The organism is Bifidobacterium simiarum (assembly GCF_002802905.1).
GTDB classification, from domain to species: domain Bacteria; phylum Actinomycetota; class Actinomycetes; order Actinomycetales; family Bifidobacteriaceae; genus Galliscardovia; species Galliscardovia simiarum.
Map to the genome: position 1 here is coordinate 173,015 of NZ_PEBK01000005.1, position 82,134 is coordinate 255,148.

Consider the following 82,134-nt stretch of genomic DNA (forward strand, 5'->3'; position numbering starts at 1 on the left):
ATTGGCGATGGATGATCGCCGGCGAGGGCGAGGAGCGCGCGATGCTGGAACGGCGGATCGCGCGGGCCGGTCTCAAGGGTCGGGTGGTCCTGCTCGGCCGGACCGACGATATGGACGGGCTGTACCGACGTGCCGCCGTGTTCGTGCTCACCTCGCGCTACGAGGGTCTGCCGATGGTGCTGCTGGAGGCGAAGGCCCGCCGCCTGCCCATCGTCAGCTTCGACTGTCCGACCGGTCCGGCCGACATCGTGACCGACGGCGTCAACGGTGATCTGGTGGCCGCCGGGGACGTGCCGGCCATGGCCGCGCGTCTCGGCCGATTGCTCGACGACCCCGTCCGCAGGCGACGGTACGCCGAACACGCCCTCGATGGCGCGGCGCGATTCGACCGGGCTGCGATCATCGCCCAATGGGAACGGCTTTTGGAGGATCTGCGATGAACGAACATGAGGAACCTCTCGTCAGCGTGATCGTGCCCGTGTACAACGTGCGGCCGTATCTGAACCGGTGCCTTGCCAGCGTCGCCGGCCAGACCCATCGCCGTCTGCAGGTGGTGCTGGTCGATGACGGTTCGACGGACGGCTCCGGAAGCCTGTGCGACGAATGGGCCAAACGTGACGGCCGGTTCACTGTGCTCCATCGGCGTAATGCCGGCATCGCGGTGACGAGAAACGTCGGCATGGACGCGGCCGTGGGCGAATACGTCTGCTTTGTGGATGGCGACGACTACGCCGAGCCGACGATGGTGGCGACGATGGTGGCCGCAGCGCGGCGATCCGACGCGCAGATCGTGATGTGCGCCTACCGTACGGTGGCCTATGATCGCGGCGCCTATGCCGAGCGGTCGGCGCGCAACGGGACGGTGGATTTCACGGCTCGGGACAATCGCGCGGTTGCGGCCATGTTCGTTCCGCTTATGCGATGCGGCATGGTCAACCCCATGTGGGGCAAGCTGTTCGACCGGGATTTTCTGGACGGACACCGTGTGGACGAGGGATTCGTCGCCGGTGGCGACGGGGTGTTCATGTATCGGCTGTTCGAGCGGGCGGCACGGGTGACGGCGATCCCGGACGTGCTGTACGACTACGTCGTGCGGGAACACAGTCTCAGCGGAGGGGATTTCCATCCTGGACTATTCGGCAGCCGTGAACGCGCGTATCTCGAGCAGCACGCCATACTGGAGCGGTGGAATCGTGAGGCGATCGGTGAGCGGGATCGCGAATTCCTCCATGACGTCGACGTCTGCGTGAACAGTCTGTACGGAGGAGCCTGCACGCTGCCGGCGGCGGAGCGTCTGGCCTGTCTCCGTCGCGTGGCGGACAGTTCGGCGACAGCTCTTTGCATCGGCAGGGTCCGGCCCATCGGCGTGCGCGGCAGATTGCTGACGATGCTGCTGCATCGACGGTCGGTCGGACTGCTGCTCGGGTACGGCATGGCAGTCGGCTATGCGAAACGGCTGAGAGCCGCGGTGCGAAACGTGTCAAACGTGCGGGGCAAACGACAGCAAGGGGGACGGCGATGAGTGACGGCGATCTGGTCAGCATCATCGTTCCGGTATACGACGTGGAACCGTATCTCGACGATTGTCTGGAAAGTGTGACGGAGCAGACTTACCGGAACCTGCAGATCATTCTGGTCGATGACGGTTCCCCCGATAGTTGCCCGCGGATCTGCGACGATTGGGCCGCCCGGGATCCGCGTATCCGCGTGGTGCACCAGCGCAACGGCGGACTCTCGGCCGCCCGGAACACCGGGCTGGACGTGGTCTCCGGCCGGTACGTGACCTTCATCGACAGCGACGACGTCGTGGATCGGGGAATGATCGAGGCGCTGCTGTCGGCCATGAAGAGCCACGGAGTCGATATCGCGATCTGTGGACTGCTGGGCATCGACGAGTGCGGCGAGCATACCGTATTCCGCACGCATTATGCGACCGGGACGGTGTCCGGACGGGATGCGCTGCTCGATCTGCTGTACGGTGGCGGACGACTGCCGGACGCGGCCTGGGGTCGGATATATCGGACCGAGCTGATCCGTCGGGAACGTGCGATCCGTTTCCCCGAGGGGCTGAACAGTGAGGACTACTATTTCAACGCCATCGCCTACCATCGGGCGAATGCGGTGCATATGGACGGGCGTTGCCTATACCGGTACCGGAAGCGGGCCGGTTCGATCACGGCTTCCGGCAATGCCGCTCATCTCGCAGACCCCATGCGGATCGCCGATCTGGTGGTCAGGGATCTTCGGGCGGAGGGATACCGTGACGAACGGGCCCTGACCTACTACGGCACGCTGCGCCGGTACGACATGCTGTTCACGGCGGTATGTGGCAAGGTTCCCAGACCGGTGATTCGTGAGTATGCGGCGGAGCTGCGCCGTAGCTCCCGCAGAGTGATGCGTGACGAGGGGATTCCTCTGTTTCGTAAGGCGAAGATCTTCCTACTGGGATGGTTCCCCGAATGGTACGTGCCTCTCAATCTAATGATCGGGCGTACGATCACTATGTTTCGTCGCAAGGAAGGACGTGGGGCATGACTGCCGATGATGGGAGAATGAGCAACATGATCGTCTCCGGTTCGCGTAAGGTGCCCATCAGAATCCTGCAGTGGGGCATGCACTCCAGTCTTGGCGGCGTCGAACAGTTCATGATCGACCTGTACCGGCATATGGATCGGGATCTGGTGCAGTTCGACTTCCTTGCGGCGCATGATGCGTCGAAGCTGGCGTTCGAGGATGAGATTCTCGAACTGGGCGGGCGGGTCTTTCGCGTGCAGTATTCGCAGCGGACGTCCCCGATCAGGGCACGGACCCATATGGATCGTCTCTTCGCCGAGCATCCGGAGATCGTCGGCGTGCATGTGCATGCGAATTTTCTCTACGCCTGCCCGCTGGGCATTGCGCGACGACACGGCGTGAATCTGCGGATCCTGCATTCCCATAACTCAAGCGACGGTGATGTGCGTTCGGGGATGTTGCGGGATCTGGGTCTTACGCTGCGTAATGCGATCGCCCGCAGCCAGATCGACCGGTATCCCTCACGATATCTGGCATGTTCGGACCGTGCCGCGCAGTATATGTTTCCGGGCAAGCCGTATCTGTGGGTGAAGAACGGCATCGATATCGAGCGGTTTCGGTTCTCGCCGTCCGCTCGGCAGCGAAATAGACTCCGATACGGCATCGGCGAGCATACGGAGGTGCTGGGCTTTTGCGGACATCTGGTCGATCGCAAGAATCCGCTGTTCGCCTTGGAGGTGTTCGCCGCCTATCACCGGATGCAGCCGGACAGCGTATTGATGATGATCGGTGGCGGAGAGCTGCTCGATGCACTCAAGATGCGGGTGCATAAGCTGGCATTGCCGGAACGATCCGTCCTGTTCATGGGCGGCGGCCGTGATGACGTGCACGAGCTGTATCAGGCGATGGACGGCTTTCTGCTGACCTCGCAATACGAGGGCCTGCCCATCGTGCTGGTGGAGGCGCAGTGCGCGGGCCTGCCGTGCGTGGCCTCGCGGGAGGCGGTGACCGGTCAGGCGGCGATCACCGATCTGCTGCAGTACCGTTCGCTGGACGATGCCGCGTCGGTCTGGGCGCAGGCATTGCGTGAGGGGATCGTACGGCGAGATATCGGCAGTCGGGCCGATCGTGCGTCGTACGCCGATTGCGTGGCCGAAGCCGGATTCGATATGCGTGCCACCGCGGCGATGCTGCAGAATCTCTATCTGACCGAAGGAGGACGATCATGAACCGATGCGCCATCATCCTGCCGTACTACGGACGGTTCCCGAACTACTTCCAGCTGTTCCTCAACTCCTGCGGCACGAACGAGGACTATGACTGGCTGATCTTCACCGATGACCATGCCCCGTATGCCTACCCCGGCAACGTGACGGTCCATTACGAGACGTTCGCCGACATGCAGAACCGTGTGCGTGACGCCTTCGATTTCGCGCCTGAGCTCCACAATCCGTATAAACTCTGTGATCTCAAGCCCATGTACGGCTACCTGTTCGGCGAGTATCTGCACGGATACGAGTTCTGGGGGCACTGCGACTGCGACCTCATCTTCGGGGACCTGAGCCGGTTCATCACCGACGACATGCTTGCGCGGTACGACAAGCTGTTCCCGGTCGGCCATCTGGCGCTGTATCGCAACACCGAGGAGAACAACCGACGGTTCATGCTGCCGCTGGATGGCCGGGACCTGTATCGGGAGGTCCTCGAATCGCCTCGCGGCTTCACCTTCGACGAGAGCTATCTGCCCACCAACATCAACCGCATCTACCGGCAGCACGGCTTCCCGGTCTACATGCGGGACCGGTCCGGCAACGTGTCGTCCCGAGGCGCATCCATTCGGCTGACCCGGTATGACGAGGAGCTCGATACGTTCCTGACCGAGGAACCGATGCGAGCCGTATACGAGTGGGATCGCGGTACGCTGCGGCGCAGCTTCGTCAGGCTCGGAGCCTTCGAGCAGCAGGAACTGATGTATCTGCATTTCCAGCGCCGGAGGATGCGCGTTACCTGTGATATGGCGGCGACGCGGTTCCAGATCCTGCCCGAATCATTCGAGCCGATGTCAGTGGAACAGGTGACCAAGGCGAACTTCCGATCCCTGCGCTGGCGGCGCATGCCCGACGGCCTACGGCACCGCATCGGACTGACCGTGGGTGACCTGCGGTTCTGGTGGGGGCGTCTGCGGGCGATGATTCCCTCCCGTCTTCGAAAGGGGGATCGATGACCGACAGGCCGATACGTATTCTTCAGCAGGGCATGACCTGGGTTCGTGGTGGCGTCGAACGGTTCATCATGAACCTGTACCGAGGCATCGATCGGGATCTGGTGCAGTTCGACTTCCTGATCCCCCACGACATGCCTCCCATGGCGTATGAAGAGGAGGTCCGTGATCTGGGCGGCCGGATATTCCGGGACATCTACCCATTTCGCTGCTCCCCGTGGCATGCGGAGCGGGCGTTGCGGAGACTGTTCGCCGAACATCCGGAGATCGGCGGCGTACACATGAACGTCTGCTTCCCATACGTGTATCCGTTGGCCGTGGCAGCGCGAAGCGGAGTGAAGCTGCGGATCCTGCACTCGCATGAGGGCGACGGATTCACTCCGAACCAGCATCAGGGATGGCATGCACGGATGATCGAATGTCAGGTGCGTCGGTACCCGACCAGATACTTCGTCTGCTCGGACAATGCGGCATACCTGTTTCCGGGGGAGCCGTACACCTGGGTGAGGAACGGCATCGACACCGATCGCTTCCGATTCGACGATGCGATGCGGCATACGGTCCGTGCCCGACTCGGCATACCGGACGCGGCCCATGTGATCGGATTCTGCGGTCATCTGAACAATCGCAAGAATCCGCTGTTCGCTTTGGAGGTGTTCGCGCAGTATCGCCGGATGGAGCCGGGCAGCGTGTTCGTCGTGACCGGACAGGGCGAGCTGGAAGGCGAGCTGCGTCGCCGGATACCGGCACTGGGACTTCCCGACGATGCCGTGCGGATCCTCGGCGGGGGGCGTGCCGACATGCATGAGCTGTATCAGGCAATGGACGGGTTCGTGCTGCCGTCCACGCTTGAAGGACTGCCGTTCGTGCTGATCGAGGCGCAGTGCGCGGGTCTGCCGTGCGTCACCTCGTTGGAGGGAGTCACCCGGCAGGCGGCCATCACCGATCTGCTGCAATACCGTTCGCTGAACGATGCCGCATCGGTCTGGGCACAGACGTTGCATGACGGTATTGCGCGGCATGGCATCGGTGGCAGGGCCGATCGTGCGGCGTATGCGGCCCGCGTAGCCGAAGCCGGGTTCGACATGCGCACCACCGCGGCGATGCTGCAGAACCTCTACCTGACCGAAGGGGGACGACGGTGATCGACCGGCGGGGCGAGCGCAGGCGGTTCGTTATCAGCATGGCGGCGACGGTCATCGCGTTCCTCGTGCAGCTCGGCGTCAATTTCTTGCTCACGCCCTACATCATCGCCACGCTGGGTACGGAGGCGTACGGCTTCATCCCGCTGGTGAACAGTCTCATCGGGTACGCGGGGATCATCACCGGCGCGCTCAACGCGATGGCCGGCCGGTTCATCGGCATCGCCTACAACCGCGGCGACTATGCGAAGGCCAACGAGTACTTCAGCTCGGTGATGATCGCCGACATGGTGCTCGCCGTGGCGCTGGCCGTGCCGTATGCGCTGATCGTGATGTTTCCTTCGACGGTGATGAACGTGCCGGCCGGTCTCGTGGACGACGTGCGCCTGACCTTCCTGTTCTGCGCGATCGGCACCGAATTCTCGCTGGTCACCTCCGTATACGGCGGCGTGTACTACATCAGCGACCGCCTGGACCGCAACGCCGTGCGCAACATCGAAGGCAACGTGCTGCGCGCCGGCATCCTGCTGCTCATGTTCTGCCTGTGGAAGCCGATGGTCTGCTTCGTGGCGATCTCCATGCTGGCGCTCAACCTGTACCAGTGCGCGGCGAACGTCTACTACACGCGCAGGCTCACCCCGCAGCTCGCCGTACGCCGCTCGTCGTTCCGATGGCGTGCGGTCAGGGAACTGGTGAGCTCCGGGGTGTGGAACTCGATCGATGCCGTGAGCTATACGCTGCTCATCGCGCTCGATCTGTATCTGGCCAACCGGTTTCTCGGCGCCTTGGTCGCCGGCCAGTATTCCGTGGCGAAGACGATGCCGCAGTTCCTGACGAACGTGGCGGCGATGCTTGCCTCCGTGTTCGCTCCCGGCATCCTGCGCATGTACGCGCAGGGCCGGCGTGACGACATGGCGCGCTCGCTGGACCGCTCCATCCGCTTCATGGGCTTGATGATGGCCCTGCCCACCGGCTTTCTCATCGTCTACGGCACGGACTTCTTCCGCCTGTGGACGCCGAACGGGGATGCCGGATGGCTGCAGGCGATGAGCGTGGTGTCCCTGCTGGCGATGCTGGTCTCCGGCTGTGTGCGCTCGATGGGCAACGTGTGCACGGCGATGAACAAGGTCCGCGTGCCGTCGCTGGTGTTCCTGGTCTGCGGCGTGATCAACATCGTGACGGTGTTGCCGATGCTGATCTGGACCGATTGGGGAATCTGGTCGATCATCGTCGTATCCGCCATACTGGACGTCATCAAGAACCTGCTGATCGTGCCATGGTATGTGGCGCGCTGCATGGGCATACCGGTCAGGCGGATGCTGGTCGCCGAGGCGAGGGGGCTCATGGCGTTGCCCGTCATGCTCGCGGTGACGGCTATCTGCCACGCGTTTCTCCCCGCACGCAGCTGGGTCATGCTCGTGGCGACGGCGTTGTGCTGTGCTCTGGTGGCTTGCGTGCCCTGCGCGTTCGTGGTGCTGGACCGCGCGGAACGTACGGAGGCGAGGCGTCTGGTACGTGGATATGCGTACATGGACTGCTGAGAAAAGAGGAGTGATGAATCATGGGTGAGGTAGTGAACAAGCCGACGTATCCAGCAGAGCAGGCCAAGCGCATTGCGGTGTGCGGTCATCATGAAGCGCGAGGAGGCGCGGAAGTGGCGCTGTTCCGTATGCTGACGTTGCTGCGCCGTCGGGGATGCGACATCGTGTTCGTGACGAAGAACAACACTGACGTGATCGAGGATCTGATTCCTGAGGGCGTGACGGTGGTTCGCGTCAGCGCGGACAGCAGGTGGAGTCGTTTCCTCGGCACACTGCTCGGCAAAGGGGAGCGGCCTCGATGGTGGATGCGCGTGGTTCGCAAGACCCTGCATGTGCTGAGCGGCAAACGTCATTACTGGGCATTCGAATATGCCGGACGGCACCTGACCGGACTTCCCAAGGGTCCATTCGATGCCGTGCTGGATTTTGAGGGATACAGCTGCATCGACACCGTCATCGGCAGCCGTATCAGCGCGCCGATCAGGGCGACTTGGATCCACACCGAAGAGGTTGATCTCAGTGCTACGTATTCGTATTTTCTGCGGTATTACGATCGCATATTCTGCGTATCCCAGACGGCGCAGGTGGCTTTGTCGGCACGTTATCCAAGACTTGCCGATCGCTCCCGGATGCTCTTCACCCCAATCGATGTCGATCTGATCCGTCGTCGGTCCATGGCCGACGTGTCTCCGGAACCGCAGGGAACGGATCCGTCGGTATTCCGTATCGTGACCGTCTGTAGGCTATCGCAGGAGAAGAACCTCGAACTGAGCGTACATGTCGCCGCCACACTGCGTGATCGGGGCCTGAACTTCCTGTGGGAGGTCTTCGGTGAAGGGGTGGAGCGTACCGGGCTACAGACCTTGATCGATCGGCTGGGACTGACTGGGCGATTCGTGTTGCGTGGGGCGGTAAGCAATCCCTACCCATACATGAAGCGGGCCGACATCTACGTGCAGACTTCGAAGCATGAGGGATTCGGACTGACCGTGCAGGAGGCCAAGATCCTCGGCATTCCCGTGGTTGTCACCGACATCCCGGCATTCCGCGAGCAGATCGTCGACGGCCAAACGGGATTCCTACGTCCCGCCGATGTCGAGGCGCTCGCCGACGCCATCATCCGCCTGGCCAGACATCCCGAGGAACGGCGACGGATGGCGGAGAACCTTGCCAAGGTGGACTGGGACGGCCAACAGGATATGTCGCCGCTTTACGAGTTCTTGGGACTATGAGAGTTCGGGGTCGCGCATCCGGTTCCTCAGTATGTGCTCCACGAAGGCGACGACGGGCGACAGGTGGCATCGCGCCAGTCGCCAGCGCAGACGGGTGCCTGCAGGCAGGCGTGAGACGTCGATGCGTGGGGCAAGCGCTCGCAGCGATGACATCGTCCGCCTCGTGGTTGCGGCGGTTCCCCTATCGAGACCGGGAACTCCTCCATTGCGGAGTACGTCGTAGTGGCAGGAGACAAGCAATTCGAAGCAGTGGCATCGGATGCCCATGACAGCATCTTCCGATAGTCCGAGATCGGAAACGGACTCCAGTATCTCCTCGACGGCGGTTATGGTATCCGCTGTGACGGCCCGACGTTTGCTGCGCAGGATCGAGCCGGACCGTTCCCGATACGCGTAGACGATGTCGGGCAGGGCCGCCAGATGTGAGGATCGGGCCATGACTCGGTAGGTGGTGGCGATGTCCTCCATGAACCGTCCCTCGGGGAATCGGATATGCGGATGGTCGTTGTATGCCGACAATCTTGCTGCATAGGCCCAGGAGAAGGACTGCAGCCGATCGGTGAGGATCAGCGTGACGGCGGTCTCCCGGTCGAAAATCCTGACTGATCCGTATTGGTTATGCGATGTGCGCCTGTCGATCGGTCGGCCGTTCTCGTCGATGCGGATGAACCGGATCGTGGCCACGTCGGCATGATGGGTCTCCATGCCGCGTACCAGAATCTCCACGTATCGGTCATCGGGGATGTCGTCGGAATCCACGAAGCAGACATACGTTCCACGGGCGTGGTCAAGACCGGTGTTCCGGGCGGCGCTGAGACCCCGGTTGCCCTGATGGATCACCCTGATGCGTCCGTCTCGTCCGACGTATTCGTCGCAGATCGTTCCCGATCCGTCGGTCGACCCGTCATCCACGAGGATGATCTCCAGATTGCGATAGGTCTGTTCGATCAGACGGTCCAGACAGGCTTTGAGATATCGCCGCACGTTGTACACCGGCACGATGACGCTGACGAGATCCTGTCCCTCGTCCCGATCCGATCCAATTTGCGCTGCCATAGCCTCCATACGGTTAAGGCTAATCGGGCGTTGATATATTCAAGGGGGTGTGCGGGGCGTTCGGGGGAGGGTCCCTCCGTCCGTGGTCCGGCCCGTCAAGCCGTGTGGGTATGCTTGTGCCGGTTTGTGTGGACAACAGGTGAACCAACTGTACGTACTGAAGAATTCCGCAAGCAACGACAATCGATAGATATTTAAGAGAGGTTTCGATGGCGGTTCGTGGTGATATCCGTAATGTGGCGATCGTGGCTCATGTCGATCACGGCAAGACCACGCTGGTGAACGCGATGCTCCAGCAGTCCCATGTGTTCAACGAACGCGAAGAGGTCCCGGATCGCGTGATGGACTCCAACGATCTGGAGCGCGAGAAGGGCATCACCATCCTCGCCAAGAACACGGCCGTGGAGTACACCGGCCCGCTGGCCGCCAAGTACGGCCACCCGGAGGGCATCACCCTCAACATCATCGACACCCCCGGCCACGCCGACTTCGGCGGCGAGGTGGAGCGCGGCATCTCCATGGTCGACGGCGTCGTCCTGCTCGTGGACGCCTCCGAAGGCCCGCTGCCGCAGACCCGCTTCGTGCTGCGCAAGGCCCTCGAGGCCAAGCTGCCGGTGATCCTGTGCGTGAACAAGGTGGATCGTCCCGACGCCCGCATCGAAGAGGTCGTGGGCGAGACCTCCGACCTGCTGCTCGGCCTCGCCGACGACGTGCAGCACGAGGGCATCGATCTCGATCTCGACCAGCTGCTCGAAATGCCGGTGATCTACTGCGCCGCCAAGGCCGGCTACGCCTCCGTCAACCAGCCCGCCGACGGCGGTCTGCCCGACAACGACAACCTCGAGCCGCTGTTCGAGGCCATCATCTCCAACATCCCCGCCCCCGAATACGAGGAGGGCGCCCCGCTGCAGGCCCACGTCGCCAACATCGACTCCTCCGACTTCCTCGGCCGACTCGGCCTCGTGCGCATCTACAACGGCACGCTGGAGAAGGGCAAGACCTACGGTCTGTCCCGTGTGGACGGCTCGCTCGAGAACTTCCGCGTCTCCGAGCTGCTGCGCACTCAGGGCCTGGAGCGCACCCCCGTCGAGTCCGCGGGCCCCGGCGACATCGTGGCCGTGGCCGGCGTTAACGACATCATGATCGGCGAAACCATCGTCGACCCCAACGATCCCAAGCCGCTGCCGCTCATCCACGTGGACGACCCGGCCATCTCCATGACCTTCGGCACCAACGACTCCCCGCTGGCCGGCACCGAAGGCAAGGACCACAAGCTCACCGCCCGCATGATCAAGGACCGCCTCGACCGCGAACTTATCGGCAACGTGTCCATCAAGGTGCTGCCCACCGACCGCCCCGACGCCTGGGAGGTGCAGGGCCGCGGCGAACTGGCGCTGGCCGTGCTCGCCGAGCAGATGCGCCGCGAAGGCTACGAGCTGACCGTCGGCCGCCCGCAGGTGGTCACCAAGATCATCGACGGCAAGATCAACGAGCCGATGGAGAACACCACCATCGACGTGCCCGAGGAGTACATGGGCACCGTCACCCAGCTCATGGCCGACCGCAAGGGCCGCATGGACAACATGACCAACCACGGCTCCGGCTGGGTGCGTCTGCAGTTCACCGTGCCGTCCCGCGGTCTGATCGGCTTCCGCACCGCGCTGCTGTCCGCCACCCGCGGCACCGGCATCGCCTCCTCCATCTCCGCCGGATACGCCCCGTGGGCTGGCGAGATCACCATCCGCCAGAACGGCTCCATGGTCTCCGACCGTCAGGGCGTCGCCACCCCGTACGCCATGCAGCGTCTGCAGGCCCGCGGCAACTTCTTCGTCGAACCGCAGTCCCCGGTGTACGAGGGTCAGGTCGTCGGCGTGGCCAACAAGCCCGACGAACTCGACGTGAACATCACGCTGGCCAAGCACATGACCAACATGCGCTCCGCCACCGCCGACGTGCTCGAAACCCTCACCCCGCCGATCAAGATGAGCCTCGAGGAGTCGCTGGACTTCGCCAACGAGGACGAGTGCGTCGAGGTGACCCCCGAGGCCATTCGCGTGCGCAAGATCATCCTCAAGCGCGAGGACTGGTACAAGTGGCGCGCCAAGCAGCGCCGTCAGAACAAGAATGCCTGATCGGCATTCTTATTCAGACGGCCGTCGGCACCCGTAGGGGTGCCTCCCCTCACCTACGGGCAGTCCACTGGACTGCCCGCTTTACGGTTCGGCAGAATAAGAATGCCTGATCGGCATTCCTGTTCAGACGGCCGTCGGCACCCGTAGGGGCGCCTCGTCCTAGCCCCTCATCAGTCGGCTTCGCCGACAGCTTCCCCCGCAGGGGGAAGCCTGTTTAAACCTTCCCCTTAGGCTGAGCCCGTGATGCGGACGCCAGAGGCGTTCGTAGGGCTCAGGCGAGCCGACAGGCGAGCATTACAGTGTGGCCGTCGGCTGCCATCCGGTCGCCTCGTCGCGGCATACTGAGAGCTATGACTCACAGGGGTATGACTCAGCGGGATGGCACACGTCGAACGACGAAACGAACTCCACGGCAGCGCTCGGCATCGGTCCAGATGGACGATGCCATGCAGCGGATGCCGTGGAGTTTTCGTTTGCCTATGTGGGCCCGGATCCTGATCGCCCTGATCTCCGGCGGCGTCGTCGGCTTCGTGGGCTCCTGCGCCTACCGCATGGGCGTGCCGCAGAACATTCCCTACGGACTGGTGCTCTCATTGCTGCTGGTCGGCATCTCCGCATGGTCGGCCCGCGCGCGCAGCGGCAGCATCGGCCTCGGCTTCCATCTGGTCGCCTCGGGCGCGGTGACCTGGTTGCTCACCGAAACGGCCACCACGTCAAGGGCGATGATCATCTTCGGATACAAAAGCGACGCCTACTCGTTCATCATGCAGAAAGCCGGCGTCATCTGGCTGCTAGGCATGGTGGCCGTGCAGGTCGTGCTCGTCATGCTGCCCGACCGTCTGTTCGTCGTGCCGCCGCGGGCCGTCGTACCGGACGGGCAGGCGTCCGCCGAATCCGTGCGTCGAAACCAGCCTGCACGAAACCGGTCCGCGCACTGAAACGATCGCCCCGCATCGACGCGGTCCCGCCTATGGTGAAGAGACATCTCAGGCGATTCGGGAAAGGACAGGCATGGCCACAACGCTGCATTATCTCGGCCCGAAGGGGTCGTTCACCCATCAGGCCGCGATGGAGGCGTCCCGGCTCATCGACGGCGCGGGGGAGTGCGTCGCCGAACCGAACGTCACCGCGATCTTCGACGCCGTGCGAAACCATGAGGGCTGGGGTGTGATCGCTTGGGAGAACAACGTCGAGGGATACGTCGTCCCCAACCTCGATGCTCTCATCGACGCCGACGACATCGCCGGATTCGCCCGCGTGGGCATGGCCATCACGTTCGACGCCCTCGTCCGGCCCGACCATACGACGCTCACCACCATCTGCGCGCATCCGCACGGGCTGGCGCAATGTGCCGGATTCATCGCAGAACAGGGACTCACGGCCCGGCCCACGGCCTCCAACGCCGCGGCCTGCCGCGACATCGCCGACGACCAGATCGCGCTCGCCCCTTCCATGTGTGCGGAACTCTACGGCCTTGACACGCTGGCCTCCGGCGTACAGGACTTCGCCGGCGGCCGCACCGAATTCCTCGTCCTCGCCCCCCGCGACGATGTCCGCCGCCAGCTCGACGCCATCCGCACCGAGGACGACCGGGACTTCGAATCCATCGTGGCGTTCATCCTGCTCAACACCGGTCCCGGCGTGCTCGCCAATCTGCTCGACGTGCTGCGATACGCCGGCCTCAACATGACCAGCTTCATCTCTCGGCCGATCAAGGGCAACGACGGCACCTACAGCTTCATCGCTACGTTCGACGCCGCCCCGTGGCAGCCGCAGTTCAAGGCGGCGCTCAGCCAGGTGCTCGCCCACGGCGACTGGGTGAAGACGCTGGCCGTGTATCCGAGACGGGAACGGCCGAACCCGCCCGTCAGCGCGTGGATGCTTCCGCAGGGCGGCGTCCACCTTGACGAGACGACGACGAACCGGACCGACGATCAGGAAACCGATAGGGAACTGCTGTGGAAATGACCATCACGAACGAGAACGGAATCAACGAAGTCGGAATCAACGAAGCCGGAACCAATGAGATCGATGAGACCGGCATGAATCGCGACGACGGTCTGCCGAAGGCCGACGTCATCGCCATCGCCGGACTGGGCCTGATCGGCGGCTCTCTCGCCCGGCGTCTGACGGCCCGCGGCCGCCGCGTCATCGCATGGAACCATCGCGACGCACCGTATGCCGAAGCCCGGCGGGCCGGCATCGAATGCGTGGCGCGGGTGGAGGATCTTGCCTCGGCTAAGCCGGATGTGCTGGTGCTGTGCACGCCGCTTCGCGCCATGCCCGACGTGCTGGCCCGACTCGCCCCGGTGCTCGACGAGGCCACCACGCTTACCGACGTGGGCAGTGTCAAGGGGCAGGTGCGCGACGAGGTGAAGGCCGTGGGGTTGGACGACCGGTACGTCGGCGCCCATCCGATGGCCGGCAACGAACTGTCCGGATACGCGGCGTCCGACCCGGGACTGTACGACGACGCGCTGTGGGCCGTGACCTACGACGGGATCACCGACTACGCCCGACTGCTCACCGTGACGGAGATGATCGTACGGGGCGTGGGCAACCGCGTGATCGTGCTGGACGACGACACCCATGATCGTGCCGCCGCATTGATCTCCCACATGCCGCATGTGGTGGCCACGGCGCTGGCCAACGAACTGACCGAAACCTCCGAACGCAATATCGCGCAGGCCCTCGCCGCCGGATCATGGCGGGACATGACCCGCGTGGCGCTCACCGATCCGGATCGCACCCGCGCGATGGTGGAGGAGGACGCCGACAACGTGGCCCGGTTGCTGCGCAGCGTGAGCGCCCGGCTCGCCATGATGGCCGACGTGCTGGAGCGGGAGGGGAGCGGCGACCCCGAAGACGTGGGGCGGGCGCTGGCCGAATCGCGCGGGTTCTTCGCCGCCGCCCGGCCGTACCGCGAGTTCAAGGCCCGTCAGCGTGCTCGGGAATCCGGTACGGCCTCCGGTGCCGTTTCGGCGAACGAATCCGTTGATGCGCAGGCGCTGCGGATCAACGTGACCGAGACCGGCTGGCGGGACGAACTGCTGGAATCCGCGAAACGCGGCGAGCATATCGTCGGGATCGAATCGCCGACCACATTCGCCGTGCAGGTGCGCACGGCGCTGGTCTGAGATCCCGAGCGAGACATTCCGGCCTTACCGGCCCTGCGGTCCGTTCGCACCGGACTGTCGGGCCATGGCGGAGCGTTCCACGAGCCGCGCGTTCATCACGTCCACCGGGGGCAGGTGACGGGCGGTGTCAATGAACCGGGCGATGGTCTCCGGCGGCTCGACGCAGCCGCGGCGCATCCACAGCCACAGGACGGAGGTGGTGGCGGAGGCGATCATCTCCCTGCCGTAGACGGAGACGACGGTCGCGGTGTTCGCCGGTCCGCCGGCCTGCTGCTCGAACTCCACGGTGAGCAGTTCGGCGATGAGCTCCTTGCATTTGCTGTACAGCACCATGTCGTTGCCACTGCGGGAGATCGCATCGAAGAAGGCGTAGTCCTGCTTGATGTAGACGAGGCACTGCAGGATCGTCTCGTACTGGATCAGCTCGATCCGGCTGTTCGTCGGCGAGGCGCCGTAGCGTGCCGACGAGGTGCGGATGATGTCGGTCAGGTCCGCGTGCGCGTTGTCGATCAGCTGCTGGCACAGGTCGAACTTGTCCATGTAATGGGTGTAGAAGGTGCCGCGGTTGATGTTCGCCAGACGGGCGATGTCGCTGACGGTCATCGCGTTGAGCCCCTTCTGCTTGAGCAGGGTGATGAACGCCGTTCTGATCGCCGCTTCGGTGCGGGTGTTTCTACGCTGGGCCATGACCGCCGCCTTCCGTCTTTCGCTGACATGCCGTCGGCGGGACGGAGGTCCCCGGCCCGCCGTTGTTACGTCATCCTAGGACCGATCGGCAATCAAGTCAACACGTTGTTGGAATAAGCGGCCGCGACAGCCGTCGGACTCACAGCGTCACGCCCAGCGAAGCCAGATCCTTCCGTGCTTGCTCGGCGTCGGTGAACCGGAAGGCGTGCATGCCGACGGCGTGGGCGCCATCGATGTTCTTCGCGGTGTCGTCGAAGAACACCGACCGTTCGGGGGTCAATCCGAACCGGCTCATGGCCAGCTCGTAGATGTCGGCGTTCGGCTTGTGCAGCTTTTCGATGCCCGAGACGATCGTGCCGTCGAGCAGCTCCTCGATTTCGGGGAACTTGGCGAACGCCTTCGGGAAGGTCTGCCATCCCCAGTTGGTCAATCCCCATACGCCGAGTCCGGCGGCGTGCAGGTCCTCGAGCAGCTGCCGCATGCCGGGGATCAGACGGGGCAGGGCGTCCTCGTAGTGCTCCTGATAGTAGCGGAAGATGCCGGCCAGCTCGTCGCCGAACTCCCTGCGGTAGTCGGCCAGCACGTCGTCGAGATCCTCGCCGGCGTCGAGCCGGTCCTCGTAGCGGTAGAAGCCGCATTCGTCGTCATCCGAGCAGATGCGATCCACCACGTCCTGCGGGAACACTCCTTCGATCGCGTCCCGGCATTGCCAGTCGAACAGCACGCCGCAGAAGTCGAATATTACGTCGGTGATGGTCGCCTCGGCCATGGTCCCTCTTTCGTCGATGGTTCGTCGACTTGTCGTCGATCCGTCCGGCGCCATGAGAACGGGCGCCATAGTCATTGTATGGGATCGTGTCGCGATATGGGATCGCCGCCGAACTTCGGACGTTCGGGAATCGGCTTGAGGCGGACGATGGTCGCGGCCTCCACGGTGACCACCTCGGCGGGGCGCGATCCGTTGGCCGATTCGTCCCTGAGCACCGTCAGCGTGTCCCCGTCCCATCCGAGGACATGGCCGACGACGTCCCGGTATTTTTCGCGCCCGTCATGCTCGTCGACGCCGAGTGTGCAGCGCACGACGATGCGCGCGCCCGTGGGGATGTGTTCGGGAAGTCTCATGCGCTCCATCATAGGCGCGACCGGCGGGCATGGGCCTTCGCGGGGCGTGACCGGCCGGCACGATTCGGCGGTGCGGCCGGCATGATGCGGACGTGCGCATGGGAGGAATCGGGGGAGGACGGCGACTCACAGCCCCCTTACGGCACCTGTTCGGGTAAGTTGGGCACCGACGAACGAAATAAGGAGCGGATATGGCATTCGATTCACTGAAGAAGTCGGCGCGCAAGTTCTGGAGGGACGACATCGCCTTGGGGGACTCGGACCCACAGTTCGTAGAGCTGTTCAACCGGTTCGCCTACGACGAGGTGCTGGGCGAGCCGAACGCCAACCATCCCGATCTCACCGACGCCCGCCGGTCGATGGCCATCCTGGCCGCGCTGATCGGCTGCGGCGGCCTTGACGAATACGGCATCATGCTGTCGGTGGCGCTGAAGGGCGGCGTGACGCCCGTGCAGGTCAAGGAGATCGTCTATCAGGCGGTGCCGTATCTGGGATTCGGTCGCGTCCTGCCGTTCCTGACGGCCACCAACGACCTGTTCCAGGACCGGGACATCGCGCTGCCGGTCGAGCAGCAGGGCACCGTCGACGAATCCACCCGCAGGACGGAGGGGGAGCGGATCCGCCGGCAGGTGCTCGGCGCCGCCGACCGCCCTCCGCGCGACGAGGCGACCGGCCATATCCGGACGTGGGAGACGGACAACTGCTACGGCGACTACTACACGCGCGGCGGTCTCGACCTCGCCGATCGCGAGATGGTCACGGTGTGTCTGCTCGCGGCGCTGGGCGGATGCGAACCGCAGCTGGTCAGCCATGCCGCGGCTCGCATCAGGTCCGGCGTCGACCGCCGGTTCCTGATCGCCGTGATCTCCCAGTGCCTGCCGTACATCGGCTACCCGAGGGCGACCAACGCCCTGCGATGCGTCGACATCGCCTCGGACGCCGTCGACGCGGAGCGCGAGGCGATGCAGGGACTGGCCGAGCAGGATTCGGCTGAACAGAATTCGGCCGAGTAGCGGATGCGACCCTACCGGCGGGACGTCAGACGGTCCATCAGGGCGTCGAGCTCCTCGTCGGTGTAGTCGCGGTCGGCGTCGAGATACACGCCGTCGCCGTCATCGGCGTCGTCGTCCGGTTCGATGACGGCGTCGTCGTCGATGATGTCACCGCCGACGGGATCGTCGCCATGCGGATCGTCGTCATCCCCGCCCGCCGGCCCGTCGGGGTTGAAACCGGCTCCGGAAAGATCGTCCGGACCGATCCCGTCGTCATCATGATCGTCGTACATGCGGATCAGCAGGGCGAAGGCGTGCGGCAGCTCCTCGATGACGTCCTTTGCCGTGATCGGGTGACCGAGGGAGCCGACGAGATAGCCCGTGTGGGCCAGCATGTTCGAGACGGGCTGCATGGCCTCGAGGAAGTCGAAGGCGCTGTCCGGGTCGTAGACCACCGGACGGCGCCAGCCGGTCTGCAGCGATTCGGAGGCCAGCTGTGCGGCGAGGCCATGGAGGAACGCGCCGGTCGCGGCATGGATGCCGACCTGGTCGGGCATGATCCGCAGCGTGTCCGCGCCCTGCGCCAGCACGGCGCCCAATGTGCCGGCCAGCACGTCGCCGGCCCCGGCCGACGAAAGCCATGCGGGGCCGGATCCGGACGTGATCACGCTCGGTCCGCCTTCCTCGTCGTAGCCCACGATCACCGTGATCGCGCCCTTGAGCAATACGGTGGCCCCCGTCAGCTCCCAGGCGCGGGTGGCCCAGTGCAGCGGCTCGGCCATCACCTCGTCGGCGGTCACGTCCTCGTCCCGTTCCGAGATCAGGCGCGCCAGTTCGCCGGCATGGGGCGTGATCAGCACCTGCGGTGCACACGTCTCCGGCAGCAGGTCGAGCGCGCCGGCGTCGACCACGACGGGCGGCATGTCGGCGCTGCCCTCGGTCTGCGCGTCATAGCGGGCGAGCAGCGCCCGGATCTCACGGCGCTGCGCATCGTCGCCATGCTCGTCGGCCTCGCCGTTCGGCACGCCGGAGCCGACCACCCAGGACTGGACGTGGCCGCCGCCCATCACCGCCTCGGGCACCTCCCTGAGCACCAGATCCTCGGCCCGTGCCGGCCCGCGGTAGCGGATCATGCCCACGTTGGAGACCGCCGCCGCATGGCAGGAGAGCACGGCCGCACCCGGGTACGCCTGCGAGCCGGTGATGAGCCCCGTCACGCCGCGCGAATACTTCGAATCGGCCACATGCGGCAGCCTGATGATCTGCGCGGCGGTGCGGGAGGTCATCGCCTCCACCGCCGGCGTGAACCGCGTAGTGTCGAAGTCGAAGTCCACCAGCACCAGCTGGCCGCAGACGTAGGCGCTCGGCGGCAGCAGGGCGCACGGTTTCATCGCGCCGAACGTCGCGGTCACGTCCGCCGGAATGTACGGGCCGGGAAGGGCGCCGTCGTTCACGCCGACGCCGGAGGGCACGTCCACGGCGAGCACCAGCGGGAACGCGCCGAGGTTCTCGCCGCTCGGCAGGGCCATGGATTCGGGAAGTCCGGACTGTCGTCCCAGCTCCTCGGCGATATGCGCGGGGATACCGCGCAGCGCTCCCTGAAGCCCGATGCCGGTCATCGCGTCGATGACCAGGTGCGAGTCCTGCGCGATGTCCAATGCCTCGTCGAAGAGGTCGGCGGCCTCGTCCTCGTCGGCCGGCGCCGCATGGCCCTCGATCTCGGCGCGCGGGTCGAGCACGATCACCTCGCCTCCGGCACGGTCGAACGCGGCGAGACCCTCGGCGTGCAGGCTCCGGCCCACGGCCACGGCGGTGACCGTGGCTCCCTGGTCCGCCAGCTCGGCCGCCGCGAACAGTCCGTCGCCGCCGTTGTCGCCGCCACCCGCCAGCAGGACGATCCGCGCGTCGTCGGGGGAGACCTGCGCGCGGGCCAGCATCACGCGGGCCGACATCGCCGCGGCTGAGGCGGCCATGTGCATCAGCGGCACGCCGGAGTCGAGCAGGGGCTTCTCCATGGCACGCACGTCGTCGGAAGCGAACGCCGTCGATACGAATTCGTCGTCCAGTTCGGCATCCTCATCAAACAGCATCGACATCATCGTTTTCAGCCTTCCCGCCGGCACGTTGGGCGGATCTCGCCTGCCGGCTGTGCCCCACCATTGTCTCTCTATCCGCGGAGAAAAGCCCGCATCGACGTGGGCGGTTTGCCGGTCGCGTCGCGTATCGGCTAGGGTGGAGGCACGAATGGAGGTCGCCGTCAACATGTCGCAAGTGGTACTCAGAAGCATGCGCGCCGAGGATCTGCCGAGCATCGAGCACATCGTCGGCAGGACATGGAACTACGAGGATCAGGTGGGGGTCGCCACCGCGGTCCGGTTCGCCCGCATCGATACCTGCAACTGCCTGTCGCGCCGCACGTTCATGCGTGTGGCCGACATCGACGGCCGGATCGCCGGATTCATCGTGGCCAACGATCTGCGAGAACCGCGCCGGGACTATGCGCTGATCGCCCGGCAGATCATGACGATCGCCCGTCTCGCCCTCAGCCGTGAGGGCCGTGAGGGCCTGCGCATGTTCGCCGGCTACGAGCGCGCCGACGCCAGACTGCGGCAGGCCGCGAAGGCGGCGGGCAAACGCTACGAGGGCGAGGTGGTGCTGTTCATCGTCTCCCCGGAGTTCAAGGGGCACGGCGTCGGCCGCCGCCTGTTCGGCGCGGCCATGGACTATTTCCGCCAGCGGGGCATCGAGGACTTCTTCCTCTTCACCGACACCAGTTGCGACTTCGGCTTCTACGAGCACCGGGGACTGATCCGCCGCTGTGCCCGGAACGTGTCGTTCAGCCTCAACGGCCATGACCAGACGCTGGACATGTACATCTACGATGATGCGACATCCCATCAGCTGGAGCGATACGGCGTCGAGTGACCGCAACGATCGCAACGATGAAGTGACCGCAACGATAAAGGGCGCGCTCCCGATGGGGAGTCGCGCCCTTGACGTTCTCGGATCCGGCGTCACGCCGGAACATGGGAAGGTTACTTGGCCAGAGCCTCGTCGATGGCACCCGCAATGGTGTCGCCGTCCAGTTCCGCGGTATCGGACTTGGCCTGCAGGACCTTGCCGAACAGCTTGTCGGCCTGCTCGAACGTCAGCTCCTCGCCGGCGTTCTTCAGAGCGGCCAGCACATCCTGCACCGTCTGAGCCTTAGCGACTTCCGCGACCAATTCGCTACTTGCCATGATGAACTCCTCATTTCACAAATACTTCGTCGTCTCTCATGGAAACAACAGGAGCCAACCTGCGTCATGCCGTTTTCGCATGACCGGGGCTTTCCGGCTTTCCGGGCCTTCCCGCCAACCTCCGTAATAGCCCTTTCCCCGACCGATGTAAAGCATCGGACCACCGACGCGTCATATTGTCCCATAATGTGGAATGACTCCGGTCGGTCAGGGGTCTCACCCGCCGGGACGCGGGTTCGGGGGAACGGGAAACGGCCGGAAAGGAGTATGCTGATCCGGGCATGATATCCGGATCGGGCGTCCGGATACCGGACGGGAAGGAACGAGGATCCAATGAACGCACTGACCAAACTCATCGCCATCGCCGAGGCGCTGTGGGCCGGCCATCACGTACATCTGGCCCCCGAACCCGAGGGCGACCGTCATGGCACGGTGAATTGCACGGTGGACGGCACGGTGGGCGCCGCCGCAGGGGATGCGGGGGGAAAGGTCGCGGCGGGGGATCGCCCGCCGCTGCGCATGGCGGCCGTCGGCGATTCCATGGTGGCCGGATGCGGTGTGGACGACCAGTCCGAGGGGTTCGTCCCCGATCTGGCCCGCGTGTTCGCCGAACGTCTCGACCGGCCGGTGGCGTGGGAGGCCCACGGCCGTCTGGGAGCCACCATGCGTCGCGTGCGGTACCGTCTGCTTCCCGAGGTCGAGGGGCATCCCGATCTGCTGGTCGTCATCGCCGGATCCAACGACATCATGGCCCGGCGCAGCGTCGCGGAGTGGGAGGCGGATCTGACCGCCACGCTCGAGGAGGCGAAGGCCGTCAGCGAACACGTCGTCGTCTTCAGCTGCGGGCAGCTGTACAACAGCCCGGCATTGGGTGGCGCGCTGCGCAAAAGCCTCAGGGGCATGGTGGACGCTCAGGTGGAGGCGAGCCGTCGGATCTGCGAGCGTTACGGCGCCTGCTACGTGGACATGGCCCACGAGGACGTCAACGCCGACGACGCGGCCTTCTACGCCTCCGATCATTTCCATCCGGGGGCGTTCGGCTACCGGTATATGGCCGAACGGTCCGGCGAGCTGCTGGACGGCTGGCTCGCCGAACGGTTCCGCTGACGGCAAGTTTGGGGCAATCGGCCGGCCGGTGTCGGGAACTCAGTTCACGCCGGGGACTCAGTTCACGCCGAAGACGTTGTGGGCGAACCAGTAGCCCACGCGGATCAGTCCGCGGCCGACCGGTCCGGGCACGGTGAGCAGCGATCCGATCAGCGTATGCCGCACGGCTTGACCGGCCTCGGGCGCATGCTCGTCCAGATATCGCCACAGCTCGTCCTTGCGACGATAGTTCTCCCGGTCCTTCGAGAGCACCATGAACACCGAGTCGATGCCCATGTTGATGGTCAGGTAGTGGATCATGTACCGGTACAGGCCCTCCGGCACGGCGTCGCGTGACGGGGTGGCCAGGATCATCAGCTGCACCACGCGGATCAGCTGGTCGATGCGGCGGATCATCGTGTCCTTCTGCACCGACTGTCCCTCGCGGCCGATGAAGTAGCGGTACAGGTCCTCGTCGAGGTACATCAGCGTGCGCACCTGCGGCAGCGGGGCGTACGCGTAGATGTTGTCCACGTAGAACGTGTGTTCGGGAAGCTCGAGCCGTGCCTTCTCGCGCAGGATCTTCGTGCGGTAGGTCAGCGAATGCATGAGCAGGTTCTGGTCGGGACGGAACCGCCTCACCTCGTTCCAGCCGATCACCCGTCCGGGGGTGATCACGCCGGCGTACCGGATCGTCTGCTTGATGCGCTTGCCCTGCTTCTCGTACGTGTAGTTGGTGATCAGCAGATCGACCGGGGCGGGGGAGTCGGCCTGCCGGCGCAGCTCGGCCAGTACGTTGCGCAGGGCCACCTGATCGAGCCAGTCGTCGGCGTCCACCACCTTGACGTACATGCCGCGGGCGTTGGCCACGCCGGTGTTGACCGCGCCGCCGTGTCCCTTGTTCTCCTGATCGATCACGCGGATCTGCGGGTACCGGCCGGCGTATTCCCGGGCCAGCGCCAGCGTGCCGTCGGTGGAGCCGTCGTTGACGATGATGATCTCCACGTCGTTGAGCTGCTGCTCGATCAGCAGGGAGGAGAGGCATCGGCCCAGATAGTCCTCCACGTTGTATGAGGGGATGACGAAGGTGATCACCGTGCGCCGGGGCTGCTCGGCGCCGTCCGTCCGGGTTTCGTCGGGTCCGTCGCCTTCGGGCTGATTGGCCATTGCGTTGTTCGTATCCGTCACTGCGTTGTTCGTGTCCATCACTCATACGGTAGACCACACCGTACTCCGACACGACTAAGATGGCGCCGCGACGCATGGATGCGGTATGAATGCATGTGGCGCATACGGAAGGCGGGGCCGGCACGGCCCGCGGGGAACGGAGGCCGGGCGATCATGGACTATCGGGACGAACTCGACGCGTTCGTACGCTATCTGCGGGTGAACCGCGGGCTGAGCGAGCACACCGTCCGGGCGTATGACGGCGATGTCGCGGATTGTCTGTCCATGCTCGCCGACCGCGGCGTGCACAGTCTGCGCGACGTCGGTATCGACGATCTGCGGGTGTGGATGGCGTCGCGCTCCCGGTCCCATTCGCGTTCCTCGATGGCGCGCAAGGTGGTGTCGATCCGCGCGTTCTTCGCGTATCTGGCCGAGCACGGCATGATCGACGCCGATCCGGCGTCCGCGTTGAAGACCCCGAAGATCCCCTCCGTGCTGCCCGCCGTGCTCAGCGAGCGGCAGGCGCGTGACCTCATGGACACCGTGGATCGTGACGCGGAGTCGGATGCTTCCACGGATGCTGCCGGTGCTGTCGATCCCTCAGGCGGCTCCATTGATTCCGGTGATGGGAAACGGACTGTGAAAGGCCGGTCGGATCATGCGGTGGCGCCGGATCATGCGGCAGCCTTGGATCATGCGGTGGCCCTGCGCGACGCGGCCATCGTGGAACTGCTGTACGCCACCGGCATCCGTGTGGCGGAACTCGTCTCCCTCGACGTGGCCGACATCGACTTCTCCACGCATACCGTGAGGGTGACGGGCAAGGGGAACAAGCAGCGCGTGGTGCCGTTCGGCGTGCCGGCCGCGAAGGCGCTCGCCGCATGGCTGGAACAGGGACGGCCGGTCGTGCCGCATGGCAGGTCGGGTGGTGTCGACAGTGGCAGGGCCGGCGGTAGCAGCGCCGACGGTGGCGGTATTGCCGGCGACGCCGCGTTCCTCGGGGTGCGGGGCGCCAGGATCAACCAGCGCGTGGTGAGGCAGGTGGTGCATCGGTCCGCGGCCCGCGCCGGCGTGCCCGACATCAGTCCCCATGCCCTGCGCCATTCGGCCGCCACCCACATGCTCGACGGCGGGGCCGATCTGCGCGAGGTGCAGGAGATGCTGGGCCATTCCTCGCTGCAGACCACGCAGCGGTACACGCACGTCTCCATCGAGCAGCTGATCGAACGCTACGATCAGGCGTTTCCCCGGGCGTAGCGGCAGGCGTGGCCGGTCGGGGAGTCCCGGGACGGGCGTTGACCCGCCGCCCGGCTACACTCGGTCCTCATGATCAGCATCACGACTTCGAATCTCAACGGCATCCGTGCGGCGAACCGCAAGAACGTGGGCGCGTGGGTGGACGCCCACACCCCGAGCGTGTGGTGCATGCAGGAGGTGCGCGCCCCGCAGAAGGACGTCGACGCCATCTTCGCCGACTTCGCGGGACGATACGTGCGCGCCGGGGCGATCGACTCGCCCGAGGGGCTCTGCCGTGAGAACGAGGTGTGCCGCGTCAAGGGCCGGGCCGGTGTGGGACTGGTCTCCTCCCTGCCCGTGGTCGCCGTCCGCCACGGGCTTCCCGGACTGGACGAGGACGTGGATTCGGGACGGTGGATCGAGACCGACGTGCGGACCCCGCAGGGCTATGAGATCACCGTGGCGAGCGTGTACGTGCATGCGGGCAACGCCGATGACGACATCAAGATGGCGCAGAAGTACCGGTTCCTCGACGCCATGCTCGTCCGGCTCGGCGAACTGCGCGACGAGGCGGCGAAGGGCGGACGGCAGGCCGTGCTGTGCGGCGACTTCAACATCGCCCACACCGAGCTCGACATCAAGAACGCGAAGGGCAACGTCAAGCACGCCGGATTCCTGCCCGCCGAACGCGCCTACGTGGACCGCTGGATCGACGAGTACGAGTTCGTCGACGTGATGCGCGACCTCGCCGGCGACATTCAAGGGCCGTACACCTGGTGGAGCCAGCGCGGCCGGGCGTTCGACAACAACGTCGGCTGGCGGCTCGACTATCAGTTCGCCACCCCCGAGCTGGCCGAAACCGCCCGCGGGTTCGTGATCGACAAGGCCCCCACCTACGATCTGCGCTGGTCCGACCACGCGCCCCTGACCATCAGCTACGACGTGTGAGGTCGGTCAGGCCACTGTCTCAGGCCGCTGCTTCACTCAGGCCACTGTCTCAGGCCGTTTCAGGCCTCTGCCCGCTTCGCTCGCGCCGGCTCCACGGCGGCGACGAAGCGGACATGCCGGTTGAGGAAGTTCACGATCAGCCCGGTGATCGCGGCGGCGACGATCGTGCCGACGCCGAGTCCGTTGAGCCGTCCGAAGAAAACGAACGAGAGCGCCGTGGCGATGACGATCAGCGAGACGTCGAAGCAGACCTTCACCGTGCCGAACCGCACCTTGGTCACCGTGGAGAAGGCACGGACGATGCCCTCGCCGGGCACCATGATGAGTCCGGGCGCCACCTCCATGCAGATGCCGAGCGCCAGGATCGTGGTGCCGAGCAGCAGTCCGATGCCGCGCAGCCACCACGCGTCGGGGGAGAACCACGTCAGCAGCGTCATGCTGCCGTCCAGCGTGGCCGCGAACCAGAACGTGACCGCCAGTTGCAGATACTGCACGGGGTGGAAGTCGCGGCGCAGCAGCGCGACCTCGATGGCGACGAAGACCGCGTTCATCACGAAGGTGGTGACGCCGAAGCTGATCCATGGGAACCGCAGCGTCACCACCCATGCGACGCTCGAGATCGGCGAGGTGCCGAGATTGCTTTTGGTGATCAGCGCGATGCCGAACGATTCGATGGCGAGTCCGGCCAGCATCGAGATCAGGCGCTTGGCGAAGTATGGCATGATCGGTTCTCCTTCAGTCCTGTTGGGTCGAGTCCTGCTGGGCCGAGTCCTGCTGGACCCTTGTGGTCTTCTTGGAATCTTCGTGGTTCTCCAGTGTGGGGTCTTCCAGTGCGTCGTCTTCCAATGCGCGGTCGTTGCGTGCGCGGTCGTTGCGTGCGCGGTCTTCGAGGTTCGCGATGACGTGTCGCAGTCCCTCGCGCAGTCTCCGGCGCGTTTTCTCGTCCATGCCGCGCATGGCGGTCTCGTCGGCGTCGTGCATGATCGCGGCGATGCGCGCGGCGTAGTCCCGGCCGGATTCGGTGAGGAACACCCGGTACGATCGCCGGTCGGTTTCGCTGACCCGGCGTCGGACCAGTCCACGCTGCTCCATGCGCCTGAGCAGTCCGGTCATCGTGGACTTGTCGAGGATGCATTCGGCGCAGATCTCCTTGGCGGTGCGTCCGTCGCGTTCGGAAAGGCATTCGATGATCTTCGGCTGGCCGGGGAGCAGACCGATCGCTCGGATCGCCGCATCGATCCTGCGGTTGGAATGGTTGAATGCGCGCAGCAGCAGGAAATGCAGTTCGTCGTCCAGCATGATTGCCTCCTTTATTCGGGCCCCATCATAGCACTTAGTTTGCATGCAAACTATATGTGGGTGAATGGGTGACCGGCTGTGCGGCCGAAGGCGAACATCCACGGCGGGACCGCGTTCGTGACGGGTGCGCAAGGCAGGTGTTAGGCTTATCACGATTGCATCGCCAAGGAAATGAGGAACCACCATGGGACTGTTCGGATTCGGCAGGAAGAAGCATCGTCAGGACGAGGCGGCCGAGAGCGCCGAGGCCGACGAGAAGGTCGAGGACGCCGCGAAGGCCGGCGCCGAGGAGACCGCCGAAGCCGAGAAGCCCGAGCCGGTCGCGCCGGGCGAGGGGGAGCGCGGCGAGAACCAGGGCCCGTGGGACGTCGACGACGAGAACGTTCCCGACTACGACGACTACCTTGACATCGGTTCGCTGTACCTGCCGTTCCTGCCCGGCATCGAACTGAGACTCAAGGCCAATCGCCAGAGCGGCCAGGTGCTGGGCGCCACGATCACGCTCGGCGATTCCAGCCTCGAGATGGAGGCGTTCGCCGCACCGAAGTCGTTCGGCCTGTGGGACGACGTGCGCTCCGACCTGCTGGAGGCCAACAAGGGGGCCCGTGAGGTCGACGGGACGTTCGGCAAGGAGCTGACCCTGCCGGTGAAGGTGGGCGACAAGACGCTCGACACCCGCATCGTCGGCGTGGACGGACCGCGCTGGATGCTGCGCGGCATCTTCTCCGGTCCCGCGGCCAAGGGCGGCGAGGAGAAGAAGACGCTCGACAAGTACTTCGCCGACGTGGTGGTCGAACGCGGCGAGGAGCCGCTCGCCCCGCGCGACATGATCCCCATGCACGCGCCCGTCAGCCCCGCCGAGCGCAGGAAGCTCGCCGAGGCCGAAGCCGCCAAGGAACAGGAGAAGAAGACCGAGATCCCCGGCAAGCCGGACGGTCCGCTCACCCCCGTGCATCAGGTGGAGCAGCAGACCACCCTGCAGCGCGGCCCGCTGTTCTCCGAGATGCGCTGACGGGTCCCCATGACGGATGACAACGACATGACGTCTGCCGATGATATGACGGACGATACAGCGGCCGACAAGGCGGACGAGAGAACGGACGGCTCCCGCCGCAGCGGCATGGCGTCGCTTGCCAACGAGGACTTCTCCGTCATCGACGCGATCGGAGGCCCTCGAGGCGTGATCGAATCCATGCTGCCCGGCGTGGTGTTCGTGGTGCTGTTCGTCGCCACGCGCGACCTGCAGATCACGGTCATGGTCGCCGCGGCGATCGCCGTCATACAGGTGGCGGTGCGGCTCGTCCAGCGCCAGTCCGTGCTCGGCGCGCTCACCGGCGTGCTGGCGGTGGGCATCTGCCTCGTCTGGGCGTGGTTCAGCCATGACGCGCGCAACTACTATCTGCCCGGCTTCCTCATCAACTCGTTCTGGATCATCGTGCTTGCCGTGTCGCTGATCGCGCGCATCCCCGGCATCGGCGTGCTCGTGGAGTTCATCCGCAACCCCGCGACCGACCACTTCCGTCAGTGGCTTGCCGCATGGCGGTCCGACCGGCAGCTGCTCAACGCCTACATGATCGTCAGCGGACTGTGGATCGGCGTGTTCGCGCTGCGATTGGGCATCCAGATCCCGATGTACCTGACCAATCACGTCGGATGGCTGGGCACGGCACGACTCATCATGGGCGTGCCCCTGTTCGCGTTGGCGATCTGGGTCTCCTGGCTCGTCATCGCCACGCCGCTGCACCGCCATCGCATCGAAGAGCGACGACGCGATCCGCAGGCCGAACGGACCGACTGACAACCGAAACCAACCGGTCCCGCAGACCGACCGACAACCAAGACCGACCGATAACCGGACTTTCAGGCGCCCGACGAAAGGAACCCATGCCCACCCCGATCACCCCATCCGCTGCGGCCACCCCGTCCGCCGCGACCACCCATCAGGTCCGCATCGAACGCTACGCCGATCAGGGCCGCTGCGTCGCCCACATCGACGGGCGTGTGGTGTTCGTCCGCTTCGCCCTGCCCGGCGAACTGGTGACCATCGCGCTGGACGAACCCCATGATCGCGACGACCGGTTCTGGACCGGCGAAGTCACGGAGGTGATCGAGCCCTCCGAGGATCGTGTGGAGCCCGCGTGGCCGCTCGCCGGACCGCTCGCCTTCGGAGGGGGAGTCGGCGGCGCCGACCTGATCCATGTGTCGGTTCCCGGACAGCGGGCATGGAAGTCGGCCACGGTGAGCGAACAGATGAAACGACTCGGCCACGTCGACGTGGAGGTGCCGGTGATCGGCGTGCCCGGCGACGACGAACGGCACGGCCTCGGATGGCGCACCCGCATCGAGATGATCGTCGACGAGAAAGGGCGTCCCTCCATGCGCCGGCGTGGCACACATGTGCGCGTGCCGATCGACGCGATGCCTCTCGCCACCGATGCGCTCAACGCCGTCGCCGAACACGAGCATGTGTGGGACGGAGGATTCGAGGCCGGCGCCCAGATCCGCGTCGCCGTGCCCGAACCGCGCGGCGGACTGACCGGCGAACCGGGCGGAAACGCTTCGCCGGATGATCGCAACTACGCCGTGCTGGTCGACGGCGAGCTGCGCGCCGGCACGCAGGCGCTCACCGAGCGGGTGACGGTCAACGACGCGAACGGCGACCCACACGAGTTCACGTACACCGTCGACGCCGGAGGCTTCTGGCAGATGCATCGCGAGGCGCCGAACGTGCTGGCGAACACGGTGCTTGATCTGGTTCGCGAATCGCTCGGCCGGGTGATCCGCCGCAACGGACGCGACATCGTACTGTGGGACCTCTACTCCGGATCCGGACTGTTCACCCTGCCGCTGGCGTCGCTGGCCGCCGAGCGGACCCGCGTGCTCAGCATCGAAGGCGCGAAGACCGCCGTGCACAACGCGCACCGCAACCTCGGCCGGGCCGGACTGGGCAACGTGGACGCCCGCACCGGCGACGTGTCCCGAACCCTGCGCGTGGTGCCGAAGCATTTCTCCCGACCCGACGTGGTCGTCCTCGACCCGCCGCGCGCCGGCGCCCGGAAGCAGGTGTGCCGTCAGATCGCCGAAGCGGGAGCCCCCGCCGTGGTCTACGTGGCCTGCGACCCCGCCAGCCTCGCCCGCGACACCGCCACGCTCGTCGGGCTGGGCTACTCGATCCGTCACATCGAGGCCCACGACATCTACCCCGACACCCACCACGTCGAAACCGTCGCCCTCTTCACCCGCTGAGCCCGAGGTAAAACGCTTGGCTCCCCCTGAGACCGCGCCCGTAGAATGGGAGACGATGGATGGGCGAATGATGAGACATGGGGCCGGACGGCGGTTCGGCAGGTCGGTTGCGGCCGTGCTGCTGACGGCGGGGATGATCATGCCGTTGGCGGGGTGCGTGCCGCAGGGCAGGGCCGTAGGCGATACCCAGGATTCCGCGGACGCGGTGGCGCATGACGGCGTCGACCGGCACGACCTCTACGTCGGGGTGGTCGGCGGTTCGAAGCCGGGCGATGACGACGTCAACCGCCGGCTCGTCGAGGCCATGGATCAGGGCGACCTCAACCCCGTGTTCCTCGCCTCCAACGGCGACGCCGGCGGTCAGCAGAAGGCCGTGGCCGATCTGCTGGAACGCAACGTGAAGGTCATCGTGATCGTGGCCGACCGGGCGACCGGCTGGGAGGAGGCGCTGGGCGAGGCACGGCAGGCCGGGATCCCGGTGGTATTGGCCGATTCGACCATCACCCCCGATGATCAGACGCTGTACGCCGCAAGATTCCATCTGCTGACCGACGGCTTGGCCGGCAACGCGTCCGGCAACGCAGCGGATAAGGCCGAGGGGGAGACCTACTACATCGCCGACGCGCTGGCGAACATCGTGGACGACGTGCCGCACGGGAAGGTGATGAACGTCCGTCTCGTGCCGCAGTGGTCATGAAGCGCAGTGGTCGTGAAGACGGAGGGCGATGCCGACGGGCCGGAAAGGGCTCGTCGAAATGGGATGCCCGGTGAAGAGCGTGTGTATATTCGCCCGGCCATGATCTCGCGTTGAAATAATGGTGGGGCATCCAACTCGAAAGGCGGCGATATCCGGTGACCCAGAAATCCGTGCCCCAGAAGTCGGTGAGCCAACAGTCCGTCACGATGACCCGACCGGCGATCATGCCCCCGATCGAGGACGACGGTCTGACGGCCCGGGAGGTCCGCGATCGGGTCTCGCAAGGCAAGGCCAACGTCACCAAGGACAAGTCGTCCCGGTCGATCGGACAGATCATCCGCGCGAACGTGTTCACGCTGTTCAACGCGATCATCGCCGTGGCCATGGTGATGGTGTTGCTCACCGGCCAGTGGCGAGACTCGGTGTTCGGCTTCGTGATCATTATCAACACCGGCATCGGCATCATCACCGAGCTCAAGGCCAAGCGCACGCTCGACCGGCTCTCGATCCTCGTGGCCTCGACGTATCTGGTCAGGCGGGACGGGCGGAACGTCGAGATCGCCCACAACCGGATCGTCCAGGATGATCTGCTGTGGATCCGCGCCGGCGAGCAGGTGCCCGCTGATCTCGAGATCACACGGACGTGGGGTCTGGAACTCGACGAATCCATGCTCACCGGGGAGTCGCGGACCGTCCGCAAGCAGGTCGGAGACACCGCGTATTCGGGTGCGACCGCGGTCTCTGGCATGGCGATCGGACGGGTGAGTGCGGTGGGGGAGCGCAGCTACGCGGCCAGGCTCGCCGCCGAAGCCAAGGTCTACAAGAAGACCCGATCCGACCTCAACGAAGGCATCAACACGATCCTCAAGTTCATGACGTTCCTCGTCGTGCCGCTGTGCGTGCTGCTGATCTGGACACAGATCAACACGGTGGGCGGATGGGATGCCGCGATCGCCACCGGACAGTGGCGTCAGGCCGTGGTCTCCGCGGTCGCCGGCGTGGTTGGCATGATCCCCGAAGGCCTCGTGCTGCTCACCTCGCTGAACTTCGCGGTGGCCGCCATGCGTCTCGCCCGGAAGAACACGCTCGTGCAGGAGCTGGAATCCGTGGAGACCCTCGCCCGCGTGGATGCGCTCAACCTCGACAAGACCGGTACGATCACCAGCGGCGGCATCGCCTTCGACCGGCTGGACACGCTCGCCGGCGTCGCTTCGCCGGCGGCCCGTCATGAGGCCGAGCAGGCGCTGTACGATCTGGCGAACGAGGAGCAGCCCAACGGCACCGGCAAGGCCATCCTCGCCGGACTGGGGGAGCGTGGCATGACGGCCGGCGAGGTCGCGGCGCGCGTGCCGTTCTCCTCGGCGCGCAAATGGAGTGCGGTGGCCCTTGATGGTGCGATCTGGTACATGGGTGCGCCCGAGGTGCTGATCTCGGCTATGGACGGCGACCATGCCGACGTGCTCGAACGGGCCAACGCCATCGCCGCCGAAGGCAGCCGCGTGGTGCTGCTCGCCAAGGCGGCGCCTGATGATATCGCCCCCGCCGGCGGTGGCTGTCATCCGCAGGATGACTGGGGGTGGCTCGTCGACGATCCCACGATCCTCCCCGACGTCGCGCCCGTTGCACTGGCCGTCTGCTCCGAACACATCCGCGACGATGCCGAACGCACCCTCGTCTGGTTCCGCGAACAGGGCGTGCGCTGCCGCATCATCTCCGGCGACAATCCCCGCACCGTCGCCGCCATCGCCGGCAAGGTTCGTCTCACCGGCGACGAAACGCCCCGGTACATGGACGCCCGCGAACTGCCGACCGGCCTCGACGAGCTCGCCGACACTCTGGAGCATGTCGACGTGCTCGGCCGTGTCCTGCCCGATCAGAAAAAGGCCATCGTACAGGCCCTGCACCGGCGGAACCACACCGTGGCCATGACCGGCGACGGCGTCAACGACACCCTGGCCCTCAAGGAGGCCGACCTCGGCATCGCCATGGGCAACGCCGCGCCCGCGGCCAAGGCCGTCGCCCAGGTGGTGCTCGTCGACTCGAAGTTCTCCCACCTGCCCGACGTCGTCGCCCGAGGCCGGCAGGTCATGGCCAACATGGAACGCGTCGCCAGCCTGTTCCTCGTTAAAACCGTCTACTCCGCCATCATCTCCCTCGGCGTCGTGCTCACCGCCATGCCCTATCCCTACCTGCCGAGGCACATCACCTACGTCGGCGCGCTCACCATCGGCATGCCCGCGTTCATCCTCGCGCTCGCACCCAACACGCGCCGGTACATCCCCGGATTCCTGAGGCGCGTCGTCGCCTTCGCCCTGCCCGGCGGCATCGCCACCGGACTGTCGGTGCTGCTCAGCGCGTGGATCGTCCCCCGCGTCATGGGCTGGGATCTCAGCCGCCCCGCCGACCTCGATTCCCTGCGCGCCACCAGCGCCATCATCCTGTTCCTCATGGGCGTCTTCGTGCTCTCCCGCGTCGCCCGACCCCTCAATTCATGGCGCGGAGGCCTCGTCATCTTCTTCGCCGCCTGCGGGGTCATCGGCATGTTCATCCCCTTCGTGGCCGGCTTCTTCGCGCTCATCATCCCCACCGGCGCCACGCTCGTCGCCACCGGCGCGGCGCTCGCCATCGCCTCCGTCATCTTCGCCGTCTGCGTATGGGGCGTCCCAAAGATCGGGCGCATTATTACACACGAAACAAAAACACGCTAGAACGGACATGTTAATGATTTCGTAAAAGATCACGGAGGTCGCATGTCCGTTCATGACGATCAGTTCACCACGTTGACGGTGGGCGACAAGACATTCGATTACTACTCGATCGCCGATCTGCCCGGCATCGATCACCTGCCCTACTCGCTCAAGGTGCTGGTGGAGAACCTCGTGCGCAACATCGACGGCGCCAACATCACCGACGAACACGTCAAGGCGCTGCTCGACTGGGATCCGAACGCCGAACCCAGCCACGAGATCCAGTTCACCCCCTCCCGCGTCGTCATGCAGGACTTCACCGGCGTGCCGTGCATCGTCGACCTCGCCACCATGCGCGACGCCGTCAAGGCCCTCGGCGGAGACCCCGAGGTCATCAACCCGCAGGTCCAGTCCGACATGGTCATCGACCACTCCGTGCAGATCGACAAGTACGGCATCGCCGACGCCGTGCAGCAGAACATGGACATCGAATACCAGCGCAACGGCGAACGCTACCAGTTCCTGCGCTGGGGACAGCAGGCCTTCCGCAACTTCCGCGTCGTGCCGCCGGGAACCGGCATCATCCACCAGGTCAACATCGAATACCTGGCCAAGGTCATCATGAGCAAGACCGAAGCCAACGGCAACACGCTCGCCTACCTCGACTCCTGCGTCGGCACCGACTCGCACACCACCACCGAAAACGGTCTCGGCGTACTCGGCTGGGGCGTCGGCGGCATCGAGGCCGAAGCCGCCATGCTCGGCCAGCCCATCTCCATGCTCGTGCCGCGCGTCGTCGGCTTCAAGCTCACCGGCTCCATCCCCGAAGGCGTCACCGCCACCGACGTGGTGCTCACCATCACCGACATGCTCCGCCAGCACGGCGTCGTCGGCAAGTTCGTCGAATTCTACGGCGAAGGCATCGCCTCCGTCCCGCTCGCCAACCGCGCCACCATCGGCAACATGAGCCCCGAATTCGGCTCCACCTGCGGCATCTTCCCCATCGACGACGTCACCCTCGACTACCTGCGCCTCACCGGCCGGTCCGAGGAGCAGGTCGCCCTCGTCGAAGCCTACGCCAAGGCCAACAAGCTGTGGGGCGACGCCAAGGACCCGAACTACGTCGAACCCCAGTACTCCGAATACATGAAGCTCGACCTCGGCGACGTCGTCCCCTCCATCGCCGGCCCGAAGCGCCCGCAGGACCGCATCAAGCTCTCCGAATCCAAGCAGACCTTCGAAGACACCCTGCCCGCCTACGAAACCGAAAAGACCGTCAAGGAGCCCGTGCCCGTCTCCACGTCCTTCCGCGGCGACTTCGACCTCAACAACGGTGACGTGGCCATCGCCTCCATCACCAGCTGCACCAACACCTCCAACCCGTCCGTCATGATCGCCGCCGGCCTCATCGCCCGCAACGCGCACGCCAAGGGCCTGAGCCCCAAGCCCTGGGTCAAGACCTCGCTCGCGCCCGGCTCCCAGGTCGTCGCCGACTACCTCAAGGCCGCGGGCCTCCAGGACGACCTTGACGCCCTCGGCTACCAGCTCGTCGGCTTCGGCTGCGCCACCTGCATCGGCAACTCCGGCCCGCTGCTGCCCGAAATCAGTGAAGCCATCAACGCCAACGACCTCACCGTCACCGCGGTCCTCTCCGGCAACCGCAACTTCGAAGGCCGCATCAGCCCCGACGTCAAGATGAACTACCTGGCCTCCCCGCCGCTCGTCATCGCCTACGCGCTCGCCGGCACCATGGACTTCGACTTCGCCACCCAGCCGCTCGGAACCGACGCCGACGGCAACGACGTCTACCTCAAGGACATCTGGCCCACCAACGAGGAAGTCGAAGCCGTCGTCTCCGGCACCGTCAACCGCGAGATGTTCCTCAAGGACTACGCCTCCGTCTTCGAAGGCGACCGCCGCTGGAAGGGCCTCGACGTGCCTGAAGGCGAACTGTTCGCCTGGGACCCCAAGTCCACCTACGTGCGCAAGCAGACCTTCTTCGACGGCATGAACGCCACGCCCGACCCGGTCAAGGACATCCACGGCGCCCGCGTGCTCGCCCTGCTCGGCGACTCCGTCACCACCGACCACATCTCCCCGGCCGGCGCGTTCAAAGCCTCCAGCCCCGCCGGCAAGTACCTCACCGAGCGCGGCGTCGAGCCCAAGAACTTCAACTCCTACGGCTCCCGCCGAGGCAACCACGAGATCATGGTCCGCGGCACCTTCGGCAACATCCGCCTCAGGAACCAGCTGCTCGCCTCCACCGGCAACGAAGTCACCCCCGGCGGCTTCACCTACGACTTCACCACCGGCAAGCCGTCCACCATCTTCGACGCCTCCCTCAACTATCAGGCCGCCGGCACCCCCCTCGTCGTCCTCGCCGGCAAGGAATACGGCACCGGATCGTCCCGCGACTGGGCCGCCAAGGGCACCCTCATGCTCGGCGTCAAAGCCGTCATCACCCGCAGCTTCGAGCGCATCCACCGCTCCAACCTCATCGGCATGGGCGTCCTCCCGCTCCAGTTCCCCGACGGCGAATCCTACGAATCCCTCGGCCTCGACGGCACCGAAACCTACGACATCGCCGGCGTCGAAAAACTCAACGACGGCGAAACCCCCAAGACCGTGCACGTCACCGCCACCCACCCCGACGGCCACACCACCGAATTCGACGCGGTCGTCCGCATCGATACCCCCGGTGAAGCGGATTATTACCGTAACGGAGGGATTCTGCAGTATGTCCTCCGCAACCTCATGGCGAAGGCGAAATGAGATGACGGAGTGTCCTCGGCGTTGCTCCTCGGTCGACGTACCTTCGTACGTCTTCCCTCGGTGCGCCTTGAGGCCACACGCGTCATCTCATTTCGGGGGATGGGGTCCTCGGCACCTCGGCAGGTTCGACGTATGCCGATACGCCTTCGCCTGCTGACGCACCGAGGGCACACGGCGTCATCTCATTTCGGGTAGTGACGGAGTGTCCTCGGCGTTGCTCCTCGGTCGACGTACCTTCGTACGCCTTCCCTCGGTGCGCCTTGAGGACACGCGCGTCATCTCATTTCGGGGGTTAGCTCCTTGACGGAATGAACGACTGTTCGATGGGTCGGAATCGAAAGGTTCCGGCCCATCGTCGTATTCGGGAACGTCCGTCATCCTCGGAAGCAAACGGTTTCTCCCGACGCGCGTCCACGTATCATGGGGACGGACATATCCGTACGAAAGAGGTTTCCATGAGCGAGAAAGCACTGATCATCGTCGACGTGCAGCCCACCTTCTGCGAAGGCGGGGAACTCGGCGTCGACGGCGGCAACGACGTGGCCGCACGCATCGCCGCCTATGTCACCGCCCACCGCGGCGACTACGCCTACATCGCCACCACGCAGGACTGGCATATCGTGCCGGGCTCCCACTTCTCGGCCGAACCCGATTTCGTGGATACCTGGCCCGAACACGGCGTGGCCGGCACCGTCAACGCGAATCTGCATCCGGCGATCAACGCGCTGGGCATCGAACACCACTTCAAGAAGGGCCAGTACTCGGCCGCCTACTCGGGCCTCGAAGGCATCGAAGACAATTCGGACCGTCAGCAGTCCCGCGCCGAAGTCCGCATCGCCACCGAGGAGGGCCATACCCTCGCCAACGCCCTGAAGGCGGCCGGCATCACCGACGTGGACGTGGTCGGCATCGCCGAATCCCACTGCGTCAAGGAGACCGCGCTCGACGCCGTGAAGCTCGGCTACCATACCCGCGTGTTCACCGACCTGACCGTCCCGGTCAGCCCCGAACTCGGCGAAGCCGCGCGCAAGGAGATGGCCGCCGCAGGAGTCCGTCTCGAACCCTCGGCGTAACCGGGATTTTCGGCGTAACCGTCTGATCCGGCTCAGTCCAGCGGCGAAGGCAGATCGGCCCGGCCCACCAGTTGGGCGATCTGCACTCGGCTCATGCACAGCTTCTCCGACGCCGACGACAGATGCGCCTTCGCCGTCCGCTCGCTGGTGAACATCCGCTCGGCGATCTCCTGATTGGTCAGTCCCTCGGCGGCCAGCAGCACCGCCTGACGTTCCCGTTCGCTCAACGTGTCCAGCAGGGCGCGCGCCTCATCCCGTCGGGTCAATGGCCGGTGCGCATGCAGATCGGCCAGCAGCTGTCGCTGACTCGCCGGATTGTACTGTGGCCGGCCCTCGCAGGCGCCGATGATGCGATCGATGATCTCCTCCGGCGCATCCGTTTTCGAAACGAACCCCTCGGCCCCGGCCTCGGCGGCCCGTTCCACCGTATCCTTGGGCGAAAGCGACGTGAGAATCAGCACATGCGGCGGATCCGGCAGACGCCGCAGCCTCGCCGTGGCCTCGATCCCATCCCCGCCCGGCATGGCGATATCCATCAGCACCACATCCGGATGTTCGGCACGTGCCTGTTCCACGGCGTCCCGGCCGTTGCCCGACGTGGAGACCACGGTGACCCGCCCGCCGGAATAGTCATTGAGAATCATCGACATCGCCTGACAGATCATCGGATCGTCATCGACGACACTCACGGTGATCGGCCGGCCAGACGCGGAACTGTCGGCGGTCATAGGGCTGCCGGCAATCACCGGGGAGACGGAAGAGGAATCGGACATACCCTCATCGTAACGATACGAACGGCAGTTTCACGTCAAGATGGAAGTCGTTCCTCGCATCGTATCCGTATTCGCAGGTGCCTCCCGCCCGCTCGACCCGCTCGCGCAGACAGGGAAGGCCGTTGCCGCCGTGATTGCCGTGATCGCCGTCGGCATTGTCGACGACGGTCTGGGTCGGTCCGGCGGTTGTACCGAAACCGGTGGCATTGGAGAACAGGATGATCACGCCGTTCGCCGGCGACGCCGAGATCTCCAGGGAGACCCGTTGCTCCGGCGCGTGCCGGCGAGCGTTCGTCAGGCCCTCCTGCACCGCGCGGAAGGCGATCTTGGCGATATCCGGATTCAGGGAGCTCAGATCACGTACGTCGATCCATGTATCCAACGTCATGCCGGCCGACCGTGCTGCATCGATGACGTCGTACAGCGCCTCGCGGGTCAGCGCGGTCTCGTCCGACGGGGCGAGCATGATCCGCGCCTCCTGCGGATGACGGAGCATGTCGATGATGCTGTGCGCCTCATCCAGCGCTCCCGCAGCCTGACGACGAATCTGCGAGGCCCGTTCCGCCAAGGCACGGGCCTTCTCCGCATGGTCTGCGTCGGAGGCGGTGTCGGATGATTCCAGCGACGAGGCGAGATGAGAGGCCTGCGCTTGCATGGCGCTCGCGTTCACCGCGATCAGCGACAGACTGTGCGCCAGCGTGTCATGGGCCTCTGCCGCCACTGCGTCGGCGAACCGCTGGATCTGCAGATCGCTGGCCAGGGTGTCGGCGCGGGACCGTTCGGCGTGCACCTTGGCGTCCGCGGTCTGGGCGATGGCCCGTGTGCGCAGGTACAGGCCGGCGAGCACCGAGGCCGCCACCGATCCGAGTCCCCAGACCACGGCGATGATCACAATCGTGCGCATGGGGGAGAGCAGCCTTGCCGGCACATCGCCCACGCCGGTGTCATGTTCGGTGAACAGCATCTTCCACAATGACGAGCCCAGAGGCCGCAGCAGATCCTTGACGTATGAGGCGGCAAGGGCGGCGGAGGCAAGAGCCGTACCCACCGCGAGCCGGCGCCGGTCGGTATCCCTGGCGACCAGTGCGCTCAGTGAGCACAGCGCGGTCAGGGAACCGAGTGGCAGCAGCACGGCGGCGATGGCGTTGACCGTCAGCACGAGCATGGGGTTGCGGTCCCGGTGCAGCAGCAGGAACGGCAGGGCGCAGCCGGCGAACAAGGCGATTGCCGCCAGCAGAAACCCCGGCGCGTCCCCGATGTCGTCGGCCAGTGCCCCGGCGAACGAAGTGTGGGCCAGATTCGCCACGATGCCAAGAGCGATCAACACGACTGACCAGAGGCGTCGCGCCGGCAGCACGATGTCGCCGTCCCCGTCACGAACGGAGAGGATCGGCTTGGCGCGAGCCTCCGACTGGTTCGACGAAGACCCCGAGGCATGCGGATACGGAGGAATCTGGAACATGATGCTTCCGAGCATACGTGGAATCCTCGTCGCATGACATCGTCCGTTCGCGCAGCGTCCCCCGCCCGATCGGGAAATCCGACATGCCCATTCGTACAGTGTCGGTGGACATCGAGCATCAGTACGTTGAAATTACCAAGTCAAAACATGACCAAGTAATCGAAGAAGAGGGATTCATCATGACTGATTCCAACGGATACTCGCCGAATGGACAGATTCCGCCGCAGGCTCCGCAGCCGCAACAGCCGCAGCAGCCCGTGGCTGCGCCCTATCAGGCTCCTCAGGAGAACCGGCGTGGAGGAAAGCCGAAGAAGCCGTTCTGGAAGAAGTGGTGGTTCTGGCTGATCGTTGTGCTGATCGTCATCGGGGCAATAGCCGGCGGTTCTGGAAACGGTTCGGGGAACGATGGTTCTTCGCCGTCCTCTTCGCAGACATCGACCGCGACAAAGTCCGATACGGCCAAGCAGCAGCAGTCGGGCGGCACCTCCAAGACAACGGGGAAGACCGTTGAACTGCAGGCCACGGCGACCGGTGAGGGCACGGTGATGTGGTTCAAGAACGGCAGCAGCAATACCGAGGAGTTCAAGGGCCAGTGGTCGAAGACCTTCACGGGTGACGAAGCCAAGGAACTGACCGGTCTGAGCGTCACCGGTGACGTCATCAATGGAGGCAACGACCAGAAGATGACCTGCAAGGTCATCGTCAACGGTGAGCAGAAGGATGCGAAGGAGGCAACGGGAACTACCGGTTCCGCGTTTTGCACCGTGCCGCTGTACTAGTTGTCGATCCCGTTCGGGGCCACCCATGTTCCGTGAGCGAACGGGGTAGCCCCGTCGGGCTATGGTGGGGGACTATGGGAATCAAAGCGACGGAACAGCCACTGGGTAAGATCTTCACCTCGGACTACCGGTTCGTGGTGCCGGCATTCCAGCGGGCGTATACATGGCAGACGGAGAACATGCGCCAGCTGGTGGAGGATCTGCGCGATGCCTCGGCCAATCCGAAGACCCCCTATTTCCTTGGATCACTGATCCTCGTGCGGGATGAGGACAATCGGTTTCAGGTGATCGACGGCCAGCAGCGTCTGGTGTCGCTGACGATCATCATCGCCGTGCTGCGCGATCTGGAAGACGATGAGGATCTCGTCGAAAGTCTTGACGACCTGATCATGGAGCATGGCGACAAGCTGCGCGGCATCAAGGCCGAACCCCGACTCCGTCTGCGGGACCGAGACGCCGAATTCTTCCGTGACAACATTCAGGCGGGCGTCGAGGCCGTGCTCGATCTGCGTGAGGCGGATCTCGCCACCAGCGCCCAGTGGAACATCAAGCTCAACACCAAGCAGGCGTACGACATGCTCGCCGACATGGAGGTCGAGGATCGTCGCCGGTTCGCCTCGTATCTGGTCAATCAGGTCACTCTGGTGATGGTGATCACTGATGATCTGGCCGGTGCCCACCGCATCTTCGACGTGATGAACATGCGCGGCGTGCCTCTCACCGCCTCCGATGTGTTCAAGGCCAAGGCGGTGGCCTCGCTGTCCAGCGCCTCACGCGACGCCTACGCCTCCCGATGGGACGACATCGTCGAACCGTTGGGCGACGATCCGCAGAAGACGGAGCAGTTCTTCCGCAGCCTGTACATGATCGTCACCTACAAGGCCGAATGCGGGCAGCTCATCACCGATTTCCAGAGCGACGTGCTCAAGTCCCGCCTGCAGGGCAGCGATGAGGTCATCGAATTCATCGACAAGGTGCTCGCCCCCTACGCCAATGCATGGCGCATGGTCGAGCGGCCGACGGAAAGCAGGCTGCCCGATGACGTCGTCGGCCGGCTCGTCGCACTCAACGACTATCCCGCCGACGACTGGAAGCCCGTGGCCATGTGGGCGCTGGCCCATTCCATCCGCAACCTCGGTGCGCTCGGCCCTGCGGCGTTCACCGGCGGCGGAGCGCATTCCCACGCACGCGGTTCGAAAGCGGACGAGACGCTCGACCTGCATGACCTCGACCGCCTCAACGGTGTGCTCGGCGCCCTGGAACGGGTCAGCGGCATCGACATGCTGAACCATCAGACGACGCTCTATCGTCGCACCCGCTTCGCCAGCGCCATCCGCGATCTCGACAAGCGACGCACATTGCAACAGATCCGCTGGTTCAACATCAGCGACGACGAACGCCGCAGGGCCCTGGCCCACCTGCGCGGCGAACTGCCGCTCAACGACGCGGTGCGACGTCTGTTGCTGATCCGCGCGAACGAGCAGCAGGACGGCGGCCGCATCACCCGCCCGCGAAGCCTGAGGGTGCTGCGACTCGTCCCGGAACATATCGGCAAGAACTCCTCGTTCGCCTCATGGCCGGAATCCGTACGCGACTACTGGGCGGAGCGCATCGGCAATCTCGTGCTCAGCCAGACCGGCGAAAAGCAGGTGGAACGGGTCGATGACTACGGCAAACGACGCGACCAGATGCTGACGCACGCCTCATCGAGGCGGTTCCCGCTCACCGCGCGTCTCGCCGACATCGCCGAACTGACTCCGAAGACCCTCGAATGGCGGCAGGACGAGACGGTCCGTCTGATCGCCGACTACTGGAACATCCGATACGACGCCGAGCACGTCGACCTGTCCCAGCTCAGCGAGGAACATCTCACCGAGGTCACCAGGATCCGCAAGCCCAGCTCCCGTCGCGTCACCATCGCCCAGGTGCTCGACGCTGGGCTGCTGGTCTCCGGGGAGACCTTCGAATGGGTGCGGCCGCGCAAGGGCGAACGCTGGGTCGCCACCATCACCGACGACGGCAAGATGCGCATGGAGGACGGCACCGAATACCCGTCCCCGACCGCGGCGGCCCGGGCGGTCGGCGGCAGCAGCGCCGGACTCAACGTGTGGAAGCGCACCTCGAACGGGCAGAAGCTCAGCGACATCTGGAAGACGTACCGTCTCAAGGAGAAGTAAGAGGAAAATCTCTCCGTCGCTCAGCCCCGGTCCCTTGCGCCGCTCCCGGTCTTCGTCCGCGTGAGGAACCGGGGAAGCCTCGCCGGCGTCTGGGCGAGCAGGGTGCCGAGGAAGATCAGCGCGCAGCCGAGATAGGCGCGCGGCGTCATCACCTCGCCGAGCAGCAGGGCGCCGCCGATCACCGAGAAGAACGATTCGAGCGACATGATCAGCGATGCGCGGGTCGGCGGCACCCACTGCTGACCCACCACCTGCAGCGTATAGGCGATGCCCACCGAACCGATGCCGGCATACACGACCGCGACCCACGCCTGCGAGGCGCCGGCCCAATCCACGTCGCCGCCGATCAGCGAGCAGACCCAGCTGATCACGGTGGTGGTGAGGAACTGGCCGAACGAGAGGATGATCGGATCAATGCCCGCGCCGAGCTCGTCAATGACGAGGATATGCACGGCGAACAGCAGGGCCGAGACCACCAGCAGACCGTCGGCCAGCGTCATCGAGCCGAATCCGTCGGTGATGCACAGGAAATAGAATCCGGCGATGGCGACCGCGACCGCCACCACGGTGAGCACGCCGATGCGCCGATGGAGGAACACGAACGCCAGCAGCGGCACGATCACGATATACAGGGCGGTGAGGAATCCGGCCCTGCCGGCGGACTTGCCATAGAGAATGCCGTACTGCTGGAAGGTGCTGGCCAGGAATAGCACGATGCCGCACAGCATGGCCACCAGCACCGTCTTCCTTGATTTCCTCGTGGACGTGGTCGCGGACTGCCCCGCGGAGACTGTCCGCTCACGGCCGTCCGGACCGGAACCGGAGGACGAACGACGATGCCTCACCAGCAGGATCGGCAGCAGGGACAGCGTGCCGAGTGTGAATCTCGTGGCGTTGAAGAAGAACGGCTTCATGCTGGTCATGCCGGAAACCTGCGAGACGAACGCAAACCCCCAGATCATGGCCGTCAGCACTAACGCGGCCATGCCGACGAGTTCCTGCCTATGCTCTGTGTTCATGGGACCAACAACGTAACGCACCCGTGTAACGGGAAGACGCGTGCTTCCATATTGCGAAAGGCCCCGGGCCGCGGACCATACGAGGTCGCGACCCGGGGCCTTTCGCCGGAACGTCGATTGGCGAAGTACCAAGCGCTAGTTGTCGGAGCTGCCGAAGATCGTCAGCAGGTTCACGAAGAAGTTGATGAAGTCAAGGTACAGGTTCAGCGCGCACAGGATCGAGACCCTGCGGATCATCACCTCGTCATGCGAGTACTGGGCGAACATCATGCGGGTGAACTGCGCGTCGTGGACGGTCAGTCCGGCGAAGATCAGCAGCGCGATCGCCGAGATCAGCATGGTCATGGCGCCGGTGGGTGCGACGAACATCATGATCACCTCGAACACGATCAGCACCAGCAGCGCAACCATAAGGATCGGACCGGCCTTGAGCATGTCGAGCTTCGTGGTCAGGCCGAACATCGTCAGGCACAGGAAGAACGCGGTCGACATGCCCAGCGCCATCACGATGCTGCCCAGCGAGTAGGTGACGAAGATCGTGCTCAGCGTGAACCCCATCAGCGCCGCATAGGCGTAGAACAGGACGCGGGCGGTGCCCGGATTCATGCTCATCACGCGCACGCCGAGGAAGATGGCCATGCCCACCTGCACGATGGTCAGTCCGATCCAGCCGATCATGCCGGTGGCCTGCAGATAGGCGAACAGCAGTCCGCTGGTCTGGGTGATGATGGCCACGACGGCGGTGACCAGCAGTCCCATGGTCATTTCGGCATACGCCTTGGTGGTGGAGACCCGCTTGGCCTTTTCGAAGGTGTCGCGCACGTAGACGGGCTGCGTGTCCATCACCGAGGCCTGACCATACTGCTGTCCGTACTGTGCCGGTCCGTATGATGCCTGACCGTATGGGGACTGTGCCTGACCGTACGGGGACTGCGGCTGTCCGTATCCCTGCGAGTAGGTGTTGCCGTACTGCTGGCCGTATGACGCCTGACCGTACGGCGTCTGCCCGTACTGATCGCCGTACTGTGGGTTCTGATAATACTGTGGATCCTGATAATACTGTGGGTTCTGATACTGCCCGTCGTTGGTATTTCGTCCGCCGGAATTCCTACCGGAACGCTGTCCGAATCCGAACGCCATCACAAGCTCCTTCATGATCGTGGCCTGCCGGGAACTTCGACATGCCTGACTTACTGCCGTCAACCGTATGGAAGGCAGCTTACGGAAACCTGAATCGTTATGCTCACAGGGGAAAGCGGTGGCGAGGATCGTGCAATCCGGGATCGGGGCCGACACCGCCATTAGGATGACAGAAGGAGACGGTCCGGCACGAACGGGCCGTAGGAGGACGGTCCCGCCGCAGTGACACGGATCATGGCTTCGGGGCCGATCATCATGACCACATGACCATCATCATGACCAAGGAGGATCGGAAGACCGATGGAATTCACCAGACTGAACAATGAGATCAAGATTCCCCGGATCGGACTGGGCGTGTTCCAGACCCCGAACGGCCTGCAGACCGAGAACGCGGTGCTGTGGGCGCTGGAGAACGGATACCGTCACATCGATACCGCGATGATCTACGGCAACGAGGCCTCGGTGGGCGCCGCGATCGCCAAGTCGGGCGTGAAGCGGAGGGACATCTTCGTCACCACGAAGCTGTGGAACGAGGACATCCGCCGACACCGAGCGAAGGAGGCCTTCGAGGAGAGCCTTGACCGTCTCGGCATGGACTACGTCGATCTGTACCTGATCCACTGGCCCGCCGACGGCTGGCAGGACGCCTGGGAGGCGATGGGCGAACTGTATACGGACCGTCGCGTGCGGGCCATCGGCGTGAGCAACTTCCAGATCCACCATCTCGAGGAGCTGGCGACGATCAGCGACATCACGCCGGCCGTCGACCAGATCGAATCCTCCCCGCAGTTCGGCAACGGCGAGGTCATCGAATACTGCCGCGCCCACGGCATCGCGGTCGAGGCATGGAGCCCGCTGGGCGGCACCGGCGGCACCCTGCTGTCCAATCCGGTGCTGACCGCGATCGGCGCGAAATACGGCAAGTCGGCGGCGCAGGTGGTGATCCGCTGGCACCTGCAGCGCGGCGTGATCGTCCTGCCGAAGTCCACGCACGAACAGCGCATCCACGAGAACATCGACGTGTTCGACTTCGAACTCTCCGACGAGGACATGGCCGCCGTCGACGCGCTGGAGACCGGTGTGCGCAACGGCAGCGACCCGGACCACTTCGACTTCTGATCCGCGGCTCCGGCCAGATGGCGGGCCGGCCGGCCCGGCGAGACCGTTGCGGACTCAGGCCTCGCCGGCGCCGATCTCGTTGTGGATCGCCTGCATTGTCGCCTCGATGCGGGAAAGCTCCTTCGCGCATTCCCGCAACGTGGCGACATGCCGTTCGCGGTCCGAGTCCTCCATGTCGTTCTTGTAGCGCAGACGGTGTTCGAGGCTGGCCCAGTAGTCCATCGCGATCGTGCGGAACTGCACCTCCACGGGGGTGGGATGCGGGCCGTCGGTGAGAAACACCGGCACCGAGTAGATCACATGGAGGCTGCGGTAGCCGTTCGGCTTGGGATGGGCGATGTAATCCTTGACCCGGATCACCTCGATGTCCGACTGTTCGGACAGCGTGTCCGCCACCTTGTACACGTCCTGCTCGTAGTTGCAGATCACGCGGATGCCGGCGATGTCGAACAGGTTCTCCCGCACCGACTCCACACTGAGCGGCAGACCGCGCTTGCGCAGCTTGCCGATGGTGGATCCGATGCTCTTCAGCCGGCACTCCATGTGATGGATCGGATTGTGCCGGTCCCGCAGCTGGAACTCGTCGTCGAGGTTTTCCAGCTTCGTGCTGATCTCCCGCATCGCGCCGGAGTACACCTGCTCGAGCTCGGCGTACTGCACGATCTGCGCGCCGTGGAAGGTTTCGGTACCCAATTCGGCGGAGACCTGCTCCATGCGGGAGCGGATCTCGGGGACGTTGAAACGCTGCTTGCGTTCGAGGATCATGAACGGCACTCCTTATCTCGGTCGCGTTGTCGGTCACCGTGGTCTGGCCTGACGGTCCGGTCCCGCCGCATTGGTCGGCGTACGGTGCCGATCCCCTGACGATTCCGGTCAATGCGCAATGGTACCAAGATCCGTCCGTGGCGGTCCGGCCCCGTCGCGGGGAGCGCGTCCGGCTAGGATGGTGACCTATGAACGAGGATATGATGACCGTCGAAGAACGCAACCCGATCCCCGCCTCCGCACTGACCGGCGAGCACGAGAATCTCAATCCCGGCCGCGGCAAGGGCGTGTACTACGTGCATACGCTCGGATGCCAGATGAACGTACATGACTCCGAACGCATCGCCGGCGTGCTCGACGCCGACGGCTACGTGGCCGCCACCGAGGAACAGGCGGCCGACAAGGACGTCGACCTGATCGTACTCAACACCTGCGCGGTGCGCGAGAACGCCGCCGAACGCATGTACGGCACGATCGGCCTGTGGGCGAACCTCAAGCGCATGCGCCCGAACCTGCAGATCGCCGTGGGCGGATGCATGGCCCAGCTCGACCGGGAGCGCATCGCCAAAAAGGCCCCATGGGTGTCCGCCGTGTTCGGCACTAAGAACATCGGCTCCCTGCCGAAGCTGCTCGACCAGAACCGCGTCAGCGGCAAGCCGCAGGTGAAGGTGCAGGAGAAACTCGACCTGTTCCCCAGCCAGCTGCCCACCGTGCGCGACTCCCGCGTCTCCTCGTGGGTGTCGATCTCCGTGGGATGCAACAACACCTGTACGTTCTGCATCGTGCCCACGACCCGCGGCAAGGAGCGCGACCGCCGTCCCGGCGACATCCTCGACGAGGTGCGCCGCTGCGTCGAAGGCGGGGCGAAGGAGGTCACGCTGCTGGGACAGAACGTGAACTCCTACGGCTACTCCATCGGCGACCGCATGGCCTTCTCCAAGCTGCTGCGCGCCTGCGGGCAGATCGAGGGGCTGGAACGCGTGCGCTTCACGTCGCCGCATCCCGCCGCGTTCACCGACGACGTGATCGCCGCCATGGCCGAGACCCCCAACGTGATGCACCAGCTGCACATGCCGCTGCAGTCCGGCTCGGACGACATTCTGCGGGCCATGCGCCGCTCCTACCGTTCCGCGAAGTTCCTAGACATCCTGCGCAAGGTGCGCGAGGCCATGCCCGACGCCCAGATCAGCACCGACATCATCGTCGGCTTCCCCGGCGAGACCGAGGAGGACTTCCAGCGCACGCTCGACGTGGTCGAGCAGGCGAGGTTCTCGTCGGCCTTCACGTTCATCTACTCGCCGAGGCCCGGCACCCCGGCGGCGAGTATGGAGCAGGTGCCGCACGACGTGGTCCAGCGCCGCTTCGAGCGGCTGGTCGCCCTGCAGGAGCGCATCACCGAGGAGAAGCTCGCGGAGTTCGAGGGGCGCGACGTCGAGGTGATGATCACCGGCACCCGCGGCAAGAAGGACGATGAGACGCACCGGGTCACCGGGCGCGAACGCACCGGCGTGCTCGTGCACATCGGCGTGCCCGAGGGCGAGCCGATGCCACAGGTCGGCGATTTCGTCACCGCCACCGTCACCCATGCGGGACGGCATAATCTCATCGCCGATCCGGATCCGAGAAAAGGGCAGACCTACCATGTCCGCCACTGAGACTTCCGTCACCGAGTCCGTCAAATCCGCCGGCCAGCGCGTCGTTTCGATCGTCGGCCCCACCGCCTCGGGCAAGACCTCGCTGGCCATCGCGCTCGCCAAGGCGTTGGAGGGCGAGGGCCAGCGGGCCGAGATCGTCAACGCCGATGCATACCAGATGTACCGCGGCATGGACATCGGCACCGCGAAGGCCACCGAGGAGGAGCGCTCGCAGGTGCCCCACCATCTGCTCGACGTGATCGAGCCGACCGAGACGATGACGGTGGCCCGGTTCCAGAAGCTGGTGCGCGACTGCATCGGCGAATTGCAGGGCAGGGGAGTGCGACCGATTCTGGTCGGCGGATCCGGCCTGTACGCCCGCGCGGCCATCGACGACATCTCGTTCCCCGGCACCGATCCCGAGGTGAGGGCCCGGCTGGAGCAGCGGGTGAAGGACGAGGGCGCCGGCGCGCTGTTCGCCGAACTGGAGCGGAAGGATCCCGAGGCCGCGGCCCGCATGGATCCGCACAATCCCCGCCGTACCGTGCGCGCGCTGGAGGTCATCGAGATCACCGGACGCCCGTATTCCGCCAGCCTGCCTCGGTACCGCTACGTCATCCCGTCCGTGCAGATCGGCCTCGATCTGCCGCGCGAGGAGCTGGACCGGCGCATCGCCATCCGCACGAAGCGGATGTTCGACGATGGCTTCGTGGACGAGGTGGAGCGTCTGCGTCCCCGTCTGGGCGTCACCGCGGCCCGCGCGCTGGGCTACCAGCAGGTCATCGATCTACTCGACGGGCTGACCGACCTCGACGAGGCGATGGCCGACGTCGCGCAGAAGACCCGCCGTCTGGCCCGCCGGCAGATGGGATGGTTCGGCAGGGATCCCCGCATCCACTGGCTCGAGGCGCTGAACCCCGGATTGCTGGACAGGGCGCGGGGCATCGTGCATCACGCCGATGCCGGCGACTACGATGCGATCGACGCCCACGCCGACGAGTACGTACAGCACCATCTGGGTGATATTGCCGCCTGAGTACCCGTCGTTGACCGGGAACGGTAAGGTAGTGCCTTGCTATGGCACAGAAATCATCGAAATCATCGTCGCGCCCGTCCTCGGGGCGCGCTTCGGGCGCACGGGGGAAGGGCGCGAAGGAATCGTCGAATCAGGACGATGCCGGACTGCTTCCCGAACTGGACACCGTATGGGGCCGGACCCTGACCTTCTTCGCCCTGATCGCTGGCGCGGTGCTGTTCTGCGCCAGCGAATGGTTCCGCGTCAGCGGACTGCTTGGCCGGGCCCTGCACGTCGTGGCCTCGAGCCTGCTGGGCATGATGAGCGTGATCCTGCCGGTGATTCTGCTGTATATCGCGATCCGGATGGTCAGCACCAACGTCCGGGCGTACGGCAATGCCCGTATGCTGACGGGACTGGGTCTGCTGGTGTGGTCGATCTGCTCGATCATCGACGCGGTGAAGCTGGGGGACTCCCAGGGATTCGACATGCAGGCGATCCAGAACGCCGGCGGCCTGCTGGGCTTTATCGTCGGATCCCCGCTTGCCTGGGGGCTGTCCGAGGCGTTCGCCATCGCGCTGTTCGTGCTGGTGGGGCTGCTGTCGTTGCTGCTGATCACCGGCGTGACGATGAACGACGTGTCCTCGTACGGTCATTCGCTGCATGAACGCATGGCGGAACGGGCCGAGGAGTCCCGATCGGAGGACTCCACGGACCGGCTGCCCAACGAGGTCCGTCTCGCGGACGGCGACGAGACCCTGACCTTCGCCGACGGCGTGCCCACGCATGACGGTGCCGATCAGGGACAGTCCGATTCCCGGCGTCCGTCGTTGCTCGAACGGATCTTCGGTCGACGTCGCGGGGGCGGTGACGCCGACGACGCCAGACTCGACCGGTACGCCGCCGACACCGCGTTCGACAAGGCCGCGTCCACGCACGGCGCCACCGCGGAGACCCCGCTGGTAGATCGCCGGCCGCGCACCGTGTCGTCCGCCGGGGGCCTGGGCGAGTACGGCCATGAGTCATCCGCCGGACAGCTTCCGGCCGTATCGGGATCGGTTCCCACGGCTTCCGGGACGGGCGGCTATCCCGACCCGTGGGCCAAGGCGCTTGACGCTCCCGCGGGCGGGAACGGCGCCCCCGCCGGTGCGAACGATGCCGACGGTGACGAGGAGCCGATTGCCTCGACGCGGCTGATGGACAATTCCGGCGCCTACGGCGTCGTGCCGAACGCGGGGGGAGCCTCTTCCCCCGCGGCTGCGGCCTCGGCACCCGTTGCGGCTTCGGTACCTGCTGCCGCTTCGGTCTCCGTCCCCGATCCCGAGTCGGGCGAATCGGCCGTCTACCATCTGCCGGATCTGGAACTGCTGGCGCACGGCAAGCCGCATGCGGCCCGCACGCCGGCCAACGACAAGGTGATCGCCGCGCTGCAATCCACGTTCCAGCAGTTCAAGGTGGACGCCAAGGTCGTCGGGTTCCTGCGGGGCCCATCGGTCACCCAGTACGAGGTCGAGCTCGGTCCGGGCGTCAAGGTGGAGAAGGTCACCAATCTGAGGCGCAACATCGCCTACGCGGTGGCCAGCTCCGACGTGCGCATCCTCTCGCCGATCCCGGGCAAGTCCGCCATCGGCATCGAGATCCCGAACGTCGACCGCGAGATCGTGCATCTGGGCGACGTACTGCGCTCCGACAAGGCCCGCAACGACCGCAATCCGATGCTCGCCGGCGTGGGCAAGGACGTCGAGGGCCATTTCGTCACCGCGGACCTCACCAAGATGCCGCATCTGCTGGTGGCCGGCGCCACCGGTTCCGGCAAGTCCAGCTTCATCAACTCGATGCTCACCTCCATCATCATGCGCGCCACCCCCGAGCAGGTGCGCCTGATCATGGTGGATCCCAAGCGCGTGGAGCTTTCCGCCTACGCGGGCATCCCTCATCTGCTCACGCCCATCATCACCGATCCGAAGAAGGCCGCGCAGGCCCTCGAATGGGTGGTCAAGGAGATGGACGCCCGATACGACGATCTGCAGTACTTCGGATTCCGCCACGTCAAGGACTTCAATGAGGCGGTGCGTGCCGGCAAGGTGCATGTGCCCGAGGGATCGAACCGCAAGGTCGCGCCCTACCCGTACCTGCTCGTGGTCGTCGACGAGATGGCCGATCTGATGATGGTCGCCAAGAACGACGTGGAAAGCTCGATCCAGCGCATCACCCAGCTGGCCCGTGCGGCCGGCGTGCATCTGGTCCTCGCCACGCAGCGACCCTCGGTCGACGTGGTCACCGGCCTGATCAAGGCCAACATCCCGTCCCGTCTGGCGTTCGCCACGTCGTCGGCCACCGATTCGAGGGTGATCCTCGACACCACGGGCGCGGAAAGCCTCATCGGCCAGGGCGATGCGCTGTTCCTGCCGATGGGCAGTGCCAAACCGCTGCGTGTGCAGGGATCGTGGGTCTCCGAATCCGAGATCCGCGCGGCCGTCGACTTCGTGCGCACCCAGCGCAAGCCCCGGTACCGCGAGGACATCGAGCAGATGGCCAAGGACGCCGACCAGAGCGCCGTCGAGCCCGACGAGGAGATCGGCGACGACATGGACGTGCTGCTGCAGGCCGCCGAACTCGTGGTCTCCTCGCAGTTCGGATCCACGTCGATGCTGCAGCGCAAGCTGCGCGTCGGCTTCGCCAAGGCCGGCCGGCTCATGGACCTGCTCGAATCACGCGGCGTGGTCGGGCCCTCGGAGGGCTCCAAGGCCCGTCAGGTGCTGGTGCAGCCGCAGGACCTGCCGCAGGTGCTGGCGTTCATCCAGGGCAAGACCGATGCGATACGTCCCGGCGATTCCGCACCGCAGGAGGCGGGGCAGTAGGGCCGGCGCAGGGTCTTCGAAGCATGGGGCGACCGCGTGCATGCCACATTGCGCATCATGCGGTCGGTGTCTATATTCGTTACGCGGTACGCTAGGTACGCGTGTCAAACAAGGAGTGACTGATGGCGGAAAAGAACAATCCGGATGAGCGTTCGAAGCCCTCGCTGCTGGAGGGATGGAACACCTCGGCCAATCTGGTGACCTATGCCCGCATCGTTCTGGTGGTGGTGTACATCGTGCTCACCGTCATGGCGGGGCCGAGCGGCAGGGACGATGTGACGCTGCGTTGGGCGTCCGCCGTGCTGTTCATCGTCGCCGCCAGCACCGACAAGGTGGATGGCTGGCTGGCCCGGCGCAACAACGAGGTCACCGAACTGGGCAAGCTCATGGATCCGATTGCCGACAAGTTGCTGATGTGCTCGGCGCTGATCCTGCTGTCGGCGTTCGGCGAGTTCACCTGGGCGTGGGCGATCACCGCGCTGTTCCTGATCCGCGAAATCGGCATCACGCTCATGCGTTTCTTCGTCATGGAGCGTCCGGGCGGCAAGGTGATCGCCGCCGCGTGGCCCGGCAAGCTCAAGACGGTGTTCCAGTCGATCGCACTGTCGATGTACATGCTGCCGGCGTGGACGCTCGGCCAGACCGTCGAGCACCCCGAATATCTGCCGGCCGCGGTGGTCAACGGCTACTATCTGGTGGCGTACGTGCTGCTGCTCGTGGCCCTCGTGCTGTGCCTGTACTCCGGCTTCGTCTACGTCAAGGGCACGTTCTTCCCCTCCCGCAAGGAGGCCTAGGATGATCGGGACCGACGCCCCCCGCCGTGCCGATAAGGATGGTTGTGCCGGCGAGGATGGTCGTGCCGACGACCGTCAGCAGATCAGGGATGGTCTGGCGGAAAGCGTGCTGGGGATCTGCCTCGACCGCCATTGGTTCATCGCCGCGTCGGAGTCCCTGACCGGTGGTCTGCTCGCCGATGCGTTCGTGCGCATTCCCGGCGCCTCCCGCGTGTTCCTCGGCTCGGCCGTCACCTACGACATCAACGCGAAGGCGGCGATCCTCGGCGTGGATGCCGCATTGCTTCGTCGCGAAGGCGCCGTGCATCCGCAGGTCGCCTGCCAGATGGCCGAGGCGACCGCCCGGCTGTACGACACACACGATGATCTTCGCCACCGTGTGGTGGGGCTGTCCACCACCGGCGTGGCCGGTCCCGGTCCCGATGGCGACAAGCCCGCCGGTCTGGTGTACGTGGGGATCTCCCTGCCCGAGGATCGTTCGTCCGAGGGGGATCCGATCGAGGAACACGACGCTGCCCGGACCACGCATGTCAGCGAACTGCATCTGCGCGGGGATCGCGAGACCGTGCGCAGGAACACCGTCGAGGCCGTGCTCCGGGAGCTGAGCGAACTGCTCGTCCGCTCGGATTCCCGGGTGTGAGCGGACGTCCGACGTAGCATCGGCGGGCCATGGTATCGCGGCATGCGGTGTGAGCTTCGTCACATTGTTGTCCGAAAGCGGAATAATCGCCGTGTCCTCCTGTTGGGAGACATAGAGAACGAGAAATCGAGCGGGGACAATCAAAGGAGTGAACATGACGACGACTGCAGCACGCTACGACCGGAAGATCGAAACTCAGGGCACTGGCGCCAAGACCGTGGTGAGCGCGCCCGACAAGGTCATCGCCCGCAACCTCACGCCCGCCCAGAAGCGCGCCGTGGCGTTCGCCCAGCAGCAGATTCTGCGTGCGCGGGCCGCGCGCAAGGCCAAGGACGATCGTCAGGCCGCGCTCAACCGCATGTGGGCGAACGCCGACAGGGAGGAGACCGAGGTCGATGCCGTGCGCCACGCCGAGCGCACCCGCATGGTGTCCGGCGAGGACGGGCAGATCTCCCTGCGCAAGGTGATCGGCGAGGTGCTGCGCAGCCTGCGCACCAAGGATCACAAGACCCTGCGTGAGGTGAGCGGCAAGGCCGGCGTCTCCCTCGGCTACCTTTCGGAGGTCGAGCGCGGACAGAAGGAGGCCAGCTCCGAACTGCTGGTGTCGATCACCCGTGCGCTCGGCGTGCCGCTTTCCGACATGCTGATGATGGTGGCCGACCGCGTGCGCGAGGTTGAGGGGCGCGACTAGGTTCGTCCTTCATGCAGGAACGCGAATTCTGGGAATTGCTTGAGGAGGTCTTCGGCCGTTCGTACGGTCGGAGCCTTTCTCATGATCAGGCACTTGCCGCGCTGGACTCCATGACGGCCGCCGAGGCCCTTGAGGCCGGGGTGGAGCCGCGTGTGGTGTGGAACGTGCTGTGCGATCAGATGGATGTGCCGGATTCCCGTCGATGGGGACGGGATCACAATGCGCCTCCGATGCCGGCCGTGTCGTGGTGAGCGCCGCGGTCGTGGTGATTGTCGCGGCGGTTTCGGACCGACCGTGGTTTCCGGACCGGTCGTGGTTTTTCGACCCGACCGTGATCCCGGGGTCGGTCATGATTTCCGGTCGGCCGTGGTTTTTCGGAGTGTCGCATGACTTCGAACAAATGTTCGGGTATAGTCGGGTGCGGATGCTGGCGATCGGTGCCGCCGCGTGGTCGTGATTGTGGACGGCGGCACGTTCATGCACATTTCCCGTACGGCTGGCGCCCGCAGTGAGGGACGGCGTACGGTGAAGGCTCCAGCGGTTACGAACGTAAGGAGACACTGATGGCACAGAAGACGACACAACAGAAGACGTCCCCGAAGAAAGATAGCGCCGAGGAACTCGCCAAGCGCCGTCAGGCGGCATTGGACACGGCGCTGGCCCAGGTGGAGAAGAGCTTCGGCAAGGGCTCGGCCATGCGTCTGGGCGACAAGCCGGTACAGGAGGTGGAGGTCATCCCCACCGGCTCCCTGGCCTTGGATCTGGCCCTTGGCATCGGCGGCCTGCCCCGCGGCCGAATCGTGGAGGTCTACGGACCGGAATCCTCCGGCAAGACGACGCTGGCCCTGCATGTGGTGGCCAATGCGCAGAAGAAGGGTGGCGTGGCAGCCTTCATCGACGCCGAGCATGCGCTTGATCCCGAATACGCGCGCAAGCTGGGCGTGGACACCGACTCCCTGATCGTCTCGCAGCCGGACAACGGCGAGCAGGCGCTGGAGATCGCCGACATGCTGATCCGTTCCGGCGCGCTTGACGTGATCGTCATCGATTCGGTCGCGGCGCTGGTGCCCAAGGCCGAGATCGAAGGTGACATGGGCGACAGCCACGTCGGTCTGCAGGCGCGTCTGATGAGTCAGGCGCTGCGCAAGATGACCGGCGCGCTCTCGCAGGCGGGTACCACCGCGATCTTCATCAACCAGCTGCGCGAGAAGATCGGCGTGTTCTTCGGCAGTCCGGAGACCACGACCGGCGGCAAGGCGCTGAAGTTCTATGCGTCGGTGCGTCTGGACATCCGACGCATCCAGACCATCAAGAACGGTGACGAGGCGGTCGGCAACCGTACCAAGGTGAAGGTCGTGAAGAACAAGATGGCCCCGCCGTTCAAGACCGCGGAGTTCGACGTGCTGTACGGCGAGGGCATCTCCACCGAGGGCTCCATCCTCGACATGGGCGTGCAGACCGACGTCATCAAGAAGTCCGGATCGTGGTTCACCTACGAGGGCGACCAGCTGGGACAGGGGCGTGAGAAGGCCCGGCAGTTCCTCAAGGACAATCCCGCCCTCGCCGATGAGATCCAGCACAAGATCAAGGTGGCGTTCGGCGTGGAGCAGCCCGACGAGATCGACGATTCGTCGTCGGACGACGCCGGGGCGCCTCAGGATACCCAGGAATCCTCCGTGGCGGCGAGCGACGTTCCCGCATCGGCCGTCCCCGCGGCCAAGCAGTGACGGTTCCGTTCGACGATGATTTCCGTAGAGGAATTCCTTCGGCGTCATCCTGTGCAGGTCGAATCCGCGCCGGACTCCGGCCCATCGGCGGATTTGGGGGTGTCGGCGGTTTTTGGGGCGTCGGCGGATCCCGATCAGCGGGACGGTTCCCGGCGTGATCGTTCCTCCCGTCGGCGTTCGGTTTCCCGGACCCCGAAAAGGGGCGGCTTCGGCGCCGGCCGGGGCACCTACGGCGAAGGGCCGGAGAACCCCGCCGACGCCGACGCCTGCAGGGAGGCCGCGCTGACCCTGCTGGATTCCGCGGCAAGGTCCTCCGGCGCGCTGGTCCAGCGTCTGAAGGCGAAGGGCTATGACGAATCCGTCGCCGAGGAGACGGTCGACCGGCTAATCGAGGTGGGGCTCGTCGATGACGAGGCCTATGCCCGCTCCATGGTGCGGTACTGCGTCGGCCGGCAACTGGGGGAGCGGGGAACGATCCGTGAGCTCACCCGCAAGGGCGTGGACGCCTCGCTTGCCGCACGGGCCGCCGAACACGCCCGGCAGGCCGGCCTGTTCACGGAGGCCGCCTATGAGCTCGGCCGTCGCGTCGCCGCGCGTACGGAGGGATTGGACCCGTCGGTGCGTCGGCGTCGTCTGTGGAGTGCCGGCGTGCGCAAGGGGCATGGTCCCGACACCATCCGTCAGGTGGCCGAGGATCTGCTGCCGTTGCACGACGAGGCATGACAGGATCGTGACGGGGCGTGGTGATGCGTGATACGCGAAAAGTAAGGGGATGAGACCTCTTATACCCCGGGTTCTGTCGCGTGTCGCCACGCGGATGGCCATCCATCTCGACCTGACGTCGCCGCCAGGCTCTAGCAGCCTACCCGAAGACACGGGCGAGCAGCCCTTGACGTCTTCTGCTTGGCCTTGCTCCCGATGAGGCTTGCCATGCGGCTCCCGTTACCGGTCGCCCGGTGGTCTCTTACACCGCCGTTTCACCCTTACCCGCGCGAAGCGGGCGGTCTGTTCTCTGTTGCGCTATCTCTCAGGTCGCCCTGGGCGGACGTTATCCGCCATCGTGCTCTGCGGAGCCCGGAAGTTCCTCAACCCGCGTCCTGTTCAGGACTTGGGTCGCGGCCATCAAGAGGTCTCGGCAAACCACCATACCAGCTCCCAGCCGACTTTCATTACGCTTTGCGGTGTTTTGTCGATGTCATTAACGCAAAACCGGGATTTCATCGGCTAGACTGGGAGACATCCTTCCGGCGATGTTGCCGAAAGGTGTCCACAGCGGCCGTTGGCCGCTCGATCAAGGAGGTCCACATGGAAATCGTCGTTACCGGACGTCACACGCAGATCAAGCAGCGCTTCCGTGATGTTACAGAGAACAAGATGAATCGTGTGACCGCAATCGCTCCCGATGCGCAGAGGGCGCAGGTCGTGGTGACGCATGAGGGCAATCCCCGTCAGGCGGATACCGCGAAGAAGGTGGAAATCACCGTTATCGCAGGTCGTACCGTCGTCCGTGCCGAGGCTTCGAGCACCGACGAGTTCAGTGCACTGGATCTGGCGCTGGACAAGCTGACCCTCCGTCTCCGTCGTTCCCGCGATCGTCGTAAGGACCATCGTCGCGGCTACACCAACCCGCAGCCCGTCGATCTCGGCGTGGTCGAACCGCCGGCCGAGCCGGAGGAGCCCGCCGAGGAGCCGAGCAACAGCCCGGCCGATGCGGTGGCCGGTGATCTCGGACCGGGCGAGTCGGTCGAGGTCCAGGTCGGCGATACCCCGATCGTCATCCGCCGCAAGCTGCACATCGCCGAGCCGATGAGCATCGACGAGGCCCTGTACGAGATGGAGCTCATCGGACACGACTTCTTCCTGTTCGTGAACAAGGAGACCAACCGTCCGTCCGTGGTCTACCACCGTCACGGATGGAGCTACGGCGTCTTCGAGATCGACACTCCGGAGAACGTCGAGAAGTCCAAGTAGTCCGCATCAGGCATTGACGCGACGCCCCGCCATGGGTCCCATGGCGGGGCGTCGTCGTTGTGGCGGTCGGCGATATCCCCCCAAAATCAAAAGGTTCGCGTAGTATGGTTGCAGTTTGTGCCCGGAAGACATACGGGCGCGCCGATATGGGACAACTGAGGAGTGACTCGTGGTAAACGTTCTGGACAAGGTCCTGCGCATTGGCGAAGGTCATCAGCTTCGTAGGCTTCAGGCCGTGGCCGTGGCGACCAACGACATGGAAGACAAGATCTCCGCTTTGTCGGACGACGAGCTGAAGGGACAGACCGCGAAGTTCAAGCAGCGTCTGGAGAACGGCGAGAAGCTCGACGATCTCATGCCGGAGGCGTTCGCCACGGTCCGGGAGGCCTCGAAGCGCACGCTGGGCATGCGCCACTTCGACGTGCAGCTCATGGGCGGCGCCGCCCTGCACTGGGGTAACATCGCCGAAATGAAGACCGGTGAGGGCAAGACCCTGGTTGCCACCCTGCCGAGCTACCTCAACGCCCTCGAGGGCAAGGGCGTGCACGTAGTCACCGTCAACGATTATCTGGCCAGCTACCAAAGCGAGCTGATGGGCCGCGTCTACCGCTTCCTCGGCATGAGCACCGGCTGCATCATCACCGACCAGAAGCCGCCGGAGCGCCGCAAGCAGTACAACGCCGACATCACCTACGGCACCAACAACGAGTTCGGCTTCGACTACCTGCGTGACAACATGGCGTGGGAGAAGGCCGATCTCGTGCAGCGCGAGCACCATTACGCCATCGTCGACGAGGTGGACTCCATCCTGATCGATGAGGCCCGAACCCCGCTGATCATCTCCGGTCCCGCTGAGGGCGACGTGACCCGCTGGTACCGTCAGTTCGCCAAGCTGGTGCCGAAGCTCAAGCGCGACGAGGACTACGAGGTCGACGAGAAGAAGAAGGTCGTCGGCATCCTCGATTCCGGCATCACCAAGGTGGAGGACTACCTCGGCATCGACAATCTGTACGAGCCGAGCAACACCGCGCTGATCGGCTACCTGAACAACGCCATCAAGGCCAAGGAGCTGTTCCTGCGCGACAAGGACTATGTGGTGCAGGGCGGCGAAGTGCTGATCGTCGACGAGCACACCGGCCGCATGCTGCCCGGCCGCCGCTACAACGAGGGCCTGCATCAGGCCATCGAGGCCAAGGAGGGCGTGGAGGTCAAGGCCGAGAACCAGACCTTCGCCACGATCACCCTGCAGAACTACTTCCGCATGTACGACAAGCTCGCGGGCATGACCGGTACCGCCGAAACCGAGGCCGCCGAGTTCATGAACACCTACAAGCTGGGCGTGCTGCCGATCCCGACGAACCGTCCGATGATCCGCGAGGACAAGGACGATCTGATCTACCGCACCAAGAAGGAGAAGCTGGCCGCCATCGTCAAGGACGTGGCCAAGCGCCATGCCAAGGGCCAGCCGGTGCTGCTCGGCACCGCCTCCGTCGAAAGCTCCGAGGTCGTCTCCTCCCTGCTGGACGTGGCCGGCATCCCGCATCAGGTGCTCAACGCCAAGCAGCATGCCAAGGAGGCCGCCGTCGTGGCCGTCGCCGGTCGCAAGGGCGCCGTGACCGTGGCCACCAACATGGCCGGTCGTGGTACCGATATCATGCTCGGCGGCAACGTCGAGTTCCTCGCCGACCAGAAGCTCAAGGCCCAGGGATTCTCCCCCGAGGACACCCCGGAGGAGTACGAGAAGCGCTGGCCCGAGACCCTCAAGGCCGTCAAGGCCCAGGTCAAGGACGAGCACGAAGAGGTCAAGAAGCTCGGCGGCCTGTACGTGCTCGGCACCGAACGCCATGAGTCCCGTCGTATCGACAACCAGCTGCGAGGCCGTTCCGGCCGTCAGGGAGACCCGGGCGAATCCCGCTTCTACCTGTCGCTCGAGGACAACCTCATGCGCCTGTTCAACACGCAGCTGGTGGCCCGCGTGATGGCCAAGGGCATGCCGACCGGCGAGCCCATCGAGTCCAAGAGCGTCTCCAAGGGCGTGCGCAATGCGCAGAAGGCCGTGGAATCGCGTAACTTCGAGATCCGCAAGAACGTGCTCAAGTACGATGACGTGATGAACAAGCAGCGTACCGTGGTATACGCCGAGCGTCAGGCCGTGCTGAAGGGCGAGAACATCGACGCCGACATCAAGCGGTTCATCTCCGACACCGTCGCCTCGTACATCAAGGGCGCCACGCAGGGCACCGACAAGCCCGCCGAATGGGATCTCGAGGGCCTGTGGAAGGCTCTGGTCCAGATCTACCCGGTGTCGCTGGAGATCGACGACGCGAAGAAGGCCATCGAGGGCGAGAAGAAGGCCGAGAAGGCCACCGAGATCCTGCACGATCTCATCGTCGCCGACGCCGACAAGCAGTATGCCGAGATCGAGAAGGTCGTCGGCGTCGAGGGCCTGCGGCAGCTCGAGCGTCGTGTGGTGCTGGCCGTGCTCGACCGCAAGTGGCGCGAGCACCTGTACGAGATGGACTACCTCAAGGACGGCATCGGCCTGCGCGGCATGGGTCAGCGCGACCCGCTCACCGAATACCAGCGCGAAGGCTACCAGATGTACAACTCCATGGTCGAGGGCATCAAGGAGGAGTCCGTCCAGCTGCTGTTCCACGTGGACATCCAGCAGGTCGCCAAGTCGCAGGACCTGAGCACCGAGTCCGACGAGGACGAGGCCGTGAGCGAAGCCACCCGCAAGATTGACGGCGCCGACGCACAGGCGGCTTCGGCCGACGAGCTGTCGACTAGTGCCCCCGCCGATCCGGACACCGAGGACGAGGATGCCGACGAAGCCGAAGTCGAGGAAGAGGAAGAGGCGGCCAAGCCCGTGCGCACCGAGATGGGCAGCGTGACCGGTCCCAAGCCGATCAGCCACGAGGATGCGAAGGTGCCCGCCAACAAGCGTCCGAAGAGCGAGGAACTGCACGCCCCCGAGGCCGATGGACGGACCTTCCCCGGCACGCCGAAGAACGCGCCGTGCCCCTGCGGCTCCGGCAAGAAGTACAAGATGTGCCACGGCAAGAACGAGAAGAAGAAGTGAGTCTGCCGCTGTAGCGGGCCGATGACGGGGTCTCCTCCCTGCGGGGGAGACCCCTTTTCGTATTGTGGACGGCTGTGCGCGATGGTTGGTCTACGCAACATGCAGCCGATACAATGGCCACGTCAATCAAGGGCGTGAATGCGCCAAGGAGGGATAACGATGGCCGAACTCACATGGAAGTCGGTATTGACCAAGCTCGTCGGGGGCGATCACCTTACCGCCGGGGAAAGCGAGTGGTTCGTCGACGACCTGATGAAGGGACAGGCCAATCCCGCCGCGGTCGGCGCGGTGCTGGCCACCCAGCAGCAGCTGGGCCTGACCGCCGAGGAGGTGTCCGGAGCCGCGAAGGCCATGGTGTCGCATGCCGTGCCGCTCAAGGTCAGCGGTGAGACCACCGACATCGTCGGCACCGGCGGCGACGGCGCCCAGACCGTGAACCTGTCGACCATGGGATCCGTGGTGGCGGCCGCCGCCGGCGTGAAGATCGTCAAGCACGGCAACCGCGCGGCATCCAGCAAGTGCGGCGCGGCCGACTGCCTCGAGGAGCTGGGCCTGCCGCTGGACCTCACCCCCGAAGCCGTGGGCGAGGTCGGCGACGAGGTGGGCATCACCTTCGCATTCGCCAAGACCTTCCACCCCGCCATGCGGTTCGTCGGACCCATCCGCGCGGCGCTGGGCATCCCGTGCGTGTTCAACGTGCTCGGACCGCTGACCAATCCGGCCAAGCCGAAGCATGTGGCCATCGGCTGCGCCAACCGGGCGATGAGCCCGATCATGGCGTCCGTGTACGCCGCCAACGGGCAGACCGGCATGGTCTACACCTCGAACGAGGGCCTCGACGAGATGGCGCCCACCGGTCCGGTCTCCGTCTGGGAGTTCCGCGACGGCACGGTGAGCGAAACCGAATTCGATCCGACCGTGGAACTGGGGCTGTCGAAGATCACCGTGGATGATCTGCGTGGCGGCGAGCCCGAGCTCAATGCGCGTCTGACCCGTGACTTCCTCGGCGGCAAGGACGTGCCGTTCCGCACGACCGCCCTGCTGAACGCCGCCTCGGCCATCGTGGCCGACGGCTCCCAGCTGCCCGACGCGAACGCGTCCCTCGCCGAGCGGTTCAGGAAGGCGTATGCCCTCGCCGAAAGCGCCGTGGACGACGGCCGGGCGCTGGCGCTGCTCGACCGCTGGATCGAAGTGGCCCAGTCCAAGCGTGCCTGATCGCTGATCCGTAGCGTTCCGTGCGTGGCCGCGGAACGCGATGATCGGAGCGGGGGTGAACGCCGAACGAATCGGCGGTCACCCCCGCTCGTCGTTTCCGCGGTGTTTCCCGTCGCGGCGCGATGTTGCGCGCGCGGGAAACAAATACCAACCGTTCGGTAGGTTTTTCGGCGTTTTGCGGCGTTCCGCTGATACAATGAAATCGTCGGTAGAACGTTCAAATCTTCATTGTTCCGCTCGAGGTCGAACGGACCGACCGGAGATTCGGCATGGCAGGAGGAAGCATGTACACGCTTGGCATCGATATCGGAGGAACCAAGATCGCGGGCGCCATCTGTGATGATGACAACAAGATCATCAGCCAGTGGCGGGAGCCCACCCCCGAGGATCCCGACGAGATCAACGCGGTGATCGTGGAGATGTACCGCAAGTCCGTGGAACTGTACGGATCGGTGCCGCGAATGGGCATCTCCGCCGCCGGCAACGTCAAGGAGGATCGTCGTACGGTGACGTTCTCCGCCAACATCGCCCAGTGGATCGACTACCCACTGGCCGATCGCATCGAGGAGCTCACCAACCACGAGTGCAAGGTCATCGTCGAGAACGACGCGAACTGCGCCGGCTGGGGTGAATATATCCTCGGTACCGGTCGCGGCAGCAAGAACATGGTCATGCTGACGGTGGGCACCGGTCTGGGCGGCGCCATCGTGATCAACGGCAAGCTCTACCGCGGGTCCTTTGGCATGGCCGCCGAGCTCGGCCATCTGCCGATGGTCTCCGACGGCGACTTCTGCGGCTGCGGCCTGCGCGGCTGCGCCGAACGGTACACCTCCGGCAACGCGCTGGAGCACTTCGCCAAGTCCGCGGTCCGCCGCATGCCGCAGAAGGCCAAGCGCCTGATGGAGCTGTGCGACGGCGACATCAACACGCTGGAAGGCAAGATGGTCTCCCAGGCGGCCCAGGAAGGCGACGAACTGGGTCTGTACGCCTTCGGCAAGATCGGCGAATGGCTGGGACGCACCATGGCGGCCATCGCCGCGGTGCTCGACCCCGATCTGTTCGTCATCGGCGGCGGCGTGGTCTCCGTCGGCGACATCCTGCTGGAGCCGGCTCGCTACAACTACGTGCGCTTCCTGCAGGCGGCCGCCTACCGTGAGCACGCCAAGGTGCTGGCGGCCACGGCCGGCGGCGACGCCGGCATGATCGGCGCGGCCGATCTCGCCCGCATCGAAGAGGACTGATCGGCCGATCGGTCCTCGCGGATCCGTACGATCCGATTCCCGGATCCGAGTCTCCGGATCCGGGTGATTAGACCCGGGTGATTAGACCCGCGCCCCGTCATCGAAGATGTCGGCGCGGGTCTCGCTATGTCCGCGGTGTCGGGCGAACAGTCCCGCCGCCCCCAACAGGGTCATCACGCCTCCCGCGGCCCCGAACAGGCTGGACAGCCCCGGCACGAACAACGCCAGCGCCAGACAGAGCACGCCGAGGACCAGCAGTGCGACGAACAGCAGCGTGGCCTTCCGCACCGAGCCGATCTCCGGATTCGGGGGAGTGAACGGCGACCCCTCATCCATCACCTCATCGACGTCCAGCCAGCTACGGCCGGTATGGTCGCGGGGCCCGGCGCCGGCGAATCCGCCTGCGTTCGGCCCGTTGCCGGCGAAGGCCTCCGACTTGAGATCGCGGACATCGAATCGTGCCTGCTTCTCGGCCTTCTTCGCGGCGCGATCGAATTTCCTCGCACTGCGCGAGCGGGCCACGTCATTGAGGTCCTCGCTGTGCGACGCCATGAAATCGGCCCATGCGGCCTCGTCGTCCGGTCGGCTTCCGTGGCCATCGGGGCCGGTATTTGAAGCGGACGGGGTTGCGTTGCTATCCTTGTTTGCGGTCATACCCAATACTGTAGCCATCAATAAGGCCAATCCGGTCTGGAGGTTTTCGTGCTCTACTGGTTCTTCGTCAAGGTGCTCGGTCCCATCGCGCGTCGCCGTCTCGGGCCCTCCGCCACGGGTGTGCGCAACATTCCCCGTACGGGAGGCGCCATCATCGCGGCGAATCATCTGGCCGTCATCGACGATGCGTTGCTGCCGCTCACCTGCCCGAGAATGATCCACTTCATGGGCAAGGCCGAATACTTCGAAGGCAAGGGCCTCAAGGGCAAGTTCAAGAAGTGGTGGTTCACCTCCGTCGGCGTGTTCCCCGTGGACCGTTCCGGCGGCTCCAAGTCGCTCGGCGCGCTCGAGCACGCCCGCGAGATCATCGAGCAGGGCCATCTGTTCGGCATCCATCTGGAGGGCACGCGCAGTCCCGACGGCCGTCTGTACCGCGGACACACCGGCGCGGCCCGTCTGGCGTTCGAAACCGGCTGCCCGATCGTCCCCGTCGCCATCATCGGATCGCGCGAACTGCAGAAGCCGGGTACCGTGATCCCGAAGAAGGGCCGTACCCGCGTCATCTATGGCACGCCGATCCCGGTGGTGAAGAAGCCCGCCGACGAGATCACCCATGAGGAGATCCGTTCGCTCACCGATCAGGTGATGGAGGAGATCCGCAAGATGAGCGGACAGGAATACGTGGACGAGTACGCCCAGACCGTGAAGAAGCGTCTGGCCGCCCAGGGCTGAACCCCTCTTCCGGATCCGATACGAAAGGCCGCCGCACAACCCGTTGAGGGAGGTGCGGCGGCCTTTCGTCATACGGCCCTGGGTTCCGGATCTCACACCACGTTGATCGTGATGGTGGTGGCGTTGCCGGACTTGTCCCTCAGCCGTACCGAGGAGCCGGCGGCCGGATTGGTGCCGGAGACCATGTCGAATACGGGATCGTTGGAGTTCGGCTTCTTCACCTGCACGTTGACCTTGACCTTGAATCCCATGCCGGTGAGCGTCTTGGTCGCATCGGCGGTGCTCTTGCCCACCAGATTCGGCACGGACGCCATCTGCGGGCCCTTGGAGATCACGACGCTGACGCTGTCCTTCCAGTGCAGCGACTCGCCGGTCTTCGCCGATGCGGAGGACACCTTGCCGGCGTCCACGCTGTCGGAGAACTCCTCGGTGAACGTCACGTTGAGATGCAGCGCCTCCAATGCGGCCTTGGCCGAGGCGCGGGTCATGCCGTTGATGTTCGGCATGGTGACCGGCATCAGCCCCTTCGAAAGCACCACGGTGACCTGCTGGTTGTGGTCGATGGTGGATCCCGGCTTCGGCGAGACGCTGATCGCCGCCCCCTCGGGCACATCCATCGAATACTGGTCGGCCGCGGCATCATGCTTCACGTTGCCGAACCCGATCTTCGAAAGCGCCGCCACGGGATCCTTGCCGTTCGCCGACGCCGAATCGGTGATGTCCGCGGGGATCGTGAGCTTCTGCACGCCCTTGGAGACCACGAACGTCATGCTTTCGCCGTGGCGCTTGCTGATCCGGTCCCCGACCTGCGCCGGCGTGGAGGAGATGATGTCGCCCTTCTTCACGGTGTCGCTGTACTGCTCGGTGCTGGAATACGGGATTCCGGATACCTTCAGCGTGCGCTCGTACGCCGCGAAATCGGCGTTCTTGAGCGAGCAGGATTCGCCCTGCGCGCAATTCACGTCGTCGGCCGCGGGCACCTCCCAGTAGCTGCCGGGGCCCAGATAGTACCACCATGCGAATCCGCCGCCGACCGAGGCCGCCAGTGCCACGACGGCGATGACGATGGCGATCGCCATGCGGTGTCGCTTCGGCTTGACGGGCACCGTCTTGCCGGCGTGGGGATGCGTGTCCGCGTCGGCCGCGGCACCGTCGGTCCGGTCCGCTGCCTTGACTGGAGTGGAGGATCTGGCCGGCGCGGAAGGGGCTGCCGAACCGGCATCGCCGTCGTCACCGGTTCCGTCGGCCTTGGTGGCTTTGACGGACGCGGTCCCGGTCCCGGCGCCTCCGGTGCGGGGCGCCGGCGGTTCGCCGATCGGCAGCAACGTGGTGGCATGATCGTCCTGATCGCCGATCCGATAGGAGAGATCGGCGGGGGAGAGCCTGTCAAGCGTTTCGCTGAGCCTGACCAATGCGGCCATGGCATCGCTCGGCCGTCGGTCGATGCTGCGGTTGGTGAGCTCCGCGATGAAATCCGATACCGGTGCGGGCAGCGACGGATGGTTGAGCCTCAGCGGGGGAATGTCCTCGTGCACGTGCTTGAACACCATGGTCACGGGATTGTCTGAAACGAACGGCACCTCGCCGGTGAGCATCTCCCAGGCGACGATGCCCACGGAGTAGAGATCGCCCTGCGGCGTGGCCTGGTTGTTCTCGATCATCTCCGGGGCCAGATACGCCGCCGTGCCCAGCAGCATGCCCGTGGTGGCCAGCGTCGCCTGGGAGGCGGCCTTGGCCAGACCGAAATCGGTGATCTGCACCCGACCCCGGTCGTTGATCATGATGTTTTCCGGCTTGATGTCACGATGCACCACGCCCACGCCGTGCGCGGCCGCCAGACCGTCGAGGATCTCGCCGACGATGCGCAGCGTCTCCCGAACGGTGAACGTGCCCTGACGGTTCATCTCATAGCGCAGGTTGACCCCGTGCACGTACTCCATCACCAGATAGTCGAGTCCCTCGTACTCGCCGGTGTCGTAGATCTGCACGATATGCGTGTTCGCGATCGCCGCGGCGGAACGGGCCTCGCGCTGGAAGCGCTGGACGAACTGATCGCGATGCGGCCCCTGGGCCAGCTGCGTATGCATGATCTTGACGGCGACCGTGCGGTCGAGACGGACGTCCCGGGCCTCGTACACCGTGGCCATGCCGCCTTCGGCGATCCTGCGCACGATCCGGTATCGGCCGTCTACCACCTTGCCGATGGGCGCTTCCGTCACTTCACTCATGTCTGCAATCCTACGTTCGAACATCATCGACGTCGTCCGACGGAACCGCCGGGCGAAATCCCTCACCGTACCGAATGCCCAGCCTAATCGTTTGCGCCCCGCGTGCGGTGGACGAGACGCCAATTATCCAACGGACATGCACAAATCCGCGCCGACGGGCCTCTAATCGCGCAGATCGGCGGGAATGAACCTCGCGCAGGCGTCGGTCATCACGGTCGCGAAGCGGTCGGGCCGACGCAGCGCACGGCGGCTGTCCTCGATCGCCTCCCGCGACTGCCGCCACAGATCGGTGATGCGCTCGCGGGATCGCTGGACGGCCCCGGTGCCGTGGAACAGGGCGATGACGCGGCGGACGTCGTCGTCATCGCGGCCGGCGGCCTCGAAGCAGCGGCGAAGATAGGCGGCGTCGTCATCCCCCGCTGCGTCGAGGGCGTCGGCGAGCAGCACGGTGCGCTTGCCTTCGCGGATGTCGCCGCCGACGGGCTTGCCGGTGACCGTGGGATCGGCGCACACGTCAAGCAGGTCGTCGGCCAGCTGGAACGCCGTGCCCAGCGGGGTGCCGATGCGCTCCGAGAGACGTCGGGCGGTGTCGTGGTCGACGCCGCAGGCCAGCAGTCCCAGTCGGATCGGCGCGATGGTGGTATAGCTGGCGGTCTTCCAGCGGAACACCGCCAGGGAATTGCTGCGCATGCTGGTCGTATCGTTCAGGTCGATGCGCTCCGCGGCGAGATCGAGGACCTGTCCGATCTCCACGTCGCGATGCATGAGCAGGAACGAATCGATGATGGCGGCGCCGTCGGGCATCCGGGACGCGGCCCCGTTGACGATCGCCACGCTGGACGTGGCCAGCAGATCGCCGAGCATGATGCCCAGACCCCCTCCCATCGAGGCGGCGAGACGCGGGGAGACGTCGTCGAAGGAACGGCGCATGGTCTCGGCCAGCGCGCGATGCGCCGAAGGCCGGCCCCGTCTCATGTCGGAGTCGTCGATGATGTCGTCGTGCACCAGGGCCGCCGTCTGGAACACCTCGATGGCGCATGCCAGATCGCGCACGTCGTCGCGTAGGGTTTCGTCGTGCAGGGTTTCGTCGTGCAGGGCGTCGAACACCGCCATCACGAGCATCGCGCGCAGACGCTTGCCGCCTTCGCTGGAGGTCAGCGCCTGCCGCAGCGTATCCGCATACACGCCGGCGCAGGCGTCGGAGCCGAGCAGGGACGGATCCGCCCCGCAGGTCTCCCGGATCAGGGTGCCGATACGACGTTCGATGGCCTCGCGTTCGATGGTTTCGCGCTCGTCGGCCGGTCGATTGATGACAGTCATACCGTCGAGACTAGCCAACCGGTGCTGACAACGGCGCGAAGAGATCTCGTGAGCGGCGACGTCGACGGGGATGTTGACGAAAATGCGACCGTCCACAACCCGTCGGGCGTTGCCGTCGCGCCGAATGCGGGAGTTATCCACATTCTTCGGCAGACGCGGGCGGAACGACCCGGATTGTGGGATAGTGGAACGGATGATGATGCGAGGTTCCCGAATGCGGATACGGCAGGGAAGGAACCATGATGGACAACGGACACCACGTCGCCGACGACGGCGACATCACGGACATGCGCAAGGAACGTGCGGCGACGACGTCGGCCACGACGGCGACGGAGGCGGCGCATGCCGGTTCGGCACGGGGGCGGGACCGGTCGGCGGGCGGGACCGCGGGCCGTCACGCGGACGACAGCGGCATCGGCGAGGCCCTGCTCGACGGGCTGAGGGACGAACTGCGCACGCAGCGGCGCGCGCATGGGCCCCGTATCGCCGACCGACGATGGTTCTGCCGCATCATCGACGATTGGGAGGATCTGCTTGCGGGGGACGTCCGCTCGGTGGACGACGAGGTGCTCGCCTCGCTGTGCGTGGGCATGGGGGAGACCATGGCCATGAGGGATGCGGTCCTGCTTTCGGTCATGACCGCGACCCGACCCGCCGATCTGATCGAACTGGTGTCGGATCCGCATTCCCCGCGGAGCGTGGCCCTGGTATGCGACACGCTGACCGACGGGTTCCGTCATGCGAGGCCTCCGCAGGACCGGACCCGAGCCATGAGGGGCATCGAGACGCTGGCGCTGGTGGCGAGCCGTGTGCCGCGTTCCTATGCCGTCCAACCGCTGACGGTGCTCGGATACATGCTGTGGTGGACGGGCAACGACGAGCCGGCGCTGGCGTGTTCGTTGCAGGCGCTGGGCATCGATCCGGACTGCACGCTGGCGGCGATCGTGGCGAATGCGGTGTCCCGCGGAGTGCATCCGTTCTGGATCGGGCGGGAGGAGCGGGAATAATCGTCCTTGGAACGTGGTTCACTCTATGAGTTGACAATTTGCTCTTGCCATAAGTGCGCCTTCATGCTATATGGCGACGTGGGCAGGACGAAACAGGAGGACAAGTTGGCCACCGAGAAGACGACGGCAACGCGCAAGAAGACACGGAGTGCAGCTGCGAAGCGTACGGTTTCCAGCGCAAACGGTTCCGACGAGGAGGAGACCACCACCGGCACCACCCGGAAGCGCGCGACGGGCAAGGCCGCCTCGAAGGGCGCATCCCGCCGGTCCTCGGCCAAGGGGACGGCCGGCAAGGCCCGCAAGTCCTCTCGTTCCGCCAAGGCGCAGGAGGAGGCCGAACTCGAGGACGAGCTGCTCGAGGACGGCGAGCTCGACCCCGATGAGGACTCCTTCGACGAGGATTCCCTCGACGACGTCGAGGACGATGGTGACGACGAGTCGGACGACGACGAGGAATCCGAGGACGAGGACGCCGACGAGGACGATGAGGAGTCCAAGCCGAAGCCTCCGGAGCAGCCCAAGGAGAAGGGCGCGTTCGTCGTCACCGATCTCGACGATGACGACAACTACACGCCGGCGGGCAACCCGAAGCGCCGCGTGATCGCCACCGGTGCCACCGCCGATCCGGTCAAGGACTATCTCAAGCAGATCGGCCGGGTCAGCCTGCTGAACGCCGAACAGGAGGTCGATCTCTCCGAGCGCATCGAGGCCGGTCTGTACGCCCAGCATCTGCTGGACACCGAAGGCGACGGCATGGACTTCAAGCGCCGCCGCGAGCTCAAGTGGGCCGCCAACGACGGACGCAAGGCCAAGGACCACCTGCTGGAGGCCAACCTGCGACTGGTGGTGTCGCTGGCCAAGCGCTACACGGGCCGCGGCATGCTGTTCCTTGACCTCATCCAGGAGGGCAACCTCGGTCTGATCCGCGCCGTGGAGAAGTTCGATTGGAAGAAGGGCTTCAAGTTCTCCACGTACGCCACCTGGTGGATCCGTCAGGCCATCACGCGAGCCATGGCCGATCAGGCGCGCACCATCCGCGTGCCCGTGCACATGGTGGAGGTCATCAACAAGCTTTCCCGTGTCCAGCGTCAGATGCTGCAGGATCTCGGCCGCGAGCCCACGCCCGATGAGCTGGCCCGCGAGCTCGACATGCCGGTCGAGAAGGTGCAGGAGGTGCAGAAGTACGGCCGTGAGCCGATCTCGCTGCACACTCCGCTCGGCGAGGACGGCGATTCCGAGTTCGGTGACCTCATCGAGGACACCGACGCCATCGCCCCGTCCGATGCCGTGGCGTTCTCGCTGCTGCAGGAGCAGTTCAAGCAGGTGCTCGAGACCCTCTCGCCGCGAGAGGCCGGCGTGATCAAGATGCGTTACGGACTGGAGGACGGCCAGCCGAAGACCCTCGACGACATCGGCCGCGTGTACGGCGTGACCCGCGAACGCATCCGTCAGATCGAATCGAAGACCATGTCGAAGCTGCGCCATCCGTCTCGTTCGCAGACCCTGCGCGACTTCCTCGACCAGTGATCGGTCGGTGACCCAGGAAAGGACCATGGCAACCAAAGAAGAATACGGCGCCAAGGATCTGGCCGTGCTCGAAGGGCTCGACGCCGTTCGCAAGCGGCCGGGCATGTACATCGGCACCACGGACAGTCAGGGGCTGATGCACTGTCTGTGGGAGATCATCGACAACGCGGTGGACGAGGCCCTGGCAGGCTTCTGTGACCGGATCGTGGTCACCCTGCACACGGACGGATCGATCACCGTGGCCGACAACGGCCGTGGCATCCCGGTGGACAAGGAGCCCAAGACCGGGCTGTCCGGCGTGGAGGTGGTGCTCACCAAGCTCCATGCCGGAGCCAAGTTCGGCAACGCCTCGTACAACGCGGTCGGCGGTCTGCACGGCGTCGGATCCTCCGTGGTCAACGCGCTGAGCGCCCGTCTGGACGTGGAGGTGGACCGCAACGGCCGGACGTACCGCATGGAGTTCCATCAGGGGCATCCGGGCGTGTACACGGACGCCGATCCCGAGCATCCCTCTCCCGACTCGCCGTTCAAGAAGACCCGCAAGCGTTCCCCCACCGAGCTGCGCGAGGTGGGCAAGGTGTCCGCGAAGACCACGGGCACGCGCATCCGCTACTGGCTCGACCCGGAGATCTTCAACAGGACCGCCGTGTTCAGCTACCAGCAGCTCATCGACCGCGTGCGCCAGACCAGTTTCCTGGTGCCGGGTCTGCGCATCGTGGTGGTGGACGAGTCGATCCCCGAGACCGGCGACGAGTCCGTGGATGACCTGCGCGAGGTGGACGGCGAATCGGCCGTCACCGCGGATCAGGAGACCGACGGATCGGTCGGATCGGGTGAGCCCGCAACGGCGGGAGAAGACGGAGAAGACGAATCGGTGCAGCCCGATTCCGCGCAGCCGTCCGACGCCGAGGCCCCGCGGCATGATCACGCCCGTGTGGAGGAGTTCCTGCATACCGGCGGCGTGGTCGATTTCGTTGATTTCCTGTCCAAGGGCGACCCGGTGTGCGACATCTGGCACATCCACGGCAGCGACACCTATCAGGAGGAGACGCAGACGGTCGACGCGAACGGCGACCTGCATGCGCAGATGGTCGAACGCAACTGCGACGTGGACATCGCCCTGCGGTGGACCAACGACTACGAGACCACGATCCGCAGCTTCGTCAACGTGGTGGCGACCCCGGGCGGCGGCACGCACGTCGACGGGTTCCTCGTCGCGCTCACCCGTCAGGTGCGCAAGGCAGTCGAGGCCAATGCCCGTAGGCTCAAGGTGAATCTGAAGGATTCCGGTACGAAGGTCGAACGCGACGACGTGATGACCGGTCTGGTGGCCGTGGTCACCGTGCGCATCGCCGAACCCCAGTTCCAGGGGCAGACCAAGGATGTGCTCGGCACCGCCCAGGTCAAGCCGATCGCCGCACGGCTCACCGACGCCCAGTTCGGCGAGATGATCACCGGATCGAAGCGCGGGTACAAGGAGCAGTCCTCCCGCGTGCTGGAGAAGATCGTCGGCGAGATGCACGCCCGCATCCAGGCCCGCAGGACCAAGGAGGTCACCCGGCGCAAGAACGCGCTGGAGTCCGCCTCCATGCCGTCGAAGCTCTCCGACTGCATGCCGGGCAATGACGACGTGGCCGAACTGTTCATCGTGGAGGGCGACTCGGCCCTCGGCACCGCCAAGGCCGCGAGGAACTCCGGCTTCCAGGCGCTGCTGCCGATCCGAGGCAAGATCCTCAACGTGCAGAAGGCCTCGGTCTCCCAGATGCTGGCCAACAAGGAATGCGGCGCCATCATCCAGGTGGTGGGCGCCGGATCCGGCGCGACGTTCGATCTTTCCCAGGCGCGGTACAACAAGATCATCATGATGACCGATGCCGACGTGGACGGCGCGCATATCCGCATCCTGCTGCTCACGCTGTTCTACCGGTACATGCGGCCGCTGATCGAGGCGGGCCATGTGTATGCCGCGGTCCCGCCGCTGCACCGCATCGCCCTGACCGGCAAGCGCAAGGGGGAGTACATCTACACGTATTCCGACGATGAGCTCGCCACCCGGCTCGACCAGCTGAGGCGGGACGGCATCGGCTTCGACGACGACATCCAGCGGTACAAGGGTCTGGGCGAGATGGACGCCGATCAGCTCGCCGACACCACGATGGATCCGCGCACGCGCATGCTGCGGCGCATCCGCATGGAGGACGCCGAGCAGGCGTCCGGCATCTTCAGCCTGCTCATGGGCGACGAGGTGCCGCCACGCAAGGCGTTCATCGTGAGCAACGCCGACGACTTCGACCGTTCGAAGATCGACACCTGACCGGTCGCCTTGACGGGAGATCGCTCATGCGGCCGGCAGAGGGCCCGGCGGTACGCATTGCGTCGTACCGCCGGGCCCTTGGTCATTTCCGGATGCGACACGGCATTTGCAAGATATGGTTTAACGTTTTACCATACAAGAGGTGCCGGAATCGACCGGCAGACCGACGGCCCGTCCCGGGCCGCGAATCCGCACGATGACCATCAAGCCGGCGTCGGGAGCACGTCGGACAACGAAGGAGTTGCCATGTCTCAGGGTACGAAAGCCAACGGTCCGCAGTCCACGGTACGGAACATCATCCTCGATTCGGATCCCGGCCACGACGATGCCGTGGCGATCCTGCTCGCACTGGGCAATCCCGCCATCAACCTGCTCGGCGTCACCACCATCGGCGGCAACCAGAGTCTCGACAAGGTGACCTACAACGCGCGTGCCGTATTGGAGAAGGCCGGCGCCACCGACATCCCGGTCCATGCCGGATGCGACCGTCCGCTGCTGCGCCCCCTGAAGGTCGCGGCCTCCGTGCACGGCGACACCGGACTGGACGGCGTCGATCTTCCGGTGCCGACCCGTCCTCTGGACGAGGGGCACGCCGTGAACTGGCTGATCGACACCATCATGGCCAGCGAGCCAAAATCGATCACGCTGGTGCCCACCGGCCCGCTGACCAACATCGCCCTGGCCGTGCGCATGGAGCCGAGGATCGTCGAACGGGTGCGCGAGGTCGTGCTCATGGGCGGCGGCTACCATGTGGGCAACTCCTCGGCGGTGGCCGAATTCAACATCCAGACCGATCCCGAGGCCGCGCACATCGTCTTCAACGAGTCCTGGCCGGTGACCATGGTCGGGCTCGACCTGACCCATCAGGCGCTGTGCACCCCCGAGGTCCAGCGCCGCATCCGCGCCGCATCCGATAACCTCGGTCCGTTCGTCAGCGGACTGATGGACTTCTTCCGCAAGGCATACGCCGCCAATCAGGACTTCGTTGACCCGCCCGTGCATGATCCCTGCACCGTGGCCTACCTCATCGACCCGAACGTGGTGCGCACCCGTCGCTGCCCGGTCGACGTGGAGACCCACGACGGACTGACGCTGGGTATGACGGTGGCCGATCTGCGCGGTCCCGAGCCGTCGGCCGAGGAATGCCATACGCAGGTGGCCACCAAGCTGGACTTCGACGGGTTCTGGAATCTGGTCGAGGACGCCATCCGACGGATCGACGGCACCCTGCCCGAAAGGGCGTGACGGCCACGGCCGCCGATCACAAAACCATCCAATCGCACATCCACTCGCAACGATGACGAAACGGTATCGAAAGGACGAATCCATGCAGGTCGAACACATCTCCAAGGAACAGGTTTTCGCCGATCTGGACCGGTGCGCGGCATCCGAGCGCACGCTGGCCGTGGTCGGCTCGATGAACGCCGACTACACGGTGACCACCGAACGGCTCCCCGGGCCGGGCGAGACGGTGAACGCGGGGCCCCTGACCGTGCTCCCCGGCGGCAAGTCGGGCAATCAGGCGGCCACCGCGGCGCGGATCGGCGCCAAGGTCCACATGCTGGGCGCCGTGGGTGACGACGCGAACGCCGATTTCCTGCTCGGCAGGCTCCGCGAGGCGGGCGTCGACGTCGGCGACGTGTTGCATGTGCCGGGTCCGAGCGGCACGACGGTGATCACCGTGGACTCCCACGGCGAGAACACCATCGTGTATTCGCCGGGATCCAACGCCAAGGTGAGCGTCGAGTACGTGGGCGGCCACAAGGACGTCATTGCCGGCGCCGCCGTGCTCGGCCTTTGTCTGGAAAGCCCGATGGACACGGTGATCGCCGCGGCGAGGATCGCCCACGAGGCCGGGGTCAAGGTGCTGGTGAACGATTCGCCGTTCGTGCCCGAACTGCCGGCCGATCTGGTGGCGAACTCCGACATCCTGCTGGTCAACGAGCATGAGATGAGCCAGCTGCTCGGCATAGACGAGCCCGCGGACGGCGACTGGGATGCCGTCGACTGGGAGGCGATCGCCGAACGGATGCGGGGATTCGGCTACGATCAGGCGGTGATCACGCTGGGCGGCGACGGCAGCGTGGTGATCGACCACGGGGTCTGCCATCGGGTGCCGCCGGTGAAGGTCCGGGCCGTGGACACCACCGGATGCGGGGACTCGTTCATGGGCACGATTCTGGCCGGACTCGCCGCGGGACTCGAACTCGTGCGGGCGGCCCATGTGGCCGCCTACGTGGCCGCCTATGCCGCGACCGGCTACGGCGCGCAGGCGTCGTACGGCACCGCGGATCAGGTCCGGGCGCTGTTCTCCTGACGGCCGTTGGCACCGATTGGAGGGCAGTGCGTGGGTAAGCGAACCACCATCAAGGACGTGGCCGCGGCGGCGGGCGTTTCCGCCACCGCGGTGTCCCTGGTACTCAACGACCGTCCGTCGCGGGTCTCCGAGGAGACCAGACGGCATATTCTCGACGTCGCCGAACGGCTGCACTATGTGCCCAATCAGGTGGCCCGCACGCTGGTGACGCAGCGATCCATGCTGCTGGCGCTGATCGTGCCGGATATCCAGAACCTGTTCTTCGCGGGGCTTGCCAAGCGGCTCGAGGAGGAATGCCAGCAGTCCGGCTATTCCCTGATCGTCGCGAACTCCGGCGATTCGCGCGAAACGGAGCACCGGCTGCTGACCCGGCTGGTCTCCCGCGGCGTCGACGGTGTGTTCCTGATCGCGGCCGGGGAAAGCTGCGGGGACGTCGAGGCGCTGCGTTCGGACGTCGAGGCATGCTCGTGCCCGGTGGTGCTGATCGACCGTCTCGTCGACGTCGACTGGTGCGACGGCGTGGGCATCGACAACCATGCGGGCGGCAGGCTCGCGGCGCAGTTCCTGATCGAAAACGGCCACCGTCGCATCGCCTGCATTTCCGGCGAGACGCGGGTGGGCAATGCGGCCGGCCGCCGCGACGGATTCGTCGAGGGGCTGGCCGAGGTCGATCTTTCGCCTGTTCTCGTGGTGGAGGGCGACTACCGGTTCGACAGCGGTCTCGATGCCGCCCCGGACATCGTCGCCTCGGGGGCCACCGCCGTGTTCTGCTGCAACGATCTGATGGCGCTGGGCCTGCTGCAGGGGCTGCACCGTCTGGGACGGTCGGTGCCCGACGACATCTCGGTGATCGGCTACGACGGCATCGCCGAGCGGTTCGGATTCGGCGCGATGCTCACCACCGTGGGGCAGAAGATCGGTTGGCTGGCGCATGAGTCGGCGGCGGTGATGCTCGATCGGATCGGCGGTTCGCCGTCGGCCGGGATCGCCTCGAGGACGATCATGCTGCCGCCTGAGCTGATCCGTCGGGGCACGGTCGCCCAGATCCCCATGCTTCCGATCGAATCCGGGGCTGAATCCAGGGCCGACGCCGAACGGGTGGAGGTCGGCTGACCCGCCAGAGGAGGCGATTCGCCCGTCCGCGGCGTACGGCATAATCGAACATATGTACGATGACTTGCGATGGTTCTCCGAACCCACTCGGGCATGGTTCTCCCGCACGTTCGGAGAGCCCACCGAAGTGCAGCGGAGGGCGTGGCCGGTCATCAGCCGGGGCGGTCACGCCCTGATGATCGCCCCGACCGGCTCCGGCAAGACGCTGTCGGCGTTTCTGTGGGCCATCGACGACCTGCTCGCCCGTGATCCGCGCGATCCGGGTGACCCGGGGAAGATGACACGGACGGCACAGCCAGCGCAGACGACGCAGACGACACGGACGGCGCAGGCGTCGCCGCGCGGGGTGAAGGTGCTGTACATTTCGCCGCTGAAGGCCCTTGGCGTGGACGTGGCGCGGAATCTGAACCGCCCGTTGAAAGGCATCGCCGAGGAATACGAGCGTGCCGGCCTGAGCGCCGCCCCGGTGAGCGTCGCCATCCGCACAGGAGACACCACCGCCCGTCAGCGGCGGGCCATCGTCTCCCATCCGCCGGACATTCTGGTCACCACGCCGGAATCGCTGTATCTCATGCTCACGTCGAAGGCGAGGGCCGTGCTGCGTACCGTGCGCACGGTGATCGTGGATGAGGTCCATGCGCTCGCCGGCACCAAGCGGGGCGCCCATCTGGCGGTCAGCCTCGAACGGCTCGATGCCCTGACCGGCCGCGATGCGCAGCGCATCGGCCTGTCCGCGACGGTCAATCCCGTAGGCGAGGTCGCCCGGTTCCTCGGCGGACGACGGGACGTGACCGTCGTGGATGCCGGCTCGTCGCCGTCGATGGATCTGCGCGTGATCGAGCCGCTGCGCGACATGCGCGACCTGTCGTCCACGGTGGTGGCGGCCGGCGGGGACGGCTTCCGCTCGGTCGCCGTGCCGTCGTCCGAGGATGGAGCGGGCTCTTCCGGGACACCGGCCGATGGCGGCCGTGGAACGTCCGGCGGATCCATCTGGCCCGTCGTGGAGCGCAGCGTGCTCGATGAGGTGCTGGCCCATCGCACCACGCTGGTGTTCGTCAACTCCCGCGGTCTGGCCGAAAAGCTCACGGCCCGGCTCAACGACCTGTACGCCGAACGGTGCGCGCACCGTGCTGAGGCCGGGACTGACCGTGCTGAGGCCGGGGGTGATCATGCGGAGGCCGGCGATCACGCCATGCCCGACGGCGATCACGCCATGTCCGACGGCGATCATGCGATGGCCTACGGCGAGCGGGGATCCGCCGAGGGAAGGTCGGGGTTTGCCGCGCATTACGATGCCGTCGTCGGCTCCTCCACCATGCTCGTCGGCTCGCATGACGGCGGCGACGTGATCGCCATGGCTCACCACGGTTCGGTCTCCAAGGACCGTCGCAAGCAGATCGAGGAGGATCTCAAGCAGGGCCGTCTGCGATGCGTGGTGGCCACCAGCAGCCTCGAACTGGGCATTGACATGGGCTCCGTCGATCTGGTCATCCAGATCGCGCCGCCGCTGTCCGTCTCCTCGGGACTGCAGCGTGTGGGCCGTGCCGATCACCGGGTCGGCGGCGTCTCCCATGCGCTGTTCTACCCGTTGACGAGGGAGCAGATCCTCGACGTGGTCGCAGGCGTCGAATGCATGGTCCAGGGGCGGATCGAACCGCTCGCCGTGCCCCGCAATCCGCTTGACGTGCTGGCCCAGCAGACCGTGGCCGCCGCGGCGATGGACGATCTCGACGCCGACGCATGGTATGCGCTCGTCAGACGTTCGGCGCCGTTCGGGGAACTGAGTCGGGACACGTTCGATTCGGTGATCGGCATGATGTCCGGCGCCTACGATTCCGAGGAGTTCAGCGCCTTCCGGCCACGGCTAGCATGGAACCGGGAGAATGGCGTCATCTCCGCGTTGCCCGGCGCACAGCGGATCGCGGTCACCAGCGGAGGAACCATTCCCGACCGAGGGCTGTACACCGTGGTGCTTCCCGAATCCGGCGCCGGCGCCGGTCCGCGACGCGTGGGGGAGCTGGACGAGGAGATGGTCTACGAATCCCGGGTCGGCGACATCATCACCTTGGGCACCTCCACATGGCAGATCCAGCAGATCACCAGGGACCGGGTGATCGTTGTCCCTGCGCCGGGGCGTACGGCCCGACTGCCGTTCTGGCACGGGGAGGGGCCCGGCAGGGACTATGCGTTCGGCGCGGCCAAGGGGCAGATCATCCGCGAACTGACGTCGGGACTGCGCGACCGCACGTACCGCACGGACCATACGGATCGCACGGACCATACGAACCGTATGGCCGGATTCGACGATCGGACCGAACGTCGGCTGCGGAAGGACGGACTGGACGGCAACGCCGTGACGAATCTCGCCACGCTGCTCGACGAGCAGCGCCGCGCCACCGGCCGGGTGCCCGATGACCGGCATCTGATCGTGGAACGATGCCGCGACGAGGACGGCGGATGGCGGGTGGTGCTGCACAGCCCCTATGGCCGCCGGGTCCACGAGCCGTGGGCGCTGGCGCTCGCGGGACGACTGTCGGGCGAATACGGGTTCGACGGGCATGTGTATGCGGCGGATGACGGCATCGTGATCCAGCTGTCGGATGACGAGGGCGCCATCGACCTGACACGGCTGCTCCGGTTCGACCCGAACGACATCCGTCACACCGTCGAACGACGGGTGGGGGAGTCGGTGCTGTTCGCCGCGCGCTTCCGCGAATGCGCCGCAAGATCCCTGTTCATGCCACGGACCGAGCCCGGCCGCCGGGTCCCGCTATGGCAGCAGCGTCTGAGGGCCGCGCAGCTCCAGCAGGTCGCCGGAACGAAGCGGGACTTCCCGCTCATGCTGGAGACCGCGCGCGAATGCCTGTGCGACGTCTATGATCTGCCTGAGTTGTGCGAAATCATGCGCGCGCTGGAATCCGGCGCCGTGACGCTGAGTGAGACGGAGACCGAGACGCCCTCGCCGTTCGCCCAGAGCATCCTGTTCGGATTCGTCGGTGAAGTGATGTATCAGTACGATCAGCCGCAGGCCGAGCGGTCCGCGCGGCTGCTGTCCATGGACCCGATGACGCTGGAGCGGCTGATCGGCGGCGCCGGCCTGACCGAGGTGCTGGACGCCCGCGCGATCCGCGAAGTGGAGGAGGAGCTCGCCCACCGCGTGTTCTGGAACACCCTCGACGAGGATGACGTGACCGGCCGGGTCGCCAGATACGCCAAGACCCACGGTCCGTTCACCGCCGACATGGCGGCAAGGGATCTGAATCTGGATGCGGAACGCGTCGTGCATGCCCTGGACGACATGTACGACAGGGGAGAGCTGCTGTCCGGCCGATTCGAGGGCGGCGACGGCGACCATGCCGACGGTGCCGATCATGCAGGTGCCGATCGCGCCGGTGCCGATCGTGCCGGTGCCGGCCCCGTCAGACAGTGGCTGCACCGGGAGGTGTTCCGCCGTATCCGTTCGCGTTCGCTGGCGAGGGCCCGCAAGGCCATACGGCCGGTATCGGTGGCCGAATACCAGCGGTTCCTGCTGGATCATCAGGGGGTCGGACCGGTCGGCGGCGAACGCTACGAAGGCGTGGACGGCCTGATGCAGGTCGTCGAGCAGCTGGAGGGCATCGCCCTGCCAGCCGGACTGTGGGAAAGCGTCGTCTTCCCCTCCCGCATCAGGGACTACCAGCCGGGCATGCTGGACGAGCTTCTGGCCTCGGGCGAGGTGATATGGGTGGGGTCGAGGCGATCCCGCGGAACCGATATCGGCAGGATCGCCTTCCACCCTTCGGATTCCGAGCTGCTCGCCGCCCCGGATTTCGTCTCGAGGGCCATGAGGGACGTTGCGGTCGGAAAGGATTCGCCGCGTCCCGTTCCGGCCGCTCGGGTTCCGGCCGCTCCGGTATCGGATACCTCGGTTTCGGACGCCGATGATGCCATGCTCCGCCTGCTGCGGTCGGGAGGCGCCTATCCCGCCCGGAAACTGAGGCCGGCGTCCATGGGGGAGACGGCCTTCGCCGCACGTCTGTGGCAACTGGTGTGGGACGGCCTCGTCACGAACAGCGGGTTCGTGGCCGTAAGGGCCCTGCTGGCGTCCCGCAGCACCGGTTCTCGGGGGAAGGCCACGTTTCGGCGCAGACGCGGCGGCGGAATGGGGATGGCGGACCCGGGACGGCGAATCCGCCCGGCGGCGAGGGACATGACGGTTGCCGGCATGTGGTCGCTTATCGCACGGCCGGAACCGGGGAACGACGGCGAGGACGCCGCGGCATGGGCGGTGGCGACGATATCGTCCCTGCTCGACCGATACGGGGTGATCGCCTCGCCGCTGCTCGATCTGACGAACGAGAGACGGGAGTTCTCCGCACTGTATCCGGTGCTCAGGCGCATGGAGGAGTCGGGCGCCCTGCTGAGGGGCATGTTCGTGGAAGGGCTGGGCGCGGCCCAGTTCGCCCGCAGGCAGACGGTGGACGCCCTGCGCGCCGCCTCGGGCTCCCCGGGATCGTCCGTGGTGGTCCTGGACGCCCTGGACCCGGCGAATCTCGCCGGATCCGTCATGCCCTGGCCCGTGACGCGGAACATGGCCGACGTCGAATCCGAAGCGGGGACGCGTCCGATCCGACGGGAAGGGGCCATGCTGGCGATGGTCGATGGCGAGGTGGTGCTCTACGCCACGCCGCGCAGCCATCATCTGCTGGTATTCGGCATGGACGCCATGACCGGAGACGCCGACGGGAACGACGTGGAGGAGCGCGTGCGACGGGCCTGCGCGGAACTCGCCCACGCCATGCGACGGCGATACCGGACCACCCAGTTCCTCGCCGACGTCAACGGATATCCGCTCACCGCACGCGGCCGGGTGCAGCAGCTGCTCCACACCGCCGGTTTCGTGCCGTCTCCCCAGGGCATGAAGCTGTATCCGTGACGGTGGCCGACCCGTAGGTTCGCGGACTATAATCCGTCGTGATGCGTATGGGGACGGCCACGTAACATGCGCATGACATTCCGGGAAGACGGATGGCAAGACGGATATGACGGATATGGTGAAATGACCGTGTGAGGAAAGGTCGGTGCCGTGGATGCAGCGAGTGTGATCAGCGAATTGGGGTACATCGGGCACAACGTCGCCGCGGCGGCCCACCTGCTGTCGAACGTGGACGATGCCGTGCTCGCCGAGACGTTTCGTCTGCTGGACGAGCGGAAGGATTCGTATTGGCGAGACATCGCGGGCGTCGAAATGCTGCGCCGGGGCATGGAGCCCGGCGGTCGTCTTCCGCGGGACGGCGGCGATCCTCGGTGAAGCCGCAGCGCTTCTGAAAGTCCGAAAGCGGGAAACGGTCCCGAACTTCGGTAAACGCTCCCAAACATTGGTAAAGCCCCTAGGCACTGTATGTTCCTAGGGGCTTATCGTGCGCCAGACAGGATTCGAACCTGCAACCTTTTGATCCGTAGTCAAATGCTCTAATCCATTGGGCTACTGGCGCAATGAAACACCTGAAGAGGATTGCTCCTCCGCAAGCTTTCGTGCGCCAGACAGGATTCGAACCTGCAACCTTTTGATCCGTAGTCAAATGCTCTAATCCATTGGGCTACTGGCGCAA

66 protein-coding genes, 2 tRNA genes and 1 other RNA gene (1 of these 69 running past the window's edge) are annotated in these 82,134 nt (G+C 65.4%); 49 read left to right on the forward strand and 20 right to left on the reverse strand.

Features of this window, described 5'->3' with window-relative positions; translation table 11 throughout:
- The 8 genes in view from CSQ87_RS06340 to CSQ87_RS06375 are tightly spaced (at most 20 nt apart) and all read left to right on the forward strand, a layout consistent with a single transcriptional unit that may run on beyond the window.
- Positions 1-440, forward strand: partial view of a glycosyltransferase family 4 protein gene (locus CSQ87_RS06340; protein ID WP_243388860.1) — the 3' end only. The gene continues 742 nt to the left of window position 1, outside the view; the window shows 440 of its 1,182 coding nt (coding positions 743-1,182); its start codon lies off the left edge, out of view; it ends in the stop codon at positions 438-440.
- Positions 437-1,522: a glycosyltransferase family 2 protein gene (locus CSQ87_RS06345; protein ID WP_165776766.1), complete on the forward strand. Its 1,086-nt coding sequence runs from the start codon at positions 437-439 to the stop codon at positions 1,520-1,522. The genes CSQ87_RS06340 and CSQ87_RS06345 overlap by 4 nt, the downstream gene beginning before the upstream one ends.
- On the forward strand, positions 1,519-2,535 hold the full coding sequence (locus CSQ87_RS06350) for a glycosyltransferase family 2 protein (RefSeq protein WP_100513027.1): 1,017 nt from the start codon (positions 1,519-1,521) through the stop codon (positions 2,533-2,535). Before CSQ87_RS06345 ends, CSQ87_RS06350 begins: the two co-directional genes overlap by 4 nt.
- Positions 2,532-3,743 (forward strand): glycosyltransferase, encoded by a 1,212-nt coding sequence (locus CSQ87_RS06355; RefSeq protein WP_243388861.1) that lies wholly within the window; start codon positions 2,532-2,534, stop codon positions 3,741-3,743. The genes CSQ87_RS06350 and CSQ87_RS06355 overlap by 4 nt, the downstream gene beginning before the upstream one ends.
- Complete coding sequence (locus CSQ87_RS06360; protein WP_100513028.1) at positions 3,740-4,738, forward strand: DUF6625 family protein; 999 nt, start codon at positions 3,740-3,742, stop codon at positions 4,736-4,738. The genes CSQ87_RS06355 and CSQ87_RS06360 overlap by 4 nt, the downstream gene beginning before the upstream one ends.
- The gene (locus CSQ87_RS06365; protein WP_100513029.1) at positions 4,735-5,880 is read left to right on the forward strand and encodes a glycosyltransferase; all 1,146 of its coding nucleotides are present in this window, start codon (positions 4,735-4,737) and stop codon (positions 5,878-5,880) included. The genes CSQ87_RS06360 and CSQ87_RS06365 overlap by 4 nt, the downstream gene beginning before the upstream one ends.
- Complete coding sequence (locus CSQ87_RS06370; RefSeq protein ID WP_100513030.1) at positions 5,877-7,418, forward strand: oligosaccharide flippase family protein; 1,542 nt, start codon at positions 5,877-5,879, stop codon at positions 7,416-7,418. Before CSQ87_RS06365 ends, CSQ87_RS06370 begins: the two co-directional genes overlap by 4 nt.
- Before the next feature lie 20 nt (positions 7,419-7,438).
- Entirely contained in the window at positions 7,439-8,650 is a 1,212-nt protein-coding gene (locus tag CSQ87_RS06375; protein WP_100513031.1) for a glycosyltransferase, read from the forward strand.
- Here CSQ87_RS06375 and CSQ87_RS06380 read toward each other — a convergent pair.
- Complete coding sequence (locus tag CSQ87_RS06380; RefSeq protein ID WP_165776767.1) at positions 8,645-9,706, reverse strand: glycosyltransferase family 2 protein; 1,062 nt, start codon at positions 9,704-9,706, stop codon at positions 8,645-8,647. The two genes, CSQ87_RS06375 and CSQ87_RS06380, sit on opposite strands and share 6 nt — an antisense overlap.
- Positions 9,707-9,915: 209 nt before the next feature.
- Between CSQ87_RS06380 and typA the strand changes: the two genes are divergently transcribed.
- The 4 genes from typA to CSQ87_RS06400 all read left to right on the forward strand — a co-directional run bounded on the left by typA (position 9,916) and on the right by CSQ87_RS06400 (position 14,975).
- Entirely contained in the window at positions 9,916-11,838 is a 1,923-nt protein-coding gene (gene typA, locus CSQ87_RS06385) for a translational GTPase TypA (protein ID WP_100513033.1), read from the forward strand.
- Between the two features lie 473 nt (positions 11,839-12,311).
- Positions 12,312-12,776 (forward strand): alcohol dehydrogenase, encoded by a 465-nt coding sequence (locus tag CSQ87_RS06390; protein WP_133122355.1) that lies wholly within the window; start codon positions 12,312-12,314, stop codon positions 12,774-12,776.
- Between the two features lie 73 nt (positions 12,777-12,849).
- On the forward strand, positions 12,850-13,806 hold the full coding sequence (locus tag CSQ87_RS06395; protein WP_100513035.1) for a prephenate dehydratase: 957 nt from the start codon (positions 12,850-12,852) through the stop codon (positions 13,804-13,806).
- A 74-nt stretch (positions 13,807-13,880) separates the two neighbouring features.
- Positions 13,881-14,975, forward strand: a complete 1,095-nt coding sequence (locus CSQ87_RS06400; RefSeq protein WP_100513119.1) for a prephenate dehydrogenase — start codon at positions 13,881-13,883, stop codon at positions 14,973-14,975.
- Positions 14,976-14,999: 24 nt separating this feature from the next.
- On the opposite strand, the gene CSQ87_RS06405 is transcribed toward CSQ87_RS06400, so the two are convergent.
- The 3 genes from CSQ87_RS06405 to CSQ87_RS06415 all read right to left on the reverse strand — a co-directional run bounded on the left by CSQ87_RS06405 (position 15,000) and on the right by CSQ87_RS06415 (position 16,784).
- Positions 15,000-15,662: a TetR/AcrR family transcriptional regulator gene (locus CSQ87_RS06405; RefSeq protein ID WP_100513036.1), complete on the reverse strand. Its 663-nt coding sequence runs from the start codon at positions 15,660-15,662 to the stop codon at positions 15,000-15,002.
- 139 nt (positions 15,663-15,801) lie between these two features.
- Positions 15,802-16,431 carry an HAD family hydrolase gene (locus CSQ87_RS06410; RefSeq protein WP_100513037.1) on the reverse strand — a complete coding sequence of 210 codons (630 nt, stop codon included), beginning with the start codon at positions 16,429-16,431 and terminating at the stop codon, positions 15,802-15,804.
- A gap of 71 nt (positions 16,432-16,502) precedes the next feature.
- The gene (locus tag CSQ87_RS06415; RefSeq protein WP_100513038.1) at positions 16,503-16,784 is read right to left on the reverse strand and encodes a DUF6725 family protein; all 282 of its coding nucleotides are present in this window, start codon (positions 16,782-16,784) and stop codon (positions 16,503-16,505) included.
- A 191-nt stretch (positions 16,785-16,975) separates the two neighbouring features.
- On the opposite strand from CSQ87_RS06415, the gene CSQ87_RS06420 reads away from it, so the two are divergent.
- Positions 16,976-17,797: a carboxymuconolactone decarboxylase family protein gene (locus CSQ87_RS06420; protein ID WP_100513039.1), complete on the forward strand. Its 822-nt coding sequence runs from the start codon at positions 16,976-16,978 to the stop codon at positions 17,795-17,797.
- Between the two features lie 11 nt (positions 17,798-17,808).
- Here the strand turns inward: CSQ87_RS06420 and CSQ87_RS06425 are convergent, their stop codons facing one another.
- Complete coding sequence (locus CSQ87_RS06425) at positions 17,809-19,866, reverse strand: bifunctional ADP-dependent NAD(P)H-hydrate dehydratase/NAD(P)H-hydrate epimerase (protein WP_100513040.1); 2,058 nt, start codon at positions 19,864-19,866, stop codon at positions 17,809-17,811.
- A gap of 172 nt (positions 19,867-20,038) precedes the next feature.
- Between CSQ87_RS06425 and CSQ87_RS06430 the strand changes: the two genes are divergently transcribed.
- Positions 20,039-20,701, forward strand: a complete 663-nt coding sequence (locus CSQ87_RS06430) for a GNAT family N-acetyltransferase (protein WP_165776768.1) — start codon at positions 20,039-20,041, stop codon at positions 20,699-20,701.
- 110 nt (positions 20,702-20,811) lie between these two features.
- On the opposite strand, the gene CSQ87_RS10785 is transcribed toward CSQ87_RS06430, so the two are convergent.
- On the reverse strand, positions 20,812-21,015 hold the full coding sequence (locus CSQ87_RS10785; protein ID WP_133122356.1) for a hypothetical protein: 204 nt from the start codon (positions 21,013-21,015) through the stop codon (positions 20,812-20,814).
- A gap of 333 nt (positions 21,016-21,348) precedes the next feature.
- On the opposite strand from CSQ87_RS10785, the gene CSQ87_RS06435 reads away from it, so the two are divergent.
- Positions 21,349-22,122 carry an SGNH/GDSL hydrolase family protein gene (locus tag CSQ87_RS06435; protein WP_100513042.1) on the forward strand — a complete coding sequence of 258 codons (774 nt, stop codon included), beginning with the start codon at positions 21,349-21,351 and terminating at the stop codon, positions 22,120-22,122.
- 57 nt (positions 22,123-22,179) lie between these two features.
- On the opposite strand, the gene CSQ87_RS06440 is transcribed toward CSQ87_RS06435, so the two are convergent.
- Complete coding sequence (locus CSQ87_RS06440; RefSeq protein ID WP_243388862.1) at positions 22,180-23,307, reverse strand: glycosyltransferase family 2 protein; 1,128 nt, start codon at positions 23,305-23,307, stop codon at positions 22,180-22,182.
- 135 nt (positions 23,308-23,442) lie between these two features.
- Here CSQ87_RS06440 and CSQ87_RS06445 point away from each other — a divergent pair, with 135 nt between their 5' ends.
- Together CSQ87_RS06445 and CSQ87_RS06450 are read left to right on the forward strand one after the other, a co-directional pair.
- Positions 23,443-24,525, forward strand: a complete 1,083-nt coding sequence (locus CSQ87_RS06445) for a tyrosine recombinase XerC (protein WP_100513043.1) — start codon at positions 23,443-23,445, stop codon at positions 24,523-24,525.
- 69 nt (positions 24,526-24,594) lie between these two features.
- Positions 24,595-25,452, forward strand: a complete 858-nt coding sequence (locus CSQ87_RS06450; RefSeq protein ID WP_100513044.1) for an exodeoxyribonuclease III — start codon at positions 24,595-24,597, stop codon at positions 25,450-25,452.
- 59 nt (positions 25,453-25,511) lie between these two features.
- Here CSQ87_RS06450 and CSQ87_RS06455 read toward each other — a convergent pair whose 3' ends face one another.
- Together CSQ87_RS06455 and CSQ87_RS06460 are read right to left on the reverse strand one after the other, a co-directional pair.
- Positions 25,512-26,174, reverse strand: coding sequence for a YczE/YyaS/YitT family protein (locus CSQ87_RS06455; protein WP_100513045.1), 663 nt, complete (start codon positions 26,172-26,174; stop codon positions 25,512-25,514).
- 13 nt (positions 26,175-26,187) lie between these two features.
- Positions 26,188-26,751: a MarR family winged helix-turn-helix transcriptional regulator gene (locus CSQ87_RS06460; protein WP_165776769.1), complete on the reverse strand. Its 564-nt coding sequence runs from the start codon at positions 26,749-26,751 to the stop codon at positions 26,188-26,190.
- A gap of 184 nt (positions 26,752-26,935) precedes the next feature.
- Here CSQ87_RS06460 and CSQ87_RS06465 point away from each other — a divergent pair, with 184 nt between their 5' ends.
- The 7 genes from CSQ87_RS06465 (at position 26,936) to CSQ87_RS06495 (ending at position 37,226) form a co-directional block, all read left to right on the forward strand.
- On the forward strand, positions 26,936-27,763 hold the full coding sequence (locus tag CSQ87_RS06465) for a DUF3710 domain-containing protein (protein ID WP_100513047.1): 828 nt from the start codon (positions 26,936-26,938) through the stop codon (positions 27,761-27,763).
- A gap of 45 nt (positions 27,764-27,808) precedes the next feature.
- Complete coding sequence (locus CSQ87_RS06470; RefSeq protein ID WP_100513121.1) at positions 27,809-28,549, forward strand: DUF3159 domain-containing protein; 741 nt, start codon at positions 27,809-27,811, stop codon at positions 28,547-28,549.
- An 86-nt stretch (positions 28,550-28,635) separates the two neighbouring features.
- Entirely contained in the window at positions 28,636-29,997 is a 1,362-nt protein-coding gene (locus CSQ87_RS06475; RefSeq protein WP_100513048.1) for a class I SAM-dependent RNA methyltransferase, read from the forward strand.
- 67 nt (positions 29,998-30,064) lie between these two features.
- Entirely contained in the window at positions 30,065-30,694 is a 630-nt protein-coding gene (locus CSQ87_RS06480) for a substrate-binding domain-containing protein (protein ID WP_165776770.1), read from the forward strand.
- Between the two features lie 224 nt (positions 30,695-30,918).
- Positions 30,919-33,402, forward strand: coding sequence for an HAD-IC family P-type ATPase (locus CSQ87_RS06485; protein ID WP_100513122.1), 2,484 nt, complete (start codon positions 30,919-30,921; stop codon positions 33,400-33,402).
- A gap of 42 nt (positions 33,403-33,444) precedes the next feature.
- Positions 33,445-36,153: an aconitate hydratase AcnA gene (gene acnA / locus CSQ87_RS06490; protein WP_100513050.1), complete on the forward strand. Its 2,709-nt coding sequence runs from the start codon at positions 33,445-33,447 to the stop codon at positions 36,151-36,153.
- 455 nt (positions 36,154-36,608) lie between these two features.
- Positions 36,609-37,226 (forward strand): isochorismatase family protein, encoded by a 618-nt coding sequence (locus CSQ87_RS06495; RefSeq protein WP_100513051.1) that lies wholly within the window; start codon positions 36,609-36,611, stop codon positions 37,224-37,226.
- Positions 37,227-37,258: 32 nt separating this feature from the next.
- Here CSQ87_RS06495 and CSQ87_RS06500 read toward each other — a convergent pair whose 3' ends face one another.
- Both CSQ87_RS06500 and CSQ87_RS06505 read right to left on the reverse strand, forming a co-directional pair.
- Positions 37,259-37,954: a response regulator transcription factor gene (locus CSQ87_RS06500; protein WP_100513123.1), complete on the reverse strand. Its 696-nt coding sequence runs from the start codon at positions 37,952-37,954 to the stop codon at positions 37,259-37,261.
- A 49-nt stretch (positions 37,955-38,003) separates the two neighbouring features.
- The gene (locus CSQ87_RS06505; RefSeq protein WP_100513052.1) at positions 38,004-39,476 is read right to left on the reverse strand and encodes a sensor histidine kinase; all 1,473 of its coding nucleotides are present in this window, start codon (positions 39,474-39,476) and stop codon (positions 38,004-38,006) included.
- A 68-nt stretch (positions 39,477-39,544) separates the two neighbouring features.
- Here CSQ87_RS06505 and CSQ87_RS11030 point away from each other — a divergent pair, with 68 nt between their 5' ends.
- Both CSQ87_RS11030 and CSQ87_RS06515 read left to right on the forward strand, forming a co-directional pair.
- Entirely contained in the window at positions 39,545-40,240 is a 696-nt protein-coding gene (locus CSQ87_RS11030) for a hypothetical protein (protein WP_207761111.1), read from the forward strand.
- Between the two features lie 74 nt (positions 40,241-40,314).
- Positions 40,315-42,417 carry a GmrSD restriction endonuclease domain-containing protein gene (locus CSQ87_RS06515; RefSeq protein ID WP_100513053.1) on the forward strand — a complete coding sequence of 701 codons (2,103 nt, stop codon included), beginning with the start codon at positions 40,315-40,317 and terminating at the stop codon, positions 42,415-42,417.
- 20 nt (positions 42,418-42,437) lie between these two features.
- On the opposite strand, the gene CSQ87_RS06520 is transcribed toward CSQ87_RS06515, so the two are convergent.
- Both CSQ87_RS06520 and CSQ87_RS06525 read right to left on the reverse strand, forming a co-directional pair.
- Entirely contained in the window at positions 42,438-43,403 is a 966-nt protein-coding gene (locus CSQ87_RS06520; RefSeq protein WP_100513054.1) for a DMT family transporter, read from the reverse strand.
- Positions 43,404-43,571: 168 nt separating this feature from the next.
- Positions 43,572-44,576, reverse strand: coding sequence for a Bax inhibitor-1/YccA family protein (locus CSQ87_RS06525; RefSeq protein ID WP_100513055.1), 1,005 nt, complete (start codon positions 44,574-44,576; stop codon positions 43,572-43,574).
- A gap of 300 nt (positions 44,577-44,876) precedes the next feature.
- Here CSQ87_RS06525 and CSQ87_RS06530 point away from each other — a divergent pair, with 300 nt between their 5' ends.
- The gene (locus CSQ87_RS06530) at positions 44,877-45,695 is read left to right on the forward strand and encodes an aldo/keto reductase (protein ID WP_100513056.1); all 819 of its coding nucleotides are present in this window, start codon (positions 44,877-44,879) and stop codon (positions 45,693-45,695) included.
- Positions 45,696-45,749: 54 nt separating this feature from the next.
- Here the strand turns inward: CSQ87_RS06530 and CSQ87_RS06535 are convergent, their stop codons facing one another.
- Complete coding sequence (locus tag CSQ87_RS06535; protein ID WP_100513057.1) at positions 45,750-46,460, reverse strand: GTP pyrophosphokinase; 711 nt, start codon at positions 46,458-46,460, stop codon at positions 45,750-45,752.
- A 188-nt stretch (positions 46,461-46,648) separates the two neighbouring features.
- Between CSQ87_RS06535 and miaB the strand changes: the two genes are divergently transcribed.
- The 9 genes from miaB (at position 46,649) to CSQ87_RS06585 (ending at position 56,545) form a co-directional block, all read left to right on the forward strand.
- The gene (gene miaB / locus CSQ87_RS06540) at positions 46,649-48,115 is read left to right on the forward strand and encodes a tRNA (N6-isopentenyl adenosine(37)-C2)-methylthiotransferase MiaB (protein WP_100513058.1); all 1,467 of its coding nucleotides are present in this window, start codon (positions 46,649-46,651) and stop codon (positions 48,113-48,115) included.
- Complete coding sequence (gene miaA / locus CSQ87_RS06545) at positions 48,102-49,130, forward strand: tRNA (adenosine(37)-N6)-dimethylallyltransferase MiaA (RefSeq protein ID WP_100513059.1); 1,029 nt, start codon at positions 48,102-48,104, stop codon at positions 49,128-49,130. Before miaB ends, miaA begins: the two co-directional genes overlap by 14 nt.
- 41 nt (positions 49,131-49,171) lie before the next feature.
- Positions 49,172-51,970, forward strand: coding sequence for a DNA translocase FtsK (locus CSQ87_RS06550; protein WP_100513060.1), 2,799 nt, complete (start codon positions 49,172-49,174; stop codon positions 51,968-51,970).
- Between the two features lie 122 nt (positions 51,971-52,092).
- Entirely contained in the window at positions 52,093-52,764 is a 672-nt protein-coding gene (gene pgsA / locus CSQ87_RS06555) for a CDP-diacylglycerol--glycerol-3-phosphate 3-phosphatidyltransferase (protein WP_100513061.1), read from the forward strand.
- Between the two features lies 1 nt (position 52,765).
- The gene (locus CSQ87_RS06560; protein WP_100513062.1) at positions 52,766-53,404 is read left to right on the forward strand and encodes a CinA family protein; all 639 of its coding nucleotides are present in this window, start codon (positions 52,766-52,768) and stop codon (positions 53,402-53,404) included.
- Between the two features lie 154 nt (positions 53,405-53,558).
- Complete coding sequence (locus CSQ87_RS06565; RefSeq protein WP_100513063.1) at positions 53,559-54,095, forward strand: helix-turn-helix domain-containing protein; 537 nt, start codon at positions 53,559-53,561, stop codon at positions 54,093-54,095.
- Positions 54,096-54,106: 11 nt separating this feature from the next.
- Entirely contained in the window at positions 54,107-54,346 is a 240-nt protein-coding gene (locus tag CSQ87_RS06570) for a DUF3046 domain-containing protein (protein ID WP_100513064.1), read from the forward strand.
- 312 nt (positions 54,347-54,658) lie between these two features.
- Positions 54,659-55,822, forward strand: a complete 1,164-nt coding sequence (gene recA, locus CSQ87_RS06580; RefSeq protein ID WP_100513066.1) for a recombinase RecA — start codon at positions 54,659-54,661, stop codon at positions 55,820-55,822.
- 99 nt (positions 55,823-55,921) lie between these two features.
- The gene (locus tag CSQ87_RS06585) at positions 55,922-56,545 is read left to right on the forward strand and encodes a regulatory protein RecX (protein ID WP_243388863.1); all 624 of its coding nucleotides are present in this window, start codon (positions 55,922-55,924) and stop codon (positions 56,543-56,545) included.
- Positions 56,546-56,591: 46 nt separating this feature from the next.
- Here the strand turns inward: CSQ87_RS06585 and rnpB are convergent.
- An RNA gene (rnpB, locus tag CSQ87_RS06590) (RNase P RNA component class A) lies at positions 56,592-56,957 on the reverse strand.
- A 170-nt stretch (positions 56,958-57,127) separates the two neighbouring features.
- Here rnpB and hpf point away from each other — a divergent pair.
- The 4 genes from hpf to CSQ87_RS06610 all read left to right on the forward strand — a co-directional run bounded on the left by hpf (position 57,128) and on the right by CSQ87_RS06610 (position 63,331).
- Positions 57,128-57,793, forward strand: a complete 666-nt coding sequence (gene hpf / locus CSQ87_RS06595) for a ribosome hibernation-promoting factor, HPF/YfiA family (RefSeq protein ID WP_100513068.1) — start codon at positions 57,128-57,130, stop codon at positions 57,791-57,793.
- Between the two features lie 169 nt (positions 57,794-57,962).
- A complete protein-coding gene (gene secA / locus CSQ87_RS06600; RefSeq protein WP_100513069.1) occupies positions 57,963-60,875 on the forward strand; it encodes a preprotein translocase subunit SecA in 2,913 nt (970 codons plus the stop codon).
- A gap of 159 nt (positions 60,876-61,034) precedes the next feature.
- Positions 61,035-62,090 carry an anthranilate phosphoribosyltransferase gene (gene trpD, locus CSQ87_RS06605; protein WP_100513070.1) on the forward strand — a complete coding sequence of 352 codons (1,056 nt, stop codon included), beginning with the start codon at positions 61,035-61,037 and terminating at the stop codon, positions 62,088-62,090.
- A 284-nt stretch (positions 62,091-62,374) separates the two neighbouring features.
- Positions 62,375-63,331, forward strand: a complete 957-nt coding sequence (locus CSQ87_RS06610) for an ROK family glucokinase (RefSeq protein ID WP_100513071.1) — start codon at positions 62,375-62,377, stop codon at positions 63,329-63,331.
- An 81-nt stretch (positions 63,332-63,412) separates the two neighbouring features.
- Here the strand turns inward: CSQ87_RS06610 and CSQ87_RS06615 are convergent, their stop codons facing one another.
- On the reverse strand, positions 63,413-63,883 hold the full coding sequence (locus tag CSQ87_RS06615; RefSeq protein WP_243388864.1) for a hypothetical protein: 471 nt from the start codon (positions 63,881-63,883) through the stop codon (positions 63,413-63,415).
- Positions 63,884-64,033: 150 nt separating this feature from the next.
- On the opposite strand from CSQ87_RS06615, the gene CSQ87_RS06620 reads away from it, so the two are divergent.
- Positions 64,034-64,717: a lysophospholipid acyltransferase family protein gene (locus tag CSQ87_RS06620; RefSeq protein ID WP_100513073.1), complete on the forward strand. Its 684-nt coding sequence runs from the start codon at positions 64,034-64,036 to the stop codon at positions 64,715-64,717.
- A gap of 92 nt (positions 64,718-64,809) precedes the next feature.
- Here the strand turns inward: CSQ87_RS06620 and CSQ87_RS06625 are convergent, their stop codons facing one another.
- A complete protein-coding gene (locus tag CSQ87_RS06625) occupies positions 64,810-66,945 on the reverse strand; it encodes a Stk1 family PASTA domain-containing Ser/Thr kinase (RefSeq protein ID WP_100513074.1) in 2,136 nt (711 codons plus the stop codon).
- A gap of 162 nt (positions 66,946-67,107) precedes the next feature.
- The gene (locus CSQ87_RS06630) at positions 67,108-68,265 is read right to left on the reverse strand and encodes a polyprenyl synthetase family protein (protein WP_100513075.1); all 1,158 of its coding nucleotides are present in this window, start codon (positions 68,263-68,265) and stop codon (positions 67,108-67,110) included.
- Positions 68,266-68,504: 239 nt separating this feature from the next.
- Between CSQ87_RS06630 and CSQ87_RS06635 the strand changes: the two genes are divergently transcribed.
- From CSQ87_RS06635 to CSQ87_RS06670, 8 genes are all read left to right on the forward strand, one after another.
- Entirely contained in the window at positions 68,505-69,272 is a 768-nt protein-coding gene (locus CSQ87_RS06635; RefSeq protein ID WP_100513076.1) for a DUF4192 family protein, read from the forward strand.
- A 63-nt stretch (positions 69,273-69,335) separates the two neighbouring features.
- On the forward strand, positions 69,336-70,799 hold the full coding sequence (locus tag CSQ87_RS06640) for an RNA polymerase sigma factor (RefSeq protein WP_100513077.1): 1,464 nt from the start codon (positions 69,336-69,338) through the stop codon (positions 70,797-70,799).
- A gap of 25 nt (positions 70,800-70,824) precedes the next feature.
- The gene (locus tag CSQ87_RS06645; protein WP_100513078.1) at positions 70,825-73,113 is read left to right on the forward strand and encodes a DNA gyrase/topoisomerase IV subunit B; all 2,289 of its coding nucleotides are present in this window, start codon (positions 70,825-70,827) and stop codon (positions 73,111-73,113) included.
- Positions 73,114-73,359: 246 nt separating this feature from the next.
- Positions 73,360-74,358, forward strand: a complete 999-nt coding sequence (gene uriH / locus CSQ87_RS06650; RefSeq protein ID WP_100513079.1) for a uridine-preferring nucleoside hydrolase UriH — start codon at positions 73,360-73,362, stop codon at positions 74,356-74,358.
- Between the two features lie 82 nt (positions 74,359-74,440).
- Entirely contained in the window at positions 74,441-75,430 is a 990-nt protein-coding gene (locus CSQ87_RS06655; protein WP_100513080.1) for a ribokinase, read from the forward strand.
- Positions 75,431-75,460: 30 nt separating this feature from the next.
- Positions 75,461-76,543 (forward strand): LacI family DNA-binding transcriptional regulator, encoded by a 1,083-nt coding sequence (locus CSQ87_RS06660; RefSeq protein ID WP_100513081.1) that lies wholly within the window; start codon positions 75,461-75,463, stop codon positions 76,541-76,543.
- Positions 76,544-76,595: 52 nt separating this feature from the next.
- Positions 76,596-81,458, forward strand: a complete 4,863-nt coding sequence (locus CSQ87_RS06665; RefSeq protein ID WP_100513082.1) for an Lhr family ATP-dependent helicase — start codon at positions 76,596-76,598, stop codon at positions 81,456-81,458.
- 150 nt (positions 81,459-81,608) lie between these two features.
- On the forward strand, positions 81,609-81,833 hold the full coding sequence (locus CSQ87_RS06670; protein WP_133122357.1) for a hypothetical protein: 225 nt from the start codon (positions 81,609-81,611) through the stop codon (positions 81,831-81,833).
- Positions 81,834-81,943: 110 nt separating this feature from the next.
- Here the strand turns inward: CSQ87_RS06670 and CSQ87_RS06675 are convergent.
- Both CSQ87_RS06675 and CSQ87_RS06680 read right to left on the reverse strand, forming a co-directional pair.
- Positions 81,944-82,017 (reverse strand) — tRNA-Arg (locus CSQ87_RS06675).
- Positions 82,018-82,058: 41 nt separating this feature from the next.
- Positions 82,059-82,132: transfer RNA gene (locus CSQ87_RS06680), tRNA-Arg, on the reverse strand.
- Between the last annotated feature and the right edge of the window lie 2 nt (positions 82,133-82,134).

Coding starts and splice junctions, on each gene's coding strand:
- CSQ87_RS06345 (WP_165776766.1), top strand. CDS start 437: ATGAACGAACATGAGGAACCTCTCGTCAGCGTGATCGTGCCCGTGTAC.
- CSQ87_RS06350 (WP_100513027.1), top strand. CDS start 1,519: ATGAGTGACGGCGATCTGGTCAGCATCATCGTTCCGGTATACGACGTG.
- CSQ87_RS06355 (WP_243388861.1), top strand. CDS start 2,532: ATGACTGCCGATGATGGGAGAATGAGCAACATGATCGTCTCCGGTTCG.
- CSQ87_RS06360 (WP_100513028.1), top strand. CDS start 3,740: ATGAACCGATGCGCCATCATCCTGCCGTACTACGGACGGTTCCCGAAC.
- CSQ87_RS06365 (WP_100513029.1), top strand. CDS start 4,735: ATGACCGACAGGCCGATACGTATTCTTCAGCAGGGCATGACCTGGGTT.
- CSQ87_RS06375 (WP_100513031.1), top strand. CDS start 7,439: ATGGGTGAGGTAGTGAACAAGCCGACGTATCCAGCAGAGCAGGCCAAG.
- CSQ87_RS06380 (WP_165776767.1), bottom strand. CDS start 9,706: ATGGCAGCGCAAATTGGATCGGATCGGGACGAGGGACAGGATCTCGTC.
- typA (WP_100513033.1), top strand. CDS start 9,916: ATGGCGGTTCGTGGTGATATCCGTAATGTGGCGATCGTGGCTCATGTC.
- CSQ87_RS06395 (WP_100513035.1), top strand. CDS start 12,850: ATGGCCACAACGCTGCATTATCTCGGCCCGAAGGGGTCGTTCACCCAT.
- CSQ87_RS06400 (WP_100513119.1), top strand. CDS start 13,881: ATGAATCGCGACGACGGTCTGCCGAAGGCCGACGTCATCGCCATCGCC.
- CSQ87_RS06405 (WP_100513036.1), bottom strand. CDS start 15,662: ATGGCCCAGCGTAGAAACACCCGCACCGAAGCGGCGATCAGAACGGCG.
- CSQ87_RS06410 (WP_100513037.1), bottom strand. CDS start 16,431: ATGGCCGAGGCGACCATCACCGACGTAATATTCGACTTCTGCGGCGTG.
- CSQ87_RS06415 (WP_100513038.1), bottom strand. CDS start 16,784: ATGAGACTTCCCGAACACATCCCCACGGGCGCGCGCATCGTCGTGCGC.
- CSQ87_RS06420 (WP_100513039.1), top strand. CDS start 16,976: ATGGCATTCGATTCACTGAAGAAGTCGGCGCGCAAGTTCTGGAGGGAC.
- CSQ87_RS06425 (WP_100513040.1), bottom strand. CDS start 19,866: ATGCTGTTTGATGAGGATGCCGAACTGGACGACGAATTCGTATCGACG.
- CSQ87_RS06430 (WP_165776768.1), top strand. CDS start 20,039: ATGTCGCAAGTGGTACTCAGAAGCATGCGCGCCGAGGATCTGCCGAGC.
- CSQ87_RS10785 (WP_133122356.1), bottom strand. CDS start 21,015: ATGGCAAGTAGCGAATTGGTCGCGGAAGTCGCTAAGGCTCAGACGGTG.
- CSQ87_RS06435 (WP_100513042.1), top strand. CDS start 21,349: ATGAACGCACTGACCAAACTCATCGCCATCGCCGAGGCGCTGTGGGCC.
- CSQ87_RS06440 (WP_243388862.1), bottom strand. CDS start 23,307: ATGGACACGAACAACGCAGTGACGGATACGAACAACGCAATGGCCAAT.
- CSQ87_RS06445 (WP_100513043.1), top strand. CDS start 23,443: ATGGACTATCGGGACGAACTCGACGCGTTCGTACGCTATCTGCGGGTG.
- CSQ87_RS06450 (WP_100513044.1), top strand. CDS start 24,595: ATGATCAGCATCACGACTTCGAATCTCAACGGCATCCGTGCGGCGAAC.
- CSQ87_RS06455 (WP_100513045.1), bottom strand. CDS start 26,174: ATGCCATACTTCGCCAAGCGCCTGATCTCGATGCTGGCCGGACTCGCC.
- CSQ87_RS06460 (WP_165776769.1), bottom strand. CDS start 26,751: ATGCTGGACGACGAACTGCATTTCCTGCTGCTGCGCGCATTCAACCAT.
- CSQ87_RS06465 (WP_100513047.1), top strand. CDS start 26,936: ATGGGACTGTTCGGATTCGGCAGGAAGAAGCATCGTCAGGACGAGGCG.
- CSQ87_RS06470 (WP_100513121.1), top strand. CDS start 27,809: ATGACGGACGATACAGCGGCCGACAAGGCGGACGAGAGAACGGACGGC.
- CSQ87_RS06475 (WP_100513048.1), top strand. CDS start 28,636: ATGCCCACCCCGATCACCCCATCCGCTGCGGCCACCCCGTCCGCCGCG.
- CSQ87_RS06480 (WP_165776770.1), top strand. CDS start 30,065: ATGATGAGACATGGGGCCGGACGGCGGTTCGGCAGGTCGGTTGCGGCC.
- CSQ87_RS06485 (WP_100513122.1), top strand. CDS start 30,919: ATGCCCCCGATCGAGGACGACGGTCTGACGGCCCGGGAGGTCCGCGAT.
- acnA (WP_100513050.1), top strand. CDS start 33,445: ATGTCCGTTCATGACGATCAGTTCACCACGTTGACGGTGGGCGACAAG.
- CSQ87_RS06495 (WP_100513051.1), top strand. CDS start 36,609: ATGAGCGAGAAAGCACTGATCATCGTCGACGTGCAGCCCACCTTCTGC.
- CSQ87_RS06500 (WP_100513123.1), bottom strand. CDS start 37,954: ATGACCGCCGACAGTTCCGCGTCTGGCCGGCCGATCACCGTGAGTGTC.
- CSQ87_RS06505 (WP_100513052.1), bottom strand. CDS start 39,476: ATGCTCGGAAGCATCATGTTCCAGATTCCTCCGTATCCGCATGCCTCG.
- CSQ87_RS11030 (WP_207761111.1), top strand. CDS start 39,545: ATGCCCATTCGTACAGTGTCGGTGGACATCGAGCATCAGTACGTTGAA.
- CSQ87_RS06515 (WP_100513053.1), top strand. CDS start 40,315: ATGGGAATCAAAGCGACGGAACAGCCACTGGGTAAGATCTTCACCTCG.
- CSQ87_RS06520 (WP_100513054.1), bottom strand. CDS start 43,403: ATGGCCGCGTTAGTGCTGACGGCCATGATCTGGGGGTTTGCGTTCGTC.
- CSQ87_RS06525 (WP_100513055.1), bottom strand. CDS start 44,576: ATGGCGTTCGGATTCGGACAGCGTTCCGGTAGGAATTCCGGCGGACGA.
- CSQ87_RS06530 (WP_100513056.1), top strand. CDS start 44,877: ATGGAATTCACCAGACTGAACAATGAGATCAAGATTCCCCGGATCGGA.
- CSQ87_RS06535 (WP_100513057.1), bottom strand. CDS start 46,460: ATGATCCTCGAACGCAAGCAGCGTTTCAACGTCCCCGAGATCCGCTCC.
- miaB (WP_100513058.1), top strand. CDS start 46,649: ATGAACGAGGATATGATGACCGTCGAAGAACGCAACCCGATCCCCGCC.
- miaA (WP_100513059.1), top strand. CDS start 48,102: ATGTCCGCCACTGAGACTTCCGTCACCGAGTCCGTCAAATCCGCCGGC.
- CSQ87_RS06550 (WP_100513060.1), top strand. CDS start 49,172: ATGGCACAGAAATCATCGAAATCATCGTCGCGCCCGTCCTCGGGGCGC.
- pgsA (WP_100513061.1), top strand. CDS start 52,093: ATGGCGGAAAAGAACAATCCGGATGAGCGTTCGAAGCCCTCGCTGCTG.
- CSQ87_RS06560 (WP_100513062.1), top strand. CDS start 52,766: ATGATCGGGACCGACGCCCCCCGCCGTGCCGATAAGGATGGTTGTGCC.
- CSQ87_RS06565 (WP_100513063.1), top strand. CDS start 53,559: ATGACGACGACTGCAGCACGCTACGACCGGAAGATCGAAACTCAGGGC.
- CSQ87_RS06570 (WP_100513064.1), top strand. CDS start 54,107: ATGCAGGAACGCGAATTCTGGGAATTGCTTGAGGAGGTCTTCGGCCGT.
- recA (WP_100513066.1), top strand. CDS start 54,659: ATGGCACAGAAGACGACACAACAGAAGACGTCCCCGAAGAAAGATAGC.
- hpf (WP_100513068.1), top strand. CDS start 57,128: ATGGAAATCGTCGTTACCGGACGTCACACGCAGATCAAGCAGCGCTTC.
- trpD (WP_100513070.1), top strand. CDS start 61,035: ATGGCCGAACTCACATGGAAGTCGGTATTGACCAAGCTCGTCGGGGGC.
- CSQ87_RS06610 (WP_100513071.1), top strand. CDS start 62,375: ATGTACACGCTTGGCATCGATATCGGAGGAACCAAGATCGCGGGCGCC.
- CSQ87_RS06615 (WP_243388864.1), bottom strand. CDS start 63,883: ATGGCGTCGCACAGCGAGGACCTCAATGACGTGGCCCGCTCGCGCAGT.
- CSQ87_RS06625 (WP_100513074.1), bottom strand. CDS start 66,945: ATGAGTGAAGTGACGGAAGCGCCCATCGGCAAGGTGGTAGACGGCCGA.
- CSQ87_RS06630 (WP_100513075.1), bottom strand. CDS start 68,265: ATGACTGTCATCAATCGACCGGCCGACGAGCGCGAAACCATCGAACGC.
- CSQ87_RS06635 (WP_100513076.1), top strand. CDS start 68,505: ATGATGGACAACGGACACCACGTCGCCGACGACGGCGACATCACGGAC.
- CSQ87_RS06640 (WP_100513077.1), top strand. CDS start 69,336: ATGCTATATGGCGACGTGGGCAGGACGAAACAGGAGGACAAGTTGGCC.
- CSQ87_RS06645 (WP_100513078.1), top strand. CDS start 70,825: ATGGCAACCAAAGAAGAATACGGCGCCAAGGATCTGGCCGTGCTCGAA.
- uriH (WP_100513079.1), top strand. CDS start 73,360: ATGTCTCAGGGTACGAAAGCCAACGGTCCGCAGTCCACGGTACGGAAC.
- CSQ87_RS06655 (WP_100513080.1), top strand. CDS start 74,441: ATGCAGGTCGAACACATCTCCAAGGAACAGGTTTTCGCCGATCTGGAC.
- CSQ87_RS06665 (WP_100513082.1), top strand. CDS start 76,596: ATGTACGATGACTTGCGATGGTTCTCCGAACCCACTCGGGCATGGTTC.